The organism is Sphingomonas ginsengisoli An et al. 2013 (assembly GCF_009363895.1).
In the GTDB taxonomy this organism is placed as follows: Bacteria; Pseudomonadota; Alphaproteobacteria; order Sphingomonadales; family Sphingomonadaceae; genus Sphingomicrobium; species Sphingomicrobium ginsengisoli.
The window spans coordinates 1,408,156-1,519,360 of sequence record NZ_CP045434.1 but is presented as its reverse complement, the minus strand read 5'-3'; the positions used below and the strand labels follow the sequence as shown (position 1 = coordinate 1,519,360).

Annotated in this window: 105 protein-coding genes and 1 tRNA gene (2 of these 106 running past the window's edge); 61 read left to right on the top strand and 45 right to left on the bottom strand. The window is 68.3% G+C overall.

Annotated elements, in window-relative coordinates:
- Positions 1–53, top strand: partial view of a PAS domain-containing protein gene (locus GCU42_RS07240; RefSeq protein ID WP_168713104.1) — the 3' end only. It extends 2,275 nt beyond the left edge of the window; only the last 53 of its 2,328 coding nucleotides appear in the window; its start codon lies off the left edge, out of view; it ends in the stop codon at positions 51–53.
- A 518-nt stretch (positions 54–571) separates the two neighbouring features.
- On the opposite strand, the gene GCU42_RS07235 is transcribed toward GCU42_RS07240, so the two are convergent.
- A complete protein-coding gene (locus GCU42_RS07235) occupies positions 572–1,735 on the bottom strand; it encodes an alpha-hydroxy-acid oxidizing protein (protein WP_240309372.1) in 1,164 nt (387 codons plus the stop codon).
- Between the two features lie 13 nt (positions 1,736–1,748).
- The gene (locus GCU42_RS07230) at positions 1,749–3,689 is read right to left on the bottom strand and encodes a flavin-containing monooxygenase (RefSeq protein ID WP_240309371.1); all 1,941 of its coding nucleotides are present in this window, start codon (positions 3,687–3,689) and stop codon (positions 1,749–1,751) included.
- 152 nt (positions 3,690–3,841) lie between these two features.
- Here GCU42_RS07230 and GCU42_RS07225 point away from each other — a divergent pair, with 152 nt between their 5' ends.
- From GCU42_RS07225 to GCU42_RS07190, 8 genes are all read left to right on the top strand, one after another.
- Positions 3,842–6,178, top strand: a complete 2,337-nt coding sequence (locus tag GCU42_RS07225) for a TonB-dependent receptor (protein ID WP_114226897.1) — start codon at positions 3,842–3,844, stop codon at positions 6,176–6,178.
- A gap of 53 nt (positions 6,179–6,231) precedes the next feature.
- On the top strand, positions 6,232–7,134 hold the full coding sequence (locus GCU42_RS07220) for an MBL fold metallo-hydrolase (RefSeq protein ID WP_114226896.1): 903 nt from the start codon (positions 6,232–6,234) through the stop codon (positions 7,132–7,134).
- 91 nt (positions 7,135–7,225) lie between these two features.
- Positions 7,226–8,380 (top strand): CaiB/BaiF CoA transferase family protein, encoded by a 1,155-nt coding sequence (locus GCU42_RS07215; RefSeq protein ID WP_114226895.1) that lies wholly within the window; start codon positions 7,226–7,228, stop codon positions 8,378–8,380.
- 58 nt (positions 8,381–8,438) lie between these two features.
- Positions 8,439–9,611, top strand: a complete 1,173-nt coding sequence (locus GCU42_RS07210) for an iron-containing alcohol dehydrogenase (protein WP_114226894.1) — start codon at positions 8,439–8,441, stop codon at positions 9,609–9,611.
- A gap of 20 nt (positions 9,612–9,631) precedes the next feature.
- Positions 9,632–10,252 carry a TetR/AcrR family transcriptional regulator gene (locus tag GCU42_RS07205; RefSeq protein ID WP_240309370.1) on the top strand — a complete coding sequence of 207 codons (621 nt, stop codon included), beginning with the start codon at positions 9,632–9,634 and terminating at the stop codon, positions 10,250–10,252.
- A gap of 3 nt (positions 10,253–10,255) precedes the next feature.
- Positions 10,256–11,875 carry an AMP-binding protein gene (locus GCU42_RS07200; RefSeq protein WP_114226892.1) on the top strand — a complete coding sequence of 540 codons (1,620 nt, stop codon included), beginning with the start codon at positions 10,256–10,258 and terminating at the stop codon, positions 11,873–11,875.
- A 99-nt stretch (positions 11,876–11,974) separates the two neighbouring features.
- A complete protein-coding gene (locus GCU42_RS07195) occupies positions 11,975–13,063 on the top strand; it encodes an alpha/beta fold hydrolase (RefSeq protein WP_420496904.1) in 1,089 nt (362 codons plus the stop codon).
- Positions 13,060–14,349 carry an amidohydrolase family protein gene (locus GCU42_RS07190; protein ID WP_114226890.1) on the top strand — a complete coding sequence of 430 codons (1,290 nt, stop codon included), beginning with the start codon at positions 13,060–13,062 and terminating at the stop codon, positions 14,347–14,349. The genes GCU42_RS07195 and GCU42_RS07190 overlap by 4 nt, the downstream gene beginning before the upstream one ends.
- Here the strand turns inward: GCU42_RS07190 and GCU42_RS07185 are convergent.
- Complete coding sequence (locus GCU42_RS07185; RefSeq protein WP_114227769.1) at positions 14,331–16,490, bottom strand: penicillin acylase family protein; 2,160 nt, start codon at positions 16,488–16,490, stop codon at positions 14,331–14,333. The genes GCU42_RS07190 and GCU42_RS07185 overlap by 19 nt on opposite strands.
- A 150-nt stretch (positions 16,491–16,640) precedes the next feature.
- On the opposite strand from GCU42_RS07185, the gene GCU42_RS07180 reads away from it, so the two are divergent.
- From GCU42_RS07180 to GCU42_RS07095, 18 genes are all read left to right on the top strand, one after another.
- A complete protein-coding gene (locus GCU42_RS07180) occupies positions 16,641–17,516 on the top strand; it encodes an ABC transporter ATP-binding protein (protein ID WP_114226889.1) in 876 nt (291 codons plus the stop codon).
- A gap of 12 nt (positions 17,517–17,528) precedes the next feature.
- On the top strand, positions 17,529–21,125 hold the full coding sequence (locus tag GCU42_RS07175) for a M1 family aminopeptidase (protein WP_114226888.1): 3,597 nt from the start codon (positions 17,529–17,531) through the stop codon (positions 21,123–21,125).
- 121 nt (positions 21,126–21,246) lie between these two features.
- Positions 21,247–22,020 (top strand): DUF2569 domain-containing protein, encoded by a 774-nt coding sequence (locus GCU42_RS07170; protein ID WP_152569486.1) that lies wholly within the window; start codon positions 21,247–21,249, stop codon positions 22,018–22,020.
- A 378-nt stretch (positions 22,021–22,398) separates the two neighbouring features.
- On the top strand, positions 22,399–22,608 hold the full coding sequence (locus GCU42_RS07165; protein WP_240309369.1) for a Flp family type IVb pilin: 210 nt from the start codon (positions 22,399–22,401) through the stop codon (positions 22,606–22,608).
- 74 nt (positions 22,609–22,682) lie between these two features.
- Positions 22,683–22,904, top strand: a complete 222-nt coding sequence (locus tag GCU42_RS07160; RefSeq protein WP_168713103.1) for a Flp family type IVb pilin — start codon at positions 22,683–22,685, stop codon at positions 22,902–22,904.
- 85 nt (positions 22,905–22,989) lie between these two features.
- Positions 22,990–23,895, top strand: coding sequence for a Flp pilus assembly protein CpaB (cpaB, locus tag GCU42_RS07155; RefSeq protein ID WP_114226886.1), 906 nt, complete (start codon positions 22,990–22,992; stop codon positions 23,893–23,895).
- Complete coding sequence (locus tag GCU42_RS07150) at positions 23,885–25,441, top strand: type II and III secretion system protein family protein (protein ID WP_114226885.1); 1,557 nt, start codon at positions 23,885–23,887, stop codon at positions 25,439–25,441. The genes cpaB and GCU42_RS07150 overlap by 11 nt, the downstream gene beginning before the upstream one ends.
- On the top strand, positions 25,431–25,748 hold the full coding sequence (locus tag GCU42_RS07145; protein ID WP_114227766.1) for a hypothetical protein: 318 nt from the start codon (positions 25,431–25,433) through the stop codon (positions 25,746–25,748). Before GCU42_RS07150 ends, GCU42_RS07145 begins: the two co-directional genes overlap by 11 nt.
- 9 nt (positions 25,749–25,757) lie before the next feature.
- A complete protein-coding gene (locus GCU42_RS07140; protein WP_114226884.1) occupies positions 25,758–27,392 on the top strand; it encodes a pilus assembly protein TadG-related protein in 1,635 nt (544 codons plus the stop codon).
- Complete coding sequence (locus GCU42_RS07135; protein ID WP_114226883.1) at positions 27,392–27,925, top strand: TadE/TadG family type IV pilus assembly protein; 534 nt, start codon at positions 27,392–27,394, stop codon at positions 27,923–27,925. Before GCU42_RS07140 ends, GCU42_RS07135 begins: the two co-directional genes overlap by 1 nt.
- Positions 27,919–28,566 carry a TadE/TadG family type IV pilus assembly protein gene (locus tag GCU42_RS07130; RefSeq protein WP_114226882.1) on the top strand — a complete coding sequence of 216 codons (648 nt, stop codon included), beginning with the start codon at positions 27,919–27,921 and terminating at the stop codon, positions 28,564–28,566. The genes GCU42_RS07135 and GCU42_RS07130 overlap by 7 nt, the downstream gene beginning before the upstream one ends.
- 16 nt (positions 28,567–28,582) lie before the next feature.
- The gene (locus GCU42_RS07125) at positions 28,583–29,785 is read left to right on the top strand and encodes a CpaE/TadZ family protein (protein WP_114226881.1); all 1,203 of its coding nucleotides are present in this window, start codon (positions 28,583–28,585) and stop codon (positions 29,783–29,785) included.
- A gap of 3 nt (positions 29,786–29,788) precedes the next feature.
- On the top strand, positions 29,789–31,180 hold the full coding sequence (locus GCU42_RS07120) for a TadA family conjugal transfer-associated ATPase (protein ID WP_240309368.1): 1,392 nt from the start codon (positions 29,789–29,791) through the stop codon (positions 31,178–31,180).
- Positions 31,177–32,178: a type II secretion system F family protein gene (locus GCU42_RS07115; protein ID WP_114226880.1), complete on the top strand. Its 1,002-nt coding sequence runs from the start codon at positions 31,177–31,179 to the stop codon at positions 32,176–32,178. The genes GCU42_RS07120 and GCU42_RS07115 overlap by 4 nt, the downstream gene beginning before the upstream one ends.
- 7 nt (positions 32,179–32,185) lie before the next feature.
- The gene (locus GCU42_RS07110; RefSeq protein ID WP_114226879.1) at positions 32,186–33,163 is read left to right on the top strand and encodes a type II secretion system F family protein; all 978 of its coding nucleotides are present in this window, start codon (positions 32,186–32,188) and stop codon (positions 33,161–33,163) included.
- A 2-nt stretch (positions 33,164–33,165) separates the two neighbouring features.
- On the top strand, positions 33,166–34,080 hold the full coding sequence (locus tag GCU42_RS07105; RefSeq protein ID WP_114226878.1) for a LytR C-terminal domain-containing protein: 915 nt from the start codon (positions 33,166–33,168) through the stop codon (positions 34,078–34,080).
- Positions 34,077–34,874 carry a tetratricopeptide repeat protein gene (locus GCU42_RS07100; RefSeq protein ID WP_114226877.1) on the top strand — a complete coding sequence of 266 codons (798 nt, stop codon included), beginning with the start codon at positions 34,077–34,079 and terminating at the stop codon, positions 34,872–34,874. The genes GCU42_RS07105 and GCU42_RS07100 overlap by 4 nt, the downstream gene beginning before the upstream one ends.
- Positions 34,871–35,350 carry an A24 family peptidase gene (locus tag GCU42_RS07095; protein WP_114226876.1) on the top strand — a complete coding sequence of 160 codons (480 nt, stop codon included), beginning with the start codon at positions 34,871–34,873 and terminating at the stop codon, positions 35,348–35,350. The genes GCU42_RS07100 and GCU42_RS07095 overlap by 4 nt, the downstream gene beginning before the upstream one ends.
- Here the strand turns inward: GCU42_RS07095 and GCU42_RS15235 are convergent.
- On the bottom strand, positions 35,347–35,850 hold the full coding sequence (locus GCU42_RS15235) for a D-Ala-D-Ala carboxypeptidase family metallohydrolase (RefSeq protein ID WP_205214941.1): 504 nt from the start codon (positions 35,848–35,850) through the stop codon (positions 35,347–35,349). The two genes, GCU42_RS07095 and GCU42_RS15235, sit on opposite strands and share 4 nt — an antisense overlap.
- A gap of 188 nt (positions 35,851–36,038) precedes the next feature.
- Between GCU42_RS15235 and GCU42_RS07085 the strand changes: the two genes are divergently transcribed.
- Both GCU42_RS07085 and GCU42_RS07080 read left to right on the top strand, forming a co-directional pair.
- A complete protein-coding gene (locus GCU42_RS07085) occupies positions 36,039–37,019 on the top strand; it encodes an MBL fold metallo-hydrolase (RefSeq protein WP_114226874.1) in 981 nt (326 codons plus the stop codon).
- A gap of 49 nt (positions 37,020–37,068) precedes the next feature.
- A complete protein-coding gene (locus tag GCU42_RS07080) occupies positions 37,069–37,824 on the top strand; it encodes an inositol monophosphatase family protein (RefSeq protein WP_114226873.1) in 756 nt (251 codons plus the stop codon).
- A gap of 3 nt (positions 37,825–37,827) precedes the next feature.
- Here GCU42_RS07080 and GCU42_RS07075 read toward each other — a convergent pair whose 3' ends face one another.
- From GCU42_RS07075 to GCU42_RS07060, 4 genes are read right to left on the bottom strand one after another with little or no spacing between them, the layout of a single operon-like run.
- The gene (locus GCU42_RS07075) at positions 37,828–39,183 is read right to left on the bottom strand and encodes a family 43 glycosylhydrolase (RefSeq protein WP_114226872.1); all 1,356 of its coding nucleotides are present in this window, start codon (positions 39,181–39,183) and stop codon (positions 37,828–37,830) included.
- 22 nt (positions 39,184–39,205) lie between these two features.
- The gene (locus GCU42_RS07070) at positions 39,206–40,135 is read right to left on the bottom strand and encodes a Gfo/Idh/MocA family protein (protein ID WP_114226871.1); all 930 of its coding nucleotides are present in this window, start codon (positions 40,133–40,135) and stop codon (positions 39,206–39,208) included.
- Positions 40,132–40,761: a 2-dehydro-3-deoxy-6-phosphogalactonate aldolase gene (locus tag GCU42_RS07065; RefSeq protein WP_114226870.1), complete on the bottom strand. Its 630-nt coding sequence runs from the start codon at positions 40,759–40,761 to the stop codon at positions 40,132–40,134. The genes GCU42_RS07070 and GCU42_RS07065 overlap by 4 nt, the downstream gene beginning before the upstream one ends.
- Positions 40,758–41,657 carry a 2-dehydro-3-deoxygalactonokinase gene (locus GCU42_RS07060; protein ID WP_240309367.1) on the bottom strand — a complete coding sequence of 300 codons (900 nt, stop codon included), beginning with the start codon at positions 41,655–41,657 and terminating at the stop codon, positions 40,758–40,760. Before GCU42_RS07060 ends, GCU42_RS07065 begins: the two co-directional genes overlap by 4 nt.
- 70 nt (positions 41,658–41,727) lie before the next feature.
- Between GCU42_RS07060 and GCU42_RS07055 the strand changes: the two genes are divergently transcribed.
- From GCU42_RS07055 to dgoD, 3 genes are read left to right on the top strand one after another with little or no spacing between them, the layout of a single operon-like run.
- Positions 41,728–42,603, top strand: coding sequence for an SMP-30/gluconolactonase/LRE family protein (locus tag GCU42_RS07055; protein WP_114226868.1), 876 nt, complete (start codon positions 41,728–41,730; stop codon positions 42,601–42,603).
- Positions 42,604–42,651: 48 nt separating this feature from the next.
- Complete coding sequence (locus tag GCU42_RS07050) at positions 42,652–43,938, top strand: family 1 glycosylhydrolase (protein ID WP_114226867.1); 1,287 nt, start codon at positions 42,652–42,654, stop codon at positions 43,936–43,938.
- Positions 43,938–45,092, top strand: coding sequence for a galactonate dehydratase (gene dgoD, locus GCU42_RS07045; protein ID WP_114226866.1), 1,155 nt, complete (start codon positions 43,938–43,940; stop codon positions 45,090–45,092). Before GCU42_RS07050 ends, dgoD begins: the two co-directional genes overlap by 1 nt.
- Positions 45,093–45,130: 38 nt before the next feature.
- Here dgoD and GCU42_RS07040 read toward each other — a convergent pair whose 3' ends face one another.
- Positions 45,131–45,427: a hypothetical protein gene (locus GCU42_RS07040; protein ID WP_114226865.1), complete on the bottom strand. Its 297-nt coding sequence runs from the start codon at positions 45,425–45,427 to the stop codon at positions 45,131–45,133.
- Positions 45,428–45,681: 254 nt separating this feature from the next.
- Between GCU42_RS07040 and GCU42_RS07035 the strand changes: the two genes are divergently transcribed.
- Together GCU42_RS07035 and GCU42_RS15520 are read left to right on the top strand one after the other, a co-directional pair.
- On the top strand, positions 45,682–46,449 hold the full coding sequence (locus GCU42_RS07035) for an aldose 1-epimerase (RefSeq protein ID WP_162789164.1): 768 nt from the start codon (positions 45,682–45,684) through the stop codon (positions 46,447–46,449).
- Between the two features lie 49 nt (positions 46,450–46,498).
- The gene (locus GCU42_RS15520; RefSeq protein WP_114226863.1) at positions 46,499–47,251 is read left to right on the top strand and encodes a TonB family protein; all 753 of its coding nucleotides are present in this window, start codon (positions 46,499–46,501) and stop codon (positions 47,249–47,251) included.
- Between the two features lies 1 nt (position 47,252).
- Here GCU42_RS15520 and GCU42_RS07025 read toward each other — a convergent pair whose 3' ends face one another.
- From GCU42_RS07025 to GCU42_RS06995, 7 genes are all read right to left on the bottom strand, one after another.
- Positions 47,253–47,756, bottom strand: a complete 504-nt coding sequence (locus GCU42_RS07025) for a DUF3833 family protein (protein WP_114226862.1) — start codon at positions 47,754–47,756, stop codon at positions 47,253–47,255.
- Positions 47,757–47,785: 29 nt separating this feature from the next.
- The gene (gene acs, locus GCU42_RS07020) at positions 47,786–49,714 is read right to left on the bottom strand and encodes an acetate--CoA ligase (RefSeq protein WP_114226861.1); all 1,929 of its coding nucleotides are present in this window, start codon (positions 49,712–49,714) and stop codon (positions 47,786–47,788) included.
- On the bottom strand, positions 49,711–50,772 hold the full coding sequence (locus GCU42_RS07015) for an NAD(P)-dependent alcohol dehydrogenase (protein ID WP_114226860.1): 1,062 nt from the start codon (positions 50,770–50,772) through the stop codon (positions 49,711–49,713). Before GCU42_RS07015 ends, acs begins: the two co-directional genes overlap by 4 nt.
- An 8-nt stretch (positions 50,773–50,780) precedes the next feature.
- Positions 50,781–51,623, bottom strand: a complete 843-nt coding sequence (locus GCU42_RS07010) for an HpcH/HpaI aldolase/citrate lyase family protein (protein WP_114226859.1) — start codon at positions 51,621–51,623, stop codon at positions 50,781–50,783.
- Positions 51,620–52,075 carry a MaoC family dehydratase gene (locus GCU42_RS07005; RefSeq protein ID WP_114226858.1) on the bottom strand — a complete coding sequence of 152 codons (456 nt, stop codon included), beginning with the start codon at positions 52,073–52,075 and terminating at the stop codon, positions 51,620–51,622. Before GCU42_RS07005 ends, GCU42_RS07010 begins: the two co-directional genes overlap by 4 nt.
- Positions 52,076–52,115: 40 nt before the next feature.
- On the bottom strand, positions 52,116–52,502 hold the full coding sequence (locus GCU42_RS07000; RefSeq protein WP_114226857.1) for a hypothetical protein: 387 nt from the start codon (positions 52,500–52,502) through the stop codon (positions 52,116–52,118).
- A gap of 93 nt (positions 52,503–52,595) precedes the next feature.
- Positions 52,596–54,911: a transketolase family protein gene (locus GCU42_RS06995; protein WP_114226856.1), complete on the bottom strand. Its 2,316-nt coding sequence runs from the start codon at positions 54,909–54,911 to the stop codon at positions 52,596–52,598.
- Between the two features lie 108 nt (positions 54,912–55,019).
- Here GCU42_RS06995 and GCU42_RS06990 point away from each other — a divergent pair, with 108 nt between their 5' ends.
- Positions 55,020–55,658, top strand: a complete 639-nt coding sequence (locus GCU42_RS06990) for a DUF4142 domain-containing protein (RefSeq protein ID WP_114226855.1) — start codon at positions 55,020–55,022, stop codon at positions 55,656–55,658.
- Between the two features lies 1 nt (position 55,659).
- Here the strand turns inward: GCU42_RS06990 and GCU42_RS06985 are convergent, their stop codons facing one another.
- Positions 55,660–56,073, bottom strand: coding sequence for a winged helix-turn-helix transcriptional regulator (locus tag GCU42_RS06985; protein WP_114226854.1), 414 nt, complete (start codon positions 56,071–56,073; stop codon positions 55,660–55,662).
- 102 nt (positions 56,074–56,175) lie between these two features.
- On the opposite strand from GCU42_RS06985, the gene GCU42_RS06980 reads away from it, so the two are divergent.
- Positions 56,176–56,733 (top strand): FMN-dependent NADH-azoreductase, encoded by a 558-nt coding sequence (locus GCU42_RS06980; protein WP_114226853.1) that lies wholly within the window; start codon positions 56,176–56,178, stop codon positions 56,731–56,733.
- 25 nt (positions 56,734–56,758) lie between these two features.
- Here GCU42_RS06980 and GCU42_RS06975 read toward each other — a convergent pair whose 3' ends face one another.
- Positions 56,759–57,715: a sensor histidine kinase gene (locus GCU42_RS06975; protein WP_114226852.1), complete on the bottom strand. Its 957-nt coding sequence runs from the start codon at positions 57,713–57,715 to the stop codon at positions 56,759–56,761.
- Positions 57,716–57,862: 147 nt separating this feature from the next.
- On the opposite strand from GCU42_RS06975, the gene GCU42_RS06970 reads away from it, so the two are divergent.
- Positions 57,863–58,108 (top strand): DUF6582 domain-containing protein, encoded by a 246-nt coding sequence (locus GCU42_RS06970; RefSeq protein ID WP_114226851.1) that lies wholly within the window; start codon positions 57,863–57,865, stop codon positions 58,106–58,108.
- Between the two features lie 58 nt (positions 58,109–58,166).
- Here the strand turns inward: GCU42_RS06970 and GCU42_RS15020 are convergent, their stop codons facing one another.
- The 6 genes from GCU42_RS15020 to GCU42_RS06945 form a co-directional block, all read right to left on the bottom strand.
- Entirely contained in the window at positions 58,167–58,340 is a 174-nt protein-coding gene (locus GCU42_RS15020) for a hypothetical protein (RefSeq protein ID WP_162789163.1), read from the bottom strand.
- A gap of 131 nt (positions 58,341–58,471) precedes the next feature.
- Positions 58,472–59,173 carry a PEPxxWA-CTERM sorting domain-containing protein gene (locus GCU42_RS06965; RefSeq protein WP_114226850.1) on the bottom strand — a complete coding sequence of 234 codons (702 nt, stop codon included), beginning with the start codon at positions 59,171–59,173 and terminating at the stop codon, positions 58,472–58,474.
- 25 nt (positions 59,174–59,198) lie between these two features.
- Positions 59,199–59,840, bottom strand: coding sequence for a PEPxxWA-CTERM sorting domain-containing protein (locus tag GCU42_RS06960; protein ID WP_246165648.1), 642 nt, complete (start codon positions 59,838–59,840; stop codon positions 59,199–59,201).
- A gap of 330 nt (positions 59,841–60,170) precedes the next feature.
- Positions 60,171–61,517 (bottom strand): dihydrolipoamide acetyltransferase family protein, encoded by a 1,347-nt coding sequence (locus tag GCU42_RS06955; RefSeq protein ID WP_114226848.1) that lies wholly within the window; start codon positions 61,515–61,517, stop codon positions 60,171–60,173.
- Positions 61,518–61,791: 274 nt separating this feature from the next.
- Positions 61,792–62,805 (bottom strand): alpha-ketoacid dehydrogenase subunit beta, encoded by a 1,014-nt coding sequence (locus GCU42_RS06950; RefSeq protein ID WP_114226847.1) that lies wholly within the window; start codon positions 62,803–62,805, stop codon positions 61,792–61,794.
- On the bottom strand, positions 62,805–64,094 hold the full coding sequence (locus GCU42_RS06945) for a thiamine pyrophosphate-dependent enzyme (protein WP_114226846.1): 1,290 nt from the start codon (positions 64,092–64,094) through the stop codon (positions 62,805–62,807). The genes GCU42_RS06950 and GCU42_RS06945 overlap by 1 nt, the downstream gene beginning before the upstream one ends.
- Positions 64,095–64,172: 78 nt before the next feature.
- Here GCU42_RS06945 and GCU42_RS06940 point away from each other — a divergent pair, with 78 nt between their 5' ends.
- Positions 64,173–65,576, top strand: a complete 1,404-nt coding sequence (locus tag GCU42_RS06940; RefSeq protein ID WP_114226845.1) for a serine hydrolase domain-containing protein — start codon at positions 64,173–64,175, stop codon at positions 65,574–65,576.
- A gap of 53 nt (positions 65,577–65,629) precedes the next feature.
- The gene (locus tag GCU42_RS06935; protein ID WP_114226844.1) at positions 65,630–65,935 is read left to right on the top strand and encodes a DUF3297 family protein; all 306 of its coding nucleotides are present in this window, start codon (positions 65,630–65,632) and stop codon (positions 65,933–65,935) included.
- A gap of 23 nt (positions 65,936–65,958) precedes the next feature.
- Here GCU42_RS06935 and GCU42_RS06930 read toward each other — a convergent pair whose 3' ends face one another.
- Positions 65,959–66,207 (bottom strand): hypothetical protein, encoded by a 249-nt coding sequence (locus tag GCU42_RS06930; protein WP_114226843.1) that lies wholly within the window; start codon positions 66,205–66,207, stop codon positions 65,959–65,961.
- A gap of 236 nt (positions 66,208–66,443) precedes the next feature.
- On the opposite strand from GCU42_RS06930, the gene GCU42_RS15515 reads away from it, so the two are divergent.
- The 5 genes from GCU42_RS15515 (at position 66,444) to GCU42_RS15355 (ending at position 68,668) form a co-directional block, all read left to right on the top strand.
- On the top strand, positions 66,444–66,575 hold the full coding sequence (locus GCU42_RS15515) for a hypothetical protein (protein ID WP_275887904.1): 132 nt from the start codon (positions 66,444–66,446) through the stop codon (positions 66,573–66,575).
- Complete coding sequence (locus GCU42_RS06925; protein WP_114226842.1) at positions 66,568–66,747, top strand: hypothetical protein; 180 nt, start codon at positions 66,568–66,570, stop codon at positions 66,745–66,747. The genes GCU42_RS15515 and GCU42_RS06925 overlap by 8 nt, the downstream gene beginning before the upstream one ends.
- A 25-nt stretch (positions 66,748–66,772) precedes the next feature.
- Positions 66,773–67,204, top strand: coding sequence for a PspC domain-containing protein (locus GCU42_RS06920; protein WP_114226841.1), 432 nt, complete (start codon positions 66,773–66,775; stop codon positions 67,202–67,204).
- The gene (locus GCU42_RS06915; RefSeq protein ID WP_114226840.1) at positions 67,204–67,446 is read left to right on the top strand and encodes a hypothetical protein; all 243 of its coding nucleotides are present in this window, start codon (positions 67,204–67,206) and stop codon (positions 67,444–67,446) included. Before GCU42_RS06920 ends, GCU42_RS06915 begins: the two co-directional genes overlap by 1 nt.
- Before the next feature lie 379 nt (positions 67,447–67,825).
- Positions 67,826–68,668, top strand: coding sequence for a PEPxxWA-CTERM sorting domain-containing protein (locus GCU42_RS15355; protein WP_152569485.1), 843 nt, complete (start codon positions 67,826–67,828; stop codon positions 68,666–68,668).
- A gap of 75 nt (positions 68,669–68,743) precedes the next feature.
- Here GCU42_RS15355 and GCU42_RS06905 read toward each other — a convergent pair whose 3' ends face one another.
- Positions 68,744–69,220 carry a LuxR family transcriptional regulator gene (locus GCU42_RS06905; RefSeq protein ID WP_114226838.1) on the bottom strand — a complete coding sequence of 159 codons (477 nt, stop codon included), beginning with the start codon at positions 69,218–69,220 and terminating at the stop codon, positions 68,744–68,746.
- Between the two features lie 199 nt (positions 69,221–69,419).
- On the opposite strand from GCU42_RS06905, the gene GCU42_RS06900 reads away from it, so the two are divergent.
- Positions 69,420–71,516 carry a TonB-dependent receptor gene (locus GCU42_RS06900; RefSeq protein ID WP_114226837.1) on the top strand — a complete coding sequence of 699 codons (2,097 nt, stop codon included), beginning with the start codon at positions 69,420–69,422 and terminating at the stop codon, positions 71,514–71,516.
- A 47-nt stretch (positions 71,517–71,563) separates the two neighbouring features.
- Positions 71,564–72,190, top strand: coding sequence for an energy transducer TonB family protein (locus GCU42_RS06895; protein WP_152569484.1), 627 nt, complete (start codon positions 71,564–71,566; stop codon positions 72,188–72,190).
- 13 nt (positions 72,191–72,203) lie between these two features.
- Here the strand turns inward: GCU42_RS06895 and GCU42_RS06890 are convergent, their stop codons facing one another.
- Positions 72,204–74,312, bottom strand: coding sequence for a TonB-dependent receptor (locus GCU42_RS06890; protein ID WP_114226835.1), 2,109 nt, complete (start codon positions 74,310–74,312; stop codon positions 72,204–72,206).
- 128 nt (positions 74,313–74,440) lie between these two features.
- Here GCU42_RS06890 and GCU42_RS06885 point away from each other — a divergent pair, with 128 nt between their 5' ends.
- Together GCU42_RS06885 and GCU42_RS06880 are read left to right on the top strand one after the other, a co-directional pair.
- The gene (locus GCU42_RS06885) at positions 74,441–75,673 is read left to right on the top strand and encodes a threonine synthase (protein WP_114226834.1); all 1,233 of its coding nucleotides are present in this window, start codon (positions 74,441–74,443) and stop codon (positions 75,671–75,673) included.
- Positions 75,674–75,849: 176 nt separating this feature from the next.
- Positions 75,850–76,149 carry a PspC domain-containing protein gene (locus GCU42_RS06880; protein WP_114226833.1) on the top strand — a complete coding sequence of 100 codons (300 nt, stop codon included), beginning with the start codon at positions 75,850–75,852 and terminating at the stop codon, positions 76,147–76,149.
- A 66-nt stretch (positions 76,150–76,215) separates the two neighbouring features.
- On the opposite strand, the gene GCU42_RS06875 is transcribed toward GCU42_RS06880, so the two are convergent.
- A tRNA-Thr gene (locus GCU42_RS06875) sits at positions 76,216–76,290 on the bottom strand.
- Between the two features lie 328 nt (positions 76,291–76,618).
- On the opposite strand from GCU42_RS06875, the gene GCU42_RS06870 reads away from it, so the two are divergent.
- From GCU42_RS06870 to GCU42_RS06855, 4 genes are read left to right on the top strand one after another with little or no spacing between them, the layout of a single operon-like run.
- A complete protein-coding gene (locus GCU42_RS06870) occupies positions 76,619–77,020 on the top strand; it encodes a hypothetical protein (protein WP_152569483.1) in 402 nt (133 codons plus the stop codon).
- A gap of 1 nt (position 77,021) precedes the next feature.
- On the top strand, positions 77,022–77,489 hold the full coding sequence (locus GCU42_RS06865; protein WP_162789162.1) for a helix-turn-helix domain-containing protein: 468 nt from the start codon (positions 77,022–77,024) through the stop codon (positions 77,487–77,489).
- Complete coding sequence (locus tag GCU42_RS06860; RefSeq protein ID WP_114226831.1) at positions 77,486–78,001, top strand: hypothetical protein; 516 nt, start codon at positions 77,486–77,488, stop codon at positions 77,999–78,001. The genes GCU42_RS06865 and GCU42_RS06860 overlap by 4 nt, the downstream gene beginning before the upstream one ends.
- 21 nt (positions 78,002–78,022) lie before the next feature.
- Positions 78,023–78,268 carry a DUF2188 domain-containing protein gene (locus GCU42_RS06855; RefSeq protein ID WP_114226830.1) on the top strand — a complete coding sequence of 82 codons (246 nt, stop codon included), beginning with the start codon at positions 78,023–78,025 and terminating at the stop codon, positions 78,266–78,268.
- Between the two features lie 300 nt (positions 78,269–78,568).
- Here the strand turns inward: GCU42_RS06855 and GCU42_RS06850 are convergent, their stop codons facing one another.
- The 4 genes from GCU42_RS06850 to GCU42_RS06835 are packed head-to-tail and all read right to left on the bottom strand — an operon-like array spanning position 78,569 to position 82,491.
- The gene (locus GCU42_RS06850; RefSeq protein ID WP_114226829.1) at positions 78,569–78,967 is read right to left on the bottom strand and encodes a nuclear transport factor 2 family protein; all 399 of its coding nucleotides are present in this window, start codon (positions 78,965–78,967) and stop codon (positions 78,569–78,571) included.
- A gap of 31 nt (positions 78,968–78,998) precedes the next feature.
- On the bottom strand, positions 78,999–79,847 hold the full coding sequence (locus GCU42_RS06845) for a hypothetical protein (RefSeq protein ID WP_114226828.1): 849 nt from the start codon (positions 79,845–79,847) through the stop codon (positions 78,999–79,001).
- A complete protein-coding gene (locus GCU42_RS06840; protein ID WP_114226827.1) occupies positions 79,844–81,154 on the bottom strand; it encodes a mechanosensitive ion channel in 1,311 nt (436 codons plus the stop codon). Before GCU42_RS06840 ends, GCU42_RS06845 begins: the two co-directional genes overlap by 4 nt.
- A gap of 14 nt (positions 81,155–81,168) precedes the next feature.
- Positions 81,169–82,491, bottom strand: a complete 1,323-nt coding sequence (locus tag GCU42_RS06835; protein WP_114226826.1) for a replication-associated recombination protein A — start codon at positions 82,489–82,491, stop codon at positions 81,169–81,171.
- 154 nt (positions 82,492–82,645) lie between these two features.
- Between GCU42_RS06835 and GCU42_RS06830 the strand changes: the two genes are divergently transcribed.
- Entirely contained in the window at positions 82,646–83,245 is a 600-nt protein-coding gene (locus GCU42_RS06830; protein ID WP_275887903.1) for a PadR family transcriptional regulator, read from the top strand.
- A 4-nt stretch (positions 83,246–83,249) separates the two neighbouring features.
- On the opposite strand, the gene GCU42_RS06825 is transcribed toward GCU42_RS06830, so the two are convergent.
- Complete coding sequence (locus GCU42_RS06825) at positions 83,250–84,419, bottom strand: glycosyltransferase family 4 protein (protein WP_114226825.1); 1,170 nt, start codon at positions 84,417–84,419, stop codon at positions 83,250–83,252.
- A 49-nt stretch (positions 84,420–84,468) separates the two neighbouring features.
- Positions 84,469–84,732, bottom strand: a complete 264-nt coding sequence (locus tag GCU42_RS06820) for a CsbD family protein (protein WP_114226824.1) — start codon at positions 84,730–84,732, stop codon at positions 84,469–84,471.
- 159 nt (positions 84,733–84,891) lie between these two features.
- On the opposite strand from GCU42_RS06820, the gene GCU42_RS06815 reads away from it, so the two are divergent.
- Genes GCU42_RS06815 through GCU42_RS06805 form a run of 3 tightly spaced genes read left to right on the top strand, consistent with a single transcriptional unit; the run spans position 84,892 to position 86,293 of the window.
- On the top strand, positions 84,892–85,398 hold the full coding sequence (locus GCU42_RS06815) for a DNA-deoxyinosine glycosylase (RefSeq protein WP_114226823.1): 507 nt from the start codon (positions 84,892–84,894) through the stop codon (positions 85,396–85,398).
- Between the two features lie 32 nt (positions 85,399–85,430).
- Positions 85,431–85,721 carry a hypothetical protein gene (locus tag GCU42_RS06810; protein WP_114226822.1) on the top strand — a complete coding sequence of 97 codons (291 nt, stop codon included), beginning with the start codon at positions 85,431–85,433 and terminating at the stop codon, positions 85,719–85,721.
- A gap of 32 nt (positions 85,722–85,753) precedes the next feature.
- A complete protein-coding gene (locus GCU42_RS06805; RefSeq protein WP_114227763.1) occupies positions 85,754–86,293 on the top strand; it encodes a sterol desaturase family protein in 540 nt (179 codons plus the stop codon).
- On the opposite strand, the gene GCU42_RS06800 is transcribed toward GCU42_RS06805, so the two are convergent.
- Genes GCU42_RS06800 through crtY form a run of 3 tightly spaced genes read right to left on the bottom strand, consistent with a single transcriptional unit; the run spans position 86,235 to position 89,787 of the window.
- On the bottom strand, positions 86,235–87,182 hold the full coding sequence (locus GCU42_RS06800; protein ID WP_114226821.1) for a phytoene/squalene synthase family protein: 948 nt from the start codon (positions 87,180–87,182) through the stop codon (positions 86,235–86,237). The genes GCU42_RS06805 and GCU42_RS06800 overlap by 59 nt on opposite strands.
- Entirely contained in the window at positions 87,179–88,648 is a 1,470-nt protein-coding gene (locus tag GCU42_RS06795) for a phytoene desaturase (RefSeq protein ID WP_114226820.1), read from the bottom strand. Before GCU42_RS06795 ends, GCU42_RS06800 begins: the two co-directional genes overlap by 4 nt.
- Complete coding sequence (gene crtY, locus GCU42_RS06790; protein WP_114226819.1) at positions 88,645–89,787, bottom strand: lycopene beta-cyclase CrtY; 1,143 nt, start codon at positions 89,785–89,787, stop codon at positions 88,645–88,647. The genes GCU42_RS06795 and crtY overlap by 4 nt, the downstream gene beginning before the upstream one ends.
- An 82-nt stretch (positions 89,788–89,869) precedes the next feature.
- Between crtY and GCU42_RS06785 the strand changes: the two genes are divergently transcribed.
- Entirely contained in the window at positions 89,870–90,304 is a 435-nt protein-coding gene (locus GCU42_RS06785; protein ID WP_114226818.1) for a DUF2141 domain-containing protein, read from the top strand.
- A gap of 50 nt (positions 90,305–90,354) precedes the next feature.
- On the opposite strand, the gene GCU42_RS06780 is transcribed toward GCU42_RS06785, so the two are convergent.
- A complete protein-coding gene (locus GCU42_RS06780; RefSeq protein ID WP_114226817.1) occupies positions 90,355–93,447 on the bottom strand; it encodes a TonB-dependent receptor in 3,093 nt (1,030 codons plus the stop codon).
- Positions 93,448–93,643: 196 nt separating this feature from the next.
- On the opposite strand from GCU42_RS06780, the gene GCU42_RS06775 reads away from it, so the two are divergent.
- The 4 genes from GCU42_RS06775 to GCU42_RS06760 are packed head-to-tail and all read left to right on the top strand — an operon-like array spanning position 93,644 to position 98,575.
- Positions 93,644–95,155, top strand: a complete 1,512-nt coding sequence (locus tag GCU42_RS06775) for a flavin-containing monooxygenase (RefSeq protein WP_114227762.1) — start codon at positions 93,644–93,646, stop codon at positions 95,153–95,155.
- On the top strand, positions 95,152–95,970 hold the full coding sequence (locus GCU42_RS06770; protein WP_114226816.1) for an SDR family NAD(P)-dependent oxidoreductase: 819 nt from the start codon (positions 95,152–95,154) through the stop codon (positions 95,968–95,970). The genes GCU42_RS06775 and GCU42_RS06770 overlap by 4 nt, the downstream gene beginning before the upstream one ends.
- On the top strand, positions 95,967–96,896 hold the full coding sequence (locus GCU42_RS06765; protein WP_114226815.1) for an alpha/beta fold hydrolase: 930 nt from the start codon (positions 95,967–95,969) through the stop codon (positions 96,894–96,896). Before GCU42_RS06770 ends, GCU42_RS06765 begins: the two co-directional genes overlap by 4 nt.
- An 11-nt stretch (positions 96,897–96,907) precedes the next feature.
- Positions 96,908–98,575, top strand: coding sequence for a GMC family oxidoreductase (locus GCU42_RS06760; RefSeq protein ID WP_114226814.1), 1,668 nt, complete (start codon positions 96,908–96,910; stop codon positions 98,573–98,575).
- A 107-nt stretch (positions 98,576–98,682) separates the two neighbouring features.
- On the opposite strand, the gene GCU42_RS06755 is transcribed toward GCU42_RS06760, so the two are convergent.
- From GCU42_RS06755 to GCU42_RS06725, 7 genes are all read right to left on the bottom strand, one after another.
- Positions 98,683–100,116, bottom strand: a complete 1,434-nt coding sequence (locus tag GCU42_RS06755) for a coniferyl aldehyde dehydrogenase (RefSeq protein WP_114226813.1) — start codon at positions 100,114–100,116, stop codon at positions 98,683–98,685.
- Between the two features lie 163 nt (positions 100,117–100,279).
- Complete coding sequence (locus GCU42_RS06750) at positions 100,280–106,921, bottom strand: M10 family metallopeptidase C-terminal domain-containing protein (RefSeq protein ID WP_114226812.1); 6,642 nt, start codon at positions 106,919–106,921, stop codon at positions 100,280–100,282.
- 148 nt (positions 106,922–107,069) lie between these two features.
- Positions 107,070–107,294, bottom strand: coding sequence for a hypothetical protein (locus tag GCU42_RS06745; protein ID WP_152569481.1), 225 nt, complete (start codon positions 107,292–107,294; stop codon positions 107,070–107,072).
- Positions 107,295–107,439: 145 nt separating this feature from the next.
- The gene (locus GCU42_RS06740; RefSeq protein WP_114226810.1) at positions 107,440–108,147 is read right to left on the bottom strand and encodes a FadR/GntR family transcriptional regulator; all 708 of its coding nucleotides are present in this window, start codon (positions 108,145–108,147) and stop codon (positions 107,440–107,442) included.
- A complete protein-coding gene (locus GCU42_RS06735; RefSeq protein ID WP_152569480.1) occupies positions 108,147–108,953 on the bottom strand; it encodes a helix-turn-helix transcriptional regulator in 807 nt (268 codons plus the stop codon). Before GCU42_RS06735 ends, GCU42_RS06740 begins: the two co-directional genes overlap by 1 nt.
- Before the next feature lie 29 nt (positions 108,954–108,982).
- The gene (locus tag GCU42_RS06730; RefSeq protein ID WP_114226808.1) at positions 108,983–110,308 is read right to left on the bottom strand and encodes an MFS transporter; all 1,326 of its coding nucleotides are present in this window, start codon (positions 110,306–110,308) and stop codon (positions 108,983–108,985) included.
- A protein-coding gene (locus tag GCU42_RS06725; RefSeq protein WP_114226807.1) for an alpha/beta hydrolase crosses the window boundary here: on the bottom strand, positions 110,305–111,205 show its 3' portion. It continues 41 nt past the right edge of the window; only the last 901 of its 942 coding nucleotides appear in the window; its start codon lies off the right edge, out of view — the gene reads right to left on this strand; its stop codon occupies positions 110,305–110,307. The genes GCU42_RS06730 and GCU42_RS06725 overlap by 4 nt, the downstream gene beginning before the upstream one ends.

Here is a 111,205-nt window from a genome sequence, read left to right as displayed (position 1 = left end):
CAAAGCTGCTGGAACTGGATGCTATGGGATCGGACCTGAAGATTTCTCCGTAACATCCCGGTCTTTTTTATAGCACCAGGGCCAGCCTGCCGCTCACCAACGCGGAGTTCCAGGTCCGCTTCCAAGGCGCATCTGTTTATTCGGAGTGAACGTCCGCAATGGGTCGTAAACGGACATTACTTTGCTCGCTTGAGAAAGCGTGACGGAGCGGGGCGGCCTGCGATAATTGCGCCAATGAAGCGCGAGCCCGAGATTGTTCACGCGCTGGTGATTGGGGCCGGCCAGGCCGGTCTGGCGACAAGTTTCTGGCTATCGCGTTGGCGGACGCTTCACCTGATCCCGGAGCGGGGCAGAATCATTGAGGGCTGGCGCAGGGAAGGGTGGGCTTCGCTGCGTTTTCAGTTCCCCAATTATTGGGTAGAGCCGCCGGTCTTTGCTTATCGCGGCAAAGCTACGGGTGACTTTGCGAGCGGCAATCGTTCGTCGGCTAAGTCTTCCCGTCAAAGCCACAGGTACCCCTATCAGAGAAAAGTGCGCGTTAGTCTGACAGCACCGCCACGCCTCCCGCCGTCTAAGCCGCCGAGCGGACGGCCCCGGCCGCGCGGACCTCGGCCAGCGTCGGATAGCCGTTGACGGCCATCAGCAAGTCGGCCTCGGCGAGGATGCAGCGGAGCACATGCGCCGCGCCCTCGGCGCCGCCGACCGCGAGGCCATAGGCATAGGGTCGACCGACCCCGACCGCGGTCGCGCCCAACGCAACGGCCTTGATGACGTCGGTCCCTGAGCGAACCCCGCTGTCGAACAGGACCGGGGTCGAGCCGGCCGCCGCCACGATCGCGGGCAAGAGGTCGATCGCCGCGATCCCGCCATTGGCCTGCCGACCGCCGTGGTTGGAAACGTAGATGGCGTCCGCACCGCCATCGATCGCGCGGCGCGCATCGTCGGGGTGGCAGATGCCTTTGAGCACCAGTGGCATCTTCGAGAGGCTCTTGAGCCAAGGCAGGTCCTGCCAGGTCAGCACTTTACCGAAGGTCTGCGCCCAGTGGCCGATGGCCGCCTTGCGATCTTCTTCCGGCGGTTTCGCCAGCCGCGACCGGAAGACGGGATCGGAAAAATAGTTTTCGAGCACCGCGCCGCGCAGCTGGGGGAAGCTCGCCGTGTTGAGGTCGCGCGGCCGCCAGCCCGTCACCCACGTGTCAAGCGTCACCACCAGAGCTTTGGCGCCCGCGGCTTCGGCGCGGCCGACCAGACTCTGCGCCAGCTCCTCGTCCTTGGGCGTGTAGAGCTGGAAGAAGCAGGGCGTCTCGCCGGTCGCCGCGGCGACGCGCTCAATCGGATCGTTGCCGAGCGTCGACAGGCAGAAGGGGACACCCGTCGCGGCCGCAGCCTCGGCGGCAGCCAGGTCGCCGTGACCATCGGCGGTGCAGATGCCGTTGACGCCGATGGGCGCCATGAACAGCGGGCTCGGCAGCCGCTCACCGAACAGCTCGATCGAGAGGTCGCGGCGGGTGGTGTCGACCAGCATCCGCGGCACCATGCCCCAATGGCGGAAGGCGGCGGCGTTGACGTCCTGCGTCCATTCGTCGCCGCAGCCGCCCTGGACATAATTGAGCACCGACGGCGGCATCGCGGCTTCGGCCGCGCGGCGGAGCGAGGCGAAGTCGGTCGGAAAATTGGGCAATTTCCCCTCGAGGCCAGCCAGGTAGATGCTCGTCTGAAGGTCGCCGTAGTGCATGACAGGCCCTTTGCTACTTCGCCGCCGCGGGCTCCCCGGCCACGCGGTCCGCCGCACCCTGGAGCACATAGTCCTTGGCGTCGGCGGTCCGGGTCATGCGCCAGAAATCGTCGTTGCGCCACGGCGTGATCGCCACGATCCGCCCGCGCGAGTTGCGATACCAATTGTCGGCCCCCTGGTGGGTCCACACCATCCGTTCGTGCGCCGCGTCGATCTTCGCGCGATAGTCGTCATAGACTTGCTGGCGGACTTCGATCGTCTTGGCGCCCGAACCAGCGAGGAGCTTCAAGGCCTCCAAGATATAATGCATCTGGTTCTCGATCGAGCGGATCATGCTGCCGCCGTGGCCCGAGCCGACATTGGGCCCCAGGAGGATGAAGAAGTTGGGAAAGCCGGGGACCGCGGTGCCCAGATAGGCCGATGCATTGTCGACCTCCCACACGTCACGCAGCCGCTCGCCGCCGCGCCCGATGACGTCGTAGGATCCCAGCACTTCGGACGCGCGAAAGCCAGTGGCGAGGACGAGAACGTCCGCCTCCGCCGTCTCGCCATCGCTGGCGATCAGCCGGTTGCCCTCGACCCGGGCGAGGCGCTGGTCGATCAGCTGGACATTGTCGCGGCGGAGCGTGCGGTACCAGCCATTGTCGAGCAGCATCCGCTTGGCGAAGGGCGGAAAGTCGGGAAGCACCTTGCCCAAGAGGTCCTGGCGGTCGCCGAGCTGGTCGACCACATATTGGGTGAAAAAGCGGCGGTGACCGTCGTTAACGGCATTGAGCGCGCGCGCCGGCTCGGGCCAGTCGGGGTCCTTGAACAAGGTGCCGTGGACGCGGTCGTTGAAGGTCCAGGTCAGGCGCTGTTCGTACCACTGCCGGTAGAGCGGCACTTGGCTCATCAAGTAACGGACGTCGGCCGGAATCTCCTTGCGGAATTGCGGGAAGGGGGCCGCCCACTGCTTGGAGCGCGCGAAGACCGTCAGCGCTCCGACCCGCGGCGCGATCTCGGGAACGAGCTGCATGGCTGAAGCGCCGTTGCCGACCACCGCCAAGCGCTTGCCGGTGACGTCGAGATCGTCGGTCCACTCCGCCGTATGGACGACCGGGCCGGGGAAGGTCTCGAGGCCGGGAATCGCGGGCTTCTGAGGAACGTTGAGGACGCCGACCGCACTCAGGACCACGTCCGCCTTGAGTACGACTGGCTGGCCGTCGGCGTCGATCGCGGTGACCGCCCAGGTCCGCTCGGCCTCGTTCCAGCGCGCCTCTTTGACGCGGGTGCGGAAGCGGGTGCGTTCGCGGATGCGGAAGCGGTCGGCGACGGCCGAAAGGTAGCGCCGAATCTCGGTCTGGAGCGGAAAGTAATGCGCCCAGTCCCACTCCGCGAAGGAGAAAGTGTAGGTGAGGTTGGGCGTGTCCACGCCGCAGCCGGGATAGCGATTCTCGAACCACGTCCCGCCGACATCGTCATTCTTCTCGAGAATCTCCCAGTCGATCCCCGCGCGCTCGAGATTGACCGCCGCGCACAGGCCCGAAATCCCGCCACCGATGACAATCGCCTTGAGCTTGCGGTCCCCGGGTAGCTGCGGATCGGCTTGGCGGATGCCGAGGTTGAAGGAGACAATTTCTCCGTATTCGGGAGGGACGGGCTCGCCCATCGCCACACTGAGCATTTGCGCCAGGCGAGCATCGTCGGGCGCCGGATCGACCTCCGCCTCGCCGTCGAGGAAGGCGAAGATGGCGTCGCGCGCCGCCTCGCGGATCTGCTGCTGGATATCCTCCGGCAGGCCGCCGCTGTCATTGTCGTCGAGCCCGCCCGCGCGGTGCGGCGCAAACGGAGCTTCAAGCCACGTCGAGTCGCCGGTCAATTGCACCAGCACCATCAGCAGCGACGGGATGTTTGCCTGGGCGATCCCGCTGGCGAGGCGCTCGCGGTCGACGGTCTTGGTCTCGAGAGCGGTCACGGAAACCCCTGCATTCTTAAACACCTACTGACGAGTATATGAAACCGCCGCTGCCGTCCAGACCGAGGTGAAAATCTGCCACTTGCCCTACTCGCAATTCTGTGAACATACTTGTCGGTAGGAGGTGCCCGGCGGGCGGGCGAGGAGGGCTCATGACAACGCATCATCTGCTTCGGACTGCGGCTTGGTTTGCCGGTGTAACGCTTGCCGTCCCTGCCTTCGCGCAGGTCCAGCCGACCGACGGGACCACCACCGCGCCGACCGATCCGGCCGAGGCCACGCCGCCCAAGCCGAGCACCGGTCCTGCCACGCCGGCAACCGAAGCCGGGGACGGCAGCGCAGGCGAGATCGTCGTCACCGCGACCAAGCAGTCGCTCTCCCTCGCCAAGACCCCCGCGGCGATCAGCGCCATCACCGCCGACCAGATCACGCCCGGCGGCATCCAGAACATCGGCGATCTCCAGACGGTCGTGCCGAGCGTCTCGATCGGCGACCAGTTCGGCGTCAACCGCACCTTCGTCCGCGGCATCGGCCTCACTAGCATCGATCTTGGCGCCGACGGCGCGGTCGCCTTCCTCCAGGATGGCGCGATGATCGCCCGGCCGTCGGCGCAGCTGAGCGGCTTCTATGACCTCGAGCAAATCGAAGTGCTGCGCGGGCCGCAGGGCACCATCTACGGGCGCGGCGCCACCGCCGGTGCCTTCAACCTCGTCGTCAAGAAGCCGACGCTGACCCCCGAAGGCTATGCCCGGATCACGCTCGGCAATTACAACAACCGCATCCTCGAAGGCGCGGTCAGCGGCCCGGTTGCGGGCGACAAGCTGATGATCCGCCTCGCCGGCAAATATGAGAAGCGCGACGGCTACGGGACCAACCTGTTCACCGGCAACGACATCGACAATCGCAACGCCTATTCCGTCCGCGGGGTGCTGGTCAGCCGGCTGTCGAGCGCGGTCAAGGTGACGGTGATCGCCGATCACAGCCACGAAAAGGACTCCAACTACGCCTTCCATTATTTCGGCCCGACCATCGTGCCGGACAACCAGCTGCCGCACGTCCTGATCGGCGGCCGCTCGATCTTCGATTACTACAACGCCCTCAACCAGCAGCCGAACTTCCGGAACATCTATTCCGACGAAGAGCCGCTCAATCGCCGCAACGGCACCGGACTGACGGGAATCGTCGACTTCAACCTGGGCAAGCTGTCGCTCAAGTCGACCACCGCCTGGCGCAAGTTCCATCGCTTCAACCGCGACGACCTCGATGTCAGCAACGTCTGGATGTACGGGCGCAACGACTACACCGAGGACAGCAAGTCCTTCAGTCAGGAAGTGACCGGCACCTACAACGCCGGCAACCTCACCCTGCTCGGCGGCCTGATGTACTTCCACGAGCGCCTCTACGGCGAAGTGAAGGTGCCGACGATCAACCTCGGCGTGCTGTTCGGACTGCCGGCGAATACCTTCGACAATGGCTTCTACCTGCAGCAGGGAACGGTCCGGACCTCGGCCTATGGCGCCTTCCTCCAAGGCAGCCTGCAGGTCACGCCGACGGTCAAGATCACCGCCGGTGCCCGCTACAACTACGAGAAACGCGCCGGGGCCGGCTTCTTCCGCTTCGATGCGATCGGCGTGAACGTCCCCACCGACAAGAAGAAGGGCTGGCGCGCCGTCACGCCCAAACTGCTGGTCGAGTGGGAGCCCGATGCCGACACCCTCGTCTACGGCACCATCACCCGCGGCTTCAAATCCGGCGTCATCAACGTCGGCAGCCAGAACGACGTCATCAACCCCGAATATGTCTGGAACTATGAGGCGGGGTTCAAGCGCAAACTGTTCGACCGCCGCATCCTGCTCAGCGGCGCCGTCTTCTACTACGACTATAAGGATCTGCAGGTCGGCTTCGTCAACGCGCAGAGCATAGTTGAGACGATCAACGCGGCGTCGGCGCGCAACTACGGCGCCGAGCTCGAGCTGCAGGGCAAGGTCAGCGACCAGCTCTCTGTCAACGCCTACGGCAGCTACCTGAACGCCCGCTTCACCGACTTCTGCAATGGCTATTACGGCGCCGCCGTCGCCCGGCCGGGCATCAGCTATGCGCCCTGTCCCAATCAGCCGGGCCTCGTCGACCTGAGCGGCAAGCGACTGCCCAATGCGCCCACGCTGAGCTTCGGCGCGGGGTTCGACTACACGATCCCGCTCGGCCGCAGCAAACTCGTCGCCGACGCCGACGTCTCCTACCAGAGCAAGGTCTACTTCACCGAGTTCAACAATTACGACGCCCAGCAGAAGGGCTTCGCCATGTTCAACGCCGGCCTGACTTACTCCAGCCCCGGCGATCGCTTCAGCATCCGCGGCTGGGTCAAGAACATCGGCAACAAATATGTGATCGCCAACAACATCGTGGCCGCGGCGACCTTCGCTTACGTCCGGGTCGGCTCGCTGATGCCCCCGCGCACCTATGGCGTCACCCTGGGCACGAAGTTCTAGCGTCGAAAAGGAGGAGAGCCGGGGTTGGCGGCTCCGGCACTCTCGAGTGCAGCATGGACCAGTTCCACATCGGCAAGATCAAGGTGTCGCGGGTCGAGGAGTGGAGCGGCGGCTTTTCGAGCGCCGACTTCCTCTTCGCCGGCTACGAAGAGGAGGAGTGGCGACGCCGCGAGCCCGAGTTCGTGCCCGACTTCTATCTGCCCGACGAAGGCCGCATCTTCGGCGTCCTGCAGAGCTGGGTGCTCGACACCGGCCGCGAGCGGATCCTGTTCGATACCGGCGCGGGCAACGACAAGGATCGGCCGGGCATTCCCATCTTTGGCAATCTCGAGACTGACTTCCTCGCGCGCCTTCGCGCCGCCGGCTATGAACCGGGCGACATCGACACCGTCGTCTGCTCGCACCTCCACATCGACCATGTCGGCTGGAATACGACGCTGGTCGACGACCGCTGGGAACCGACCTTCCGCAACGCGCGCTACGTCCTGCCAACCGCCGACCGCGATTATTGGGACCCACAGGGCGAAGGGCAGCGCCCGACCGAGCAGGGACAATATGTGAATGCCGGCGTGTTCGAGGACAGCGTCCAGCCGATCATCGACGCCTCGCGCGCCATATGGGCCGACGATGGCTTCGAAGTCGCCGAGGGCCTGACCTTGCACAGCCGACCGGGGCACACGCCGGGCCAGATGGCGATGGAAGTGCGGACGCCCGACCAGACGGCCTTCTTCGTCGGCGACATTCTTCATCACCCGATGCAGGTCCACCGGCCCGACTGGAACAGCCGCTTCTGCGAGGACCCCGAGCAGGCCATCGCCTCGCGCCGCCAGACGCTGGAGCAAGTCGCCAACAGTGGCGCGCTGCTCGTTCCCGCGCACTTCGGCGGCGAGCATCTCGTGCGGGTCGCCCGCGAGGGGTCGTCTTTCCGGCCGCTCTACGTGCGGGACGTCGCCTGATGGCCACAAACCCCGTCGATCTCGTCGCAACCGCCCGGCAAAGACTCCCGATCCGCGGGCTCCAGCGCCTCGACGTGAGCTGGCCGACGGCATGAGCCTGGCGCTGGCCAGTCGCGGCGGACCGCTCAGCGGGATTCGTGTCGTCGAATTCGCCGGCTTGGGCCCGACGCCGTTCGCGGGGATGATGCTGGCCGACTATGGCGCCGAGGTCCTCCGCATCGAGCGCGCCGGCGCCCCGCCCTATCTCGGCGCGGCCGATTTCCAGGTCCTCAACCGGAGCCGCCCCTCGATCGAACTCGACCTCAAGCAACCGGCCGGCGCCGCCTTCGCCAACGAACTGCTCACCAAGGCCGACATCTTGCTCGAAGGCTACCGGCCCGGCGTGATGGAGCGGCTCGGCTTCGGCCCCACGACCGTCTGCGCCGCCAATCCGAAACTCATCTATGCCCGCATGTCGGGCTGGGGCCAGGAGGGCGAGCTCGCCACTTTGGCCGGCCACGACATCAACTATCTGGCGATGAGCGGCGCGCTCCATGCCATCGGGCCGGCGGGTGCGCCGCCCGTGCCGCCGCTCAATCTGGTGGCGGATTTCGGCGGCGGCGGAATGCTCGTCTTCTCCGGCATCCTCGCCGCGCTGGTCGAGCGGGCCTCGAGCGGCCGAGGTCAAGTCATCGACGCGGCGATGCTCGACGGCTCGGCGCTGCTGTTTGCCCAGATCGCGGGCTGGCAGGCGGCGGGGGTGTGGCACGATCGGCGCGGTCACAATCTGCTCGACGGCAGCGCCTATTTCTATCGCTGCTACGCAACCGCCGATGCCAAGTTCATCGCGGTCGGCGCGCTCGAACAGCAGTTTCACGACGCGCTCCTGAGCGCCCTCGGCCTCGAGCCGGAGGAATTCGGCGATCGCCTCGAACCGGCGCAGTGGGACGCGCGCTCGGCACTGCTTGCCGAACGCTTTCGCACTCGCACGCGCGACGAGTGGGTGACGCACTTCGCCGGCATCGACGCCTGCGTCTCGCCCGTGCTGTCGCTCGAAGAAGCCGAGGCGAATCCGGCCAATGCCGCGCGGCGCCTCTATGTCGATGGCGAACCCTCCGCCGCGCCGCGTTTCTCGCGAACGCCGGCCGAGCGCCGCTCGACGCCGGGCAGCGCCGGGCAGGGCGGTGCCGCCGCCCTGCGTCAATGGGGAATGACCGACGACCAGTGGCGGCCGCTGCGGGACGAGGGGCTGCTGCGGGCGGAATGATCGAAACGCTTGCGGCCGCGGGCCGCATCGAATTTTATTCGTGTCGAGGAGGCGAGTGATGCAAGTGGGTACCGAAATGACCTTCACGGCGACCGAGCGGGTGAGCATCGGGCGTCCGGCGGCCGAGGCCATCCGCGAGCAGGCGGAGCGACAGGATGCCAAGAGGGTCTTCATTCTCGCCGGATCGACGCTCCGCCACAAGACCGACGAGATCGCCGCGATCGAGCGCGCGCTCGGCGATCGTCATGCCGCGACCTTCGATGGCATCCATCCGCACGCCCCGCGCACCGACGTCCTCGCCGCCACCAACGCGGCGCGCGCGGCCGACGCCGATCTAGTCGTCACGGTCGGTGGGGGGTCGGTGACCGACGCCGGCAAGATCGTCACCTTGCTGATGAAGCACGGCATCCAGGACATCGCCTCGTTCGAGCCGCTGCGCGTCTACGTCACCGACGACGGACAGGTGATCAACCCGGTGACGCAAGGTCCCGACATCCGCGTCATCTGCGTGCCGACCACCCTGTCGGGCGGGGAGTTCAATGCGCTGTCGGGCTCGACCGACGAAGCGACCGCCCACAAGCAGGGCTATGAGCATCGCCTGATGGCCCCGGTGATGGTCGTCCTCGACCCCCAGCTCACCCGTCACACGCCCGAGTGGCTGTGGCTGTCGACCGGGGTCCGCTCGGTCGACCATGCGGTCGAGACGCTCGGCTCGGACAAGTCGAACGACTTCGCCAACGGCCTTGCCGACAGCGCGCTGCGCTTGCTCGCCGAGGGCCTGCCGCGGGTGAAGGCCGACGCCAACGACATGGAAGGCCGCCTCAAATGCCAGATCGGCGCCTGGCAATCGATGATCAGCATCATCGGCGGGGTGCCGATGGGACCGAGCCACGCGATCGGGCACATCCTCGGCGGCACCTGCGACGTGCCCCACGGCTATTGCTCGTGCGTCATGGCCCCATACGTCCTCGCCTGGAACGCCGAGGACGATGCCTCGCGCCAGGCGCGGATCAGCGACTGCCTCGGCCAGCCCGGGGTGCCGGCGGCGGAGGCGCTCGACAAGTTCATCCGTGGTCTCGGCATGCCGCGGACGCTGGCGGAAGTCGGCGTCGGCGAAGATCGCTTCCAACAGGTGGCCGAGTATACGCTGCTCGATATTTGGGGTCGAACGGGTCCGCGAGCGGTTACTTCGGCGGACGACATTCTCCAGATCCTCAGGATGGCGGCATAGGCACGATGGTGGCGAGTAGCGTGAAGGCGGTTCCCAAGGACGGCGGCCGACGGCAGATCCGGCCCGAGGTGATCGCTTTCAAGAAGGCGCGCATCCTCGAGGAGGCGAGCGCGCTGTTCTTCGAGAAGGGCTATGAGGCCGCGACCCTCGAAATGGTCGCCGACAAGCTGCACGTCACCAAGCCGTTCATCTACACCTACTTCAAGAACAAGGGCGAGGTCCTCGCCGCGGTCTGCGCCATGGGCGTCACCGAATCGCTCGGCGCGCTCGACGCGGTGGCCGACGTGCCGGGCACCCCGGTCGAGCGGCTGCGTGCCGCCTTGGAGGAAGTGGCGCGGATCATCATCGAGCGGAGCGACTATATCGTCGTCTACCAGCGCGAGATGATGAACCTCGAGCGCTCGGACGCGCAGCGGATCATGCGCCTTCGCCATGAATTCGACCTGCGCGTCGCCCGCCTGGTCGAGGATTGCCAGCGCTCGGGACAGGTGTCGCTCACCGACGCGGCGACCATGTCGGTGTGGATGGGGGCGATCCTGAGCTGGATCCCCAATTTCTACCGCCCGGGCAGTCGCCGCACACCGGAATTCGTCATCGGCCAGGCGGTCCAGGCCTGCTTGCGCCTCATCGGGATCGACTGACCCATGACCGCCCGCGACTTCGCCGATCCGAGGATCCCCAATCGCGACGAGTGCGTGTTGCGCTACCTCCTCGACCGCCACGCGGCCGAGCGCCCCTACAAGACTCACGTCGTCTTCGAGGATGGCGAAGAATGGTCGTTCGCCGAAGTCCGCCGGCGGGTGATCGCCAAGGCGGTCGGGCTGCAGCGGCTCGGCGTCAAACGCGGCGAGCGGCTAGCGGTCTGGCTCCCCAACGGCCGCGAAGGCCTGCTCACCTTCTACGCGGCCAACTACATCGGCGCGGTCTTCGTGCCCTTCAACACCGCCTATCGCGGCAATCTGCTGGCGCACGTCATCCGCAATAGCGATGCGAAGATACTGGTGGCCCACGCCGGCCTCGTCGCCCGCCTCGGCGAGGTCGACCTGGCCGCGCTCGAGCACATCGTCCTGGTCGGTCCCGACATTGACGGCGAAGCGCCGCTCCCCGTCAGCCGCTTCGAAGACCTCGACGGCGCGGAAGAACAGCTCGAACCACTGGGCGAGCCGATCCAGCCGTGGGACTTGCAGTCGATCATCTACACGTCGGGGACCACCGGCCCCTCCAAGGGCGTGCTCTCCTCCTACCTGCACATGTTCTCCAACGCCGGGCCGGAGAGCTGGCCGATGGTGGGTGAGGACGATCGCTACCTGACCGTCGCGCCCTTGTTTCACATCGGCGGGATGGGACCGCCGTTCGTCATGCTGGCGCGCGGCGCGTCGGTCGCCATCGTCGAGAATTTCTCGACCGAGCGCTTCTGGGAGACGGTGCAGCAGACGGGCTCCACCGTCGTCTTCCTGCTCGGCGTGATGGCCACCTTCCTGATGAAGCAGCCGCCCCGGCCAAGCGACCGCGAGCATGGCGTCAAGCTCGCCTTCATGGTCCCCTTCACCGACCAGGCGCCGGCCTTCACGGAACGGTTCGGCATCGACATCTACACCATCTTCAACATGACCGAGATCGCCTCGCCCTGTGTGTCGGTCGCCAATCCGAGCGAACGCGGCACCTGCGGCAAGGTGCGGCCGGGCGTCGAGGTCCGGCTCGTCGACGCCAACGATTGCGAGGTCGCGGTCGGCGAGATCGGCGAGATGCTGGTGCGCAGCGATCGGCCGTGGGGGCTCAACAGCGGCTACAACAACAATCCCGAGGCCACCGCCGAGGCATGGCGCAACGGCTGGTTCCATACCGGCGACGCCTTCCGCCGCGATGCCGAGGGCAACTTCTTCTTCGTCGATCGGGTCAAGGACGCGATCCGCCGCCGCGGCGAGAACATCTCCTCCTTCGAGGTCGAGGTCGAGGTCTGCGCCTTCCCCGCAGTGCGCGAGGCGGCTGCGATCGGCGTGCCGAGCGAATATAGCGAAGACGAGGTCATGGTGATCGTCGCGCCCGTCCCCGGCCAGACGATCGACCTCGCCGAGCTCGCGGCCTTCCTCGCCGAGCGCATGAGCTACTTCATGGTCCCGCGCTATTTCCGGATCCTGGACGAACTGCCCAAGACTCCCTCGGCGAAAGTCCTCAAGGCCGATCTGCGCAAGGAAGCGGTCACCGCCGACACCTGGGATCGCGAACGCGCCGGCATCCGGCTGAAGCGCGAAGCGCTGCGCTGAGCTGAGCGCGGCGGGCGCGCCGACCACATTGCGGCTCGCAAAGGCGTGTGGGTTGGCTACAACCTTCGTCATCGTCACCCGATGCCGGGAGGGAAAATCGTGCTGGGACTGCTTGCCGCCGCGTTGCTACAAGGCCTGACGCCGCCTCCCGCCGCCCGCCCCACTACGGTTGCAGCCGCGCCGTCCTGGCCGACCCATGAGCAGGACGTCGTCCTCAAGGATTTCCGCTTCCAGAGCGGCGAAATGCTGCCGCAGGTGCGGATGCACGTGACGACGCTCGGCCAGCCGCATCGCGATGCGGCCGGGCAGATCGACAATGCGGTGATGGTGCTCCACGGCACGGGCGGAACGGGCAAGCAATTCCTCGTGCCGCAGTTCGCGAGCGAGCTGTACGGGCCGGGTCAGCCGCTCGACATCCGCCGCTACTTCATCATCTTGCCCGACAATCTCGGCCACGGCGGCTCGTCGAAGCCGTCGGACGGCCTCCGGATGCGCTTTCCCAAATATGACTATGCCGACATGGTCGCGGCGCAGCACCGGCTGCTGACCGAGGGGCTCGGGGTCACCCACCTGCGGCTGATCATGGGCACCTCGATGGGCTGCATGCACAGCTTCGTCTGGGGCGAAACCTACCCGACTTTCGCCAGTGCGCTGATGCCGCTCGCCTGTGAGCCGGTCGAGATCGCCGGCCTCAACCGCATGTGGCGGCAGCTGGCGATCAACGGCATCGAAGCCGACCCCGCCTGGCGCAACGGCGACTACACCGCGCCGCCGCTGGCCGGGCTGCGCTCGGCCGAGAACCTCCTGTTCGTCGCCGGCGCAGCGCCACTTTTCTATCAGGCGCAATATCCGACCCGGGCGACCGCCAGCGCCTTCGCCGAGCAGCGGGTCGCCACCGCCATGTCATCGCTCGACGCCAACGACCTCATCTACCAACTCGATTCGTCGCGGACCTACAATCCGTGGCCCGCGCTTGAGCGCATCCGCGTGCCGGTGACGTGGATCAATTCGGCCGACGATTTCATCAACCCGCGCAACCTGCCTTTTCCCGCCGAGGCGATGAAGCGGATGCCCGCGGCGCGCTTCCGCCTGATCGCCGAGACGCCCGACACGCACGGCCACGGCACCCACACCTGGGCCAAGTTCTGGAAGCAGGATCTGGTCGAACTGCTGGCGCGCTCGCAATGAGGGTCGTCTTCAAGGCGCTGGCGCTGTTGTGCGCCGGCGGCAGCGCAGCGCTCGCCCACGCCGCCGAGCCGCCGGCGCTGCTGCTCCGCCCAGCCGCCGTGTTCGACGGCGTCAACGCCGCGGTCCATCCGGGCTGGCAAGTGCTGGTCCGGGGCGACCGGATCGAAGCGGTCGGCCCGGGGCTCGCGGCGCCGGCTGACGCCAAGGTGATCGACCTCCGCGGCGCCACGCTCATTCCGGGAATGATCGAGGGGCACGGCCACCTCTTCCTTCATCCTTACAATGAAGCAAAGTGGGACGCGCAGGTCCTCAACGAGCCGCTCGCGCTGCGCACGGCGCGGGCGGTGGTGAGCGCGCGCGCGACGCTGATGGCCGGCTTCACCACCGAGCGCGACCTCGGCACCGAGGGCGCTGGCTATGCCGACGTCGGGCTGCGCCAGGCGATCGACCAGGGCATCGTTCCGGGCCCGCACCTCATCGTCGCCACCCGCGCGATCGTCGCCCGCGGCGCCTACGGTCCCAAGGGCTTCGAACCGGGTGTCGCCATCCCGCAAGGCGCCGAGGAAGTGAGCGGGGTCGAGGAGATCGTCAGCGCGGTGCGCAGCCAGATCGCCGCGGGCGCCGATGTCGTGAAGCTCTACGGCGACTATCGCTGGCGTGGCGGCGAGGAGAGCCGGCCGACCCTCTCGCTTGCCGAGATGAGCGCGGCGGTGGCGGCGGCGCACGACGCCGGCCGGCTGGTCGCGGTCCACACTGTCACGCCCGAAGGGATGCGGCGGGCGATCGCCGCGGGCGCGGACACGATCGAGCATGGCTATGGCGGCACGCCCGAAATCTTCGCCAGCATGAAGCAGCATGGGATGACGCTGTGCCCGACGCTTGCCGCCGCCGATGCGGTCGCGCGCTACGCCGGATGGAACGGGGCCGAGCCTGCGCCGGCTGGCGTCGCGCTCAGCCGTGCGTCCTTCCGCGCCGCGCGCAAGTCAGGCGTCAGCCTCTGCGCGGGCGGCGACGTCGGGGTGTTTCCCCACGGCGAGAATGCGCGCGAGCTCGAGCTGATGGTCGCCAGTGGCATGGCGCCCGCCGAGGCGATGACCGCCGTCACGTCGGGCAATGCACGCGCCTTCCACCTCGCGGATCGCGGGCGCATCGCGCCGGGCCTGCGCGCCGACCTCGTCGGGCTGGGCGGGGACCCGACCACGGACATCCTCGCGACGCGCCGGGTCCGGCTGGTGATCAAGGACGGCCGGGTGGTCGAGGGCGCGGGTCAGTCGCCCGGGCGGTAGCGCCGCTCGACGTGGGCCGCGAGGTCGGCCGGGGTGAAATAGACCGGACGCAGCGCACCGGCGGCATAGCGCGCGGCCTGGTCGGCGAAATGCGGCGATCCCGGCTGCCCGCTCTCGCCGCCGGCCGACACGGCGCGCGCGCGCGGACCCTGTGGCGTGAACTCGACCACCGCGACGAAGCTGTTGCCGTTGGTGCCGTACCACCGCTTCGTGCTCTTCGGCGCCGCGCCGAACGAAGCGAGCGAGCCCCACTTGTTCGAGGTGAAGCCGACCGGGATGCTCGGCGCCTGGTCGTCGAACGGTGAGTCGATCGCGCTCGAGATGCGCTGGAAGCGATTGACCTCGCCCCACGGCACGCGCCAGCCGCCGAAGTCACGCTGGAGTCGAGCCAGCCCGCGTTCGAGCGCTGCCAACTTGTCCGCCGGCGGCAACGCCTCGAGGTGGCGGAAGAAGTTGCGATGATCGCCCCACGTCCGCGCAACCGCCGCCTTGGTCAATTCGTCACCCCAATATTGCGCGACCGTGTTCGGGATCGGGCCCGTTCCCCACCGCTTGTCCCACGCCGCGAGCGCGGCCACCGGTTCGGCCAATCGTGAGCGCTGTGCACCTGCGGGAAGCGCTTGCCAGGCGCTGACGAGCAGCGGCACCAGCACCTCGAACGACGGCTGCGCGCTGTCATAGGCAGCCGCCTGCAGCCGATCGAGACTCCACCGTCCCGGCGCCGACAGCAGCCGCGTCGCGTGGATCGTCCTGTAACTCTCCCCGGCCGTGTCGAGGTAGGGCGGATAGTTCGCAGGCTTGAGCGAATCCGGCCCCGCCGCCGAATAGAGCCAGTCGTTCGAATTGAAGACCCAGCCGCCACGCGGGTTGAGCGTGTTGGGCAGCGCCGCGACCGCATGCAGCCCGCGCCAGTCGGTCGCGGGGTCGCTCCCGTCGATCCGGTCGCTGGTGTAGTCGACCTTGGAATCGCGCACCGGCATGAACTGTGGCGCGAGTAATGCGATCTCGCCCTTGTCGTCGGCGAACACAGTATTGTTGCTGCTGTTGGCGCGCAGTTGCGCTACCTGCATGAAGCTCGCGAGGTCGGTCGCCCTGGTGCGCAGGAAGCTCTGCTGCAGTGCCGCGACCGGGCGATCCATCATCGCGAAGGCGACATAGCGCCCGTCCAATTCGCGCACGATCGGACCGCGGTGGGTCATAAGCGCGGTGAACTGGCGCGTGGCAAGGCGGCCGTCGGCAGTGCGATAACGTAGCGTGATCGCGCGCTTGCCGAGCGGTCGGCAGGCGGTGCCGTAGACATAGCAGGGGCCACCCGGCCCGCGCTTGATCCGGTAGGCGAACTGGTCGACGTTATCGACGCCGCTCGACGTGTGCATCCACCCGGCGTGACGGTTCCACCCTTGGTAGATGAAGAACTGCCCCCAGGTCGCCGCGCCATAGGCATCGAGGCCCTCGTCGCTCGAGACCTGCTGCTCGGCGCGGAAATAGAAGCTGGTGTGGGGATTGATCAGCAGCAGCGTGCCGCCGTCGCTGGTCAGCTTCGGCGCGATGGCGATCCCGTTCGAGCCGCGCGGCTCGGTGTCGGGCGCCCGCGCCGCGACCCGGATCGCCGGGCCGCCGTAGAAAGCGGCGAGCGCCTTCAAGTCGATGCGCTCGATATCGCCGCCGATGCTGCCTTCGGTGAAGCTCAGCGCCATCCACGGCTCGAAGCGGGTGAGCACGCGCGGCTTCACCTGGGGGTGGGTGGCAAGGTAGAAATTGAGCCCATCCGCCCAGGCATCCATCAGCCGCTTGAGCCACGCCGGGCTGGCGGCATAATGCGCCTTGAGCTCGGGCTCGCTGACATACAGCCGCGCGCGCAGATCCTGCCAGATCGCACCCTCGCCCTCGGCCTCGGCGGTGCGCCCGAGCGCGGTCAGATAGTTGGCTTCGATCCGCGGGAAATCGTCCTCGGCCTGCGCGTAGATCATGCCGAACACCGCGTCGGCGTCGCTTTTGCCGTGGATGTGCGCGATGCCCCAGTCGTCGCGGACGATCGACACGCGGGCCGCTTCGCTGCGCCACTGCCGGACCTCGCCCGGCGACGCCGCCGCGGTCAGCAAGAGCAACAGCAAGGCGGCGGGGCGGGGGAGGGTGGGCATCAGCCGATGCTGCGCGGTCGTTCCGCCCGGCGCAAGGCTTCCCGCCGCTCGCCCGTTCGCCATTTCGTTCGTCGGACCGTCGAACGGCAGTGGCGCGGCCGCGAAAATCGGGCAGTCTCGCGCCGTCAGCTTTTGCAGCAGGTGGGGTGAATGCTCGAAATCACTGGTCTGAGCCACGTCTACGCCAACGGAACCCGGGCGCTCGACGACGTGAACCTGTCGATTCCACGCGGGATGTACGGGCTGCTCGGCCCCAATGGCGCGGGTAAGTCGACCCTGATGCGGACCATCGCCAGCCTGCAGGCGCCGACCGAGGGTCAGATCCGCTTCGGCGACATCGATGTCCTCGCCGAGCCCGAGCGGCTGCGCCGCACGCTCGGCTATCTGCCGCAGGACTTCGGCGTCTACCCGCGGGTGTCGGCCTACGCGATGCTCGACCAGATGGCGGTGCTCAAGGGCATCACCGGCAAGGGTGAGCGCAAGGCGGTGGTCGAGACCCTGCTCAACCAGACCAATCTGTGGGCCGTCCGCGACAAGGCCATCGCCGGCTTCTCGGGCGGCATGCGCCAGCGCTTCGGCATCGCCCAGGCGCTGATCGGCAATCCCGAACTCATCATCGTTGACGAGCCGACCGCCGGCCTCGACCCCGAGGAGCGCAACCGCTTCCTCAACCTACTCGCCGGGATCGGCGACAAGGTCGTCATCATCCTCTCCACCCACATCGTCGACGACGTCGCCGACCTCTGCCCGCGCATGGCGGTGCTCGCCGACGGCCGCGTCCAGCTCGAGGGCCCGCCCGCCGACCTGATCGCCTCGACCCGTGGCAAGGTGTGGAAGAAGGTGGTCAAGCCGGCCGAAGTCGCCTTCAATCAGGCCACCCACGAAGTCATCTCGACCCGCTTGTTCGCCGGCAACACGATTATCCACGTGCTGGCGGACAAACAGCCCGACGGCTTCGAGCCGGTCGAGGGCGGGCTGGAGGACGTCTATTTCTCGACGCTCTCCACGCTCCGCCGAGCGGCTTGAGGAAGCGCAAAAATGACTTGGGGGATCCTCCGCTTCGAAGTCCGCTACCAGCTCAAGAACCCGGTGTTCTGGGTGGCGATCGCTTTGTTCTTCCTGATCGGCTTCGGCATCACGGCGAGCGAGAATGTCCGCCTCGGCACGCCCGGCGGGGTGCACGAGAATGCGCCCTCGGCGATCGCCACCGCGACCGCGATCCTGAGCCTGTTCTACATCTTCGTCGTCACTGCCTTCGTCGCCAATGCGATCGTCCGCGACGATGCCAGCGGCTTCGCGCCGATCATCCGCGCGACCCCCGTCACGCGGACCCAGATCGTGCTCGGCCGCTTCATTGGCGGACTGATTATCGCCTGGCTCGGCTACCTCGCCTTGCCGCTGGGCATGGCGGTCGGCTCGACCATGCCGTGGGTCGATCCCGAGACGGTCGGGCCGCAGCGCCTGTCCTATTACGCGTGGAATTTCGTGCTGTTCGGCATCCCGAACATCTTCCTCATCAGCGCGCTGCTGTTCGCGCTGGCGACCAACCTGCGCTCAATGCTCGCCGCCTACATCGGCGCTGTGCTGCTGGTGATGGGCTATCTGGTGACCGTCAACGTCGTCGGCCAGAAGATCGAATATCGCGAGACCTTCGCGAAGTTCGAGCCGATCGGTATCGGCGCGCTGTCGCAGGCGCAGCGCTATTGGACCCAGAGCGAGCTCAACAGCCGGCTGCTCGACCTCTCGGGGAACATCGCCTTCAACCGGGCGTGGGCGATCGCCCTCGGGCTCGTCTTCCTCGGCATCACCGTGTGGCGCTTCTCGATGACCGAGCGCGCTCCCTCAAAGCGCCGGCTGCGCAAGCTTGCGCGGCGGAAAGCGCGAGAGGTAGCGGCGGCAGCGGTGATCCCGGATGACGGCGGCAGCGCGATCGTCGCGCGCGACCTCGTGCCCTCGCGCGCCGTGCAATTCGTCAGCCGGCTCCGCATCGAGGTCCGCCAGGTGCTGACCAGTCCCGGCCTGCTCGTGCTCGCGCTGTTCGCAGTGGTTCAGACCGCCGCCGCGCTGTGGCTCGGGCGCTCGACCTACGGCACCAGCGAATATCCGACCCTCGCCGGCGTGATCGGCAACGTCCGCAACGGCTTTGCGATCGTGCTGCTGATGATCGCTGCTTTTTATGGCGGCGAGCTCGTCTGGCGCGAGCGCGACCGCAAGCTCAACGAGCTGATCGATTCCACCGCGGTGCCGAGCTGGGTGATGACCATCCCCAAGGTGCTCGCGATCTTCGTCGTGCTGCTGGTGGTCAATCTCGCGGCGATGGCGACCGGCATGTTCTACCAATTGGTCGAAGGCAGCCACGACTTCGGCCTTGCCGCCTACCTCGGCTGGTTCATCATCCCGGCCGCGATCGACGGGCTGCTGATCGCCATCCTCGCGGTGGTCGTCCAGGTGCTCAGCCCCAACAAATATGTCGGCTGGGGCGTGCTGTTCGTCTGGTTCGTCGGCGGCATCTTCCTGTCGAACATGGGCTACGGCAACCCGCTCTATAATTACGGCCAGAGTCCGTCGGTCCCGCTCAGCGACTTCGTCGGCGCCGGCAGCTTCTGGAAGGGCGCGGCGGTCTTCCAATTCTATTGGCTGCTGTTCGCGCTCCTCCTCGTCGCTTTCGCCCACATCCTCTGGCCGCGCGGCACCGACATCGGTCTCAAGGTGCGGCTGGCCCGGCTCAGGCGCCCATCGGCGCGGATGCCGCTGTCGATCGCCGCGGTGGCGGCGGTCCTGATGGCCGGCACCGGCGTCTACGCCTATCACAACATCAAGCAGCTCAACCGCTACCAGACTTCCGACGACGTCGAGGCCGAAAGCGCCGCCTTCGAGCGCAAGTATCTCAAGTACGAACGTCTGCCCCAGCCGATCGTGACCCATGTGCAGATGGCGGTCGCGCTCTATCCGAACGAGCGGCGGCTGCTGGTCCGCGGCCGCTACGATCTCGTCAACAAGACCGGACGACCGTTGGCCCAGGTCCACATCCGCTTCGGCGATCGCGACCTCGACGTCCAGCAGCTCAAGCTGGCGGGGGCCGAGCTCGTCTCCAACGATCCGCGCTTCGCCTACCGCATCTATCGTTTCGCGACCCCGCTGGCGCCCGGCGCGACCACCACCCTCGACTTCCAGACGCAGATCTGGCGGCGTGGCTTCCGCGCAGCGACGCCGGCGACCGACGTGATCGAGAACGGCACCTTCGTGAACAATTTCGACGTCGCGCCGATCATCGGCATGGGACGCCAGGGCCTGCTCACCGACCGCGCCAAGCGCCGCCGCCAGGGTCTGCCGCCCGAGCTTCGCCCGGCCAAGCTCGAGGACCTCTCGGCGACCGGCCGCAACTATATCGGGACCGACTGGGTCACCTCGGATATCAGCTTCAGCACCGCCGCCGACCAGGTGCCGGTCGCGCCGGGCTCGCGCGTCTCCGACACCGTCGCCAACGGCCGCCGCACCGCGCGCTTTGTCACCACAGCGCCAATCCAAAATTTCTTCTCGATCCAGTCGGCCGACTATGCCGTCGCGCGGGAGCGTCACAACGGCATCAACCTCGAGGTCTATTACCATCCGGGCCACGACAAGAATGTCGCGCGAATGCTGAACGCGATGGGGCAGGCACTCGACTATTACCGCTCGCAATTCGGGCCGTACCAGTTCGACTATGCCCGGATCATCGAATTCCCCGGCTACCAGAGCTTCGCCCAGGCTTTTGCCGGAACGATGCCTTACTCGGAGACGATCGGCTTCAACGCCAACACCAGCGATCCGACCAAGATCGACTTCACCAGCTACGTCGTCGCGCACGAGATGGCGCACCAGTACTGGGCCCACCAGGAAACCGGCGCCGACATGCAGGGCGCCACCATGACGACCGAGACGCTCGCCCAATATTCGGCGCTGATGGTGATGAAGCGGCTCTACGGACCCGACAAGATCCGCCGCTTCCTCAAGTACGAACTCGACAACTACCTCTCCAACCGTAAGGGCGAGGTGGTCGAGGAAGTCCCGCTCGAGCGGGTCGAGAACCAGGGCTACATCCACTACCGCAAGGGCGCGGTGGCGATGTATCTGCTGCAAGAGAGGCTGGGCGAAGCGGCCGTCAACCGCGCGCTCTCGCGCTTCCTCGCCAGCTTCCGTTTCAAGGGCGCGCCTTACCCGCGCTCGCTCGATCTGATCGCCGAATTCCGCAAGGAAGCGCGCTCACCCGCCGACCTCAAGCTGATCGACGACCTGTTCAGCCGGATCACGCTTTACGATCTCAAGGTGACCGACGCGAAGACGGTCAAAATCGCCGGCGGCTGGCGGACCACGCTGACGATCGCCGCCGCCAAGGACTATGCCGACGGCAAGGGCGAGGAGACGCGGACCCCGCTGGCCGAGCCAATCACGGTCGGCCTGTTCACCGCGCGGCCGGGGCTCGGCGCCTTCGCCCCGGCGAACGTCCTCGTCATCAAGCCGTGGCCGATCCACTCGGGAACGCAGCGGGTGACGATCGACACGCCGGCCAAGCCGACCTTCGCCGGGGTCGACCCGTACAACACCTACATCGACCGCAATTCGGACGACAATGTGAAGGAGGTTACCGCCTCCTAGCCGGCGGCGGACGGGCGCCCAAAGGCCAGGTCATGGAACCCACGGCCGCGACAAGGTTTACGGTTCGGTAAGCAGAAGTCGAGCAAGGAGGGCGGACGGCAAGGAAGGCGACCGAGCGCGCATGATCTGGTCCAGGCTATCTCGACGCTTCGAGGCGCGTTCCGCCGCTTTGCTGATCACCCTTGAAACCCGGCTCGGCCGGATCCTCGCCTTCTGGCTCCTCCTCTCCGGCGTCGGCGTCGCCGCCCGCCTCCTGACCAGCATGCCGCTCACCGGCTCAGCGCTGCCCAGCCTGCTTCCTTATCTGTTGATGGTCCTCGCGCCGGCGGCGTCGATGCTGCTCGCCCGGCGCTGGTTCGGCGAGGCCGATCGGGAACCGCGCCAGGACTTCGCGCTCGTGTCGGTCGGCAACTGGCGGCGGGTGACGCTGCAGCAGGCGCGCCAGCAGCCGCTCTACGGCAGCGGCGGGATCATGGTCTCGCTGCTGGTCGGCCTGCTCCTCAACATCCCGATGCGCGCCGCCGAATATCTGGCGGCGGTGCCCGCCTTCGGCGGCCCGGTGCCCAACTGGCTGTTCGTCCTCCGCTCCATGCTCAGCCTCGACGTCGTCTTGCTGCCGAGTCTCTACGCCATCGTCTTCGTCGCCGCGCTGCAGCGCTCGCCGCTCTTCCCGCGCCTGCTCGCGCTAGTGTGGATCGCCGACATCGGGATGCAGGTACTGACCGCGCAGCTGGTCGGCCACAGCAGCGACCTTCCCGCCGACGTCGCGACCTCGCTCTACGGCTTGCTCAACGGCAATGTGACGAAGGTGCTGATCAGCGTCGCCTTGTGGACGCCCTATCTATTATTGTCCAAGCGCGTGAACATTACCTTCCGGCACCGCCTCCCGAACTGACGCGACTCGGGCCGCACGGAGTCGCTGGCCGGGCCAAAACCTTGAATTTATCGGGATATTAGTGTGGCAAGGGTGCCGCAGCGACTGCCCCAGAGCGGGAAAACGGCGATCCGTTAACTGTCTATCGCGGACAGATTTCCGTTTTGAATCAAGACCATACCAGAGTGGTTCTATCTGCTCTAAGTCGTTGAACTGGTTAACAGAAATAGTTGACTCGGAGTTAACCATAATTCAACTTGTCCACAGCTGAGCAGTAAGGGAGTGCGTTCAACACTGTCCCGCTGATGTGCTGGCGAGAACAGGTCCCCGAAGCTGCCTGGCAGCTTCAGCTGGGCGTCCGGGGTGGGCGGCCCAGGCTGAAATCTGGGGACAGTCAACATGCACACCTTCCTGACCATGATGAAGGACGAGGCCGGCGCCTCGGCCGCCGAATATGCGCTCATCCTCGCCATCGTCGGCACCGGCATCGCCGTCGCCGCGGTGACGCTCGGTAACTCGATCGCCGGCGCGATGGGCCGCGCCACCACCTGCATCAACAATCCGCCCGCGGTCGGCGCAACGACCTGCGGCACGGCCGCCGCGTCCTAAGGCAAGTTGCCACCACGCCGCCCTCCTGGCGTGAGGGCGGCGGTCGGTTTCACTCGGAACAAGAGGAACTCGCCATGAACACGTTCGTGAAAATGATGAAGGATGAGGCCGGGGCCTCGGCCGCCGAATATGCACTCATCCTCGCCATCGTCGGCACCGGCATCGCCGTCGCCGCGGTGACGCTGGGCAACTCGATCGCCGGCGCGATGGGCCGGGCGACGAACTGCATCGACAACCCGCCCGCCGTCGGCTCGTCGGCGACTGCGGCCTGCGCGACCACCGCCGCAGCGAGCTGAGCCGATCGTCAGGGGTTCGCCGGTCGCTAGGCGCCGGCGAACCCTCAACGATCTGAGCGATGTCGTTTGAGCGGGGGATAAGCGGATGCGGCAGCAATCACTGATTGCACTTGGGGCGGCCATCTTCATCGGGCTGATCGCGGTCTATCTCGCGAACAGTTTCCTGACCGCGACCCAGCGCAAGAACGAGCAGGTGATGACCCGCGTGGCGGTTGCCGCGGTGCCGCTAAACTACGGCAGCGAGCTCACTCCCGACAAGGTCAAGTTCGTCGACTTCCCCGCCAATGCGGTTCCGGTCGGCAGCTTCAGCCAGAACGCCGATCTGCTGACGCCGGGCGCCAAGCGCGTCGCGCTGCGTCCAATGGCAATCAACGAACCCATTCTCGCGGACAAGATCACCGGCAAGGGGCAGGGCGCGTCGATCGCGGCCCTCCTGGCCGACGGCAAGCGCGCGGTGTCGGTGCGCATCAACGACGTCTCCGGGGTCGCCGGCTTCGTCCAGCCCAACGACACGGTCGATGTGCTGATCACCCGCAACATCGCCAACAGCGCGCAGCAAGCGACCGACGTGCTGCTGCAGAACGTGCGCGTGCTGGCAACCGACCAGCAGGCCAACAATCCCGACGGCAAGCCCAACGTCGCGCGCACCGCGACGCTCGAGGTCGATCCGCTCGAGGCGCAGAAACTGGCGCTGGCGCAGGAGGCGGGGACGCTCGGTTTGGTGCTTCGCAAGCCTGGCGCCGACCAGGACATGACCGCGATCCAGACCGTCAGCCTCAACGACTTGCGCTACGGCATCACCCACGGCCCGGGCTGGCGTCCGGCCGCCGTGGCGGCAAGCGCGCCGCGCAGCGCGGCGCCGGTCGTCCGCCGTGCTGCCGCGCCGGTGCGGCGCGCGGCGCCGGCGGCGCTGCAACCCAGCGGAACGAGCGTGGAGGTCGTCAGGGGGACGACCCAGAACACTTATCAGGTGGGGACCTATGGGGGATAATCGCTTCAAGGTCGCCAGCGCGCTGGCGCTGGCGCTCGCGCTGGCGGCGACGCCGCAGGGCGCAGCCGCGCAGGTGGCCGGCATCACCGTGTCCGACGGCGTCCGCGCCGGTGAGCTCGCGGTGCCGGTCAACAAGAGCCAGGTGATCCGCTCGGACAGGCCCTACGTCCGCGCGCTGATCGGCAATCCCGAGATCGCCGATGTCCTCCCGCTCTCCAGCCAGTCGCTCTACGTGCTCGGCAAGAAGACCGGCACCACCAGCCTCACGCTCTACGGCCGCAACAACGCGCTGATTGCGGTGATCGACGTCGCGGTCGGGCCCGACGTGATCGGCCTGCGCCGCCAACTGTCCGAGCTGATGCCCGGCGACCGGGTCGGCGCGCGGCTGAGCAACGATGCGATCGTGCTCGACGGCACCGTCGCCAGCGCCGACGCCGCCGACAAGGCCGTCCAGCTCGCCGAGACCTACGCCCCCGGCAAGGTCGTCAACATGCTCTCGCTGGGCTCGTCGCAGCAGGTGATGCTCGAGGTCCGCTTCTCCGAGGTGAAGCGCTCGGCGCTCAAGCAGATCGGCGTCGGTCTCGGCGTCCAGGGCGGCGGCAGCCACGGCTTCCAGGGCGTGATCGGCGGCGGCGCCAGCCTGACCACCGATTCCACCGGTCTGAGAACCTACGGTCTCGGCGCGATCGTCGACAGCTTCGGCATCCTCTCGCGGACCTTCAAGATCCTCGGCGGGACCTTCGACGCCACCCTCGATGCGCTTGAGCGCAACGGCTCGCTGACCACGCTCGCTGAGCCCAACCTCGTCGCCTTGTCGGGGCAGACCGCCAGCTTCCTCGCCGGTGGCGAATTCCCGATCCCCGTCGCGCAGAGCAGTGGCAACAGCGGCGGCACGACCGGCAATGCCCCGGCGATCACGGTCGAATATAAGCAGTTCGGCGTCAGCCTCGCCTTCACCCCGACGGTGCTCGCCGACGGGATGATCAACCTCGTCGTCGCGCCGGAAGTCAGCTCGATCGACCCGACCGCCTCGGTGGTGATCAACAACCTGCGCATCCCCGGCCTGCAGACGCGGCGCGCCAAGACTACTGTCGAGCTGCGCGACGGCGAAAGCTTCGCCATGGCCGGCCTGCTCCGCCAGGATTTCCAGAGCACGGTCCGCCAATTGCCGCTGCTCGGCTCGCTCCCCATCATCGGCGCGCTGTTCCGCTCCAACGGCTTCCAGCGCGAGGAGACCGAGCTGGTGATCATCGTCACCCCGCGCCTGGTGCATCCGGTTCGCGCCGCGGCGCTCAAGCTGCCGACCGACACCGCCAAGCCGCCCAACGAGGCCGACGAGTTCCTGCTCGGGCGGACCGACACCGGGGTGCCGATCGGCTCGCCGCTGTTCCGCGGTCCCTATGTCGGTCACCAGCCGACCCTCGCCCCACCGCCGCCACCGCCGCCACCGCCTGGTGCGTCGGCGGCTCCGGCAGCGGCTGGCGCCAGCGGCACCGCGGCGGCCGGCCCGGTCGGCTTCGAGAAGGACTATGGCCATGACCTCTAAGGCGCGGCTCGCGCTGCTGCTGGCGCCGCTGATGCTCGCGGGGTGCAGCACCTCGCCCGAGGCGCCGCACCTCGGCGCCGACTTCGGCGAGGCAGTCAAATATAACGCCGCGATCCAGGTCAACGACCCCGACCCGGTTTACCCGGCGAGCGCGGTCCAGGCCGGCGCGCGGGGCGACATGGGCGCGGCGGCGGTGAAGCGGTTGCGGACCGACAAGGTCAAGGAGCCGCAGACCGATAGCACCCAATCGAGCGGCGGCAGCTCGGGGTCGAGCTCAGGGTCAGGCTCGGGCGCGGGTCCGAGGTGAGGATGAACGATGCGGGCGCGACAGGCCATTGCCGGAGCTGACGAGGCGAGTGTCGCCCCGCTGGTGGCACTCAGCCTGTTCGCGCTGATCGGCGCTGGCGGGATCGCCTTCGACTATGCCCGCTTGGCCTCGCTCGACACCGAATTGCAACAGGCCGCCGACCAGGCCGCGCTCGCCGCCGCGACCCAGCTCGACGGCACCACTGGATCGCGCGGCCGCGCCGTGGCGGTCGCGCAAAGCCTGCTCGCCAATCGGACCCTGTTCGGCAACGACGGCGGCGGAGTCGCCATCGCCACCGGCCAGTCGACCACCGACGCCAACAACAACACCGTCGCGCGGGTCACCTTCTACGGGTCGAAGTCCGATGCGGAGGCCGACACCAACGGCTTCTCGGCGAGCGCCAATGGCACCGGCCAGACCGACGCCGCAGCGAATTATGTCAAGGTCGAGGTGACCGGCCGCCAGGCGGTCTACGCCTTCACGCCGATCGTCGGCGCGTCCAATTCGGGCATCATCAATGCGGCGGCCACGGCCGGCCTCGCTTCGGCGATCTGCAAGGTCCCGCCGCTGATGATCTGCAACCCCATCCCGGGACAGCCCTTCAACGCCGATACATTGAAGGGCGTTGGCGTGCAGGTCACCGGCCACGGCAACGACCGCAGCGGCACCAGTTCGAGCAACACCGCTTGGGGACCGGGCGACTTCGGCTTCCTCGATGTCGGGTCGGGCAAGAACAGCGACCTCATCTACGCGCTCGCCTCGCAGACCCTCAATTTCAACTGCTTCCAGCCGAGCGGCTCGAACGTCACGACCGGCAATCCGCAGGGCGTCTATGACGCGATCAACACCCGTTTCGACATCTACGATTTCTCGAGCGGCAACGGCACCACCTTGTCGACCTGCTTCAGCGGCAACTGCCCCGCGGCGAGCAACGTCATCAAGGACGTGTTCAAGAGCGATACCTCGACCAACGGCAATGGCTGTAAGCTCACCAGCAACAACCAGGGCTGGCACTTGCTGAGCGGCGGGGCCGAATTCGCGCCGGTCGCCTACAACGCCGCCCAAACCTCGACCACCCGCCTCGACAGCACGATCAGCGGGATGGGACTGCCGCGCGATAATTGCCACTACACCAGCTACAACCGCGCCTGCAGCCTGGTGAACGGCACGTCAGGTAAAGCCTATCAGACCAACAAATATGGCGACGGCAACTGGGCCCGCCAGGACTATTGGGACACGGTCCACCCCGGGGCGACCAAGCCGACCGGCTGGGCCACCATGACCCGCTACCAGACCTATCAATATGAGCTCGCCAACACCGTCACCACGGCCACGGGCAGCGGCAACGACAAGCAGTATAAGGGTCCGGTCTGCAGCAGCGGCTCGATCACGCCGGGGACCGACCGCCGGGTGCTCTCGGTCGCGGTGGTGACCAATTGCGCGTCGCTGTCGGGATCGTCCAAGGCGGCGGTCATCGGCGACTGGGTCGATATGTTCCTGGTCGAGCCGACCGTCGACGCGCGCGGCAACGGCGCGCTCAAGGACTCCATCTACATGGAGGTCATCGGCAAGACCCACGGCACCGGCACCGCGACCCAGACCGCCCAGACGGTGCGCCGCGACGTGCCGTACCTGGTGCGCTGATGAGGGCGCTGCGCGCCTTGCTCGGGGATCGCTCCGGTGCCGCCGCGGCCGAGTTCGTGCTGTGCCTGCCGATCTTCACCGCGCTGATCTTCGGCGCGGCCGAGCTGGGTAATTATTTCTACAACGAGCATATATTGGTGAAGGCGGTGCGCGACGGCGCCCGGTTCGCCGCGCGGCAGGACATCAATTCCTTCACCAAATGCGCGTCGACCACCAGCACCGACCTTGGCAGCATCTACACCAACACGCGGACGATCGTTCGCCAGGGCGTGCTGTCGGGTGGCAGCGACCGGCTCAACAGATGGAGCGACAGCGGCTTCTCGATGTCGGTCGCCTGCAGCACCACCGCCGGGACGACCAACCTCGGCGGCTTTTACGCCAATGTGAAGAACGCCGCCGGCACCGTGATCGGCGCGCCGGTAGTGACCGTCACCGCGCAAGTCCCCTACCAATCGGTCCTCGGCACACTCGGCCTGACCAACTCGAGCTATAATCTCAATGCCACCCAGCAGGCGGCGGTGATCGGATGGTGAGCCGCCGCGCTCTGTATCGTGACGAGAACGGCTCCGGCGCCGCCGAATTCGCGCTGGTGCTGACCCCGTTGCTGATCGTCCTGTTCGGGATGATCGACACCGGCCGCTATCTGTGGACCGTCAACGAAGCCGAGAAGGCGACCCAGGTCGGCGCCCGCGTCGCCGCGGTGACGACCCCGCTGGTCCAGGAGATCAGCTCCACCAACTACATTGGCACCACGGTCGGCTCGACTGTCCTGACCCAGGGCGATCGCATTCCGGCGGCGGCGCTCGGGCTGATCCGCTGCACCTCGGCCGCCTGCACCTGCGTTACCGCGCCCTGTCCGGCCACGCTGACCTATGACACAACCTCGGTGTTCACCAACTCGCTCCTGCCGCGGATGCAGGCGACGCTGCCCGGGCTGACCGCCGCCAACATCGTCGTCGAATATCGCGGCTCGGGAAACGGCTTCGCCGGCGATCCCAACGGCCCGCAAATCTCGCCCATGGTCACCGTCAAGCTGGTCGAGAACAGCGGCGCGGCGACCCTGGCCGGGATGCCGCTGCCCGTGATCACCTCCTTCATGTTCGCCAGCCTGCGGCTGCCGCTCGTTTCAACCACCCTGCCGGCGGAAGACCTGTCCGGCAGCACCAGCTTCTAGGCGAACCGTGGGCGTGATGGATCAACCGAGCACTGGCGCCAGTTTCCGCCCGCAGGGGCCGGAAGCGTCGCTCCACCTCTATCTGAGCGGTGTCGAGGGCGATGCCGGGGCATTGCTCGGCCAGCGGGTCGCCGGCCTCCCGCTCAGCCTGTCGCTGTGCCCGGTCACCGAGTGGATCGACGTGTCCGACCTCAGCCATGCGGCGGTGGCGGTGGTCCAGGTCAACGGCGACAATCCGGCGTCGATCAAGCGCTTCACCAAGCTCGCCGAGATGACCGATACGCCGCTCATCGCGGCAATGTACGACCCGCCGCTCGCGCTCTTCCGTTTCCTCCTCAAGAACGGCGCGCGCGACGTCCTGCCGCTGCCGCTCAACGCCGACGACCTCGCCAGCGCGGTGACCCAGATTCTCGCCGAGCCGACCGCCGCGCCGCCGCGCGCCGCGGTGCCGGTGCCGACTGCGCACGGCCGCCTCGTCCTGTTCGTCAAGAGCCATGGCGGCGCCGGCGCCACCGCGCTCGCCTCGCAGCTCGCCGCGCGCACCGCCGCGGCGGGCGGCCCGACCGCGCTGATCGACTTCGACGTCCAGTTCGGCGACGCCGCCTTCCAGCTCGGGCTTAAGCCGCCGCTGTCGGTGCTCGACCTGGTCGAGGCGGGCCCGCGGCTCGACGGTCAGCTGCTGCGCTCGGTCGCCGCCGAGCACTCCAGCGGCCTCCGGATCATCGCCGCGCCGCCACAGCTGACCCCGCTCGACGCGCTGTCGAGCGACCAGGTGCTCGCCATCGTCGACCGCGCGGTGCGCGAATATGCGACGGTATTCGTCGACCTTCCCGCCAACTGGACCAACTGGTCGCTGTCGCTGATCGCGCGCGCCGACAAGGTGCTGCTGGTGACCGAGCTCAGCATCACCGCGCTCAACCGTGCGCGCCGCCAGCTCGACCTGCTCGCCGAGCAGGACCTCGGCAACGTGCCGCTCCAGCTCATCCTCAACCGCGCGGTACGCAAGCGCTTCGGCGGCGGGCAGCCGCTCAAGGAAGCCGACGTCGAACGCGTCCTCGGCCGCGCCATCGACTTCACTGTCAGCGACGATCCTGACGTCCTCTCGACCGCGCTCCAGCAGGGCGTCCCGATCGACGCTGTCCGCCGCAAGAGCGCGATCGGCAAGGACCTCGACGTCATCCGCGCGGCGCTTGCCGCCGCCTTCGACGGGGAGCGCTGAGCCATGTGGCAATTCCGCAAGTCCGACGTCGCCGCCGCCACCGCCGAGCCGCGGCCCGAGGTCAGCCTCGAGGAACGGCGGCTGATGACGGTCGGCGACGCCGGCGCCTTCGCCCAGCGCGACGTCAACACCGACCTCAAGGTCGAGCTTCACCAGCGCCTCATCAGCCTCATCAACCTGTCGCTGCTCGACAGCCTCAGCCGCGACCAGATCGAGGCCGAGGTTGGCGACATCATCCGCGAGGAACTCGACAAGCAGGACAAGGCGCTCAACCAGATCGAGCGCAAGCAGCTGGTCGCCGACGTCCTCGACGAACTGCTCGGCCTCGGCCCGCTCGAGCCTTTGCTCAAGGACACGACGATCACCGACATCCTGGTCAATGGTGCCAACCGGGTGTTCGTCGAGCGCTTCGGCCTGCTCGAACTGACCCCCGTGCGGTTCAAGGACGACCGCCACCTCCTCCGCATCATCCAGAAGATCGTCTCGGGCGTCGGGCGCCGGATCGACGAATCCTCGCCGCTGGTCGACGCGCGGCTGGCCGACGGCAGCCGCGTCAACGCGGTGGTCCCGCCGCTCGCGCTCGACGGGCCTTTGCTGTCGATCCGCAAGTTCGCCAAGGTCCCGATCAGCATGGAGCGGCTGGTCGCGATCGGCTCGGTCCCGCCGGCGGTCGCCGAGGTGCTGCAGGCGATCGTCGCGGCGCGGCGCAACGTCCTCATCTCGGGCGGAACCGGCTCGGGCAAGACCACCATGCTCAACGCGATGTCGGCCTTCATCGATGCGCGCGAGCGGATCGTGACGATCGAGGATTCGGCCGAGCTCCAGCTTCAGCAGAGCCACGTCGCCCGGCTCGAGACCCGCCCGTCGAACATCGAGGGCAAGGGCGAGATCACCCAGCGCGACCTGCTCAAGAACGCGCTGCGCATGCGCCCCGATCGGATCATCATCGGCGAGGTCCGCGCCGGCGAGGCGTTCGACATGCTCCAGGCGATGAACACCGGCCACGACGGGTCGATGACCACCGTCCATGCCAACACTCCGCGCGATGCGCTGAGCCGGATCGAGCAGATGATCGGGATGAGCGGAATCGACATCCCGCCGCGCTCGGCGCGGGCGCAGGTCGCCTCGGCGATCAATGTCGTCATCCAGGTCGCCCGCCTCGCCGACGGCCGCCGCCGGCTGATTAGCGTCGCCGAGCTGACCGGAATCGAGGGCGACATCATCACCATGCAGGAGATCTTCCGCTTTCGGCAGACCGGCATGGGCGGCGACGGCCAGGTGCTCGGCCGGTTCGAGGCGACCGGCATCCGCCCGCGCTTCCTCGACCTGCTCGCCAGCCACGGCGTGGCGCTGTCGAACGACCTGTTCCGCCCCGACGCGAAGCTCGACGCATGAACCCGGTCTGGCTGAAAGCGCTGCTGCTGGTCTGCGTGTTCGCGGTCGTGCTGCTGGTGGTCGAGCTGGTGGTCGGCGCGATTGCGCGCAGCCGCGGCGAAGGGCGCATCATCAACCAGCGGCTCAAGCTGATCGCGCGCGGTCCCGCCGGCGCGCAGCAATTGAGCGTGCTGCGCCGTCGCCGCAGCGTCGTTCCGACCGGCCTCCCGCCGCTCATCCAGGGCGCCGCGGTGAGGCTCGAGCGGACCTTGGTGGCGGCGCAGATCGCGGTCCCGACCGAGCGGCTGATGCTCATCATGCTGGTCGCGCCGATGGTGCTGTTCCTCATTTTCCTGCTGGTCGCCAGCGGGGCGGGGTTCGCAGTCAATTTCGGCCGCCTGCTGATGCTCGCCGTGTTCGCGCTGCTGGTCGGCTTCATGCTCCCGCTGATGTTTCTCAAGGTGCGGGCCGAGCGCGCGCGCAAGAAGATGGAGGACCAGTTTCCGGTCGCGCTCGACGTGTTCGTCCGCGGCCTGCGCGCGGGCTATCCGGTCGCCGCCGCGCTCGACCTGCTGACAGTCGAGCTGCCCGATCCGATCGGCAGCGAGTTCGGGCTGGTGGTCGACGAGGTCAGTTACGGCGCCGACCTCCGCGATGCGCTCGGCGCGATGGCGGAGCGCTGGGATTCGGAAGACATGCGGATGTTCGTCACCTGCCTGTCGGTGCAGAGCGAGACCGGCGGCAACCTCGCCGAAGTGCTCGAGAACCTCTCCACCGTGGTCCGCGAACGCCATTCGATGCTGCTCAAGGTGCGCGCGCTGTCGAGCGAGGGGCGGATGACCGCCACCATGCTGACGGTGCTCCCGCTCCTCTCCTTCACCGGTCTCTTCCTGTTCAACCCGCGCTTCTATCTCGACGTCGCAGCCGACCCGGCCTTCGTCCCCGGCTTCGCCGCGCTGATGCTGCTCTACCTCGGTGGGTTCGTGTGGATCCGTAAGCTCGTGAACCTCAAGGTCTGATGCCGCGATGATCGATCTGCTCGCCCGCTACCCGATGGTTCGCCTGCTCCTGATGGGAGTGCTGTTCGTCGCGGTGGTGCTGTTCAGCTACGGCCTGGTGCAGGCAGTCGTCGCCCGCCAGCGTGCCCGCGCCCGGGTCGGTGAGCTGGCGACCAGCGGCGGCTCTTACGGGGGCGAGGGCGGCTCGCTGCGCGCGCATCATGGCGAAAGCGCTTGGGCCCGGCTCGTCGACTCGATCGAGCGGCGCGGTCTGTCGCTGGTCGACACCAAGGACCAGACGCTGCGTAACCGCCTGATCGCGGCCGGCTACACCGCGCCTTACGCGCCGCGCCTCTACACGCTGAGCCGGCTCGCGCTGGTGATCGGCCTGCCGCTGCTGGTGTTCGCGCTGCTGCTGCTGAGCGGGTCGAGCCCGAGCTTGCTCAAGCTCTATTTCTTCCTGGTCGTCGCCGCCGTCATCGGCCTCTACGCCCCGACGCTGTTCGTCAGCGCGCGGGTCAGCCGGCGGCGCGAGGCGATCGTCCGTGCCTTTCCGGACTCGCTCGACCTGCTGCTGGTCTGCGTCGAGGGTGGGCTCGGGCTCGACGCCGCCTTCGGCCGGGTGGGCATGGAGCTGACCCACACCCACCCCTTGCTCGCCGAGCAGTTCGGCGAAGTCGTGCTCGAGCTTCGCGCGGGGCGCAGCCGCGAGGATGCGCTGCGCCGGCTGGGCGACCGCTCGGGCGTCGATGAAGTCCGCGCCTTGGCGACCCTGCTCATCCAGTCGACCAAGCTCGGCACCTCGATCGGCCAGACGCTGCGGACCTACGCGTCGGAGATGCGTGAGAAGCGCCGGATGCGCGCGGAAGAGAAAGCGCACCGGCTGCCGGTGCTGCTGTCGGTGCCGCTGGTGGCGTGCATGCTGCCGGTGATGATCGGCGTACTGATGCTGCCCGCGGCCATCCGGGTCGTGCGGTCGGTGATGCCACTCTTGGCGGGACAATAATCATGCGGGTCGGGGGGATTTCGGTTTTGGTGCTGCTCGCGGGCTGTGCGGCGCAGCATCCGATCGCGGTGCGTTCGGTGGCGTCGAGCGCGGCGGCGGTGGCGCGTCCGACCGGGGAGCGGATCGACTATGCCGACGGCCAGCTCGCGCTCGGCAATGTCGCGCTCGCGCTCGAATCCTACCGCCGCGCCAACCGCGAGCGGCCCGACAGCGTCGCTGCGCTGGTCGGCATGGCCGATTGCTACGACCGGATGGAGCGGTTCGACCTCTCGCAGCGCTACCTCCAGAACGCGCTCGCGCTGCGCCCGACCGACCGCGGCCTGCTGACCCGGCTGGCGACCTCGCGCGAGCGGGCCGGCGATACGGTCGGCGCCGCCGCGCTGCGGCAGGAGGCGAGCGTCCGCGGCGAGACAGCGGTCACCGTCGCGCTCGCTCCCGCTCCCGTCGCGCCGCCGCAGCGCGCCGACCTTCCGCCGCCCGCGAGCAGCGTTACCGTCGCCCTCCTGCCGCCGACCCCGCCCGAGCTCCCCGAGCGCCGCACCGGCCCGCGGCTCGAGCGCCTCTCGCTCGCCGAGATCGCGCTGGTCACCGGTCCGCCGGTGCAGTGGCGCGATCTCGCCGCCCGCCCCGACGAAGCGCCCGCCAGCATCCGCATCCTGAACGCCGCCCGCGCGCAGGGCTTGGCCGCGCAGACCCGCGCGCGGCTACGCCAACTCGGCTGGCGCGGAATGGAAATCGGCGACGCGCCCGCGGTGCAGGCGAAGACTGCCATCTTCTATCCCGCGGCGCGGCGGGGGACCGCCGAGCGGCTCGGTCGCCAGCTCGGCGTCGCGGCGCTTCATCCGGCGACCGGGGGTGAGCTGGTGATGCTGCTCGGCCGCGACCGGTTGCGGGCGGGGAGCCAGTCCCCGCGATGATCTGGCTGCTCGCGCTCGCGGCGGTCGCCAGCGCGCCTGATCCTGCCGCGACCGCCATGGCCGAGGCGACCCACGCGCTCGACCAGGGCCGGCTCGAGCAGGCCCAGCTGATGATCGCCGACGCGCTCGCCAAGGGGCGGAGCGGGGCCGACACCGACCGCCTCCTCGCCCGGCTCGCGCTCGCCGAACATCATGACGAGGTCGCCCGCGCCGGCTTCGAGCAATTGCTCAAAGCCCAGCCGCACGATCCCGCCCTGCTGACCGGCGCCGCGACCGCCGCCGCGCGCCAGCTCGACGACAAGGCCGCGCTGTCGCTCGCCACCGAGGCGGCCCGGCAAACGGGGGCGGACTGGCGCACCTTCAACCTGCTCGGCGTGCTCGCCGACCGGCGCGGCGACTGGGCGGCCGCCGACGCCGCTTATGCCGATGCCTTGCGCCGCGCGCCGGGCGAGTCGACCGCGCAGAACAACGCCGGCTGGTCGCAGCTCGCGCGGGGTAAGTGGGCGTCAGCGGCCGAGCTGTTCCGGAAGGCCGCGGCGGCGCAGCCGGGCAACCGCCTCTACGCCAACAACCTCGAACTGGCCGAGGCCGCGCTGGCGGCCGAACTGCCGCGCCGACGGCAGGGCGAGGACGACGCCGCCTTCGCCGCCCGCCTCAACGACGCCGGCATGGCGGCACGGCTGCTCGGAGACCGGCCGCGTGCGATCGCCGCATTCTCTCGGGCGGTCGAGGTCAGCGGTCACTGGGACGCGCGCGCCTACAATAATCTCGTCGCGATCCAGGCGGCGCGATGAACCTGCTTGGCACGGCGCCCTGGTGGTTCGTGGCGCTGCTCACTTTGGTCCTGCTGGTGGCGGCGATCCAGGACGTGCTCGTCCGCAAGATCTCGAACCTGCTCGTGCTTGGCGTGGTCCTGCTCGGCATTGCCGCGATGGCCTATCTCGGGATCCGCACCACGGTGTGGCAGAACGTCGTGATCGTCGTCGCCTTGCTTGCGCTGGGAACAATTGCCTTTTCGCATCAGTGGCTTGGCGGGGGCGACGTCAAACTGTTCGCCGCGGTCGGGCTGTGGAGCAATTTCGCTGCCGCGCCGAAGCTGCTGGCGGCGATCCTCATCAGCGGCGGGGTGGTCGCGCTGATCATGCTGGCGCGGGTGCTGCTGCCCAATCGGGAAAGCGGCGGTCCGCTGAGGGCCCGGCGCAGCGTTCCCTACGGGGTCGCGATCGCGGCGGGGACGCTTCTCGTCACCTGGTACGGGCGGCTGTTCTAGCGCCGGAAGCGCGGCGCGCTGATCCACTTCCAGGCCGGTAGCTGGGTCAGGTGTGGGCGCAATGCGGCGACGTCGATCGAGCCGGCCGGCTGCGCTCGGCCCCAGGCGAAAGCGACGTGGCTGTGATCCCCCTCGTCGAGCGCTTCGACGAGCTGGAAGCCGGCGTGGCGGAAGCTGGCGGCGAGGGCCTGGTGGGTGATTCCGGGGGCGCGGACGATGTCGATGGCGCGGCCGCTGAGGTGATAGCTGTTGGGGACGCCGCCGACCGCGCGGTTGTGTTCGGGCGAGCGGAGGGTCGAGGTGATCCGGCCCATGCCGCGGGCGAGCGCGACGGCTTCGTTAAGGGAGCGCGTTCCGAGGGAGAGAGGGGTTTTTGCGAGAGGACGGGGCGGGGGTGGGGCGATCGGGCGGACGTGGCTGCCGGGGACGATCCGCTCACCGAAATCGGTTGCTCCGGGCGCGGAAAGGGCCTGCGCCAGCACGATCAGATTGAGCCACATCGCCCCGCCTCACCCCCGATTTTGCGACATTTGGCGGATTCAAATGCGACAAATGCCGACTCGCGTTGGTCGAGAATTATTGTGCGCTTACTTTCCCAAAAATAAACCCCGGATTTGCGGCGGTCCGGCTGGCCAAGCGCGCGGCGGGGCGGCTAGGCCCGGGGCGCAACGTGAGCGTTCGAGGTTCGATGAGCCGCAATCCCTATTACGCCGGACCGCCGTCGGACCATTTCGACGGGACGCGCTTCTTCAATCCGGGCGAGGAAGCGCCCGACAAGGGCTTTCGCGACATCCTCAAGTGGCGGCGGACCAGCGTGGTGTCGCCGTGGCCCGCGCAAGTGGCGGTGGCCCCGGCGCGGCCGGAGGCGCGGGTCGAGGGGCTGGTGATCACGATGGTCGGCCATGCCACGCTGCTGATCCAGGCGGGGGGCATGAATTTGCTGACCGATCCGGTGTGGTCGGAGCGGGCGAGCCCGCTGTCCTTCGCCGGACCCAAGCGGGTGACCGCGCCGGGGATCGCGTTCGAGGACTTGCCGCCGATCGACGCGGTGCTGCTCAGCCACAACCATTACGACCATCTCGATGTCGCGACGCTGCGGCGGTTGAAGCAAAAGCACGATCCGTTGTTTGCGATGCCGCTCGGCAACGATGCGATTTTCGGCAAGGCGGTGCGCGGGGCGCGGCTGCTGGTCGGCGACTGGGGCGAGCGGCTCACGCTGGGCGAGCGTCATGCGACCACGCTGACGCGGGCCAACCACTGGTCGGCGCGCGGGGTGCGCGACCGGCGGATGGCGCTGTGGGCGGGGCACTGGCTCGACACGCCGGCGGGCAGCATCTGGTTCGCGGGCGACACCGGCTATGGCAGCGGCGCGATCTTCCGCGAGATCCGCGCGAAGTTCGGCGCGCCCAACGTCGCGCTGATCCCGATCGGCGCCTACGAGCCGCGCTGGTTCATGAAACCGCAGCACGCCAATCCGGCCGAGGCGGTGCAGATCATGACCGATGTCGAGGCGGAAGCGGCGCTCGGCATCCACTGGGGGACCTTCCAGCTCACCGACGAAGCGCGCGAGGCGCCGGTGATCGCGCTGGCCGAGGCCTTGAAGGCGAAGCGCATCAGGTCCGAGCGCTTCCGCGCCGCCGAGGTGGGGCAGACCTATCGCTTCGCGTGACGTCCGCCCCCGCATTGCGCCGTTCCGCGCGGGGTGACAGGGCGGGGCGATGACCGACCTGCGCGCCTTTTTCGAAGAGCTGTCCGCCGTCGCCCGCGCTCTGACGCTGGGGGCGGGGGTGCCGCGCGCCGACAATAAGGCGGGCGACGGCGGCTACGATCCGGTCACCGAACTCGACCGCGCGACCGAGCGGGCGCTGCGGGCGGCGATCGCGGCGCGCTTTCCCGCCGACGGGATCGAGGGCGAGGAATATGGGGTGGAGCGCGGCGCGGCGCGGCGGCGCTGGCTGATCGACCCGATCGACGGAACGCGGGCGCTGATCTGCGGGCTGCCGAGCTGGACCACGCTGATTGCTTTGGTCGAGGACGGGGTGCCGGTCGCCGGGTCGATCGACGCGCCGGTGCTGGGCGAGCTCAACGTCGCCGTCGATGGGGAGAGCCGGCGCGGCGGCGCGGTGCTGCGGACCAGCGGCTGCGCGGACCTGCGCGAGGCGCGGCTGGCGACGACCGATTATCATTTGCTTGGGGTAGGCATGGCGGGGTTCGACCGGGTGCGCCAAGCGGCGCGGGTGACGCGTTACGGGCTCGATGCGCTCGCTTATGCGCGGGTGGCGAGCGGGGACATCGACCTGGTGATCGAGAATGGGTTGAAGCCGCACGACTGGGCGGCGCTGGTGCCGGTGGTGCGCGGCGCGGGCGGGGTGGTCGGCAACTGGCAGGGCGGCAGCGACCTCAGCGGCGGCGACGTGGTCGCGGCGGCAAGCGATGCGCTGTTCGATCAGGCGCTGGCGCTGCTGCGGGGTTAAGGCTCAGGAGAGGCTGACGTCGGTCGCGGTGAAGGCGAGCCGCGCGGTGAGCAGGGCGCGGAAGGCGTTGTAGCCGCAGCGTCCCGGATGGAAGGCATGGAAGAAGAGCTGCGGCGCGCCGTCGGGGCCGGGCGCGACCGAGGCATGGCCGGGCGCCCACCATTGCTCGGCCGAGCGGAGGAAGGGTTCGGCGCGCTTGGTGTAGGGGCCGAGCGGATGGTCGGCGACCGCGACCCCGATGCCATAAGCGGGGGTCGAGAAGTCGTTGCCGGCGTAGAACAGCCAATAGCGGCCGGCCTGGCGGGTGACGAACGGGCCTTCGATCAAGTGGCCTTCCCACGGTTGGTCGTTGGTGAGGACGGGTTGCGCCGCGCCGACGAAGCCGCGGCCGTCGGGGGCGAGGCGGCGGGCGAGGACCGGGGTGGTCAGCGCGGCGACGATGGCGGCGGCCTCCGGGAAGGTGGCGAGCAGTGGCCGGACGGTGGCCCAATTGTGGAGCACCGCCTCGATCAGCGGCTGCATCAGGAAGAAGCGCTCCATCGGCGCGCGGGTGTTGGCCCAGTCGAGGATGGCGGCGGCGAAGGCGACCGAGCGGCGGGCGGGCTCGTCGGTGAACAGGCGGGGGATGAGCTCGGGCTGGTCGCGCAGCAGGCTGGCGAGCGGGCGCGGCCACAGGCCATTGCTGTCGCGCTTCCAGAACAGGAAGGGGGTGCCGTCGGCGTCGACGAAGATGTGGCTGTCGATCACGCCTTCGCCGTCACTGCCGGTGAGCAGTGGCGCATTATTGTCGACCCACGGGCCGAACGGAGAAGGGGCGCGGGCGAGGCCGATGGCGAGCGCGTTCGACTGCTGGCGGGCGGTGTAAGCGGCCCAATATTCGTCGCCGACCTTGGCGATCTCGGGCGCCCAGAAATCGCCGGCGGCGCGGCCGGTGCGGGTCCAGGCGGGGGCATGGCCGGCGGGGAAGATGAAGCCGCGCTGCTCCCAGCGGTGGAGGTCGGGCGAGAAAAGCAGGGGAAAGGCGTCGGGCGCGTCGTTCGAGGTGGCGGTGAGCAGCCAGCCGTCGGCGAGGCGGAGCACCGCCGGGTCGCCGTAGCCGGCGGGGGTGCGCGGATCGAGGCTGTCGACGATCAGCGGGGTCCAGCGTGATGCGCTCGGGTCGGGGGCGAGGGGCGCGGCGGCGGCGGCCGGGGGACGCAGGCTGAAGTCGGCGGCGAGTTCGGCATACATCAGCGTGTAGGCGTCCTGCGCGGGGCCGGGGACGCGGTAGTGGCGCTGGCGGCCGTCGCTGGTGACGAGGAAGTCGGTCGCCGCGCCGTCGCTGGTGGCGGCGACGGTGAAGGTCGGGACGGCGGTCATGCGCGGGGGCGGGGTCGCCCGGTCAGGCGGTGACCGCCACCGAGCTTTCGCGGCGGCCGACCAGCAGGGCGTCGGCGACCAGCCGCAGCGGGGCGGTGTCGACCAAGCTCTCCTTGGCGGCGATGAGTGCGGCGAAATGCTGGTAGAGGCTCGGATATTCGCCGGGGCCCTGGGCGGCGCGTTCCTGACCGTCGACGAACAAGCGCTTGCCGCCCTCGCGCAGCTCGACGCTCTGGCCGGCGGCGGTCTTGACGGCGATCGTCCATTCCTCGCCGTCGGTCTTGCGCCAGTCGAGGCTGCAGTGAAGCGGGCCGTCGGCGGCGGCGCTGCCCAATTCGAGCTCGACCGCGATCGGGGTCTGGGCGTTGGCGGGGACGGTCAGCACGGCGTCGCGGACGAACAAGGCGCCGGGGAAGATGAAGGTGGCGATCGAGAAGGCGTTGATGCCGGGGTCGAACACGCCGAAGCCGCCCGCTTCCCACACCCATTGCTGGCCGGGGTGCCATTTGTGGACGTCCTCGTGCCAGGTGATCCGCATCTCGGCAATGCGCTGGCCCTTGAGGAGGTCGGCGGCGGCGGTGACCGCGGGATTGGCCTGCGCGTGCCAGCTGGTGAAGAGGGTGGTCCCCTTGGCTTTCGCCAGCGCGGCGAGCTCCACGATCTCGCCCAGCGTCACGCACGGCGGCTTTTCGAGCAGGAGGTGGAGCCCGGCGGCGATGCAGTCGCGGGCGATCTCGTAACGCGGGCCGGGTGGGGTGGTGATGGCGGCGCTGTCGAGGTCGTGGATCGCGGCGAGCAGGTCGGTGTGGCTGGTGAAGTTGGGCTTGGGGCCGGTGCCCGAGCGGTCGACGGTGGCGGCGAGGGTGAAGTCGGGATTGCCGGCGATGGCGGGGACGTGCTGGTCGGCGGCGATCTTGCCGAAGCCGATGATGGCGATCTTGTGCGGGGTCATGCCCGGCACCCCGCGACGTAGGCGCGCGTCCGCTCGAGCGTGTCGGCGGGCGACTGGCCGGGCGTGTAGACCCCGCTGCCGAGGCCGAAGCCGGCGGCGCCCGCGTCGCGCCACGGCTGCAGCCCGTCGGGCTTGACCCCGCCGACGACGAGGATCGGCAGGTCCTTGGGCAGGACGGCCTTCTGCGCCTTGAGGACGGCCGGGGTGGCGCCCTCGGCGGGGAAGAGCTTCAGCGCATGGGCGCCGGCGTGGATGGCGGTGAAGGCTTCGGACGGGGTGAAGTAGCCGGGGCTGCTGACGAGGCCGGCGTTGACCGCGGCGGTGATGACCGCGGCGTCGGTGTTGGGTGAGACGATCAGCCGACCGCCGGCGGCGGCGACCTCGCCGACCTGGGTGGCCTTGAGGACGGTGCCGGCGCCGATCAGCGCCTTGTCGCCGAGGCGGGCGGAGAGGCGCTGGATGCTGGCGAGGGGGTCGGGGCTATTGAGCGGCACCTCGATGATGCGGATGCCGCCTTCGTAAAGCGCGTCGCCGATCGCTTCGGCCTCGTTGGGGGTGACGCCGCGGATGATCGCGACCAGCGGGCATTCGGCAAGATAGCGTTTGAAGTCGTCGACGGCGGTCATTTGAGTTCCTTCACGAGCGCCTGAATGCCGGCGAGGAAGGCGCGTTCCCCGTCGACCTCGTGCGCGGTTCGGCCGGCTTCCTTGAGCGCGGCGGCGTAGAGGCGGGTGAGGTCGGGGCGGCCCATCACGATGACGTCGCCGGTGGGCGGGGCGTCGGCGAGGCCGGTCTTCACGTCGGCGCCGATGAGGAGGCCGCTGGTGAAACTCGCCGCTTCATGCGCCTCGCGGATGCCGAGGAGGACGCTGGCGCGGACCGAGAAGAGCTCGGCGGTGAGCGCGTCGCCGGCCATGCCCTGGCGGACCCCGGCGAGGAAGGGTTCGCCCGGGACGACCGAGGTGTGGAGCCATTGGGCGAGGATGCTTTGCTTGGAGAGCAGGCTGAACATCTCGCCGGTCATCACGGTGCGGAAGCGGGCGACGCGGCCGGCTTCGAGCAGCGCCCATTTGTTGTGGGTGCCGGGGTGGCAGACGAGCGCGTCGGGGGGGCTCAGGCCCGCGGCGACCGCGCCGAAGAGTTGCACCTCCTCGCCGCGCATGACGTCGGCGCGGTGGCCGTCGCAATAGCTCAAGCCGGGGACGATCGCGGCCTTCTGGTCGGGGATCTGCTGGAGGTGCTTGGCGAGCTCGGCGGGGCCGGCGGGACAGGCGACGTAGGGCGCCTCGACCCAGCCGCGGTTGGAGCCGATCATCCCGGCCATCAGCAAGGGCAGGTCGCCGAGGCGCTGGCGGACGTCGGCGACCGCGGCGGGAAAGCCGCCGGGCTTGATCGCGGTGATCCCCTGGTCGTCCTCGAACTCGGCCTCGCTGCGGCCGTTGGGGTCGAGCCGCCAGGCGCGGCGGTTGGTGGTGCCCCAGTCGACCGCGATGATGCCGTTCGTCCACATGCGTTCAGCCATGGCAGAAAAGCGACCGAGCTGGCCACAAGGTCCATGTTATTTGGTTCATGCTCCGCTATTCATCCGGCCGATGAGCGAAGAGTCGACTGTTCGGCTGCTGGCCGATGTTCACGCCGTGCTCGGCGAGGGTCCCATCTGGGTCGCGGCGACGCAGTCGCTGTGGTGGGTCGACATCAAGGGGCGCAAGCTGTTCCGCTGGCGCTCGGGCAACCGGCTCGACGAGTGGCCGACGCCGTTCCGGATCGGCAGCATCGCCCCGCGCGAGAGCGGCGGGTTCATCGCCGGGACCGAGCATGGCTTCGCCCAGGTCGATCCCGAGGCGGGGCGGTTCGAGCTGCTGTTCGATCCCGAGGAGGACCGGCCGAGCAACCGCTTCAACGACGGCAAGGTCGACCGCCAGGGCCGCTTCTTCGTCGGGACGATGGACGACAATGAGGAGAAGGCGAGCGGGGCGGTCTACCGGCTCGACAAGACGCTGCTGTGCGCGCGGGTCGACGACGGCTTCAAGGTCGCCAACGGGCCCGCCTTCAGCCCCGACGGGCGGACAATGTACGTCAACGACAGTTCGCTGCGGCTGACCTACGCCTACACCGCCACCCCCGACGGGACGCCCGCGGGCAAGCGGACCTTCGTCCAGTGGGGCGAGGACGACGGCTTCCCCGACGGGATGACGGTCGATGCCGAGGGTTGTCTGTGGATCGCCTTCTGGGACGGCGGGTGCATCCGCCGGGTATCGCCGGCGGGCGAGCGCCTGAGCGAGTGGCGGATGCCGGTGTCGCGGCCGACCAGCGTCGCCTTCGGCGGGCTGATGCTGGACAAGCTCTACATCACCAGCGCGAGCATCGGCCTGGATGAATTATCGTTGAGGTCGCAACCGAATGCCGGCGGGCTCTTTATGCTCGAACCAGGCGTTAGCGGGATTGCCGAGCGTCCGTTCGCCGGCTGAGCCGTATCTAAGCCTTCACGACCAGGAGTTCGAACAATCGCCAACTTCATGTTTGCGACGGGGATCGAGAACAGCATTCCCACCATTCAGAACGGCCGCGTCCGGGTCGATCAGATGGAGGCCAGCCACCATTACGAGAAGTGGCGGCAGGACTTCGACTGCGTCGAGGAGATCGGGATCGAGTATCTCCGCTTCGGGCCGCCGTTGCACAAATGCTATCTGGGCCCCGGCAAATACGACTGGGAATTCGCCGACCTGACGCTGGCGGATTTGAAGCGCCGCAACATCACCCCGATCGTCGACCTCTGCCACTTCGGCGTGCCCGACTGGATGGGCAATTTTCAGAACCCCGACTTCCCCGACCTGTTCGCGGCCTATGCCTCGGCCTTCGCCGAGCGCTTCCCGTGGGTGCAGCTCTACACCCCGGTGAACGAGATGTTCATCTGCGCGGTCTTCAGCGCCAAATATGGCTGGTGGAACGAGCAGCTGCGGACCGACCTGGGGTTCGTCACCGCCTTGAAGCACATCGTCAAAGGCAATGTGCTGGCGATGGTCGAGATCTTGAAGCGGCGGCCCGACGCCATCTTCATTCAGTCGGAATCGTCGGAATATTTCCACGCCGACAGCCCCGCCGCGATCGGCCCGGCCGAGCTGTTGAACGCGCGTCGCTTCCTCAGCCTCGATCTCAATTACGGGCGCCGGGTCGACAGCGAGATGTACGAATATCTGCTCGATAACGGGATGACGCGGGAGGAGTATCACTTCTTCCTCCACAACCGGCTGAAGCAGCACTGCATCCTCGGCAACGATTATTACTGGACCAACGAGCATCGGGTCCACGCCGACGGCCACACCGAAAGCTCGGGCGAGGTGTTCGGTTACTCGGAGATCACGCGGCAATATCACAACCGCTACCGCCTCCCGATCATGCACACCGAGACCAACTTGCGCGAAGGGCCGACGGGGCAGGAAGCGGTGCAGTGGCTGTGGAAGGAGTGGGCGAACGTGCTTCGCCTGCGCAACGTCGGCATCCCGACCGTCGGCTTCACCTGGTACAGCCTGACCGACCAGGTCGACTGGGACACCGCGCTCCGCGAGAAGAATGGCAACGTCAATCCGCTCGGGCTGTTCGATCTCGACCGCAACATCCGCAACGTCGGTAAGGCCTACAAGAATTTGATCCGCGACTGGCGCGACGTGCTGCCGGCCTCGTCGGTCTGCCTGGCGGTGCCGATCAAGCCGCTCGACCAGGAATGCTGGCCGCCGAACAACGACGCGGCGGCGGCGGGGCTCACGCTGACCCAGCAGTCGGTCCAGAATCCGGAGAACGAGTGATGGCGCTGCCCGAGCTGATCATCGATCGGATCGAGACCTTCCTGGTCCCGCCGCGCTGGCTGTTCGTGCGGGTCGAGACCAGGGACGGCGCGGTCGGCTGGGGCGAGGCGAGCCTCGAAGGCTATGGCGAAGCGGTGATGGGGGCGTTCGAGCCGATCCGCGATCGCTTTATCGGCCACGACGCGCGGCGGATCGAGGACATCTGGCAGATCGCCTATCGCGGCGGCTTCTACCGCGGCGGGCCGGTGCTGATGAGCGCGCTTAGCGGGCTCGACCAGGCGCTGTGGGATTTGAAGGGCCATGCCGCGGGGATGCCGGCGTGGGAGATGATGGGCGGGCGGGTGCGCGACAAGATCCGCGCTTACTCGTGGATCGGCGGCGACCGGCCGCACGACATCGGCGCGGCGGCGAAGGAGCGTCACGACCAGGGCTTCACCGCGATCAAGATGAACGCGACCGCCGAGATGGACTGGATCGGAACGCCCAAGCTGTTCGACGACGTGATTGCGCGGGTCGAGGCGGCGCAGGCGGCGGGGATGGACGTCGGGCTCGACTTCCACGGACGGGTCCACCGGCCGCTCGCCAAAAGGCTGGCGGCGGCGCTCGAACCCCTCGGGCTGTTGTTCATCGAGGAGCCGCTGCTGAGCGAGAATTTCGAGGGACTGAAGGAGATTTCGGGGCTGGTCTCGACCCCGATCGCGCTGGGCGAACGCTTGTTCTCGCGGTGGGATTTCAAGCGCTTCTTCGAGCAGGCGGCGGTGGACATCGTCCAACCGGATCTGAGCCACGCGGGGGGCCTGAGCGAATGCCGGCGGATCGCGGCGATGGCCGAGGCGCATGACGTGGCGGTGGCGCCGCATTGCCCGCTCGGGCCGCTGGCGCTGGCGGCCTGCCTCCAGCTCGCCGGGACCGCGCCCAACGTCGCGATCCAGGAGATGAGCATCGGCATCCACTATAATGTCGGTCACGACCTGACGAGCTACGTCAAGGATCCGGAGGTGCTGACCGCGCAGGAAGGCTATCTGGCGATCCCGACCGGGCCGGGCCTGGGCATCACCATCGACGAGCAGCAGGTGCGCGAGGTGGCGAAAGAAGGCCATCGCTGGCGCAATCCGATCTGGCGGACGCGCGACGGCAGCTTCGCCGAATGGTGAGCCGCTCCCCGGCGCAAAGGCCGGGGAGGGGTTAGGGCCTACGCCGCCTTGCGGTCGTAGTGGACGGCGTCGAGCTCGCGGGTCAGCGCGTCGATCGCCGCATCGGGGGTGTCGACCCCGGCATGATATTTGTCGTGAAGCTCAGCCTCGCGCGCGGTCAGCTCCCGAAAATAGCTGATCGACAGGCGGCGGCCGAAGACGTCGTCGCCGCGCATCTTCAATTCGGGCTCGGCGCCGTCCGGCAGGCTGTCGCGGATCGCGACCAGCGTGTTGATCAGCCGATCGAGCGACGTGTGATCGCTGATGTCGATGAAGTCCTTGACGCGGGTGCGCATGGCCAACTCTCCTCCCCACTACTCCCGTGGGCGGTTTCTGCGCCGCGCGATTCCACGACGCAATCGAGAATTGGCACTTATCCCCAGCCGAGTTACGACCGTCTGAACACCCCAGCCAAAAAGGGTTCAGCTTCGTGGTCGATCACAGTGACTTGACGCTTACCGCCGGGACGCTCCACCTGGAGCTAAGTCCTTCGATTGGCGGGTCAATTCGGAACTTCACGCAAGTAGTGGGCGGGCGGCGGACGCCGCTATTGCGCGAAAGTCACAGCGACAAGCGAACCGTGCTCGAGCATGCCTGCTTCCCGCTAGTGCCCTACGTCAATCGCATCCGCGGGGGCGAATTTGAGTTCAGGGGCGAAACGATCCGGCTCGCGCCGAACATGGCGGGCGACCCGAGCCCGCTGCACGGGCAGGGGTGGCTGGGAGAATGGTCGGTCGAGAGCGCGGGGGCGGCGGACGCCGAGCTGTTCTTCCGCCACGAGGCGGGGGAGTGGCCGTGGGCCTATGAGGCGCTGCAGACCTTTGCGCTCGATCCTCAAGGGCTGAGCGTGCGGCTGCAGTGCCGTAATCGGTCGCACCGGCCGATGCCGTGCGGGCTGGGCTTGCACCCTTACTTTCCGTGCGATGGCGGGACCCGGCTCGATACGGTGGTCAAGACGGTGTGGGAGATCGACGAAAACGTCTTGCCCACTCGCGAGGTGCCGGCGGAGGGGCGCTACGACCTGCGCGATCGGGCGGTGTGCGGGCAGGGCCTCGACCACGGTTTCGGCGGGTGGGGCGGCGAGGCGCGGATGTGGGAGGAGGGCGGTGAGCGGCGGCTCATCATGTCGTCGCCCGATGCGCATTTCTTCCAGCTCTATTCGCCGCCGACCGGGGGGATTTACGTCGCCGAGCCGGTCACCCACGCCAATGCGGCATTGAACGCGCCCGAGGAGCGCTGGCCCGAGCTGGGGATGCGGGTGCTGGGGCCGGGCGAGGACGTGACGCTGAGGATGCGGATCGAAGTTGCGCACGGCTGATTGGCACGCCGGTTAGGAAAGCCTAAGTTTCTGATCGGGTATCGATCGCGTGGTGCAACGTTTCTCTCCTCTGACCCCGCGCGACCGCGCGAGCGCGCTGGCGGCCGTGGTGCTGATCCAGCTGGCGATGCTGGCCGCGCTGATCGCGTCTGGCCGGGTCACGCTGACCAGCACGGTCGAGCCGCCGCCGATCGAGAGCTTCGAGGTGCGCGCGCCGGCGGTGCCGCCGCTCCAGCATCGCGCGCGCCCGCTGCCCAAGGCGGCGCAGCCCGAGGCCGAGGCGAGCGCGGTCAACCTGCGCAGCGTTGCGACCCCGGTCGCCACGCCGGTGCCGGTGGTCAGCCCGCCGGTCATCCCGCAGATCGCGGTGAGCGACGTGCCGCTGATCGGCAACGCGGCGACGCAGGGCGCGGCCGACGTGGCGGGGCCGGGCTCCGGGGCCGGCGGGGTCGGCGTGGGCACGGGCGCAGGCAATGGCGGAAATGGCGCCGGTCAGGGCGGCGGCGGGGGCATCGCCAGCGGGCCGCGCCAGATCGCCGGGTCGATCACCCGCCGCGACTATCCCGCCGAATTGCGCGACCGCGACATCCCCTATGAGGAAGTGGCGCTTCAATATCGGGTCGGGGCCGACGGCTATGTCCGCGGCTGCGAGGTGGTGCGCTCGAGCGGGTCGCCGCTGCTCGACCAGCGGACCTGCGCGCTTTACGAGCAGCGCTATCGCTACCTGCCGGCGCGCGATGCTGGCGGCCAGCCGGTCGAGATCACCATTCGCGCGATCCGCAGCTGGTCGCTCTACCGCTAGATCAGCGGCGTTCCTTGCGGATCGTCTCGTCGAGCCACGCCACCCGCAACCCAAGCTTATGCACCTCGAGGTGGTTGAGGACGGTCATCCCGTCGGGTTGGAGCGCCAGCTCCTGCGTGACCTTGAGGCCCTTCTTCATTGCATAACGGACCTCGGCGCGGGGGCCCTCGACGGTCAGCTCGACCGGGCCGACCGCCTCGGTCAGGCTGCCGGTGAAGCGGCCGGGGCCGGCGGGGCGCATGATCCACTCGCGCGTGCGCGGGGCCTTGCCTTCCTCGGCGATGCGCTGAGTGAGGAGGAGGCCGCCGTCGGGCAGGCGGCGCCCGCTGCTGTCGACCTGGACGCCGTGCGGGCTCGACAGGACTTCGTGGAACTGGCCGTCGCCGTGACTGCTGCCGGTGAAGAAAGCGATCGGATCGAGCGACGCGGTCGCAGTGGCGGGAAGCTGCACTTCGGTGCAGCCGGCGAGCGCGACGAGCGCGGACGTGGCGAAAATCTGACGCATACGACCCCAAGAACGCACGAAGGCGCGGTTCAGCCCGAGCGTCCCGCGACGAGTGCGTCGACCACCGAGGGATCGGCGAGCGTCGAGGTGTCGCCGAGCGCCCCCAGGTCGCCTTCGGCGATCTTGCGGAGGATGCGGCGCATGATCTTGCCGCTGCGGGTCTTGGGCAAGGCGGGGGTGAACTGGATGCGCTCGGGGATGGCGAGCGCGCCGATATGCTTGCGGACCTCGGCGTTCAATTCCTGGCGGAGGGTGTCGGAGCCTTCGGTGCCGGCGGTCAGGGTGACGAAGGCGTGGATCGCCTGGCCCTTGATGTCGTGGGGGACGGGGACGACTGCCGCCTCGGCGACCGCGGGATGCTCGACCAAAGCACTTTCGACCTCGGCGGTGCCGACCCGGTGGCCCGAGACGTTGATGACGTCGTCGACCCGCCCGGTGATCCAGTAATAGCCATCCTCGTCGCGGCGGCAGCCGTCGCCGGTGAAGTAGAGCCCGGGGTAAGCGGTGAAATAGGTCTGGAAGAAGCGCTCGTGGTCGCCCCAGACGGTGCGCATCTGTCCCGGCCAAGAGACCGGGATGCACAGATTGCCGCTGGCCGGGCCAGTGAGGACGTTGTGCTCGGCGTCGAGCAGGAGGAGCTCGATCCCGGGGAGCGGCTGGGTGGCCGAGCCGGGCTTGGTCGGGGTAGCGCCGGGGAGGGGCGAGATGAGCGCGCCGCCGGTCTCGGTCTGCCACCAGGTGTCGACGATCGGGCAGCGGCCCTCGCCGACGACCTCGTTATACCAGTTCCACGCCTCGGGATTGATCGGCTCGCCGACCGTGCCGAGCAACCGGATGCTCTGGCGGCTGTGCGCCTTCACCGGGGCGTCGCCCTCGCGCATCAGCGCGCGGATGGCGGTCGGCGCGGTGTAGAAGATGGTGACGCCGAGGCGGTCGCAGGTCTCCCAGAAGCGGCCGAAGTCGGGGTAGTTGGGGACGCCGTCGAACATCACGCTGGTCGCGCCGTTCATCAGCGGGCCGTAGACCACATAGGTGTGGCCGGTGATCCAGCCGATGTCGGCGGTACACCAGAAGATGTCGTTGTCGGTGGCGCCGAAAATCCAGTCGAAGGTGGTCGCCGCCCACACGCTGTAGCCGCCGACGGTGTGGACGACGCCCTTGGGTTTGCCGGTCGAGCCCGAGGTGTAGAGGATGAACAGCGGGTCCTCGGCGTCCATCGCTTCGGGCTCAGCCTCGGTGGCGAGGCTGTCGCGGACGGTGGAATAGTCGAGGTCGCGGCCGTGCGTCATCGGCACCTCGGCGCCGGTGCGGCGGATGACGATGACGCTGCGGATGCCCACGCTTTGTTCGAGCGCCTTGTCGACGTTGGCTTTCAGCGGGATGACCTTGCCGCCGCGGACGCCCTGGTCGGCGGTGATCAGCGCGACCGCGCCGCAGTCGGCGATGCGGCCGGCGAGGCTTTCGGGGCTGAAGCCGCCGAACACCACCGAATGGACCGCGCCGATCCGCGCGCAGGCGAGCATCGCCGCCGCCGCCTCGGGGATCATCGGCAAATAGATCATCACCCGGTCGCCGCGGCCGACGCCCTGCTGGCGCAGCAGGTTGGCGAAGCGGCAGGTCTCTTCGTGGAGCGCGCGGTAGGTCCAGGCGTGGCCGGTGCCGGGCTCGTCGGGCTCGAAGATCAGGGCGGTCTTGTCGCCGTGGGCGGCGAGGTGACGGTCGAGGCAGTTGACCGAGAGGTTCAACTGCCCGTCGGCATACCAGCGAATGTGGAAGTCGTCCTTGGCGAAGCTCCAGTCGCCCGCCTGAGTGGGTGCGCGCGACCAGTCGAGCCGGCGCGCTTGCTCCAGCCAGAAGCCGTCGGGGTCGCGCGCATAGTGGTCGCGCAGGGCAGCCGCCTCGTCCGGCCCGATCCGTGCCTTGAAATGCTCCGGGACCGGGTGGACGGTGGCGGTCATGCCTGCGGTTTCTCCAGCGTGCTCATGTCGATCACGAAGCGATAGCGGACGTCGTTCTTGAGCAGGCGCTCATAGGCGTCGTTGACCTGGTCCATCCGGATCGTCTCGATCTCGGGATAGATGCCCTTGGCGGCGCAGAAGTCGAGCATCTCCTGCGTCTCGGGGATGCCGCCGATCGCCGAGCCGCCGACCGCGCGGTTCCAGAAGACGAGCTTGCCGCCGGTGAAGGGTGGCATCTCCATCAGCGCGCCGACGATCACCATCCGCCCCGAGCGGCCGAGCAGTTCGAGATAGGGGTCGATCTCGTGGCTGACGGGGATCGTGTTCAAGATGAAGTCGAAGCGGGTCGCGGCGGCCTTCATCTGCGCCTTGTCGGTCGAGATTATGACGTCGTGCGCGCCCAACGCGCGGGCGTCCTCGCCCTTGGCCGGGGTGGTGGTGATCATGGTGACGTGCGCGCCCAAGGCGGCGGCGAGCTTGACCCCCATGTGGCCGAGGCCGCCGAGGCCGACGACGGCGACCTTGCTGTTGGGGCCGACGTCATATTGGCGCAGCGGCGAGTAAGTGGTGATGCCGGCGCACAGCAGCGGGGCGACGCGGCTGACGTCCATGCCGGCGGGGACCTTGAGGACGAAGTGGTCGCGGACGACGATATGGTCGGTGTAGCCGCCCTTGCTGACGGTGCCGTCGTGATAGTCCTTGCTGTTGTAGGTCTGGACGCAGCCCTTGCGGCAGAAGATCTCCCACCCCTCGAGGCACTGGTCGCACTCCATGCAGCTGTCGACCATGCAACCGACCGCGACGGTGTCGCCGACGCGGTGGCGGGTGACCTCGGCGCCGATCGCGGTGACGGTGCCGACGATCTCATGGCCGGGGATGACGGGGTAGCGGGTGCCGCGCCAGTCGTTGCGGCAGGTGTGGAGGTCCGAGTGGCAGATGCCCGCGTGGCTGATGTCGATCGCGACGTCGTTCGGGCGGAGGTCGCGGCGCTCGAAGGCGATCGGCTTCAAGGGCTGGTCGGGGGCGTCGGTGCCCCAGCCGATGGCGGCGGTTCCCATGGGTGGTCCTATTCTGTCGGAGGAGTGGTCCGGGCGAGAACGCGCTGGGCCTGGAGAAGATGCGGGCGGTCGATCATCCGGCCGTCCAAACTGAGCACCCCGGCGTCGGGCTGGGCGGCGAAGGCGTCGACCACCGCCTGGGCGTGGGCGACTTCGTCGGCGCCGGGGGTGAAAGCCTCGTTGATCGGGCCGACCTGCGCCGGGTGGATGGCGAGCTTGCCGTCGAACCCTTCGCGCGCCGCGGCGAGCGTCTCGAGGATGAGGCCAGGCTCGTCGCGATAGTCGGTGAAGACGGTGTCGATCGCCGCGACCCCGGCGGCGCGGGCGCCGGCGAGGCAGAGCGAGCGGGCGAGCCGGTAGGTGAAAGAGAGCGCGCCGTCCTCGTCGGTCTTGGCGCTCGCGCCGAGGTCGGCGGAGAGGTCCTCGGCGCCCCAGCTCATCGCGCTCAAGGCATTCTGGCCGCGGTAGCTGAGCAAGCCGAACAGGCTGGCGGCGGTCTCGGTGACGATGGCGTGGATGGGAATGTTGCCGGTGCGGTGGGCGAGGGTCTCGACGTCGGCGCCGCTCTCGGCCTTGGGGAGGACGATGCCGTGGACCGCGGCATTGCCGAGGATGTCGAGGTCGTCCTTGTGCCACTCGCTGGTGAGGGGGTTGATGCGGACCCAAAGCTGGCTGCGCTCGGACGGGCCGAGGCCTTTGACGATGTCGCGGGCGCGCGGCTTCTCGGACGGGGCGACGCTGTCCTCAAGGTCGAAGATGATCGCGTCGGCGCCGCAGTCGAGCGCGCGGGCGATCTTCTTTTCGCTGTCGGCGGGGACGAACAGCCAGCTGCGCGGGGCGGGGCCGCTCATGCCGCGGGCTTCTTGTGGAGCATGGCGGTGCGCTGCATCGTGCAGACGGTTTCGCCGCGCTGGTTGATCGCGCGATGCTCCCAGGTGACGAGGCCGGCGGTCGGGCGCGAGTTGCTTTCGCGCAAGGCGACCGCCTCGCTCTCGACCCGCAGCGTGTCGCCGACGAAGACGGGCTTGGGGAATTTGACCGCGTCGAAGCCGAGGTTGGCGACGAGCACGCCCATGGTGGTCTCGGCGACCGAGACCCCGACCACTAGGCTGAAGGTGAAGCAGCTGTTGACGAGGATCTGGCCGAACTCGCTTGCCCTGGCGGCCTCGGCGTCGAGGTGGAGCGGCTGCGGGTTGTGGGTCAGCGTCGAGATGAGGAGGTTGTCGGTCTCGGTGACCGTGCGGGTGATCGGGTGGGCGACCGTGTCGCCGACCTGCCATTCGTCGAAATAGCGTCCGGGCATGGCTCCCGCTTAGGCGAGCCGTGCCCCGATTGCCAACCTGCTAGAGAATCCCGCCAGTCCGCTGGAGGCGGCCGCGCAGGTCGGGCATCAGTACCCGCCCGACCGCGGCCTCGGGATCGGCCGAGCGGAGCACGACGGCGAGCTGGCCGAGCGCCTGGCCGACCGCGTCGATGGTCGCGAGCGAGGCGCCGTGGCGGAAGGCGGTGACGCTGTCTCGCGACAGGTTGCCGCGCGCGCCGTCGATCTGGCGCCAGGCGAATTCGAGCTCGTCGGAGATGCGCTGGAGGAGGACATTATCGGTCGGATCGAGGACCGGGTCCTCATGCCGCCAGGCGGTGCGGCGGATCGAGCGGCGCTCGGGCGCGACCGCGATCACGGCGTGCTGACGGAATTGTTCGGGCGAGCGGAAACGGACCACCTTGCTCATATGTCGGGCGACTCCAGTCGGTTGGCACGCCCCCCGGCGCGCCCTTCGATTGTAGGAAAAATTTGCCGCTTCGTTTCGCTACCGAATGAATTTTCAGACGAGCAGTTCGGCGATCGCCTCGGTGATGGCGTCGCCGTCGAGCCGGTAGGCGGCGTAGAGGTCGGGGAGGTTGCCGGTCTGGCCGAACCGCTCGACCCCGAGCGGGGCGACGCGCTGGCCGAGAACGCCGCCGAGCCACGACAGTGAGGCGGGGGCGGCGTCGCACAAGGTGACGAGGCCCGCGCCGCGCGAGAGGCGGCCGAGCAGGCGCTCGGCATGGCTGGGGTCGCGGCGGCCCTGCCAGCGGGCGGCCTGCGCCGCGGTCCAGCCGCGGTGGAGGAGGTCGGGCGAGGTGACCGAGAGAAGGCCGAGGCCGGGGACGTCGGCGCTCAGCTCCTCCCAGGCGGCGAGCGCCTCGGGCATGACCGCGCCCATCGCGACGATCGCGGCTTCGCTATTGGGCCCGGGTTCGCGCAGCCAGTAGGCGCCTTGCAGCGCGTCGGCCTGCCAGCCGTCGCCGTCGCGCTCGGGCTGGACGAGGTTGCGGGTGGAGAGGCGGAGGTAGGTGCTCTCGCCTTGGGGATCGTCGATCAGCCGCAACGCCTCGTGCATGAACAGGGCGAGCTCGTCGGCGAAGGCGGGCTCGTAATGGCGCAGGCCCGGCTGGCCGAGCGCGATCAGCGGCGGATTGATCGACTGGTGCGCGCCGCCCTCGGGCCCGAGGGTGAGGCCGCTCGGGGTGGCGACGAGGAGGAAGCGGGCGTCCTGGTAGCAGGCGTAGTTGAGCGCATCGAGGCCACGGGCGATGAACGGGTCGTAGAGCGTCCCGATCGGCACCAGCCGCTGGCCGAACAGGTCGCCCGCGAGGCCCGCGGCGGCGAGCATCAGGAACAGGTTGCTCTCGGCGATGCCCAGTTCGACGTGCTGGCCGGTGGCGGTCATCCCCCATTTCTGTGCGCTGGGGATCCTGGCCTTGGCGAAGGCGTCGGCGACCTCGCGGCGGCGGAACAGCCCGCGCTGGTTCACGAAGGCGCCGAGGTTGGTCGAGACGGTGACGTCGGGCGAGGTGGTGAGGATGCGGTCGGCGAGCGGGTGACCCGACTTGGCGAGGTCGAGGAGGATGCGGCCGAAGGCGGCCTGGGTGCTCTGCTCCTCGCCGGCGGGGGCGGGGATGGCGGGGATGGCGAGCTGGCCGAAGGAGCGCGGGCGCTTGTCGCGGGCGATGCGGGCGTCGGCGAGCAGCGCCTCGACCCCGGCGCGGGCATTGCCGCCCAAGGAGCCGAGCGGCTCCCACTCGGTGCCTTCGGCGATGCCCATCTGGTCGCGGAGCGCGCTCATCTGGGTCGGGTTCATGAGGCCCGCGTGATTGTCCTTGTGGCCCGCGAAGGGGAGGCCGAAGCCCTTGATCGTCCAGGCGATGAACAGGGTGGGCACGTCGTCGGTGCTGGCGGCGTCGAATGCTTCGACCAGCGTTTTCATGCAGTGGCCGCCAAGGTCGGCCATCAGGCTGCCGAGCTGGGCGTCGTCGTGGCCGGCGAGAAAGGGGGCGGCCTGATCGCCGAGCTCGGCCTCGAGGCGGGCGCGCCAGGCGGCGCCGCCCTGATAGGTCAGGGCGCTATGGTCGGCGTTGGGGAGGCGGTCGAGCCAGTCGGCGACCGCCGGCTGCTCGGCGAGCGCGGCGCTGAGGCGCTTGCCGTAGCGCAGCTCGACCGTGCGCCAGCCGCATGCCTGGAAGATGTCGTCGAACCGCTCGAACATGCGGTCGGTGCTGGTCGCGTCGAGGCTCTGGCGGTTGTAGTCGACGATCCACCACAGGTTGCGGACGTCGTGCTTGGCGCCCTCGATCAGCGCCTCGTAGATGTTGCCTTCGTCGAGCTCGGCATCGCCGATCAGCGAGACGAAGCGGCCGCGATCTTCGTCCGCCAGCCAGCCGCGCGCGCTCAGCCAATCCTGGACCAGGCTGGCGAAGGCGGTGATGGCGACGCCGAGGCCCACCGAGCCGGTCGAGAAGTCGACGGGGATGCGGTCCTTGGTGCGGCTGGGGTAGCTCTGCATCCCGCCGAAGCCGCGGAAATTCTCGAGCTGCACGCGGGTCTGGCTGCCGAGCAGATAGTGGATCGCGTGGAGGACGGGGCCGGCGTGGGGCTTCACCGCGACCCGGTCGTTGGGGCCGAGCGCATGGAAGTAGAGCGCGGCCATGATCGCGGTCATCGAGGCGCAGCTCGCCTGGTGGCCGCCGACCTTGAGGCCGTCGGGGCTGTCGCGCAGGTGGTTGGCGTGGTGGATGGTCCAGGCGCTGAGCCAGCGCAGCCGCTCCTCGACGGCCTTCAAGGCGGCAAGGTCGGCGGGCGGCGCGGCGGGCTTGAGCATGGGGGAAGCGCCTAGCCGCCGGGGCCAGCAAGGCCAAGCGGGCAATCGGAACCACCGCGGCGGCGCGTGGTTGCATCACTGCCAGGAAACCCCGGGAGATCAGCGAAAATGCGTGCCCTTGCCCTAATGATGACCGCCGGCCTCGCGCTGGCCGGCTGCAACACGATGAACCGCGACGACCCCATGGCGCCGGCCGGGCCGATGGCCCCGGGCGGAGCGATGGCGGGTGATCCGTCGAACCCGCTGATGGCGTCAGGCTATGTGCCGATGGCCGCTAGCGGCGACCAGTTCGAGATCCAGGCGAGCCAGCTGGCGCTGACCGCCTCGGCCAACACCCCGCTCAAGAATTACGCCAACATGATGATTGCTGCACATCAGCAGACCTCGGCCGCGCTGATGTCGGCGACTCAGAGCGCCGGGCTGCCGCCGCCGCCGATGACGATGCTGCCGCAGCAGCAGCAGATGCTCGACCAGCTGCGCGCCGCCGGCTCGGGCCAGGCGTTCGATGATGCCTATAAGGCGATGCAGATCCAGGCCCACCAGGCGGCGCTGCAACTCAATCAGAACTATGCCGCGAGCGGGGATGTGCCTGCGCTGCGGCAGAATGCGGCGGCGGCGGTGCCGCTGATCCAGCAGCATCTGGCCGAAGCGCAGGCGCTCAACACGACCGCGCCGATGATGAGCCCGATGGGCAGCGCCCCGATGGCGCCCGCCCCGGCGCCGACCCGGCCGGGCGAGCGCGGCTAGGTCAGCCTTCCGTCCCGTCCAGTCGCGCGTCGAAGCGTTGCTGGGCGGCGCGGATGCAGGCGATGTGCGCCATCGCCCAGCGGCCGAGCGCCTCGACCGGCTCCTTGAGCGAGCCGCCAAGCTCGGTCAGCGCATAGGTGACGCGCGGGGGGACGGTCGGCTCGACGGTGCGGCTGACGAGGCCGTCGCGCTCGAGGCTGCGCAAGCTCAGCGTCAGCATCCGCTGGCTGATCCCGTCGATCTGGCGCTTCAATTCGTTGAAGCGGCGCGGGCCCTCGCCGAGGATCATCACGATCAGCATCGACCATTTGTCGCCGACCCGATTGAGGACCGGCGAGACGTTGCGGCAGCCGGCGGATTCGAGCTGTAATTCGAGCTCGGTGTCGTTCTGCGCGGCGTGGGCGGTTACAGCCATGTGCCCCGATACCCTTTCTGTGCCTTCTTGTCGGCACGATTTCGGCGGTTACCTTTCGTGCCTAGGTAATGCTTCGTTACCAGATAACCAAGGGTGACTACCATGAGCCGCATTCTTCGCATCGACAGCAGCATCACCGGCGAGCACAGCGTGAGCCGCCAGTTGACCGCGCATATCGTTAAGCAGCTGACCGCCAGCGATCCGAGCGCCGAGGTGGTCGAGCGCGACCTGACCGCCGACCCGCTGCCGCACCTGACGCTCGAGCATCTCGGTCCCAATGCCGAGCTCGACGCCTTCATGGCCGCCGACACGGTGGTGATCGGGGCGCCGATGTATAATTTCACGCTGCCGACGCAGCTGAAGGCCTGGCTCGACCGGATCGTGTCGAACGGGACGACCTTCCGCTACTCGGCCGAGGGCAAGCCCGAGGGGCTCGCCGGCGGCAAGCGGGTGATCGTCGCGCTGAGCCGCGGCGGGGTGTACGGGGCCGAGCTGGGCAATGCCGATTTCGAGCATCTCGAAAGCTATCTGCGGATCATCTTCGCCTTCATCGGCATCACGCCCGAGTTCGTCCGTGCCGACGGGCTGAACCTGGGCGCCGAGGCGAAGAGCCGCGGGGTCGAACAGGCGCTCGGCGAGGTCGAGCGGCTGGCGGCCTGAGCCAGCGCGCTCAAGCCCGCCCGGGTCAGGCCGAGCGGGCCAGCAGCACGGAGTAACGGAGACCGTCGGGCGCGTAGTCGAGTGCGACTTCGCGCCCGGCGCGGTGGAGCAGGCGGGTGCCGAAACCGGTCGCGGTGGGCGGCACCGCCGGCGGCCCGCCGCTCTCCTCCCAACTGAAGCGCAGCCACTCGCCGGCGTCGGCGGTGCGGATGGTGACCAGTCCCGCGGGGGTCGACCAGGCGCCATATTTGACCGCGTTGGTGCCGAGTTCGTGGATCGCCATCGCCAGCGAGATGACCTGGCTGTCGGTGATCAGGCAGGTGGTGCAGTCGTGGCGGATGTCCATCCGCTGGCTGTCGAACAGCTTGAGCGCGCTCTTCACCACCTCGCGGACGTCGGCGGTCGGCCGGCTGATATGCTCGCTGAGCAATTGATTGGCCTCGACGATGGTCTTGAGGCGGCCGGCGAAGGTGCGGGCGAGGGCGGTGTCGTGGCCGAAGGTCTGGAAGGCGAGGCTCTGGACGATGGTCAGCGCATTCTTGAGGCGGTGCGCCATCTCGCGCGCGAACAGCTCGGCCTGCTCGGTCTCTCGCGCCAGCACCTCGAGTTCGCGGCGGTAGCGCTGGCGCTCGCTCGAGCGGAAGAAGGAGGTGGTGGTGACGATCACCAGCGCGATCACGCTGAAGCCGAGCAGCTGGACCCAGCCGTTGACCGACGAATCCCATCGCTCGGAGTTGAAGAAGAAATACCAGGACAGCGCGCCGCCGACGATGGCGGTGGTGAGCCCGGCGAGCGTCCCCACCGCGCCGGTGACGATCGCCAGCGCGATGACGGTGGTGACGGTGGGCAGCTGCTGGGGCGGGAGGGGCAGGTGGTAGCGGATGAACACCGCGAGGGCGGCGACGAGGAGGCCGATCGCGACCTCGGCGAGTCCCGAGAATTCGTGCCGCGTGACCAGTCGCCGCGCACCGCGCTCAGGCATGGGCAAGGGGCTCCTCATCGACGCACGACCGCCGCTGCCAAAGCGTGGGCGCGGGCGGCGGTCAATGGGCGCTGTGGGCCAGGCTGAGCGGGTCTGTTCGGCACCGCCGCGGCGGCCGCGCGTTGAGGAGCGCGAGGAGAAAAGGCCATGACCGCATTGTCCGCAGACGAGCGCAACCATCTCGACGACGACAAATTCGCCTTCCCCAAGGAGCGCAAGGAGCCGCTCGAAAATGCGGCCCATGTCCGCAACGCGGTGGCGCGGTTCAACCAGGTCAAGGACGTCAGCGATGCCGAGCGCGACGCGGCGTGGGGCCGGATCGAGCGCGCGGCGAAGAAATATGGGGTCGAGCTGCAGGAAAAGAGCTGGCGCGAGCTCAAGGCGAAGAAGTAAGCAGTTCGCGGGCCCTCTGGCCGCCTGGTCGGCGAGACAGCGAACAAGGCCGCGTTCGTCAGGCGGCCGGCGGAGGCGTGCCGGCCCCTTCTATCTCGGCGGCGCGCTGCTCGTAGGCGGCGGCAAGGCGGAGCAGGGCGGCGATGGTTTCCTCGTCGGCCATGCCCGCGGCGAGGCGACGGCATTTGTCCGCCTTGGCCCGCAGACCGGCCGCCTCCTGTTGCTCTTCCATGCCGCGTCGGTAGCGAGCCGACACTGTGTCGACAAGCCGACGTGTGAAGGAAAACGGGTGCGAGCCAAAATAAGGGAGGGCGAGGCCGTGGCCGCGCCCTCCCCGGGGTTACGCATACTGAGGTGAAACGGTCAGGCGACCTGCGCGAGGAGGGTGGCCGAGCGCCGCTGGCGGCGCATCGCGACCCCCATGCCGCCGAAGCCGAGCAGCATCAGCGCCCAGGTCGACGGCTCGGGGACGGCGGCGGTCGAGGCGAAGGTCCCGAGGCGGCCCGCGCCATAGCTCGTCCCGCCGGCGACCGAGTAACTGAAGCTCTGCGACAGGTTGAGCCGATTGTCGCCGGTGAAGGTGACATTCGGGTTGTACGTCAGCCCGGCGATCGGCGCGTTGAACAGACTGTTGTCGAGCCGGAACTCGAGCGAGTTGGCGGTCGTCGCCACGCTGAACAGCGAGGCGTCGAGCGCGACTTTCGATCCGTTCTCGGGGATGAAGGCGTTGACCCCGTTCTGACCAATTTCGAAGCCGAGATCGGACCCGCTGCGGGTCGCGCGATCGAGGTCGAAGTAGAGGTTCGCGAACGAGCCGACCGCCGAGCCGTCGGTGAGCGTCAGCAGCCCGTAGAGCGAGCCGTTGGTGTCGTTCAATTGGATCGTATAGCCGGCGGTGGCGGTATTACCCGGCGTGCCGAAATTCGACGTCGGTGCATTGGGATCGCTCGCGACCGAGACCCCGCCGGCATATTCGGTGCCACCGGTGTTCTGGCCGTCGACGACCTGGGCCGAGGCGGGGACGGCGGCGAGCGCGAGGGCCGCGCCGAGGATCACGTTACGCATGGTATTCTCTCCTGGAAAAAGGGGGTCAGGCGGCCTGGGCGAGGAGGGCGGAGCCGCGGCGCTGGCGGCGCATCGCGACCCCCATCCCGCCGAAGCCGAACAGCATCAGCGCCCAGGTCGAGGGCTCCGGCACTGCGGCGACGGAGCCGGTGCCGACCTGCGCGAACGAGGTCAGCGTGTTGCCGCCGGCGGTCAGGTCGAGCCGATAGGTAGCGTTGGCGTTGGGGTCGAAGTTGATGTTGCCGAGGTTGAAGAAACCCCCGTTGAGGAAGCCGAAGCCGAGCTGCTCGCTCTGCTGGATGCCGGGCAGCGCGCCGTTGGCGTCGCCAAGCAGCAGGGTGTTGAAGCTGGCAGTGCCGCCGGTGGTGAGGTTGGTCAGCAGGACGTTGGCGTCGGTGAAGCCCGACAGGCCGTAATCGAAGCTGATGTTGCTGGTGCCGAGCGCGAACGAATAGACGCCATTGTCCGAAGCGAGCGCCTGCTGCCCGGTCTGATGGAAGCGGACGGCGGCCTGATTGTCGCCGACGGTCAGCACACTGGCGTTGGCGGGCAGATAATCATTGCCGCTGCCGTAGGTGAAGGCGGTGGTCGGGTTGGCATTGTAGGCGACCGACTGGGCGGCGGCGGGAGCGGCGGAGACGAAGGCCAGGGTGGCGACAAACGCCATGGTTAAGCAACGCATCGAAACATCCTCAGTCTGGGGACGGCCAAACAGCCAGCCCAAGTGGAAACGGTGTCCATCCACCTGCTGGACGGACCTCGCGCTGTCGGACGATGTCGGATGCTTCGATCACTGTTGATCGCGCCGGCCCACACGGGGCCGACGACGAAAAAACGCAATGCAACAACCACTTCCCCCGAAAGGTGAAGGATTGTTAAACCGTGTTAACTGAATCGGTCAATTCAACGATTAATTAATTTGGTCCAAAAGCTGTGCCAAATCGGGTTTGGCATCGTCATATGCTTTTGGGGCAACAGTGCGCCCGACGTCGCTGCGTCAGGCGAGCAGGCGCAGCGGGTTCTCGATCAGGGGCTTCAAGGCCTGAAGGAAGCTCGCCGCGTCCCAGCCGTCGACCACGCGGTGGTCGCAGGAAAGGGAGAGGTTCATCCGCTTGCGGATCTCGAGCTCGCCATTGAGCGGCACGACCTTCTCCTCGAGCTTGTTGACCGCGATGGTCGCGACCTGCGGCGGGGAGATGACGGGGGTCGAGGCGATCCCGCCCATCGGGCCGAGCGAGGAGATGGTGAAGGTCGGGCCGGTCAATTCCTCGCGGGTCGCCTTGCCCGACTTGGCGGCGTCGGAGAGGCGCGCGATCTCGGCCGCGAGCTGCCAGATCGAGAGGCGCTCGGCATTGCGGATCACGGGGACCATCAGGCCGCCGGGGGTCTGCGCCGCCATTCCCATCTGCACCGACCCGTGGCGGGTGACGACATTGGCCTCGTCGTCATAGGTCGCGTTGATCATCGGGAAATCGGCGAAGGCGCGGCAGAGCGCGGTGATCAGGAAGGGGAGGATGGTGAGCTTGGGGTTCGACCCGCGGTCGCGGTTCATCATTGCCCGCGCATCCTCGAGCGCGGTGACGTCGAATTCCTCGACCAGCGCGAAATGCGGGATGCGGCGCTTGGCCGCCTGCATGTTCTCTGCGATCTTGCGGCGCAGGCCGACGACCTTGATCGCCTCGTCCTGGCGCGGGGCGCCGGCGCCGCGACCGGCGACGCTGCCGCCGTTGTAGAGGAGGTAGGCGTCGAGGTCCGAGTGGCGGAGGCGGCCGTCGGCGGTTTTGACGTTCGCCAGGTCGATGCCGAGGTCGCGGGCGCGCTGGCGGACCGCGGGGGTGGTGAGGATTTGGGGCTTGTGCGCGGCCTCGCTGCCACCCGCATCGCTCGTCCCGAGCGAAGTCGAGGGGCGTTCTGCCGAAGCCGGCGCGGGTGAGCGCACCTCGACTTCGGGCTGCGCCCTCCGCTCGGCACGAGCGGGTTGTTCGGTGTCGGCCACTTCGAGCGTGGGATTGGCCTTTTCCTGCGCGGGCGTCGGCACTTCGGCGCCGTCGGCCAGGGGGACTTCCTGGGTGGCCGGAGCGGCTGGCTCGGCCGCAGCCGCGCCTTCGGTCTCGATCGTCACCAGCACCGAGCCGATCGCGATCTGGTCGCCGACTTCGCCGGCGAGACCGGTGACGGTGCCGGCGACGGGCGATTCCATTTCGACGGTCGCCTTGTCGGTCATCATGTCGGCGAGCTGCTGGTCTTCCTCGACGCGGTCGCCGACCTTGACGTGCCAGGCGACAATCTCGGCCTCGGCGATGCCTTCGCCGATGTCGGGGAGCTTGAATTGATACGTAGCCACGAGGGTGAGAACTCCTATTCGGCAGTGGTCGTGACGAAGTCGATTTGGCTGTCAGGCGAGAAGCGAGGAGAGCGCGATGCTGATCGCATCGCAATCGACGAGCGACGAAGCCCTGACAGCCAAATCCACTTCGCCGCCTTGGCGGTCGCCGTCAGGGTGCCGCCGAACGTCGTCACTTGCTTGCGCGTAGCTTCAGCTACGCGGCTGCGCCGCGTTCCTAGTCGGCGGCGCCCTGACGACGATCCCGACCACTGCCGAATAGGAGTTCTCACCCTTAGTCAGCCATCACTTTTTCAAGAGCCTGTTTCATCCGGATCGGGCCGGGGAAGTAGATCCATTCGTAGGCGTGGGGGTAGGGCGTGTCCCACCCGGCGACCCGGCCGACCGGCGCTTCCAAATGATAGAAGCAGCGTTCCTGGACGAGGGTCGCGAGCTCGGCCGCGAAGCCGCTGGTCTTGGTCGCTTCCTGGACGACGAGGCAGCGGCCGGTCTTCTTCACGCTTTCCTCGATCGTCGCCATGTCGAGCGGGAGGAGGGTGCGTAGGTCGATGACCTCGGCGTCGATCCCATTCTCCTCGACCGCGGCGAGGGCGACGTGGACCATCGTGCCGTAGGCGAGGACGGTGAGGTCTTGGCCCTCGCGGACGATCCGCGCCTTGCCGAGCGGGACAGTGTAGTGGCCGTCGGGCACCTCGCTGTCGGGGTGCTTGGACCACGGCTTGACCGGGCGGTCGTGGTGGCCGTCGAACGGGCCGTTGTAGATGCGCTTGGGCTCGAAGAAGACGACCGGATCGGGGTCCTCGACCGCGGCGATCAGCAGGCCCTTGGCGTCATAGGGGGTCGAAGGGATGACGACCTTGAGGCCCGCGACGTGGGTGAACAGCGCCTCGGGGCTCTGGCTGTGGGTCTGGCCGCCGAAGATGCCCCCGCCATAGGGCGAGCGAATGACCATCGGCATCGTCCATTCGCCCGCGGTGCGGTAGCGCATCCGCGCCACCTCGGAGACGATCTGGTCGTAGCCGGGGTAGATATAGTCGGCGAATTGGATTTCGATCAGCGGTTTGAGGCCATAGGCCGCCATCCCGACCGCGGCGCCGACGATCCCGCCTTCGCTGATCGGCGCGTCGAAGCAGCGCTGCTTGCCGAACTCGGCCTGGAGGCCGGCGGTGGCGCGGAAGACGCCGCCGAAATAGCCGACGTCCTCGCCGAAGACGACCACGTCGGGGTCGGCGGCCATCACCACCTTGTGGGCGTCGTTGATCGCCTCGATCATGTTGCGGGTAGGCATTAGCTGGCGTCCCGACCGAGGTAGATGCGCGCTTCGCCGAGCGCGGCGTCGCGCTGCTCGGCGAGGTGCCAGGGGGTGTCGGCGTAGACGTCCTCGAACATCGAGCCGATGCGGTCGAAACCCTGGTCGGGGAGGATGCCCTGCGCCTCGGCCTGCTTCTGCGCGGCGCGGACCTCGGCGTCGGCGGTCTTGACGAGGTCGGCGTGGCGCTCCTCGTCCCATTCGCCGGCGCCGATGAGGTGGGCCTTGAGCCGTTCGATCGGGTCGCCGAGCGGCCATTGCTGCGCCTCGCCCGCGGGGCGGTAGCCGGTCGGGTCGTCCGAGGTGCTGTGCCCCTCGGCGCGGTAGGTGAAGTATTCGATCAGGGTCGGGCCGTGGTTGGCGCGGGCGCGCTCGGCCGCCCAGCGGGTCGCGGCATAGACGGCGAGCGCGTCATTGCCGTCGACGCGAAGCCCCGCGATGCCATAGCCGACCGCGCGGTTGGCGAAGGTCGCCTTCTCGGCGCCGGCGATGCCGGAGAAGCTCGAAATCGCCCACTGGTTGTTGACCACCGCGAGGATGACCGGGGCGGTGTAGACCGCGGCGAAGGTAAGGGCGGAGTGGAAGTCGCCCTCGGCAGTGGCGCCGTCGCCGATCCAGCCCATCGCGATCCGGCTGTCGCCCTTGATCGCCGACGCCATCGCCCAGCCGACCGCCTGCGGATATTGGGTGCCGAGGTTGCCCGAGATCGAGAAGAAGCCGTGCGGCTTGTCCGAATACATGATCGGCAGCTGGCGGCCGTGCAGCTTGTCGCCCGCGTTGGAGTAGATCTGGCACATCATGTCAGTGAGCGGATAGCCGCGCGCGACCAGCAGGCCTTGCTGGCGATAGGTCGGGAAGCACATGTCGTCGCTGGCCAGCGCGGCGGCAGCGGCGACCGCGATCGCCTCCTCGCCGGTGCACTTCATGTAGAAGCTGGTCTTCCCCTGCCGCTGGGCGCGGTACATGCGGTCGTCGAAGACGCGCACGGTGACCATGTCCTTGAGCATCTTGCGCAGGGTGTCGGGGTCGAGGCGAGGGTCCCACGGGCCGACCGGGCGGCCCTGGTCGTCGAGGACGCGAACGAGCGTGTCGGTCAGCGGAAAGGTCTCGCGCGCCGGGGCGCCGGTGTCGGGCCGCGGCGCGGCGCCGGCGGCGGGCACCACGACCTTGGAGAAATCGGGTGTGTCGCCGGGCCGGTAATCGGGCTCGGGCACGTGCAGGGACAGGGCCGGCGCATTGCGGCGGTCGGTGGGGGGTGCCTCACTCATCGCCTTGGCGCTTAGTCGGGAGTCGCCGGAGCGGCAACCGGGCTCGACACGGACCGGGGCCGGGCTAGGGTGAGCGTCATGATCCGCCTCCTCCTCGCGCTCACCGCGCTCTTCGTATTTCCCCTCACCGCTGCCGCCCAGCCGATCACCGCCGCCGAACAGGCGCGGATCGATGCCGCGGTGACGCAGTCGCTTGAGACTTATCAGGTACCCGCCGCGTCGATCGCGATCGTACGCGGGGGCCGAGTCGTCTTGGCCAAGGCCTATGGCAAGGCGTCGGAGCGGCTGCCTTTGGCCCGCGCCGACATGCCATTCCAGATCGCCAGCAATTCGAAGCAATTCACCGCCGCGGCGATCCTGCTCCTTGCCGACGAGGGCAAGCTGCGGCTCGACGACACGGTGAGCAAATATCTGCCCGGCATTTCGGGCGGCGATACGATCACGCTGCGCCAATTGCTCAGCCACACTTCGGGGCTGCAGGATTATTGGCCGCAGGATTACAGCTTCGCGGCGATGGCGCGGCCAGTCACGCCGCAGGGAATCGTCGACCGGTGGGCGAAGAAGCCGCTCGACTTCGCGCCGGGGACGCAGTGGCAATATTCGAACACCGGCTATGTCGTCGCGGGGATGATCGTCGAGAAGGTGGCGGGGATGCCACTGCTCACCTTCCTCCAGCAGCGCATCTTCCGGCCGCTGGGGATGACCAGCGTGCTCGACCAGGATTTGGCGAATGGCGCGCGCTTTCCGCAGGGCTATGGGCGGGCGGCGCTGGGGCCGGTGCGGCCGGTCGTCCCCCCGGCGCGGGGCTGGCTTTATGCTGCGGGCGAATTGTCGATGACGGCGGAGGATTTCGCCAAGTGGGACATCGCTCGGCTGAACCGCACGATCCTCCCCCCCGCCGCCTGGGCTGAGCAGGAGCGGACGATCAAGCTCACTGACGGCAAGGACAGCGGCTACGGGCTGGGCGTGTTCGTCCGCCAGGTCGACGGGCGGCGGGTGATCAACCACGGCGGCGAGGCGGTCGGCTTTCTGTCGACCAACAACGTCTATCCCGACGAGAAAGCGGCGATCGTGGTGCTGACCAACAGCTGGTCGGGCGCCGCCTACACCGACATCGCCAGGAAGCTGGCCGAGATCGTCCTGCCGGTGAAGGCGGTCGATCCCGTGCCGGGCGGCGATGCGCTGACGGCGCGGGTGCGGGGGCTGCTCGAGGGCCTCAGCCGCGGCGAGGTCGACCGGGCGGCGGTGACCGACAACCTCGCTTATTATTTCACCCCGCAGGTGCTCGCCGATTATCGGAGCAGCCTGGCGCCGCTGGGCGCGCCCACCGCGATCGTCTCGGCCGGGCCGCCGGCGCTGCGCGGCGGGTTCGAGACGCGCGGCTACAAGCTGGTCTATCCGGGCAGGACGCTCAGCCTGTCGGTGTTCACCGAGCCGGGCGCGAACGGGCGGTTCGAGCAGTTCCTGATCACGCCGGCGTGATCAGGACGGCGCTGCGGTTGACCGCTGTTCGGGAGCGGGGGTAGGGCGGCGCCATGTCCGACACGCCCCCCGATCGCCTCAGCCTCGACCCGTCGAGCCCGCACTTCGATGCCGACCTGCTCCAGCGCGGGGTGGGTATTCGCTTCAACGGCAACGAGAAGACCAACGTCGAGGAATATTCGGTCAGCGAAGGCTGGATCAAGGTCGCCGCGGGCAAGAGCCGCGACCGCTTCGGCAACCCGATGACGATGAAGCTCAAGGGCAAGGTCGAGCCCTATTATCAGAACGCCAGCGCCGCCGCGCCCGAAAGCACGCAGGCGAGCGACGACGGCGGCACGGACCTCATCGACGAGGCCTGAGGCCTCGCCGACGTGAGACGTTCCTACAGGCTGTTGGTGCGCGGCATTCCGGCCGGGGTCGCCGAGCGCGGATAGACCGGCGCGGCCTTGCGGTCGCGGTTCCACTGATAAAGCTTCTTCGCGCCCCAGGCGAGGGTCAGCGCGGTGCCGACCGGGCCGAGCCCGCGCGCCGCGATCCGTGCGCCGGCGGCGCCGAGGATGGCGCCTTTGACGCCCTCATGGCGTCCCGCCACGCGGCTGCCGAGGAACGCCCCGGCCAGTTTTCCAAGCATCACTCACTCCCGTGAAGTTCGATCTGCCCGGTACAGCGCGCCTCGGCCCCTGGCGGTTCCCTGGGCGCCGGGTTGGCGCAGGCTCCCATGCCGAGGTGGTGCAAAATCCCAACTTGCCCCGCCATAGCTGAACGGATCGTCAGAAAAGGGCGGAAAATGTGGATTGGCACGGCTCTTGTATTGTCATGGTCATGCCTCGCCGAACCAGTCGGCGGACAGACAAGGGAGTAAGAACAGTGACCACCAAGACTTCATTCTTCGCCGCGGTCGCCGCCATTCTGGTGAGCAGCATCGCGGTCGGCGCGGCGGTCGTTCCGGCGCAGGCCCAGGCCATCAGCCTGCCGATGCGGACCCTCGCCAATGCTTGAGGCCGGCGCCACCGCGCTGGAGCCCCGGCGGGGCCGGCTCGAGTGGCTCGGGCCGATCCCGGCCGAGGCTTCGGACAGCGTCGAGCTGGGGCCGGTCGGCCGGACGCTCGACTTCCTCGATATCGTTGCCGCGAGCGCGCTGACCGCGCTGTTCGCCGCGATCAAACGCTAGACCTTTTCACAAGGACGCCTTTCCCATGACGAGCCGCATCCCCTTCGCCCTCGACAGCCGCGACAAGAAATTGCTTGGCGTGTGCGCCGGGCTGGGTCGCAGCTTCAATATCGACCCGACCTTCATCCGGATCGGTTTCGCCGCGGCCCCGCTGCTGCCGGTGATCACTATCTGGAACGTGATCGTCATCTACCTCATCTGCGCCGGAGTCGGCGCCATCGCCAAGGGCCGGCTGAGCCTTCCCGAGCGGCGGACGGAACGGCGCAGCGACTATGAGCGGATGGCCGACTACGGCCCGCGCCACTCGATCCATGACCTCCGGACCAAGCTCGACGCGACCGACCGCCGGCTGATGGCGATCGACGATCACCTCCACAGTGCCGACAGCGACGCGCTGGCCCGCGAGATCGAGGCGCTGCGCCGCGACGACAGCAAGACGGAAAAGGAGACCAACTGATGGGCTTCGAGACGGTGCTGACGATCGGGGCGCTGACCCTGGTCGGGCTGGGGCTCGCCGCGCTGGCCGCGCTCAAGGGCTGGAACGGCTGGCTCGAACTCAAAAAGATGGAACTGGCGCATGGGACGCCGGGCTATCGCGAGGACACGGTGCCGACCTTCACCGGCGGACGGATCGAGATGGCGGACTTGAAGGAACGGGTCCGCAAGCTCGAGCAGATCGCCAGCGGGATCGACCTTTAAGGGGTCAGGCCGACCGGCCACCGATCGACTGGCGACTCGGGGCGCGCTTCCGGATGGAGGCGCGCCCTTTTCTGCGTCCCGCGCGCGGCGAACCGGGTCGCCGGGGCCTTCGCGCCAGAACGGACGAATGTCCGCCAGCGACCGAAAGGACGGCCCCTTCGGTACGCCGCGGAACCTTGGCGCGGCCGCCGATGGTCCGCCAGCATACGAAAACTTGCGCCAAATCAATAAACTGTGCCGAGCCGGTACAGCCATGCCGTGCGCGCTGCGCAGTCATCGCTCATCCCCTAAAAGTAAGGCGTCGGACAGTCCCCTTTCCGACGCAGTAACGGAAGAACGACACGAGGATAAGCCGAAGAAAAAAGTGAAAGGATTCATCATGAATAAGCCACTAACGATGCTGGCGGCACTGTCCGCCTTCGCAGCATCCACTCCAGCGCTGGCACAAAGTGCGTCCAGTTCTGCTTACGGTCTGTCGGTCAACGAGACCGCGACCGTACCCGGCCTCGCCACCGTCACCGCGACCGTGGCCCCGGTCGCCCCCGCCTCGGGCAGTGCGCCGCCCAGCTACAACAATTCGAACCAGGTCGCCTCGGTGACCGAATCCGCCGCGCTCGGCGGTGTCGTTCCGCTCAACCAGAATTTGTCGACCGGCCTGATCACCTCGACCGCCGCGGGCACCCCGACCAGCGCCACCGCGACCTCGACGATCAACAATCTGTCGGCGGGGCTGACCGGGCTGTTCGACGCCAACGTGCTGAGCATCGGCGCGACGACCATCACCTCGACCTCGCAGGCGAGCTCGGCCGGCGGGCTGACCACCTCGGGATCGTCGTTCATCGAAGGGTTGCGGATCACGGGTACGCTGCTCGGCAGCCTCGGGATCGACGTGAATGCGCTGGTCAGCGCGGCGCCCAACACGACCTTCAGCGTCGCCGGCCTGTCGCTGATCTTCAACCAGCAGTCGATGCTGGGCGACGGAATCAACTCGATCGGCACCGCGACCAACGCGATCCAGCTCAACTTCAACAATTTCGCGGCTGGGACGCGGTTGCTCAACGGGACGATCAACATCGGCCATTCGGAGGCTTTCGTGACCTCCGCCGCGGTAGCGGCGGTGCCCGAGCCGTCGACCTGGGCGCTGATGCTGATCGGCTTCGGCGCCGTCGGCCTGGCCATGCGGCGCAAACCGTCCCGTACGCTGCAACTGAAGACGGCCTGACGAGCCCCCTTCTTCAGTCAGCGGGAAGGGCCTGGCGGCAACGCCGGGCCCTTTTTCCGTTGGCCGGGCCGGTCGTCAGGGGCGGCGGGTGAAGTGGTTGGTCCGCATCACCGCCGCGCCGTCTTCGCCCAGATAGACCGCGGTCTCGGTCATGTGCTTTGCATCGGGATCGAGCGTGTAGATGCGGGTCGAGGCGGGGATGCCGCTTTTGGCGAGCGCCATCACCAGCACGGTCGGCGAAACGAGCTTGAGCGCGACGTGGTCGGCTTCGAGCTGGTCACCCGAAATGGCGACGGTCTGGCTGCCGTCGGGCGGGACCAGCGCGGTCATCGCCCGGACCGCACCGTCGGGACCGACGATCCGCACCACCGAGGACCAGTTGCCGTCGGCCCGGTCGGCGAGGGTGAAGGTGACTTCGCGCGGGCGGGCGGCGGGCGGGACGGGGAGGGTGGCGACATCGACCGCCCAGCTGCCGAGCAGGGGTGAGGCCGGCGGCGCGGGCGCGGGGGCGAGGGCGAGCGCGGCGAAGCAGGCGGTGAGGACGGACGGCATCGTGGAGCTCCCTCGGCGATGATGGCGGCGGTCATCATGCCGCCTGTCGAGGCCCGAAGCGAGCCGCTGCTGCTGGTCGGTCGACGCGGGTTGTTCGTCCGCGGCGGGCGGCGCTCGTCGAATGGTTACGGCCCCCAATCGGTTGCCGCTCGCCGCGGCGCTGGGGGGCGGGCAGGGCCAAGCTCACAGGGGACGATTTGTGAGACTGTTTTCCGCTTTTGCCGCGGCCGGGCTGACCGCCATCGCCGCTTCCGCCAGCGCCGCCGCGCAGGCGCCGCCGGCGACCTCGAGCCGGGTCATCAGCTATCCGCCCGACTTCTTCTCGCGCTATGCGCCGCGGACCGCGCTCGACATCGTCTCGCGGGTGCCGGGCTTCACGCTCGACCAGGGCAATGCCGACGTCCGCGGGTTCGCCGGGGCGGCGGGCAATGTAGTGATCAACGGCGCGCGCCCGAGCTCCAAGGCCGAAGGGCTGCAGACCACGCTGGCGCGAATCCCGGCGAGCAGCGTGGTGCGGGTCGAGGTCGGGCCGGGCGACCTCTATGGCTCGGACTATGCGGCCAAGAGCCAGGTGCTCAACCTCATCCTCTCGGCGAGCGGCGGGACCGAGGCCAATCTGACGCTCGGCGCGCGGCGATTGTTCGACGGCAGCTTCAACACCGATGCCTCGGGCTCGGTGCAGGTGAAGCGCGGGGCGGCGACGATCAACCTGTCGGGCGGGACGGGGCGCGACCGCCAGGTCGAGGAAGGCTATGACTACGTCGATGCCTTGCCGTCGGGGATGCGGCTCGAGACGCGGCGCAAGATCAACACCTACATCAACAAGGATCCGTATCTGAGCGCGAGCTGGGCGCTCGAGCGGGCGGCCGACAAGGCGGTCAGGATCAACGTCCGTTGGCAGCCGAGCAGCTTCGAACTCGAGCAGCGCAACCGGGTGACCCCGGCGGATGGCGCGCCGCATGACGACAGCCTCTACGAGCATTACAAGCTGCCAGTGTTCGAGCTGGGCGGCGACGTCACCCGGCCGCTGGCGGGCGGGGCGATCAAGCTGGTCGCGCTCGCCACCCGCCGCAAGCGCGACAATTTCGACGCTTACGTCCAGCGTGGCGGGCTGCTTGAGAGCAACCCGAGCGAGGTCGGCGGCTATGAGCAGCGGCAGATCGCGAGCCTGGGCGAGACGATCGGCAAGCTGAGCTGGACGCGGTCGAACCTCGCCGGTTTCGCGGTCGAGCTGGGCGCCGAGGTCGCCTATAACAAACTCGACAATGAGACGCGGCTGTCGCTGGTCGACGAGGACGGGCAAAGGGTGCCGATCGTGCTGCCGATCGCCAATGCGCGGGTGGCCGAGAAGCGCGGCGAACTGACGCTCAACCTCGGCCGCAACCTGGCAAAGAATCTGCGGGTGGATGGCGGGGTTGCCTACGAATTTTCGCGGCTGCGAGTGAGCGGGGATGCCACCGCGCGGCGCTCGCTCAGTTTTCTCAAGCCGACGCTGAGCCTCGACTGGCGGCCCAAGGGCGGCTGGCACGGCCGGCTGTCGGTGCGGCGGACGGTCGCCCAGCTCAACTTCTACGACTTCATCAGCGTCGCTGAACTGAGCACCGACCGGGTCAACGCGGGCAATGCCGACCTGCTGCCGCAGCGGACGTGGGAGATGCGCGCGACGCTCGAGAAGAGCGTGCTGGGCGAGGGGCTGATCAAGCTGGATGTCGGCTACGACCGGGTGTCGCAGCTGCAGGATTTGATCCTCACGGCCGAGGGCTTTTCGGCGCCGGGCAACCTCGGCACGGGGACGCGCAGTTTCGTCTCGGCCGAGCTCGACGCGCCGCTGGGGGCGCTCGGGCTCAAGGGGGTGCGGCTCAAGCTCAACGGGCAGCTGCAGCGGACGCGGGTGCGCGACCTCATCTCGGGGCGGACGCGCAACTGGAGCGACTATTTCCCCAACTGGGAGTGGGGCGTCGACCTGCGCCGCGATGCGGGAGCCTTCTCTTACGGACTGACGGTGCAGAACCGCGACCGCTTCGCCTTCTACCGCGCCGACGAGATCGACAGCAATTTCAATGGCGGGCCCTATGGCACCGCCTTCGTCGAGTGGCGGCCGGCCAAGCGCACCTCGCTGACCTTCGACGTCGACAATCTGTTCGACACCAATGCCCAGCGCGAGCGGCTGTTCTTTACCCCCAACCGCAGCGTCCCCGACCCGGACCTGCGCGAAGACCGCGTCCGCAACATCCACGTGCGGCTGGGGCTGACGCTCAAGCAATCGTTCGGCGGGGCGGGCAAAGCGTCGAACTAAGCCGGCGACGGGCTCGACAGGTCGGCCATACCGGCTAGTCTCGGAGCATGCTCTTGCTGCTCCTCGCGCAGGCCGCCGCATCTGTGTGGCCACCAAATCGATTCCCTGAAACTGCCGGCCTGCTCAGCAGCCTCGATCCGCCTCCCTCGTTCGTAAACGGCGACGCTGCGGTGCGAGTGACCTACACGCGCACCACGGTCCGCGACGACGGAACGGTCGAGGGGTGCGTCAGCGAAAAGTCGAGCGGCGATGCGAAGCTGGATGCCTATGCCTGCGCCGCGATAAGTCGCCGCCTAAAATTCACCGCCGCGCGGTGGCTCGACGGGACACCGGCCTACAGCGTTTTCAGTGCCCCGCTTCTTTGGATGAACGGAACGCGCCTCCCCGACCCGCGGCGGGCCGTCGCGCCCGACCTCGAACTCTCCGTGCAACGCCTGCCCGCGGGCTTTCCCGGGTTTATCAACCTCCTGCTGGAGGTCGCGGTGAGCGCGAAAGGGGCAATCGTCGCCTGCCGGGCGCGGGAGTCTCGCCAGCCGTCCGCGGCGATCGCGCTGGTGCCGACCGCCTGCGCCCAGGCGACCAGCCAGTTGAGGCTTCAACCCCCGCTGGACCGTTCCGGTCAGCCCGTGCGCTCGATCCAGCTCGCACGGGTGCGCTTCCTCGTCGGGTCCTGACGAGCGCGCTCCGTCAGAAAGACAGCGCCGCCGTCAGGCGGATGTCGCGGCCGGGGAGGGGGGCGTAGTCCTTGAGGAGGCTGCTCGCGCGGCGGGCGGTGACGTCGAGGAGGTTGTTCGCCGACACGCCGAGCGTCAGGCCGGGGCGATCCTCGAGTGGGTGCCAATTGAGCGCCGCGTTGACGAGGGTGAAGCCGTTGGTGTCGGTCTCGTTGGGCGCGGTGCGGCGCTGGGCGAAGTCGCGCTCGACCTCGAAGCGGGCGTCGACCTTGCCGCGCTTGGCGGTCAGCGCGCCCTGGATGCGAAGCGGCGGGATCTGCGGCGCAGGGCCGACGCCCTTGACGGTCGCGCGGACGTAATCGGCGAAACCTTCGAACCCGAAGTCGGTGCCGCCGACCGCGCCGAGCGGGGCGCCGGCGTCGAGCTCGAACCCGGTGTAGGTCGCGCGGCCTTGGCGGAAGGCGTAGACCGGCAGGTCGTCGCGGACCTCGCCGGTGGCGGTCTGGTAGATGAAGTTGCCGAACTTGCTGGCGTAGGCGGTCAGCCCGACGTGGGTGTCGCCGTGGGTGTAGCGGACGCTCGCCTCGCCGCCGATGCTGCGTTCGGTGGCGAGGTTGGGATCGCCGACCTCGTAGGAAGCGCTGCCGCCGTGCGGGCCGTTGGCGAACAGTTCGTCGATCGACGGTGCGCGGGCGTTGCGGGCGAGGTCGCCGCTCAGGCGCCAGTCGTCGCCGAGCTTGTAGCTGGCGCCGAGCGAGGCCGAGACGGTGGAATAGTTGCGGGTGAGGTCGGGATTGCCGACCACGCTGTCGGCGGCGGCGGTCAGGCGCGATTTCTCGAAGCGGACGCCGGCCTCGACCCGGAGCGGGCCGGTTTCGTAATGCTGGACGGTGAACAGCCCGGCCTGGCGCTGGCGGCTGTCGGGGAGATATTTCTCGTCGCCGCGGATGCGCTCGCGCTTGTCGAGATACTGGACGCCGCTCGACCCGCCGAAGCCGCCGCGGTCGGCCTGCTCGAGGTCGATCCGACCTTCGCCGCCCTTGGAGTAGAAGGTGCTGTTGACGCTGTCGTCGGGGGCGATCTCGTCATGCATGTAGTTCGACAGGCCGCCGCGGAAACGGAGCTGGCGGAAGGCGCCGGAGAGCGGGATTTCGGCGCGGGCGTCGTAACGGGTCTGGTGGACGTGGATGCGCGAGCTTTCGCTGTCGATGGCGGGGTCGAGCGAATAGCGGATCGGCACGCCGTAGAGCGAGGTGCGGCGGGTCGCCGAGACGCCGATGTTGAGCCCGCCGTCGACGTAGGCGAGGCCGCCCGCGACTTCGGCGCTGCGGCCAGCGCTGTTGGGAAGGTCGCCCTTGAGGTCGGCGAGCGACTGGATATCGGGGTCGGGGCTGGCGGCGGCGGCGGCGCGCAGCGGGTCGGCGAGGATATAGCCGCCGGTGCGCAGGTCGTCGTTCTTGGCGTAGCTGCCGTCGGCATGGGCGACGAAGCCGCCGCCGAGACCGACGTTGACCACGCCGCTCGCCAGCCGGTCGTTGGCGGCGGTGCCGTAGCCGAGGTTGACCTCACCCCCGACGCCATCGCGCGGGATGGAGCGCGGGATGCGGTTGTCGATGACATTGACCACGCCGCCGATCGCCGAGCTGCCGAACAGCAGGGCAGCGGGGCCGTGGACGACCTCGATCGACTGGGCGGTCAGCGGGTTGATCGCGACGGCGTGGTCGGGGCTCGAGGTCGAGACGTCGAGGCTGCCGATGCCGTCGGCGAGGATGCGGATGCGGTCGCCGCTGAAGCCGCGCAGGACCGGGCGCGAGGCGTTGGGGCCGTTGCTGGTGGCGCTGACCCCGGGCTGGTTGGCGAGGGTCTCGCCGAGCGTCGGGCGGATGCTCGCGGCGAGCTCGGTCCCGCCCAATACCGCGACATTGCCGAGCACGTCATCGTCGCGGCGGCGGCGCCCGGTGACGACGATGTCCTTACCGGAACTGGGCGCGGCGGCGGGAGCGCCGGGCGCGGGCTGGGCGCCGTCGTCGGTGGCCGCCGGGGCGGCAGCGACCGGCTGCGCGGCGTCGGCGGGGACGACCGGCTGGGCGGCAATGGCGGCGAGGATCAGGGCAGGGGACATGAGAAACTTTCAATGACGCGAACGCGAAGGGGCTCTACCGACGATGTTACATCATAACAACCGCACGAGCCGCCGTTGGTCGAAGAGCGGGCTCGCCCCGTCGAGGCGCAGCGTCTAGGGGCGCAGGGATGACCCAGCCCTTGCCTTCCCATGAACAATCGTTCGTCACCCACCTCGAATGCTCGCTGACCGGCGAGCATTATGCGGCGGACGAAATCCACAACCTCAGCCGGGCGGGGCGGCCGTTGCTGGTCCGCTACGACGCGGCGGCGGCGGGGCGGGTGATGACCCGCGAAGTGCTGGCGGCGCGACCGGCGGGGATGTGGAAGTGGCGCGAGCTGCTGCCGCTACCGCCCGGGTCTGAGCCGGTCAGCCTGGGCGAGATCGAAACCCCGCTGTTGCCGCTGACCCGGCTGTCGGTGCGCGAGGGGGTGACGCCGCTGCTGGTCAAGGACGAAGGGCGGCTGCCGACCGGCTCGTTCAAGGCGCGCGGGCTGGCGATGGCGATCTCGATGGCGAAGCATTTCGGGACCGAGGCCGTGGCGCTGCCGACCAACGGCAATGCCGGGGCGGCGCTGGCGGCCTATGCCGCGGCGGCAGGGATGCGCGCGACGGTGATCTGCCCGGCCGAGACGCCGCTCCTCAACGTCGCTGAGACCGCGGCTTATGGCGCCGACGTCTATGTCGCCGATGGGCAGATCGACGAGTGCGGGCGAGTGGTCGGCGAAGGCGCGGCGGCGGGGCGCTGGTTCGACATGTCGACGCTGAAAGAGCCCTATCGCGCCGAGGGCAAGAAGGTGATGGGGCTGGAACTCGCCGAGCAGCTCGGCTGGACGCTGCCCGACGCGATCTTCTACCCGACCGGCGGGGGCACCGGGCTGATCGGCATGTGGAAGGCGTTCGCCGAACTCGAGGCGGCGGGGCTGATCGGGCCCGAGCGCCCACGGATGTTCGCGATCCAGGCCGAGGGCTGCGCGCCGATGGTCCGTGCGTGGGAGAATGGCGACGAGTTCGCCGAGCGGTGGGAAGGCGCGGCGACGATGGCGACCGGCATCCGCGTCCCCAAGGCGGTCGGCGATTTCCTGATCCTCCGCGCGGTGCGCGAGAGCGGCGGGGCGGCCCTGGCGGTGAGCGAGGAGGCGATTGCCGCCGGCGTACGCGACGCCGCCCACGCCGACGGGACGCTGCTGTGCCCCGAGGGCGGGGCGACGCTGGCCGGCTGGCGCAAGGCGCGCGCGCTGGGGCTGGTGGGCGCGCAGGAGACGGTGGTGCTGTTCAACTGCGCCAACGGCAACAAATATCCGCTGCCCGACACCGCGCCGCGAATCCGCCTCGCCGAAACGAGCGGGACGACACTCTAGACCCCTTGCGGAAGTTGGGAGGAAATCCCAACTGTGCGGATGCTGCACTGCAGCATTTCCGTGCGTGGGGCCGTGTGACAGCGGCCAAGTGAAGGAAAAAGCAAGGATCGGCCGCGTATGGCACGCGCCATGCATAGGAGATGGCAATCCTTTTGCCATTTCAGGAGTGACGACCAGTGACGACGACCAAGGGCAATCTGTTCCTCCGCCAGGACACGCTGTTCGGCGCCTGCCAGGGACTGGCCGACGATTTCGGGATCAGCGCCCTGTGGCTGCGAATCCCGCTCGCCGCGACCATCCTCTACAGCCCGGAAATCGCCTTCGGGACCTATGCCTTCCTGTGCGCGCTGGTGCTGGTGACGCGGAAGGTGTGGCCGGTGAAGAGCGTGGCGGTCGAGACTCCGGCCACGGCGGTCGAGGCGGCGCCGGTGCTCAGCGCCGACAACGAGCAGCGCGAGCTGGCGCAGGCGGCGTAACGCCTTGAACCTTCGGTCGGACCGTCCCCCGGACGGTCCTGAGCCGCTTCGCGGCTCACCGAAGGCTGGTGCCGGCTGAGGGATTTGAACCCCCGACCTTCGGTTTACAAAACCGCTGCACTACCACTGTGCTAAGCCGGCTAAATTATTGAATCTAAAGGATTTTCTTCGCTTATTTGATGCGTAAAACCGCTGCATGTGTGCAGGCTTTTGTGCATGCTCGCGTCCTTTGCACAATCAAAACAAGACTGTCCATCCGATCTAAATTGCCTTCTGCCTCCCAAAATTTCGCAGAATGCCGCCATCCATGACCTGAGTCTGCACAGTGGGCGCAATTCCGCACTGCGGCCTGGGAGTGTTCATGGGTTCTGGAAACCGATGAACTAATCGTAATGTCGTTGGTCGGACGCAATCATCGGATAGAAATGCCTTGCAACGGGTTTAGAGAACTCTTAACTCCCAGTGGCGCATGACCGATGGCAATGATGAACTTGCAAAGCTCGGTTGTGAGCATGTGGCGAGCACCGGCAATGGGCAGGTGGCGATCTTGTCCCACGTCAAACCTGACTTTGACGGTATCGAGGAGAGGTATCAGTCGCGTTTGCTGCGCATCATGGAGCTGTGGTGCGACGGCAGGCCACTGACCGAAGAGATGTTCAATCCGAATGAGGGCCGGGCCACCAGAACCAATCTTATGCTTCAAGCATTCAAGGGCTTTAAAATCCGCCTATATGGATTTGTGAGACAAGTATCACTGAAGAAAACTTTCATTATTGTTGATATGGATACTGCCAAAAAGCAGAATAAGGCAGATCCGAAAATTCTTAAGAGAGCTAAATCGCGTGTTGATGAAATTGGGAAAGGGAACTGAGATGTTTGAGCAGAATGCGAACAAGCGCTCTGCTGTCTATGCTGAGGAGGCGCTTGTTGTTGACGTGCAGTCTTTTCTTCATCGGTTGATGAAGGAAAAAGGCATGTCGCGTACTGAGCTGGCTGAAGCGATGGGTGTCACTAAGGCGCGCGTGTCTCAGATTTTCTCTGACGATTGTAAGAACTTCACGATTAAACTTCTCGCACGAGCTGTTTACGCGATGGGTGAGGTGGCTGAGGTTACCTGCACTTCCTGCAAGCGTTTGGATGAAGAGGAAGCCTCCGCCGAGCGTGCTGCCCTGATTGCGGCTGCCCAAAACGTGACCAGCATCTGGGAAAACCTCAACGCCGAGGAAGAGGTTCGCGAGGAGGAAGAGGGTTTGTTTGAGTGCCCGGGGGATGAGCGGCTTGGCCTTGCTCTCGGAGCGCTACGACGACCCCGATTGCCCGAAATGGCGGTTGCACAATGACGAAAAATCAAGCCCCTGCAGTGGTTGAACCCCGCCAGAAAGGCTTCAGCGCGGACGAATACAACGCCGTGGCCATTTCGTCGCGCTTGAACGCCATCCGTCTTCTTTCCTCGAAATTCGACGTCAAAGCTGAGGCGCTCAACCTCGCCGGACCTGAGATGCAACTTTCGTATGGCCGCGAGGTGGTCGCCTGTGAATTCACACCCGGAGAGGGAGAGGTCGCTGCGATCTTCCGCTACAACGTTGCAGGCAAGGCTGGTCGAAAGAAGGTCCTGAGTTGCGTGGCTGACTTTTTTGTTAGCTACGACGTGAGGACTGACGCTGCCGATGCCGCAGCTGTTGGTTTCTGCCGCAATGTGGGGTCGTTTGCTGCTTACCCGTACTTCCGAAACCTCATGGCGCAATTTGCATGGGGAGCGGGACTCGAGCTTCCCCCTTTGCCGGCAATCGCGTCGACTGCTCATATCGAGAAGAAGCCGAAGCTAGCTGAGGGTCAGCGTCCCGCTGACTAGCTAGCGCCATTGGCGCTCCTGATGGAGCAACTTATGAGTACGAGGAAGGAATACTACATTTTGCCTGGCCCGAACGGCTGGCGAATTCGGCTGGACAACACCGATTATCACTACGCCACTCAGGCGCTGGCCATTGCCGCGGCGAGGCAACATGCTGTCGCGCAGTTCGCTTTGGGGGTGAATTCGCAGATTCATGTCCAAAACGCTCATGGCAAGTGGCGCACCGAATGGACCTATGGGAACGACCCCAAGCGCTACCCCGGTTAAGGCGAAGTGGCCGCGCTCCTCGAGCGCGGCCACCGAATTTCGCTGTGGCCAATCTGGCAGCTCACGCGACGTTATAAGTGTGCAGGCTTTTGTGCACCTTTTACTTCGCAGTTTGGGGTGTGTTTCGCAGTTTGCGGCGATCTAAGGCGTTGAAAAATCAACAAATCGCGAATTTCCAACAATCCGGCGGCGTGACTTCAGACGTTTACAAAACCGCTGCACTACCACTGTGCTAAGCCGGCGCGCCTGTGGCGTGGCCGTCCCATGCGGCACGGACCGGCCAAAATCCAGTCCCGCCTGTCAGGCCGCGAGGTAGCGGATCAGCGCCGTGTCGGCGAACTGGACGAGCGACGCGATGCGGCCGTCCTCGGCCAGCGTGACGAGGTCCATCAGCTCGGTCACCGCCGGCATGTGATCACCGGCGATCACCATGACCCGCCAGTGAAGCGCGAGGCGGCGGCCTTCGACCACCGCATCGATCAGCGTCACATCCTCGAAGCGGAAGCGGTCGATCAGCGCGGCGACCGTGTCCATCGGGCGATTGCCGTCGCCCAGACCAACGCCATCGACCCGGGCGGGATCGCCGGCGATGCGAAACTCGGCATCCTCGGTCCACATCTGCGCCAGTAGCGCTTTGTCGCCCGCGGCGCGCGCGGCATAGGCCTTCATGACGAAGCCGAGTGCCTGTTCCCGGTCCATGCGATCATCCCTTGGCGAAAGCAAGGGTGCGTCAGGTGATGCCGAAGGTCCAGCCTTCGGTGCGCGCGAGTGCGGGGGTTAGGCCGGCGGGGCGGAAGGCGGCGGGATTGCGACTGAGTGCGCGCATCCCGGCTGCGGTGACGAGGGCGTCGGTCTGGTGGTCGCTGGGCTCGAAGCGGAGCCGGGCGGGTGGGCTGCCGAGACCGGCGAGTGCCTGGTTGAGCTGGGCGCGGGTGCGCAGTTTGCGGCCGTCCATCCCTGCCATTCGGAGGTAGATGCGGGTGTAGATTTCGACCACTGCGCTGCCGTGAGCGGGCCACGGATCCATCGGCCAGATGGCGACCTGGCCGTCGAGACGGTGGAGGAGGCGCATGCCGGAGAAGCTGGCCTTGGCGACCTGCGCCGCGCCGATCGCGTCATAGGCGCTGGCGGTCTTGCGCCCGCCCTGCTCGTTCAGCCGCGTGTCGCACTGGCGGAAGTGGACGAAGTCGGCCTTCACCCCGTCGGCGATCCCGAAATAGAAATGACGGCGGTGCACCGCCTCGAGGAAGCTGGCGGCGCCGAGGTCCTCGTCGGGGGCTCGGGTGTCGACATAGGCCCAGAAGGCGCGGGCGGTGTCGGGGACGCCGGTTTCGCCGGGCAAATAGGCGCCGCGCTCGGCAAAGGGCGGGGCGAAGCTGAAGTCGAAGCCGAACAGGGTTGGCGCGCGCTTGGCTTCCCTGAGTAGCCAGTCGGCGACCTCGGTGCGGCTCCAGACATGGCCGGGGCGGACGAGGCGGGGCGGGCCGTCGGCCTCGCACAGCGCGACCGCGATTCCCTTGTGCCGCCGCCCCTTCGCCCCCGACCAGTCGATGGCGACGAAGCGCGTGAAGTGGCTCACACCAAGGGCGGCTGGCGGTCGTCGCGCTGGTCGCGGGTGCCTTCGAGCCGCGGGGGGCGCGGGGCGCGGGGCTTGGGCGTGCCGTCGTCGGTGTAGCGCTCGAGCAAACGCGCCGCCGCATCGCGGCCGCCGAGCCCGAAGGCCAGCGCCGTCGCCACCGCCGCCGAGCCGAGGATCAGGCCGAAGGCGAGGATCACGATCTGGTCGGCGAGTCCCATGAAGGTCAGGCCGATCGCGGTGAACAACGCGATGATCGCATAGCGGACGATGGTCTGGGCATAGCCGCCCTCGCCAGTGCCCGAGCCGACGAGGTTGGCGATGATCCGGGCGAGGAAGATGCCGGCGACGATGATCAGCGTTCCGAAAATGACCTTGGAGCCGAGGTCGGTGACCTGGATGAGGAAGATCGCGACCTGGTCGCCGCCGAGCTGGCGCGCGGCCTCGATCGCGGCGGCGAGCATGATCGCGATGAAGGCGATGTTGGCGACGATCCGGCTCGGCGCGCTGCGCGGGGGGAGGATGCCGGTGGCGCGGACCGCGTCGTCGAAGCCGGTCGGCGGCAGGATCGCCTCGATGATGGTCTTCAAGAAACGCGCGGCGACGAGCGCGATGCCGAGCCACAGCGCGGCGGTGAGGATGCGGGGGATGGCGGCGCCGATCTCGTTGAGCATGGCGATCGCCGGGCCGCTGATTGCCTCGATGCCGAGCACCTGCAACGCGGCGATGGCGACGGGGATGATGATCAGCGCGAAGACGAGGGTGCCGGCGGCCTTGGCGAAGGTCGCGCGAGGGGTGCCGGGGACGGTGCCGGGGGGCACGCTCGAAGGATCGGTAGCGACGGTGCTCGGGTGATCGCCGAGGCCGGCGCGGGCCATCCAGCCGTCGACATTGGCGGCGGCGAGCAACGTCTCGACCAGCCGCCGCGCGATCCGCGCGACGATCATGCCGACGAAGAAGATCAGCCCGGCGCCGAGCAGGCGGGGGAGGAAGGCGAAGATCTCGGTGGTGAGCTGATTGATCGGGGCGAGGATTTCGCCGATGCCGAGGTAGCTTAGCGCCGCCATGATCCCGACCAGCCAGATGATGAGCTTGGCGATGGTGCCGAGCTGGTGGCCGACCGTCTCATGCTGGTCGCCGGGCGTGTGCTTCTGGAGGGCCGGGGTCTTGGCGACCGCACGGCTGATCGCCCAGTGGACCGCGCGCGCGACCACCCAGGTGGCGAGCAGGATCAGGATCGCGATCAGGATGCGAGGGCCCCACAGGACCAGCTGGTCGCGATAATAATCGGTGGTCGGTGTCTGGTACATGGCTCGCCTCCTGCTCAGTCCTCGGCTTGTGCCCGGCGTTCGGCCCACCATGCAAGGCGTTCGGCGAGCTTGCGCTCGAAGCCGCGGTCGGTCGGCTGGTAATAGGTCTCGGGCCGCATCTCCTCGGGCCAGTAATTGGCGCCCGAGAAGGCCTCGTCCTGGTCGTGGTCGTATTGATAGCCTTTGCCGTAGCCGAGGTCGCGCATCAGCCGGGTGGGAGCGCCGAGGATATGCTTGGGCGGAGAGAGCGAGCCATGCTCCTTCGCGCTCTTCCAGGCGGCCGATTGGGCCTTGTAGACCGCGTTCGATTTGGGGGCGGTGGCGAGGTAGAGGCAGGCCTGGACGATTCCCAGCTCGCCCTCGGGGGAGCCGAGGAAGTCGTAGCTGTCCTTGGCGGCCATGCATTGGACGAGCGCCTGGGGGTCAGCGAGGCCGATGTCCTCGACCGCGGCGCGGGTCAGCCGGCGGAGGAGGTAGAGCGGCTCCTCGCCCGCGGTGAGCATGCGGGCGAGATAGTAGAGCGCGGCGTCGGGGTCGGAGCCGCGGATCGATTTGTGGAGCGCGGAGATGAGGCCGTAGTGGCCCTCGCGGTCCTTGTCGTAGACGGGCAGGCGGCGCTGGAGGAGGTCGCGCAGGGCGGCGGGGTCGAGCGCCTCGCCGGAGGCGACGTCGAACAGCAGTTCAGCCTGGTTGAGGAGGAAGCGGCCGTCGCCGTCGGCGGTGGCGACTAGCGCTTCGCGGGCGGCGGGAATGAGGGGGAGCGGGCGGCCGACCTCGGCTTCGGCGCGGGCGAGCAGGCCCTCCATCGCCGCCGCGTCGAGCCGGTGGAGGACGAGGACTTGGCAGCGGCTGAGCAGCGCGGCGTTCAATTCGAAGCTGGGGTTTTCGGTGGTGGCACCGACGAGGACCACGGTGCCGTCCTCGACGAAGGGGAGGAAGCCGTCCTGCTGCGAGCGGTTGAAGCGGTGGATCTCGTCCACAAAGAGGAGGGTGCGCTGGCCGGCGCGGGCGGCGGTCTTGGCTTCGGCGAACACCTTCTTGAGGTCGGCGACCCCGCTGAACACGGCGGAGAGGGCGACGAAGCGCAAGCCGACGGCGGCGGCGAGGAGGCGGGCGATGCTGGTCTTGCCGGTGCCCGGCGGGCCCCACAGGATCAGGCTCGACAACTTGCCGGCGGCGACCATGCGGCCGATCGGGCCGTCGGGGCCGGTCAGATGATCCTGGCCGACGACCTCGGCGAGGGCGGCGGGGCGCAGGCGGTCGGCCAGCGGCGCGGATCCCGCGGCGGCGTCGGGCGGCGCGCCCGCGGACAGGCTATCGTCGAACAGGTCCGCCATGCCTTCGTCTCTAGAAGCTCGCGCAAAACTTTCCAGCGGGACTTGTCAGGTGGTTATCTAAGATATATCTAGATGCTACTCAGACAGGAGAAAACAATTGAGTAGATATCATATGGGTTGCGGTCACGAAGGCCGCCGCGGACGCGCGATGTTCATGATGGGCCGCGGTGGCGGCTGGGGCGGGTTTGGGCCGGACGGTCCGTTCGGGCCCGCCGGTCCGTTCGGACCGAGCGGGCCCTTCGGCCGCGATGGGCCTTATGGCGGCGGTGGCGGCGGTGGTGGCGGGCGGCGCGGCCGCTTCTTCGGCGCGGGCGAATTGCGACTGGTGCTGCTGAAGCTGATCGCAGACGAGCCGCGGCATGGCTACGACCTCATCAAGGCGCTCGAGGAGCTGACCCACGGCGTCTATGCGCCGAGCCCGGGCGTGCTTTATCCGACCTTGAGCCTGCTTTCCGACGAGGGCGCGATCGAGGAGCAGGACGGCGGCGGCTCGCGCAAGAAGTTCGCGATCACCGACGACGGCCGCAAGGAACTCGCGGACAATGAGGAAGAGGTCGCGGCGCTGATGGAGCGGCTCGAGGCGACCGGCTCGTCGCGGCGCGAAAGCCAGCGGCCCGAGATCGGGCGGGCGATGGGCAATCTGATGCACGCGCTCAAGAACCGGGTGCAGCGCGACGGCTGGACCGACGAACTGCTCGCCGACGTCACCGACATCCTCGACGACGCCGCCAAGCGGATCGAGCGGCTGAAGTAGGCCGCTAGCCCTTCATCCGCGCCAGCCGCTCGCGCCGTTGGATGGCGCGGCGGTAGGTGCGGATGACGGCTTCGTTGATATGGTCCCAGTCCTGGGTTTCGGCGTAGGCGAGCCCGGCCTGGCCGTGGGCGTGGCGAAGCGCCGGGTCGGCCGCATAAGCGGTCAGCGCAGCGGCGAAGCCGTCGATGTCGCCCGGCTCGACCAGCATTCCGGTGGTGCCGCCGCAGACCAAGCTGTTGGCCCCGGTCGCGGCGGCGGCGACCACCGGCAGGCCGGTCGCCATCGCTTCCAGCGTGACGTTGCCGAACGCCTCGGTCACCGAGGGATTGAGGAGGACGTCGGCGCTGGCGAGCGCGCGGGCGAGGTCGGGGCCGACCTGCTGCCCGAGGAAGCAGGCGCCGGGCAGCCGCTCGGCGAACCAGCCGCGCGCGGGGCCGTCGCCGATCACCATCACCTTGTGCGCGACGCCGCGCGCGGTCAGCTCGGCGATGGTGTCGGAAAAGACGTCGAGCCCTTTCTCCATCACGATCCGGCCGAGGAAGGCGATCACGAAATCCTCGTCGGCGAAGCCGAGCCCGCGGCGCCAGCCGAGGTCGCGGCGCTGGGGATTGAATTGCTCGCGGTCGACCCCGCGCGCCCAGATGGTGATGTTGCGGTTCATCCGCTGCGCGCGGAGCACCGCGGCGGTGGACTCCGCCGGGACCAGCAGCGCGTCGCAGCGCAGGTAGAAACGGCGCAGCATCGCGCGCAGCAGCGGCTCGAACGCCTGCAGGTGGTAGTAAGCGAGGTAGGTTTCGAAGCGGGTGTGGACCGAGGCGACCACCGGCAGGTTGCGGCGGCGCGCCCAGGTCACCGCGCGGTGCGAGGAGAGGTCGGGGCTGGCGACGTGCATGACGTCGGGCTTGAAGGTCTCGAGGTCGCGGCGGATGCGCGCGGGGAGGCCCATCGGCAGGCGATATTCGTCGCGCTCACCGGGGATGGCGATCGACGGCAGCGAGACGAGGTCACCGGTCGGGGGGAAGGCGGGATGCTCGACCGTCGGCGAATAGACGCGGACCTGCGCGCCCTGGCGAAGCAGGTAGCCGACGAGGCGGTTCAGCGCCTGGTTGGCGCCGTCGCGAACGTAATTGTAATTGCCCGAGACGAGCGCGATGCGGAGGTCCGAGGCGTCCATCCGGCCACCCCTTAACGAGATGGCCGGAGGTTTGCCAATGAACGCGCCGTTAGCGGCCGTTGCGGCCGGGGGCGAGCGGGTGGCCGAGGAGCTTGCTGATGAAGGCGAGGCCGAGCGCGCCGGCGACGGCGGCGGCGACCGGCTGGCGCTTGGCGAAATCGCGCACCGCGCCGAAGCCCTTGCGCGCCTGGCCCGAAATCTGGTCGAGGGTGCCGTCCTGCTGCAGCGCGGGATCGTTGGTCGCCTCGCCGATGTTCTGCTTGAGCTGGCCCTTGAGGTCGGTGCCGGTGCCGATGGCGGTGTCGATGTTCATGATGATGCTCCGGATGTTCGCGAGGTTCGGCGGTTCAACGCCCGAACGCGGCGCGAGTGCCGCGCTGCACGATCAATCGGCGCGGCGCCGGCTCGAGCGGAGGAGGAGGCCGAGGGCAACGACGGCGGCTAGGCGGAGGAGGCGCGGCATGGCAGCAAGATGGCGATGCGCGGCGATGAACCCAAGTCCTCCTTTCCGCCGGTGATCGATGCCGGCACGCGGCTGCTGGTCTGCGGCAGCCTGCCGGGCGAGGCGTCGCTCGCCGCCGGGCGCTATTATGCGCATCCGCAGAACCAGTTCTGGCGGTTGCTCGGCGCGGCGCTTGGCGAGCCACTGGCGGAGTTGGCTTACGAAGAGCGGCTGGCGCGGTTGCTCGAGCGCGGGGTCGGGCTGTGGGACGTGGTCGCGAGCGCGCGGCGGCGGGGCAGCCTCGACCAGGCGCTGCGGGGGGTGGCGGCGACCCCGCTTGGCGAGTTGGTCGCGGCGCATCCGGCGGTGCGCGCGGTCGCGTTCAATGGGCTGACCGCCGCGCGGATCGGGCGGCGGTCACTGGCGGGGAGCGCGGGGCTGACGCTCGTCGACCTGCCCTCGTCGAGCCCGGCCCATACGCTGTCGTTCGCCGCCAAGGCCGCGCGCTGGGCCGCGCTGCGCGACCTCGTCGGTTGACAGCCGCGCCGCCCCATTCCACCCATTCGGACATGGCCGAAGAGTTAAGCGACGACGCCGAAACCCCGACTTCCGACCTGTCGATGGTCGACGAGGCGCTGGTCGCCGGAACCATCGCCAACACCAACGGGCTGCTGGTGATCCTCGCCAAGCTGGTCGCGCGCGGGGTGTTCGACGCCAACGACTTGAAGGCGTTCAGCGATAGCTATTCCAAGCCCCTCGACCACGAAGGCATGCGCGAGAATGAGCTGGTCAGCCAGATGCAGGACCAGATGGAAAGCACGCTCGCCGAGCTGATGCGCTACTTGGCGGAGCAGCACTGACATTTAACGGTCGCGGCCGCTATATGACGGCCATGTCGCTGCCCGCCGGCCTTGCCCTATTCGCCGCCACCGTGATCGCCATGGAGGCGGTCGCCTACGGGCTGCATCGATGGGTGATGCATTCGCGGCTGGGGTGGCGGCTGCATGCGAGCCATCATCGCGAGCGGGCGGGCTGGTTCGAGGCGAACGATCTTTACGGGATGCTGTTCGCGCTGCCGTCGGTGGCGCTAATCTATGCCGGGGTGCACGAGCAATTGGGGCCGTGGGCGGCGTGGGTCGGGGCGGGGATCGCGGGGTACGGCCTCATCTATTTCGGCTTCCACGACGTCATCGTCCACGGGCGCATCGCCCACCGGATCGTGCCGCGCAGCCGCTATTTCCGGCGGATCGTCCAGGCGCACAAACTGCACCATGCGGTGCAGGGGCGCGAAGGAGCGGTGAGCTTCGGCTTCGTCTATGCGCCGCCGATCGAGCGATTGAAGCGCGCGCTCGGTGCGAGCGCGAAGGCCGAGGTCAGGGCGCCGCGGGGGTCCGCGGCCGAGTCCACAGACCATCGCGTGGGATCGGCCTGACCGGCCACAGCGCTTCCCAAAAGGCTTCCATCACCAGCGCGGCTTTCTCGCCCTTGCCGGTGCTGATCCGCGCGTCCCAGGCGCGGGGGCCGAGCGCGGCGGCACGGGTCGCGATCTCGCCGTAGATGCCGCTTGCCGAGAGGACTGCCCAGCGGCTGCGGAAGGGCAGGCGGGCGGCGCCGACGCGCGCCGAGCGGCGATAGGCGTCGGCGAGCTCGCTGAGGCGGCGGGCGATGCGCGCGAGCGCGGGCCGGTGGCGCGGGTCGGCGAGGTCGGCGCCCTCGAGGCCCTCGGCGCGGAGCCAGTCGGTGGGGAGATAGACGCGGCCGACGCGCGCATCCTCGACGATATCGCGCGCGATGTTGGCGAGCTGGAAGGCGATGCCGAGGTCGGCGGCGCGGTCGAGCGTGTCACTGTCGTCCGGAGCGACCCCCATGACGTGGGCCATCATCACGCCGACCGCGCCGGCGACCTGGTAGCAATAAGAGAGAAGGTCGTCGGTGGTGGCGGGGCGCCAGCCGGCGGCGTCGCGCTCGAACCCGGCGAGGTGGTCGGCGGTGACGGCGGCGGGGATGTGGCATTCGGCGGCGACGGTGCGCAGCGCCTCGAAGGCGACGATGCCGGTCGGCTCGCCCGCCAGCGCTTCGGCGGTGCGCGCGCGCAGGAAGGCGATGCGCGCGGCGGCGTCGTCGACCGCGACCGCATCATGGCCGAGGGTCTGGCCGTCGGTGACGTCGTCGCAGGCGCGGCACCAGGCGTAGAGCAGCCAGCTCCGCTCGCGGGTCGGAAGATCGAACAACTGGCTGGCGAAGCGGAAGCTCTTGGAGCCGACCGAGATGCTGGCCAGCGCTGCCTCGACCAGCCGGGCGCGATCGTCGGCGTCGCTCATGCGGTGAGCATCAGCCCGGCGGTGGCCTCGGCGCTGCCGACCACGCCGGGGATGCCCGCGCCCGGGTGGGTGCCGGCGCCGACGAAGTAGAGGTTCTTCAGCTGGTCGTCGCGGTTGTGGGTGCGGAACCAGGCCGACTGCCACAGCACGGGCTCAAGGCTGAAGGCCGAGCCCAAGTGGGCGGCGAGGTCGCGGCCGAAGTCGTCGGGGGTGTAGTGGAAGATGGTGCGGATGCGCTGACGGATGTCGGGGATCAGGCGCTCGGCGAGGATGTCGAGGACGACCTCACGATACTTGTCGCCCTCGCTGGCCCAATCGACCGGCGCCTTGCCGAGGTTGGGAACGGGAGCGAGCGCGTAGAAGGTCGAGCAGCCGGGCGGGGCCATGCTCGGATCGGTGATGGTGGGGTGGTGGAGGTAGAGCGAGGGGTCGGTGGCGAGACGCCCGCGCGAATAGATATCGCCGAGCAGTTCCTTGTAGCGCGGGCCGAACAGGATGGTGTGATGGGCGATATCGGGGAAGGTCCCCTCGAGGCCGAAGTGGAGCACGAACAGGCCGGGCGAGAAGCGCTTGCGCTTGAGCGCGCGAACCTGCTGTGGGCCGCGCGGCGAGCCTTCGAGCAGGCCGTAGCTGTGGACCACGTCGCCGTTCGAGGCGACCGCGTCGGCCTCGGCCGACCAGCCCGAGCGGGTGCGGACGCCGGTGACGCGATTGCCGGCAGTGGTGATGGCGGTGACCGGATCATCGAGCCTGAGGACGCCGCCGAGCCGCTCGAAATGGCGGACCATGCCGGCGATGAGCTGGTTGGTGCCGCCTTTGGCGAACCATACCCCGCCGTCACGCTCGAGCTTGTGGATCAGCGCGTAGATCGACGAGCAGGTCATCGGATTGCCGCCGACCAGCAGGGTGTGGAAGCTCAGCGCCTGGCGGAGATGCTCGTCCTGCACATAGCTTGAGACGATCGAATAGACCGATCGCCACGCCTGATATTTGGCCAGCGCCGGGGCGGCCTTGAGCATGTCGCCGATGCTTTGAAACGCCTTGGTGCCGAGCTTGAGATAGCCCTCGCGGAACACCCCGGCGCTGTAGGCGAGGAAGCGCTGGTAGCCGGTCCAGTCGGCCGGGTTGAGCGCGTCCATCGCGCTCTTCAGTTCGGCGTCGTCGTTGGTGTAATCGAACACCACGCCATCGGGCCAGGCGAGCCGGTAGAAGGGCTTCACCGGGACCAGCTCGACGTCCTCGGCGAGTTCATGGCCGCTGAGCCGCCACAACCGCTCGAGGCAGTCGGGGTCGGTGATGACGGTGGGGCCGGCGTCGAACACATGGCCGTCCTTTTCCCACACGTAGGCGCGGCCGCCGGGCTTGTCGCGCGCCTCGACCACGGTGGTCGCGACCCCCGCCGACTGGAGGCGGATGGCGAGCGCGAGCCCGCCGAATCCCGCCCCGATGACGATCGCACTCTTCACTGAGGTTCCTTCAACGCCTTCACGGCGCGCAAAACGGAAACGGGCGGGCGTCCCGAGAGGATGCGCGCGCGGTCGATGGCGCTGCTCTCACCCGCATAGAAGCGGGCGATCAAGGGGGCCGGAAGCCTGTAGAAGCGCTCGAGCACGCGGTAGCGCCGCGGCGGATCGGCGGCGTCGAACAGCATCCGCGAGAGGAGGCGGTCGAAGCCGCCGCGTCGCCAGTGCGCCGCCGCGCGGGCGCGGGTGGCGGGGCCAAGCGCGCCGAAGTCGGGGAGGGTGGCGAGCCAGCTGGCGAAACGGACCGCGTCGGGGAGCGAGTAGCTGGTGAGCGGATGGAAGAAGCCGCCGCGCGCGCCGGCGCGGGCGACGGGGTCGCCGGCGGGCCAGAAGGCATCGAAGTCGCCGCCCTTGAGCACAGGCAATTGGCCGACTTCCTCGCGGCTGATTCCGGCCACGCGCCAGCCCTGCGCGGCGGCGTAAGCGGCGATGCGCTCGTGGAGCGTGTCGCGATCGAGCTCGGGGCCGTCGGTGTAATAGGTGTCCTCGACGAAGACCTGGGTCGCGCTGAAGGGGAGGCAATAGACGAAGCGATAGCCGTCGGTCTGGTCGACGGAGGCGTCCATCACGATCGGCTGGGTGAGGCCGTGGCCGGCGGGAATGTCGAGCAACTGGCCGAGGAATTTCTGCCAGCCGATGCTCAAGCCCTCGGCCTGCCCGCCGCGGGCGTCGAGCACGGCGCCGGCGTGGAGCGTGCCGCCTTCTTCGAGCCGGACGCTGGTGGGAGTGATGGCGGTCGCCGCGTCGCGGATGATCGCCTCGGGCGGGAGGGCGGCGCGGACGGCGGCGTCGAGCGCTTCGCTGGCAATCGTCTGGTAGGGCTGGTCGAGCGTGCGGCGGTGCGCGGGGAAGGCGACGTCGTAGCCCGGCCAGCGATGGCCGATCAGCGGGTCGACCAGCCAGCGGTCGGCCGGCGCGACATCGCTGGCGAAAAAGGACCACAGGTGGTTGCCGCCGATGCGCTCGCCCGGCTCGACGATGGCGACCCTGAGCTCGGGCCGCCGCGCCGCCAGCGCCAGCGCGCACAGCCCACCCGCCAGCCCGCCGCCCAGGATGATCAGGTCGAAGTCGGCGGCGGCCATCGCCCTGTGCCTTGGCATGGGCGCGGATAAGGGGAAACCCCGTAAATGGACCGGCTAGGTTCGGGCTGATAGCACCCGCGCCATGATCCGCCTCGCCCTCCTCGCCGCCGCCGCCTTCGTCTCCAGTGCGGCGACGGGGCCGGGGGTGAGCGAGCTGACGGTCAAGCTCGACGGGCTGCGCAACGCCAAGGGGGTGGTGCACGTCTGCCTGACCGGCGATGCGCAGCGCTTCCTCGATTGCCAGAAGGTGCCCGGCAGTGTCGGGCGGACGGTGCCGGCGGGGCAGGCGGCGCGGGTGGTGCTCGGGCGGGTGCCGGCGGGGACCTATGCGTTGCTGGTGATCCATGACGAGAATGCCAACGGCAAGCTCGACATGACCTTCGGTATTCCGCGCGAGGGGTTCGGTTTCTCGACCAATCCGGCGATGCGGCCGCGGCCGCCGCGGTGGGACGAGATCCGCTTCGTGCTGCCGGCGGGGACCGTCACCGAGACGATCCGGATGCGCTACGTGCTTTGAGGGAGCGGCCGCGCCGGATCGGGTCCGGCGCGGCCTGCCTCAGGCTCTTGTCAGAACTTCACGCCGATCGCCGCGCCGAAGCGCCGCGGCTCGAGGGTGAAGACGTTGGTGAACAGGCCCGACGACGCGTCGGCGACGAACTGGCCGGTGATCGCGTCGTTGTTGGTGAGGTTCTGGACGAAGGCGCGGACGAACCACTTGTCGGCGGCGCCGTTCAGCTGGACCTGCGCGTTGACCACGGTGAAGCCCTTTACCTTGTCGATCGGCTGGTTGAAGCTGCGCGCGTAGAAGCTGCCCGTATAGTTGACGTCGGCACGGGGGACGAGCGTCATCCCGTTGCCGAGCCGCAGCGTATATTGCGCGCCGCCGCCGACCTTCCAGTGCGGCGACTGGGGCAGCTGGTTGCCGCTGAGATTCTGCGCGATGCCTTCGTTGACGAGGAAGGGGAGCGGGCCGGCAGGAACGCCGAAGGCCGTGCGCAGCGCCGCCGACGGGTTGGCCGCGGCGCCCTGCAGCGCCGAGCAGAGCGAGAAGGCGCCGGTGGTGTTGGTGCTGGGGATCGGGGTCGGCGGATTGAGGCCGAGCGCGCCGTTGACCGCCCCGACGAAGCCGTTGACCGCCGCCGCGGGCACGCCCGCGACAGCCGGCGAGACGACGCAATTGGCGCCGCCCTGGAGGTCCTTGATGATCACCGCGTCGCTGCGTCCGCCCGACGGGTCGCGCGGGTCGACCAGGCTCAACCCCTTGATCTTGGTGTGGAGGTAGGAGCCGGTGAGGTTGAGGAGCAAGTCGGGCGTCGGCTTGAACACCGCCTCCGCCTCGGCGCCGTAGATACCGGCGTCGGTGTTGTCGTTGACCGAGGTGCGGGCGACGATGCGGCTGAGCTGGAGGCCCTTGTAGTTGTAGTAGAAGGCCGAGAGGTTGAGCCGCACCGCGCCGCCGGCGAAGGTGTTCTTGCTGCCAAGCTCGAACGCGTCGATCGATTCGGGCTTGAAGGTCGGCGAGACGTTGAACGAGGGGTCGATTGGCGGGTTGAGGCCGCCCGACTTATAGCCGCGCGAATAGGACGCGTAGAGCAGGTTGTTGGGCGTCATCTGATAGTCGGCGACGAGCCGGCCGGTGAGCCGCCCGAACTTGACCCGGCCGACCGCATTGGCCTGGTTGCCGGCGGTCGAGGCGTCGGCGTCGTAGAGGCCGAGGAACGGCGACTGGTTGGCGTCGGTCAGGCCGAAGGGGACGAGGAAGCTCAAGATCGGCGCGCGCGCCACCTGCAATTTGTCGTCGTGGCTGTAGCGGGCGCCGAGCGTGAACTTCAATTTGTCGCTGGCCTGGAAATAGGCCTCGCCGAACAGGCCGTAGCTCTTCAGGCGGAAGTCGCTGACCTCCGAGTTGAAGAAGGGCGGGGCGAGGAAGCTGTTGGGGAAGGTCGCCCCCGCCGCGCGCTGGCCGAGCGCCTGGATCGCGCCGAGCACGCCCGAGGCATAATCGAGGCCGGCGCTGGCGACATAATAGTTGGAGTTGGTGAAGCGGCCGTCGAGATAGATGCCGCCCAAGAGGAAATTGAACGGCCCCTTGAAGTTGGAATCGATGTGCCCCTCGAGCGAATATTGCCGGTAGTAGCTTTGCGACCGGTCGTAGTCTGTGCTGCCGGGCGTGCAGCGGTTGGTGAAGCCGCCGTAGATGCCGGTGTAGTTGAGGTTGGTTTCCGAGGTGCAGATGTTGCCGAGCGGACCGTTGGGGATCAGCGCCCGCACCGCGTTGGTGAACGGGTTGACCCCACCCGGGAAGGCGGCGCCGGGGGCGAGGCTCAGGCCGTAGAGGTTTACCAGGCCCGAATTGCCGGCGAGGCTGTTGCCGGCGAGGAGGTTGTAGTCGGTGCGGCTGTCGACGCTGTTCTTGGCCCAGCCGCCGGTCAGCGTGGCGCTGAACTGGTCGCCGAGATTCTGCTCGAGCCGGCCCATCACGAAATATTCCTTCGCGCGGTAGGTCGGGTTGAAGTCGGCGTTGACGGTGCGCAGGTCGGACGGGTTGGTGATCCCGCCGAAGAAGGGATCGACCCCGCTGTTCAAGTTGGTGAGGCCGAGCCCGAAGCTCGCGATCAGCGGGTTGAAGCCGGCCGCAGCGTTGATGAACTGCCGTGATGAGAGCGTCGCCGAGAGGGTCGAATTGCCGTTGACCACTTCGTTGGCGAGGCGGTCGGGGAGGCAGCCCAGGACGCCGGTCGGGTCGCGGTGGCAGAGCTGCTTCTGGATGCGCGAGCGGTCGTCGTCCTCGTTAAAGGCATAGCCGATGACGTCGAGCGTGGTGCCCGCCGACGGCTTCCAGCGGATCGAACCGCGCAGCGCCCACAGGTCGCGCCCGTCGATCCGCGAATTGTCGAACAGGTTCTTCGTGTAGCCGTCGCGGCCGAGCAGATAGCCCGCCACGCGCACGCCGAGCGTGTCGGTCAGCGGCAGGTTGACCATCGCGTTCAGTTTGACCGACTGGTAATTGCCGACCTCGACGCTGGCCGAGGCCGCCGCGCGGCTGAGGTTGGGCCGCGCGGTGATGAAGTTGACCACGCCCGAGGTCGCGTTGCGGCCGAACAGCGTGCCCTGCGGACCGCGCAGCACCTCGACCCGCTCGAGGTCGAAATATTCGGTCTCGAACAGGCGGGTGGAAACGAGCGGCATGTCGTTGACGTGGATGCCGGTCGCCGCGTCGCAGCTGAAGCCGGTGCAGAGGTCGCCGATGCCGCGGATGGTGAAGCTCGACGAAGTGAAGTTGGTCTTGGTGAAGGTGACGTTGGGCAGCGACAGCTGAAGGTCGCTGGCATTGCTGATTTGCTGCCGCTCGAGCGCCTGGCCGGTGAAGGCCGAGACCGAGATCGGCACTTGCTGGAGCGCTTCGGAGCGGCGCTGGGCGGTGACGATGATGTCGCCGCCGGTGTCGGTGGTGCTCGGCCGGCCGGGGGTGGCGCTCTGGCTGGTGCCGCTGGTGGCGTCGCCGCTCTTGCCCTGCGGTGCGCTGTCGCCGGCGCCGGTGGTGACGGTGCCGGCGGGTGGGCCGGCCTGGGGTTCGGGGACGGTCTGCGCCGCGGCCGGCGCTACGAAAGCGAACGCCGCGAGCGAGGCTCCGGCCAGCAGATATTGCGCACGCGTCATGACGTGTTTCCCCTTTGCGCCCGCGCGGGGCGGCCCCGACGGCCGGCGACGTTGCCGACCGACAACGAACAAACGCGGGTGCCCTCCTCCAAGGGTAGCCCTACGTCCGCATGCCCACCCCTTGCGGAGCGCGGCGGTTGGACGCACACAATGACGCACGGGCCCCGGCCCACTGTCAAGCGCGGGAATGGACGCGATGAGCGAGCGCGAAGTCAGCGACGTCGATGTGCTGGTGGTCGGCGCCGGCATCTCCGGGATCGGGGCCGCTTGGCACCTCCAGACCTATTGTCCCGAGCGCAGCTACGCGATCCTCGAAAGCCGCCCGGCGATCGGCGGGACGTGGGACCTGTTCAAATATCCCGGCATCCGTTCGGACAGCGACATGTATACGCTCGGCTACAGCTTCGAGCCGTGGACCGAGGCCAAGGCGATCGCCGACGGGCCGAGCATCCTGAATTACGTCAACATGGTCGCGGACAAATATGGCATCCGCCGGCACATCCGCTTCCACCACCATGTCGTCAGCGCCGACTTCGACAGCGCCACCGCGCGGTGGACGGTCGAGGCCAGGCGCAGCGACACCGGCGAGACGGTGACGATCCGCTGCCAGTGGCTGCACATGGGCACCGGCTATTATGATTACCGCGAGGCTTATCTGCCGGATTTCGCCGGCGTCGGGGAGTTCGCCGGCCGTTTCTTCCACGCGCAATTCTGGCCCGCCGACCTCGACTTCGCCGGCAAGCGCGTGGTGGTGATCGGCAGCGGCGCGACCGCGGTGACGATCGTGCCCGAGATGGCCAAGGCGGGGGCTGCGCACGTCACCATGCTCCAGCGCTCGCCGACCTACATGGCGAGCCGGCCGTCGGTCGACAAAACCGCCAACCGGCTGCGCGGGCTGCTCGGGCCCAAGGCGAGCTACGGCGTGGTGCGCTGGCGCAACGTGCTGATGCAGCAATTCTTCTTCCAGCTCGCGCGGCGGCGGCCGGCGATGATGAAGAAGCTGATGAAGAAGGGCGTCCAGCGCGAGCTGCCCGCCGATTATGCGGTCGAGACGCATTTCAGCCCGAGCTACAATCCGTGGGACCAGCGCGTCTGCCTGGTGCCCGACGCCGACCTGTTCGCCGGCATCCGCGATGGCAAGATCGAGGTGGTCACCGACCATATCGAGCGGTTCACGGCGAGCGGCATATTGCTCAAGTCGGGGCGCGAGCTCGCCGCCGACATCGTGGTCGCGGCGACCGGGCTCAAGCTGCAATTGCTGAGCGATATCGCCGTCTCGGTCGACGGGGTCCGCCAGCAGTTGAACGAGCACATGACCTACAAGGGCATGATGTTCGGCGATGTGCCCAATTTGAGCTACAGCTTCGGCTATACCAACGCCTCGTGGACGCTGAAGGCGGATTTGACGTCGGTCTATCTGACGCGGCTGCTCAACCATCTTAAGGCGACGGGCAAGCAGATCGCGACCCCGCGGCAGGAGGCCGACGTCGCCGAGGTGCCGTTCCTCGATTTCACCAGCGGCTACGTCCAGCGCGCGCTGGCGATCCTGCCCAAGCAGGGCGACCGCGCGCCGTGGAAACTCTACCAGAATTATTTGCGCGACCGCCGCGCGCTGCGGCGTGGAAAACTGGAGGACGGGGTGATGTTGTTCACGCGCGCGCGGGGCTCCGCCGCATCGTCGCCGCGCCACGAAAAGGAAGCCGCGTGAAGCTCGCCGGACGGGTCGCCGTCGTCACCGGCGCGGGCAGCGGGATCGGGCGCGGGATCGCGCTCGCCTGCAGCCGGCGCGGCTGCCACCTCGCCATCGCCGACGTCAACGAGGACGGGTTGCGCGAGACCGCGGCGATGATCCGCGACGTCACCGTCACCACCCACAAGCTCGACGTCACGGATCGCGCGGCGTGCCTCGCGCTGCCCGCGCAGGTGATCGCCGCGCACGGCCGCGTCGACCTCCTGGTCAACAACGCCGGGGTGGCGATCGGAGGCACGTTCGAGCAGGTCGACGAGGCCGATTTCGACTGGCTGATGGAGGTCAATTTCCATGCGGTGGTGCGGCTGACCCGCGCCTTCCTGCCGGAACTCAAGGCGCGCGACGCGGCGCGGATCGTCAACGTGTCGAGCCTGTTCGGGCTGATCGCGCCGCCGGGGCAGACGGCTTATTCGGCCGCCAAGTTCGCGGTGCGCGGCTTTTCCGAGAGCCTGCGCAACGAGCTCAAGCTGGCGAACTCACCGGTCGGGGTGACGGTGGTGCATCCGGGCGGGATCAAGACCAACATTGCCCGCAATGCGCGGGGGCCGCGACACGTGAGCAATGAGGAAGCGGCCGAGATCGACGCCCGCCGCACCGAATTTTCCGAGAAATTCCTCAAGATGTCGCCAGTGAAGGCGGGCGAGATCATCGTCGCCGCGGTCGAGGGCGAGAAGCCGCGGGTGCTGGTCGGCAACGACGCCAAGTTCGCGGCGCTGATCGAGCGGGTCGCGCCGGTCGGCTATTGGAAATTCCTGGGACGGGGCATGTCATGAAGAAGTGGGTGATCGGCGGCGTCGCCGCGGCGGCAGGGCTGCTCGGCGCGGGAGTCTACAGCGCGCGCGCGGCGCGGCGGCACGAGGAAATGGTGCCGATGGACGGGCGGATCGTCAGCGCCGGGCCTTACAAGCTGCACGTCACCGAGCAGGGCGAGGGGCGACCGCTGCTTCTGATCCACGGGCTTGGCGCGCAGCTGCGCAGCTTCGGCCAGGCGATGGTCGACGAGCTCGCCAAGGACCATCGGGTGATCCGCATCGACCGCCCGGGCTCGGGCTATTCGCCGCCGCTGCCGAGCGGTTCGCAGCGGCTGTCCGACCAGGCCGACGCGATCGCCGCGCTGATCGACGAACTGGGGCTCGAGAAGCCGATCCTGGTCGGCCATTCGCTTGGCGGCGCGCTCAGCCTGACGGTCGCGCACCGCCATCCCGACAAGGTCGGCGGGCTCGCGCTGATCGCCCCGGCGACCCAGCCGGTGCGCGACGTGCCCGAGATCTTCAAGGGCCTGATGCTGCCGCTGTCGGTGGTGCCGCTGGTGGCGCGGACAATCGCGGTGCCGCTGGCGGTGGCGACCCGCGACAAGACGCTCGTCGAGGTGTTCAAGCCCGAGCCGGTTCCAGCGGATTATCTGACGAGCGGCGGCGGCGCGCTGGCGATGCGGCCGGGCAATGTCGCGGCGGCGTGCGGCGACCTCCAGCTCGCCCAGGCCGACGCTGAGGAAATCATCGCGCATTATGCGGACCTCAACCTGCCGGTCGCCATCCTCTACGGGCGCGGCGACAATCTGCTCGACTATCGCGAGCATGGCGAGAAGACCGCCAACGAGATTCCGGGCGCGCGGCTGACGCTGCGAGAGGGCGGGCACATGCTGCCCTACACGGTGCCGGTCGAGACCGCGCAGTGGGTGCGCAGCGCGATCCAGTAGGAGGCCGGCGGATGGCCGAGGCGGAGCGGACAGCGGACTATGTGATCGTCGGCGCGGGCTCGGCCGGCTGCGTGCTCGCCGCGCGGCTGAGCGAGGACCCGGCGGTGAGCGTGGTGCTGCTCGAGGCGGGCGGCGACGACCGGCCTTTGAAGGAGCCGTCGCAGTTAATCAGCAATATGTGGATCCACGTCCCGCTCGGTTACTCGCAGACGCTGAAGGACCCCAAGGTCAACTGGCTCTACGTGACCGAGCCCGACCCCGGCACCCACGGCCGCCAGCACGTCTGGCCGCGCGGCAAGGTGCTCGGCGGATCGTCGTCGATCAACGCGATGCTTTACGTCCGCGGGCAGCGGTCGGACTATGACCATTGGCGCCAATTGGGTTGCGAGGGGTGGGGGTGGGACGAGGTCTTCCCTTACTTCCGCAAGGCGCAGCATCAGGAGCGCGGGCCGTGCGACGACCATGCGGTCGGCGGGCCCTTGAACGTCTCCGACCCGCGCGACGGCCATGCGGTGAGCGAGGCGGCGATTGCGGCGTGCGTCGCGCTGGGGCTGCCCGAGCGGGACCTGAACGGGCCCGAGCAGGAAGGGGTCGGCTGGTTCCAGCTCAACATCAAGGACGGCAAGCGCTGCTCGGCGGCGGTCGCTTACCTCCACCCGGCAATGGGTCGCGCCAACCTGACCGTCGAGACCCGCGCGCTGGCCAGCCTGGTGCGGTTCGAGGGCAAGCGCGCGACCGGGGTCGAGTTCACCCAGCGCGGGGTGCGGCGGGTGGTCCATGCGCGGCGCGAGGTGATCCTCGCGGGCGGGGCGATCAACTCGCCGCAACTGCTCGAATTGTCAGGGGTCGGGCAGGCTGAGCGGCTGCGCGGGCTCGGCATCGAGGTGGTGCACGAGCTGGCGGGCGTCGGCGAGAATTTGCAGGACCATTATGTGGTCGGCGAGACTTACCGGCTGAAGGCGGGGACCATCTCGGTCAACGAGCTGGCGAGGGGGCCGCGGCTGCTCAGGGAGGTGGTTCGCTATTTCCGCGAGAAGCGCGGGCTGCTGACGCTGTCGGCGGCGCATGTCGGGGTGTTCTGCAAGTCGCGCCCCGACCTCGCCGGCCCCGACATCCAGTTTCATATCCTGCCGGCGACGATGGACGCCGAGAAGCTCGCCAACGAGCAGAAGATGGAGCTGGAGGGCGAACCTGGGCTGACCATCGCGCCGTGCCAGCTGCGTCCGGAATCGCGCGGTTCGGTCCATCTTCGCAGCGGCGACCCGGCCGAGCATCCGGCGATCGCGCCCAATTATCTGTCGAACCCGCTCGACGAGGAAGTGGTGGTGGCCGCCTTGAAATGGGGCCGGCGGATCGCCGCCACCGCGCCGCTGGCCGGCTATATCGACCATGAGACCAACCCCGGCGCGGCGGTGGCGAGCGATGCGGCGCTGCTCGACTATGCGCGCGAGCGGGGGACGACGATCTACCACCCGGTCGGGACCTGCGCGATGGGCCGTCACGCGGGCGCGGTGGTCGATCCTGAACTGCGCGTCCACGGGCTCGATGGGCTTCGCGTGGTCGACGCCTCGATCATGCCGCGCCTCGTCAGCGGCAACACCAATGCGCCGACGATCATGATCGCGGAGAAAGCGGCGGACATGATCAAGGCCAGCGCAAAGGCGCGGGTAGCGGCGTAGACGAACGGCAGTCGTCACCCTGAACTCGTTTCAGGGGCCATTCCTCCGCCCACGTTGCGGCTCGAAGATGGATGCTGAAACAAGTTCAGCATGACGAGCAAACAGGCTCAGCCGCGCTTGAGCATGGCCTTGGCAACCTTGCGGGCGAAGCTGCCCCACGGCGGGCCGAGCTTTTCGAACGCGTTCCAGGCGCCGCTCTTGTAGACGCCGCGCGCGTGGCTGAAGCGCCGGAAGCCTTCCTTGCCGTGGTAGGCGCCGATGCCGCTTGCGCCGACCCCGCCGAACGGCAGGCTCTCCTGCGCGATGTGGAGGAGGGTGCCGTTGACCGTCACCCCGCCCGACAAGGTGCGGTCGAGCACCTCATCCTCGCGCGCGCCGTCCTTGGTGAAGCAGTAGAGCGCGAGCGGGCGGTCGCGCGCGTTGACGAATGCGATCGCCTCGCCGAGCGAGCGGTAGCCGACGACCGGGAGGACCGGCCCGAAGATTTCCTCGGAAGCGAGGATGGTCTCGGGCGGCGCATCGAGGACGATGGTCGGCGGCACCTTGCCGGCGGCGGCCGCAGTGTCCGCGCCATGCTGGAGCACGGTCGCGCCCTTCTCCTCGGCGGTGGCGATGGCGTCGAGCAGCCGCTGGCGGTGGCGCTCGCTGATGACGCCCGAATAATCGGGATTGTCGGCGACTTGCGGATAGCCGCGCTTTACCTCGGCGAGCAGTGCGGCGGCCATTGCCTCCGCCTTGCCCTGCGGGACCAGCACATAGTCGGGGGCGATGCAGGTCTGGCCGGCGTTGAGGAACTTGCCGAAGGCGATCGAGCGCGCGGCCTTGGCCAGCGGATAATCGTCGCAGACGATGGCGGGCGACTTGCCGCCCAATTCGAGCGTGACGGGGACGAGGTTGTCGGCCGCGGCGCGGTAGACCTGGCGGCCGATCGCGGTCGAGCCGGTGAACAAGAGATGGTCGAACGGCAGCGACGCGAAGGCTTTGCCGACCTCGACCCCGCCGGTGACCACGGCCACCTCGGCCGGGTCGAACGAGGCGGCGACCAGCTCCTCGAGCAAGGCGGCGAAGGCCGGGGTCAGCTCGCTCGGCTTCAACAGCACGCGATTGCCCGCGGCCATGGCGTCGATCGCCGGCGAGAAGGCGAGCTGGAGGGGGTAGTTCCAGGGCGAGATGATGCCGATCACGCCGAGCGGCTCGTGCCGGACCCACGCCTTGCCCGGCTGGAAGTTGAGGCCGACGTGGCGCTTTTCGGGCTTCATCCACTTGGGCAGATTCTTGCGCGCGTAGCGGATGGCGCCGAGCGTCGGCACCAGCTCCATCAGCTCGGTCTCGATCCGCGCGCGGGTGCCGAAGTCGCTCGAGATGGCGTCGGCGAAGCGGTCGCCGTTGTAACGAACGATGTCGCCGAGCCGGCTCAGCCGGTCGCGGCGGAGCGCGAGGTCGGCGGGCGGGTCGCGGCGCGAGGCGGCGTGCTGGAGGTCGAACAGGCGCCGCATCTCGGCGCTGTCGGTGGCGGGGAGGCGAGGGTCGGCGTCGGCCATAAGGTGCGCTCCGCAAGCGGTGGTGCGGACCGGTCTATGCTTCCGCGCCGCGGCTGCAAAGGGCTGGTGCCAGACACGAAACGGGCGGCGTCCCGAGGGAGCGCCGCCCGTTCGTTGATCCGGCAGGACCCGGCGACACGTCGATCGCCGGGATGCCTTGTCCTTAGAGGTAGTGGGCGAGGCTCATCCCGCCGCCGCCGATGAGGTGCAGCGGCTGGTGGTCGTCGACCAGCGACACGTCGCTCGGCGTTATCGCGATGCTGACCATCGACGGCGTGGCCGCCGGCTTGCTCGCCACCGTGCCGAAGTCGCCCTGGGTGAGCGTCTTGGTGCCGATCAGCGCCACCGCCACGTCGGCGATGCCGTCGTTGTTCGAGTCGGCGTAGACGACGGTGGTGAAGGTCTTGGCGGTGTCGGCCTTGGCGACCCCGTCGAGATCGACCCCGAGCGTCTTCTCGGCGGCGTTGATGTTGCCGTAGAGCTCCCAGCTCAGCACTTTCAGATTGCCGAAGTCGAGCTTGTCTGACCCGCTCTGGAAATCGAAGATCACGTCGATCGCCAGATTGCCCTTGGCCCCCGGGGTCGGGGTGCCGGCGCCGAACACGAAGGTGTCGTTGCCGGCGCCGCCCCACAGCCGGTCGAAGCCGTCGCCGCCGACGATCACGTCGTTGCCGGCCTCGCCGCGGATGTAGTTGTTGCCGGCATTGCCCTCGATCCGGTTGTCGAGTTCGTTGCCGATGGCGTCGGTGGCGGTGCCGGTGATGGTCAGATCCTCGACATTGGCGCCGAGCGTGTAGTTGATCGCGCTGACCACCGTGTCGCGACCCTCGTTCGCATTCTCGGTCACCGTGTCGCCGGCATTGTCGACGAAGTAGCGGTCGTTACCCGCGCCGCCGGCCATGGAGTCGGCCCCGATGCCGCCGTCGAGGATGTTCGCGCCGCTGTTGCCGATGAGGCTGTTGTTCAGCGCGTTGCCGGTCCCGTTGATGTTGGCGGTGCCGGTCAGCTCGAGGTTCTCGACCTGCGCGACCAGTGTGTAGCTGATCGAGCTGGCGACGGTGTCGGTCCCGCCGTTCGCTGCCTCGACCACCACATCGCCGGCATTGTCGACGATGTAGCGGTCGTTGCCGAGGCCGCCGGTCATCGTGTCGGCGCCAAGACCACCGTCGAGGACGTTGGCGAGGTCATTGCCGAGCAGCGTGTTGGCGAGCGCGTTGCCGGTGCCGCTGATGGCGCCGCCGACGAGCTGCAAATTCTCGACGAAGTTGCTGAGCGTATAGCTGACCGAGCTGACGACGCTGTCGTTGCCCTCGCCATCGAGCTCGACCACCACGTCGCCGACATTGTCGACCAGATAGCGGTCGTCGCCCGCGCCGCCGACCAGCGTGTCGGCGCCGATCCCGCCATCGAGCAGGTTGGCGCTGGCATTGCCGGTGATCCGGTTGTCGAGCGTGTTGCCGGTGCCGTTGGCGGCGGTGCCGGTCAGTTCGAGATCCTCGACATTGGCGCCGAGCGTGTAGTTGATCGAGCTCGCCACCGTGTCGCGCCCGACGTCGGCATCCTCGACCACCTGGTCGCCGGCATCGTCGACGATGAAGCGGTCGTCGCCGATCCCGCCGACCATCGTGTCCGCCCCGGCGCCGCCGTCGAGGACGTCGTTGCCCGCGCCGCCTTCGAGGCGGTTGGCGTTGGCGTCGCCGGTCAGGCTGTCGTTGAAGTTGCCGCCGAGCAGATTCTCGATGCCGGTCAGGCTGTCGTTGCCGAGGCCGGTCGCCTGCGCGCCGGCGATGGCGAGGCTGACGGTCACGCCGGCGGTCGCATCGCTGTAGTCGGCGGTGTCGGTGCCCGCGCCGCCGATCAGCGTGTCGTCGCCGGTGCCGCCGCGGAGGACGTCATTGCCATCGCCGCCGTCGAGCGTGTCGTTGCCGGCAAGCCCGATCAGCAGGTCGTTGCCGCCCATGCCGAGGAGGGTGTCGTTCTTCGATGCGCCGGTCAGCGTCTCGTTGAGCGAACCCTGGCCGGTCAGCACCAGCGAGCCGATCATCCCGTCGAAGTTATAGGCCGTGAAGCCGCCCGTGTAGGTGTTCGACAAGGTCGCAATGGTGACGAAGCCGCTGGCGGCGCCGCTGCCGTCGCGGTCGGCCTGCAGCAACATGTCGGAGCCCGACTGCACCAGCCGCAGATGGCCGGTGTCGAACAGGTCCTGGGCGGTGCTGGTCATGCCGAGGAAGTTGGTGGTGTTGACCCAGCTGTTCGCGGCGAAGGCGCCGCTGGTCACCGTGCGCAGCTCGAACCGGTCGCCCGTGTCGCCGACGGTGAAGTCGCGGACGACGGTCGCACGATCGGTGGTGGTGGCGGCGGCGCCCGATCCGGCGAGCTGGATGGTGTCCTGCCCGCTGCCGGTGGTGATGTCGTAATCGTTGAAGCCGGCCCCGCCCAAGGTGCTGATGCTGAGCACGTCATTGCCGGTGCCAAGATTGACGACAGCGGAGTCGACGCCGGTCAGGACGACGCGGTCGTTACCCGATCCCGCATCGACCGTGACGTTGTCGAGGAAGCGCGTGCCGCTGTAGCCCGGCAGCACGTAGGTCGCCCCCGACGACAGGCCGAGCGGGTCGGTCGTGGTGGTAGTCGCGGTGCCCGAGAGCAATTGGATCAGGTCGTCGCCGTCGCCGCCGTCCATCAGGATGTTGGTGGCAACGGTGCCTGTGGCGCGGGTGACGAGGATGCTGTCGTTGCCGCCGTAGCCGTAAAGCGAGTCGGTCTGCGAGAAGGCGGTCGCGGTGGCGGCCACCGCATTGTCGATCAGCAGGTTGAAGACGTCGTTGCCGCGCAGCGTGTCGCCGAAGCTCGAGCCCGTGAGATACTCGATCCCGATCAGCGTATCGACGCCCTCGCCGCCGGTGTCCTGAGCGACGCCCTGGATGCGGAGGTCGACGTTCACGGCCGCGGTCGAGTTGACGTAGGTCGCGGTGTCGAGCCCGTCGCCGCCGTTGAGGATGTCGTTGCCGAGCCCGCCCGACAGCGTGTCGTTGCCGAGATAGCCGTCGAGGTTGTCGTCACCGGCGTTGCCGACCAGCGTGTCGAGGTAGGCGGTGCCGTGGACAACGTCGTTGCCCGAGCCGCCGCGGAAGATCACCCGCTCGATGCTGATGAACTCACCATAGGCCTGGCCGCCCATGGTGATCGCGCTGTTGCCCGCGGCGTTGCGCAGGTCGAACGTGATGCCGCCGGTCTGGTCGGTGTAGTAAGCGTAAGCGGTGTCGGTGCCATTGCCGCCGTCGAACGTGTCCATCCCGCCGTCGTTGGTGTAGACGGTGGACAGGCCCGCGCTGGTCCCGTTGGCGATGCCGCCGACAAGGATGTCGTCGCCGTCGCCGCCGCGCAGGATGTCGGCGCCGAGGCCGCCGACCAGGCTGTCGCTGCCCGCCCCGCCCTCGAGCACGTCATTGCCGTCGGCGGTCGCGCCGGTGGAGCTCAAGGTGTTCACATAGTCGCCGAAGATGACGTCGTTGCCGGCGCCGCCGATCAGTGTATCGGCCCCGCCGTTGCCGATCAGGAAGTCGGCGAGGTCGCCGCCGACCAGCCGGTTGGCGGTGGTGTTGCCGCCCTGCAGCGTGTTCGAAAAGGCCGCCGCACCGATCAGATTCTCGATGCTGGTGAGCGTGTCCGAGCCGCCGTAGGTGCCGGTGTTCTGCGCCGTGGTGGTGTTCAAATTGACGCTGACGCTCGAGGTCGCGGCGGAATAGTCGACCGTGTCGGAGCCGCCCGCGCCATTGTAGCTGTCGGCGCCGCCGCCCTCGAAGAAGGTGTTGTCGTTGCCGTCGCCGGTGATGCGGTCGGCGCCTGAGCCGGTGCGGACGTTCTCGAAGCCCGAGATGGTGTCGTTGCCGAAGCCGGTGTTCTGCGCGGTCGTCACGCTCAGATCGACGGTGATCGCGGTCGAGCCGCGGAACGTCAGCGTGTCGACCCCGCCGCCGCCGACCAGCGTGTCGTCGCCGAGCCCGCCTTCGATGTCGTTGGCATTATTGTCGCCGGTCAGCACGTCATTGCCCGAGCCGCCGATCAGCCCTTCGATGCTGCGCAGGGTAGCGATGGTCGCGCTGCCGACGCTGGCGGTGCCGTCGCCGGCGCCGCCGAGCGTCGCGGTGACGGCGTCGGTGAAGCCCTCGAACGAGGCGCGGTCGTTGCCCGCGCCGCCGTCGAGCAGGTCGACCGCGCCGGCTGCGTTGGCGCCGGGATTCAAGACGTCGTCGCCCGCGCCGCTCGAGAGGGTGTTGGCGTTGGCGTCGCCGGTGAGGCGATCGGCATAGGCCGAGCCGAGCAGATTCTCGAACCCGCTCAGCGTGTCCGAGCCGGCGTTGCCGGTCGCCTGCGCCGCGCCCTGGAGCGCGAGGCTGACGATGACACCGGCCGACGCACCCGCATAGGAGGCGGTGTCGTTGCCCGCGCCGCCGTTGAGCGTGTCGTTGCCTAGCCCGCCTTCGATGACGTTGTCGTTGCCGTCGCCGGTCAGCGTGTCGTTAAGCGCCGAGCCGATGAGGTTCTCGATTCCGGTCAGCGTGTCGTTGCCCGCCGCGACGGTGTTCTGCGCCGCGCCCTGGAGGTTGAGGTCGACAGTGACACCGGTGCTCGACCCGCCGCTGAAGGCGTTGACGAACGAGGCGGTGTCGATGCCCGCGCCGCCGCTGATGGTGTCGTCGGCGATCGTGCCCTGGAGGAAGTCGTTGCCATTGCCGCCGTCGAGCACCGCGCTGCTGGTGTTGTTGGCCGTGACCGTCGTGGTGACGTTGGCCGCGCCCTGCAGCGAGATGTTGAGCTGGTAGGTCATCCCAGCGGAGAGCGGCTGAGCGGTGGTCGGTCCGGTCCACTGGCCGACCCGGATGTAATAGGTGCCGGGGGTGGCGAAGGTGTAGACCAGATAGGCGTCGTCGTGGCCGGTCGGCTGTGCGTCGCCGGTGCCGGTGTCGTTGGAGGCGAGCACGGTGCCGGCGCTGTTGACCAGCTCGAGGATCGAGTCGGTCAGCGTGCCGTTGCCGTCGATGTCGAAGATCGCCTGCTGTCCCGCCGCGGTGACGTCGATCCGGTAATATTCGAGGCTTCCGCCGGTCGCGACCGCGTTGATGGTGGCGTGGGGGAGGGTGGTCGAATTGGTGATGTCGGGATTGGCGTCGACGTCGAACGCACCGGCCGTCGCGACGGCGGTGGCGATCGAGCCGTTGATGGTCGAGGCCGGCTTGGCGATGTCGGCTTGGCTCGGCGCCGAGAAGGTCGTGGTGGTGGTGAAGCCGCCGCCGATCAACCGGTCGTTGCCGTCGCCGCCGGTGAGCACGTCATGCCCGCCCGAGCCGCCGGTCAGCGTGTTGTCTTGGGCGTTGCCGGTGATGGTGTCGTTGCCCGCGGTGCCGCCGATATTCTCGATGCTGCGGAGCGTGTCGGTCTCACCGTCGTGACTGACGATGACGTCGGCGCCGGTGTCGTTGAGCGTCACGGTGACGCCGGTCGGGTTGGTGAAGATCACCGTGTCGCTGCCGGCGCCGCCGTCGAGGACGTTGTTGGCGGCATTGCCGATGAAGGTGTCGTCGCCGACGCCGCCCTTGGCGTTCTCGATCAGCGAGCGGACGTCATTGTTGTAGAGCAGCGACATGGCGATGTTGCCGGGCGCCAGCGAGACGAGGTTCTGGTAGGCGAGGCTGTTCGCGAGCTGCGCCGGATCGAAGGTCGAGAACTGGCCCGGACGCAGGTCGATGGTGACGCCGGTGGTGTAGTTGCTGACGTCGAGCGTGTCGTTGCCGCCGCCGTCCCACAGGGTCGAAAAGATCTTGTTGCCGACCGGCGCGCCCTGGCCGACGCCGTTGATGAACATCTCACCGGTCTGCTGATTCCAGCTGTAGACCGTGTTGCCGTTCTGCGTGTTGTAGTTGGCGCCATAGAGATACTGCAGCGCGGCGATGTCATACTGCATGTAGCTTTGCGGCTGGTCGATCTTGTCGCCGGCGAAGTTGCTGTTGGTGAACGGGGCGGGCGTATAGGTCATCAGCGACCAGGCTTGGCCGTCGCGGTCGGGGGTCAGCGACTGGGTGCCGAAGCGCGGCGAGGTGCCGAAATAGAAGCTGAGGTCCGAGTTGGTATAGTCCTGGTGCCCGTGCTTCAGGCCCATGGTGTGCCCGATCTCGTGCATGATCGTGGCGAAGCCCCACGAGCCCTTGGCGGCGAGATCGTAATAAGGCTGGTTGGTGCGGCCGAACCAGATGTCGCCGGCGACCCCACGGGTGTCCGACGGGAAGTTGCCATAGGCTGAGGCGACGTCGCTGTCCGCGCTCTGCGAGATGCGGATGTTGGCGTGGACCGTGTCGGTGTCGGTGATCTCGGTGAAGGTGAGGTTGGTCAGCGCGGCGAGCTGCGCGAACGCGGCGCGCGCGGCGGCCTGCTGCTCGGGCCCGAAGGTGATGTGATAGTTGCTGACGCCGTTGCTGTCGTAGGTCGCGCCATTGTAGTTCGAGCCCGAGGTCGGGAAGCTGTAGGTGAGGTTCAGCGTCCCCCACTTGGAGCCGATCAGCGTGGCGTCGACGTTGCGGTCGCCGGTGAAGGAACGGCTGCCGTCGGGGTTGGTGACGAGCGTCAGCAGCGAGCCAATATTGCCGGTCGACGGGTTGGCGTCAGTGATCCCGCCTTTGCCCGGCGCGAAGGCCGGGTCGTCGTCACGCTCGGCCCCGGTGGGGAGTTGCGACAGCTCACTCAGCGTGTCCCAAGTGACGTCCGAATTGCCGGGCTGCTGCGAACCGTCGAACTCACCATCGCTCATCTGAAATCCCCCTGTTCACGAATCTGTTAACCAAACGCCATGTTGTGACGAGCGATTCGGGGGTCGGCAAATGATTTGTTATTCCACGTTAAATCCCAAGGCGGGACGCGGTGACTTGGATTGATTGTGGACCTATCATGGCCGAACGTTAACCTTTGGAGTGCATCATGAAGCGCTGGATTCTAAGCGGGTTGGCGGCGGTCGGGACGTGCGTTCCGGCGGTGACCGCGGCGGCCGAGCGCCCTCCCGCGCCGGGCAGCGCGGCCGCCGGACGCCGGATCCTGTCGACCGCCTTCGTCCGGGTCGGACCCGATAGTCTGCTGACCGTGGCCATGCGCGACGGGCGCGAACTGGTGCTGCGCAACGTCGTCATGCGCCCGGCCGATTTCTGCGGGACGGCGGTGGCGGGCGGGCGCGGGAAGGCGTGCGAACCTTATGCCGAGGTGGTCGCCGCCCGGCCCGGCGCCTGCCGCGCCGCTCCCCGACCTCGCCGCGCCAAACTCGTTGCCAGTCAGGCGCTAGCTGCCTTTCGAGCGCAACAGCGCGCCGATTGTCTCGTCGAAGTGGGTCGCCATCCAGCGCTCGGCTTCGGCCGGATCGCCGGCGGCGATCGCCTCAGCCAGCCGCTGGTGGCGGGCGATGGTCTCGGTGCGGTCGGCGGTGGTCTGGCGGGTGCGCCAGGCCTGCGGCACCGCCACCCGCATCAGCGGGAGGAACGACACCACGATCTGCTGGAACAGCCGGTTGCCGCTCGCCTCGGCGATGGCGAGATGGAAGTCGATGTCGGTTTCGGTCGTCGCCGGATCGTCGGGTCCGGCGAGGGCGAGCATGTCGGCGAGCGCGACGATCCGCTTGATCTGCGTTTCGCTCGCATGCTGCGCGGCGAGCGCGGCGGTGCGCATCTCGATCGTGCGGCGGACGTCCCATACGTCGATGACGCGGATCTGCGCGGTCGAGATGGCATGGTCGAGCGAGGCGGCGATGACCGACCCGTCGAGCGCGCCGACCCGCGGCTTGCGGCCGTTGCCGACGTCGATCAGCTTCAAGGCCGCCAGCGCTCCAAACGCCTCGCGCATCACCGCGCGCGAGACGCCGAGCCGCTCGGCGAAATAGCCCTCGCCGGGAAGCGTGTCGCCGACCCGCAATTGCTCGTCGCGGATGTAGGCGTTGACCGCGTCCATCGCGACCTGGGCGAGCGACTTGGGGGCGGAGGACGCGTCGTTCATCAGGCGGCGATCCCGCAGGCGCGATAGTCGGACGGCGAGACGCCGAAGCGGCGGCCGAAGGCGCGGGTGAAGCTGGCGTTGTTGAGATAGCCGCTGCGATAGCCGATCAGTCCGACCGGCAGGTCGGTGGCGATCAGTTGCTTGCGCGCTTCGGCGAGCCGACGCTCGGCGAGCGCTTCGGACACCGAGCAATCGTAGAGCTGGCGGAAGCCGCGGGCGAGCTTGGTGCGGTTGAGTCCGCAGCGGCGGGCGATCTGGTCGAGGGTCAGCTTGGCCTGCCATTCCTGGTCGATCAGCACGCGCGCCTCGGCCAGTCGCCGCGCGTCGCTCGGGCTGAGTTCGCCGGTGCCCGACCAGTCGGTCAGCCGCTCGGCTTGGAAGGCGGCGAGCAGTTCGCAGAGGAGTTCGATGCTCTTGGCGAGACGGAACGGCTCGCTCGCGCCGGGCGAATGGCGGCAGTCGCGGATGGCGAGCGCAATCGAGCGGAGGTCGGCGGGCATCGCCCAGACGGCGCCGTCGGTAAGGTCGAGTCGGTGGCCGAGCAGGCGGTCGCAGGCGGCGGGGTCGACCAGCAGGATCAACCGCTCCTGCGCCTGGCCGCGGTCGAGCGTCGCGGCGCGCGGGCGGCGGACGAACTGCACCGTCGCCGGCTGGCGCTCACCGCCATGCTCGATCACGAAAGCGACCGCGGCGGGCGGCCAGGGGCGCCCCCCGACGCTTCCCCGGCCGACCAGGCTCAGCATTTCGGGGGAGACGGTGATCGCCTCCATCACCCGCTCCGCCGAAAGCTCCGCTGCCTGTCCCATCCCGCTCTCCTCCGAGTCGGGATGTACAGCTATCCGATAGCTTCGTCCAGACCTGTCTGAGAGGTCAGCGGGTCGGGGGCACGCCTGATCGCCAGACCGAAGCCGATCACCGAGAGGACGCTGACCCCCGCGCCGACCAGCGCGAGGGCGAGCGCGAGCTGGCTTTCGCCGCCGAGCGGGGTGCTGACCCAGGCGACCGCCGAGGGCGCAAGGCCGAAGCCGATCAGCCCGGCGAAGGCGATGAACGCGCCGATCGCGAGCCCGCGCAATTCATTGGGCAACCAGACGGTGAGGGCGACCGAGGTACCCATCGAGGTCACCCCGCCCGCCAGCAGCAGCGCCGCGACCAGCCCGGCGAACATCGGCACGCTCCCCGCCAGCGGGTAGAGCGCGAGCGGGATCGAGACGAGCACCGCGAGCAGCGAGGCGTAGAGCAGCCCGCCGCGCCGGTGCGAGCGCTGGCCGAGGTCGGCGACGAAGCCGCCGAGGATCGAGCCGGCGATGCCCGTCAGCAGCACCACCATCCCGAGCCAGCCGGCGAAATCACCCGGGGCGAGCCCAAAGTTGCGGTGTAGCACGGGGGCGATCCAGATGCCGGCGGCGGCGTCAGCCATGATGACGCTTGTCTGCCCGACGAAGAGGGGGAGCAGCCAGGCCTTGCGGGCGACCAGCTCACGCCAGACCACCTTGAAGGGTGCCGACGGCCCCGCCTCGGTCTCGCGGCGCGGCGGCTCGCGGAGGAACAGCAGGGGCACGAGGCAGGCGAGCGAGAGGAGGGCGAGAAGCCACTGGCTGCTGCGCCATTCGGTGCTGCCGAACAGGCGCGGGAGCTGGCCGCCGGCGACTTGGGTCATCAGGAAGCCGGTCAGCGTGAAGCCGAGCGCGATGCCCGCGGTCTTGCTGAGGTTGGGGATGATGATCGCGCGGCCGCGCTGCTCGGGCGGGCAGTAATCGGCGGCGAGTGAGAGCACCGCGGTGAGGCTGCCGGTGGTGCCGATCGCGGTCAGTAGGCGGCCGAAGAAGAGGATGGGCACGGTGCTCGAGACGGCGGTGACGACGGTGCCCAGCGTCCAGCCGAGCGCCATCACCCACAGGATGCGGGTGCGGTTGGCGCGGTCGACCCACAGCCCGATCGGGATCGAGAAGACCGCCAGCGGCAGCGCGGCCGACAGGCCCTGGACCATCGCGATCGCGCTGTCGCTGAGGTGGAGCTCGGCCTTGGCGGCCTCGGCCATGATGCCGAAGCTCTGCATCATGGTGAAGCCGACCAGCATCGCGAAGCTGATCAGGAGGAGCGGGCCGTAGGCGGCGCGGACGGCGCGGTCCTCGACCGGAATCGCGACGGTGGCGTTCATGCGGCGGGCTCCAGGAAACGGCGCAGGGCAGCGAGGCTGGCGGCGCGGGCGGCGTCGGCGACGCGCGGTCCGGGCATCAGGTCGAAACCGTGGAAGGCGCCCGGCCAGACGTGCAATTCGGTCGGCACGCCGGCGCGGATCAGGCGGGTCGCATAGTCCACATCCTCGTCGACGAAGAGGTCGAGCGCGGCGGTCGAGATGAAGGTCGGGGGCAGCCCGGCAAGGTCGGTGGCGCGGGCCGGGGCGGCGTAGGGCGGGACGTCGTCACCGCCAGGCTCGCGGCCGAGCAACGACGACCAACCGAAGTGGTTGTTGGCGGGGTGCCAGATGAATTCGCCGGCATGGGGGTGCGGCTCGGCCGTGCAGGTGCGATCGTCGAGCATCGGGTAGATGAGATGCTGGAAGGCGGGGGCGTGCTCGCCCCGGTCGCGGGCGAGCAGCGCGAGCGCCGCAGCGAGCCCGCCGCCCGCGCTTTCGCCCATCACGCCCAGCCGCGCGGGGTCGATGCCGAGCGCGGCGGCCTCGCCCATCACCCATGCGAGGGCGGCGTAGCAATCGTCGAGATTGCCGGGGAAGGCCGTCTCGGGGGCGAGGCGATAGTCGACCGTGACCAGCACGCAGCCCAGCGCGGCGACCAGCGGGCGATGGAGAAATTCGACCTCCTTGATGCTGCCGCCGACGAAGCCGCCGCCGTGGATGTGGAGGATGCCGCCGAGCGGACCGGCGGCGCCGCGCGGACGATAGATGCGGAGCGCGAGCGGGCCGCCCGGCCCGGCGATGCTTCGTTCTTCGAGGTCGACGCCCTGGTCGCCGATGTCGAGCTGCGGCAATTCGCGGGCGCGCAGCGCGGGGAGCGTTTCGGCGGTCAGCGTCACCGTCGGAAAGGCATCGAGCAAG

What these genes read in the sequence shown, in the direction of transcription:
- GCU42_RS07110 (WP_114226879.1), top strand. Translation starts at nt 32,186, where the DNA reads ATGATCGATCTGCTCGCCCGCTACCCGATGGTTCGCCTGCTCCTGATG.
- GCU42_RS07200 (WP_114226892.1), top strand. Translation starts at nt 10,256, where the DNA reads ATGACCGCCCGCGACTTCGCCGATCCGAGGATCCCCAATCGCGACGAG.
- GCU42_RS06870 (WP_152569483.1), top strand. Translation starts at nt 76,619, where the DNA reads ATGACCGATGGCAATGATGAACTTGCAAAGCTCGGTTGTGAGCATGTG.
- GCU42_RS06785 (WP_114226818.1), top strand. Translation starts at nt 89,870, where the DNA reads ATGATCCGCCTCGCCCTCCTCGCCGCCGCCGCCTTCGTCTCCAGTGCG.
- GCU42_RS07135 (WP_114226883.1), top strand. Translation starts at nt 27,392, where the DNA reads ATGAGGGCGCTGCGCGCCTTGCTCGGGGATCGCTCCGGTGCCGCCGCG.
- GCU42_RS15020 (WP_162789163.1), bottom strand. Translation starts at nt 58,340, where the DNA reads ATGGAAGAGCAACAGGAGGCGGCCGGTCTGCGGGCCAAGGCGGACAAA.
- GCU42_RS07160 (WP_168713103.1), top strand. Translation starts at nt 22,683, where the DNA reads ATGAACACGTTCGTGAAAATGATGAAGGATGAGGCCGGGGCCTCGGCC.
- GCU42_RS06905 (WP_114226838.1), bottom strand. Translation starts at nt 69,220, where the DNA reads ATGCCGTCCGTCCTCACCGCCTGCTTCGCCGCGCTCGCCCTCGCCCCC.
- GCU42_RS06965 (WP_114226850.1), bottom strand. Translation starts at nt 59,173, where the DNA reads ATGCGTAACGTGATCCTCGGCGCGGCCCTCGCGCTCGCCGCCGTCCCC.
- GCU42_RS07055 (WP_114226868.1), top strand. Translation starts at nt 41,728, where the DNA reads ATGAGCGAAGAGTCGACTGTTCGGCTGCTGGCCGATGTTCACGCCGTG.
- GCU42_RS06815 (WP_114226823.1), top strand. Translation starts at nt 84,892, where the DNA reads ATGGCGATGCGCGGCGATGAACCCAAGTCCTCCTTTCCGCCGGTGATC.
- GCU42_RS07170 (WP_152569486.1), top strand. Translation starts at nt 21,247, where the DNA reads ATGATCTGGTCCAGGCTATCTCGACGCTTCGAGGCGCGTTCCGCCGCT.
- cpaB (WP_114226886.1), top strand. Translation starts at nt 22,990, where the DNA reads ATGCGGCAGCAATCACTGATTGCACTTGGGGCGGCCATCTTCATCGGG.
- GCU42_RS07225 (WP_114226897.1), top strand. Translation starts at nt 3,842, where the DNA reads ATGACAACGCATCATCTGCTTCGGACTGCGGCTTGGTTTGCCGGTGTA.
- GCU42_RS06800 (WP_114226821.1), bottom strand. Translation starts at nt 87,182, where the DNA reads ATGAGCGACGCCGACGATCGCGCCCGGCTGGTCGAGGCAGCGCTGGCC.
- GCU42_RS06895 (WP_152569484.1), top strand. Translation starts at nt 71,564, where the DNA reads ATGCTCTTGCTGCTCCTCGCGCAGGCCGCCGCATCTGTGTGGCCACCA.
- GCU42_RS06975 (WP_114226852.1), bottom strand. Translation starts at nt 57,715, where the DNA reads ATGCCTGAGCGCGGTGCGCGGCGACTGGTCACGCGGCACGAATTCTCG.
- GCU42_RS06990 (WP_114226855.1), top strand. Translation starts at nt 55,020, where the DNA reads ATGCGTGCCCTTGCCCTAATGATGACCGCCGGCCTCGCGCTGGCCGGC.
- GCU42_RS06985 (WP_114226854.1), bottom strand. Translation starts at nt 56,073, where the DNA reads ATGGCTGTAACCGCCCACGCCGCGCAGAACGACACCGAGCTCGAATTA.
- GCU42_RS07185 (WP_114227769.1), bottom strand. Translation starts at nt 16,490, where the DNA reads ATGCCCACCCTCCCCCGCCCCGCCGCCTTGCTGTTGCTCTTGCTGACC.
- GCU42_RS07065 (WP_114226870.1), bottom strand. Translation starts at nt 40,761, where the DNA reads ATGACCGCCGTCGACGACTTCAAACGCTATCTTGCCGAATGCCCGCTG.
- GCU42_RS07095 (WP_114226876.1), top strand. Translation starts at nt 34,871, where the DNA reads ATGAACCTGCTTGGCACGGCGCCCTGGTGGTTCGTGGCGCTGCTCACT.
- GCU42_RS07075 (WP_114226872.1), bottom strand. Translation starts at nt 39,183, where the DNA reads ATGACCGCCGTCCCGACCTTCACCGTCGCCGCCACCAGCGACGGCGCG.
- GCU42_RS07085 (WP_114226874.1), top strand. Translation starts at nt 36,039, where the DNA reads ATGAGCCGCAATCCCTATTACGCCGGACCGCCGTCGGACCATTTCGAC.
- GCU42_RS06825 (WP_114226825.1), bottom strand. Translation starts at nt 84,419, where the DNA reads ATGGACGCCTCGGACCTCCGCATCGCGCTCGTCTCGGGCAATTACAAT.
- GCU42_RS07100 (WP_114226877.1), top strand. Translation starts at nt 34,077, where the DNA reads ATGATCTGGCTGCTCGCGCTCGCGGCGGTCGCCAGCGCGCCTGATCCT.
- GCU42_RS06925 (WP_114226842.1), top strand. Translation starts at nt 66,568, where the DNA reads ATGCTTGAGGCCGGCGCCACCGCGCTGGAGCCCCGGCGGGGCCGGCTC.
- GCU42_RS06950 (WP_114226847.1), bottom strand. Translation starts at nt 62,805, where the DNA reads ATGCCTACCCGCAACATGATCGAGGCGATCAACGACGCCCACAAGGTG.
- GCU42_RS07025 (WP_114226862.1), bottom strand. Translation starts at nt 47,756, where the DNA reads ATGCGTCAGATTTTCGCCACGTCCGCGCTCGTCGCGCTCGCCGGCTGC.
- GCU42_RS06970 (WP_114226851.1), top strand. Translation starts at nt 57,863, where the DNA reads ATGACCGCATTGTCCGCAGACGAGCGCAACCATCTCGACGACGACAAA.
- GCU42_RS06865 (WP_162789162.1), top strand. Translation starts at nt 77,022, where the DNA reads ATGTTTGAGCAGAATGCGAACAAGCGCTCTGCTGTCTATGCTGAGGAG.
- GCU42_RS06760 (WP_114226814.1), top strand. Translation starts at nt 96,908, where the DNA reads ATGGCCGAGGCGGAGCGGACAGCGGACTATGTGATCGTCGGCGCGGGC.
- GCU42_RS06820 (WP_114226824.1), bottom strand. Translation starts at nt 84,732, where the DNA reads ATGAACATCGACACCGCCATCGGCACCGGCACCGACCTCAAGGGCCAG.
- GCU42_RS06940 (WP_114226845.1), top strand. Translation starts at nt 64,173, where the DNA reads ATGATCCGCCTCCTCCTCGCGCTCACCGCGCTCTTCGTATTTCCCCTC.
- GCU42_RS06735 (WP_152569480.1), bottom strand. Translation starts at nt 108,953, where the DNA reads ATGGGACAGGCAGCGGAGCTTTCGGCGGAGCGGGTGATGGAGGCGATC.
- GCU42_RS07130 (WP_114226882.1), top strand. Translation starts at nt 27,919, where the DNA reads ATGGTGAGCCGCCGCGCTCTGTATCGTGACGAGAACGGCTCCGGCGCC.
- GCU42_RS06860 (WP_114226831.1), top strand. Translation starts at nt 77,486, where the DNA reads ATGACGAAAAATCAAGCCCCTGCAGTGGTTGAACCCCGCCAGAAAGGC.
- crtY (WP_114226819.1), bottom strand. Translation starts at nt 89,787, where the DNA reads ATGGCCGCCGCCGACTTCGACCTGATCATCCTGGGCGGCGGGCTGGCG.
- GCU42_RS07115 (WP_114226880.1), top strand. Translation starts at nt 31,177, where the DNA reads ATGAACCCGGTCTGGCTGAAAGCGCTGCTGCTGGTCTGCGTGTTCGCG.
- GCU42_RS06945 (WP_114226846.1), bottom strand. Translation starts at nt 64,094, where the DNA reads ATGAGTGAGGCACCCCCCACCGACCGCCGCAATGCGCCGGCCCTGTCC.
- GCU42_RS07105 (WP_114226878.1), top strand. Translation starts at nt 33,166, where the DNA reads ATGCGGGTCGGGGGGATTTCGGTTTTGGTGCTGCTCGCGGGCTGTGCG.
- GCU42_RS06885 (WP_114226834.1), top strand. Translation starts at nt 74,441, where the DNA reads ATGACCCAGCCCTTGCCTTCCCATGAACAATCGTTCGTCACCCACCTC.
- GCU42_RS07220 (WP_114226896.1), top strand. Translation starts at nt 6,232, where the DNA reads ATGGACCAGTTCCACATCGGCAAGATCAAGGTGTCGCGGGTCGAGGAG.
- GCU42_RS06830 (WP_275887903.1), top strand. Translation starts at nt 82,646, where the DNA reads ATGATGGGCCGCGGTGGCGGCTGGGGCGGGTTTGGGCCGGACGGTCCG.
- GCU42_RS07005 (WP_114226858.1), bottom strand. Translation starts at nt 52,075, where the DNA reads ATGCCCGGACGCTATTTCGACGAATGGCAGGTCGGCGACACGGTCGCC.
- GCU42_RS07140 (WP_114226884.1), top strand. Translation starts at nt 25,758, where the DNA reads ATGCGGGCGCGACAGGCCATTGCCGGAGCTGACGAGGCGAGTGTCGCC.
- GCU42_RS06835 (WP_114226826.1), bottom strand. Translation starts at nt 82,491, where the DNA reads ATGGCGGACCTGTTCGACGATAGCCTGTCCGCGGGCGCGCCGCCCGAC.
- GCU42_RS06960 (WP_246165648.1), bottom strand. Translation starts at nt 59,840, where the DNA reads ATGGCGTTTGTCGCCACCCTGGCCTTCGTCTCCGCCGCTCCCGCCGCC.
- GCU42_RS06915 (WP_114226840.1), top strand. Translation starts at nt 67,204, where the DNA reads ATGGGCTTCGAGACGGTGCTGACGATCGGGGCGCTGACCCTGGTCGGG.
- GCU42_RS06855 (WP_114226830.1), top strand. Translation starts at nt 78,023, where the DNA reads ATGGAGCAACTTATGAGTACGAGGAAGGAATACTACATTTTGCCTGGC.
- GCU42_RS06850 (WP_114226829.1), bottom strand. Translation starts at nt 78,967, where the DNA reads ATGGACCGGGAACAGGCACTCGGCTTCGTCATGAAGGCCTATGCCGCG.
- GCU42_RS06730 (WP_114226808.1), bottom strand. Translation starts at nt 110,308, where the DNA reads ATGAACGCCACCGTCGCGATTCCGGTCGAGGACCGCGCCGTCCGCGCC.
- GCU42_RS07190 (WP_114226890.1), top strand. Translation starts at nt 13,060, where the DNA reads ATGAGGGTCGTCTTCAAGGCGCTGGCGCTGTTGTGCGCCGGCGGCAGC.
- GCU42_RS07235 (WP_240309372.1), bottom strand. Translation starts at nt 1,735, where the DNA reads ATGCACTACGGCGACCTTCAGACGAGCATCTACCTGGCTGGCCTCGAG.
- GCU42_RS06755 (WP_114226813.1), bottom strand. Translation starts at nt 100,116, where the DNA reads ATGGCCGACGCCGACCCTCGCCTCCCCGCCACCGACAGCGCCGAGATG.
- GCU42_RS07210 (WP_114226894.1), top strand. Translation starts at nt 8,439, where the DNA reads ATGCAAGTGGGTACCGAAATGACCTTCACGGCGACCGAGCGGGTGAGC.
- GCU42_RS07070 (WP_114226871.1), bottom strand. Translation starts at nt 40,135, where the DNA reads ATGACCCCGCACAAGATCGCCATCATCGGCTTCGGCAAGATCGCCGCC.
- GCU42_RS07120 (WP_240309368.1), top strand. Translation starts at nt 29,789, where the DNA reads ATGTGGCAATTCCGCAAGTCCGACGTCGCCGCCGCCACCGCCGAGCCG.
- GCU42_RS07050 (WP_114226867.1), top strand. Translation starts at nt 42,652, where the DNA reads ATGTTTGCGACGGGGATCGAGAACAGCATTCCCACCATTCAGAACGGC.
- GCU42_RS07060 (WP_240309367.1), bottom strand. Translation starts at nt 41,657, where the DNA reads ATGGCTGAACGCATGTGGACGAACGGCATCATCGCGGTCGACTGGGGC.
- GCU42_RS06935 (WP_114226844.1), top strand. Translation starts at nt 65,630, where the DNA reads ATGTCCGACACGCCCCCCGATCGCCTCAGCCTCGACCCGTCGAGCCCG.
- GCU42_RS15235 (WP_205214941.1), bottom strand. Translation starts at nt 35,850, where the DNA reads ATGTGGCTCAATCTGATCGTGCTGGCGCAGGCCCTTTCCGCGCCCGGA.
- GCU42_RS07080 (WP_114226873.1), top strand. Translation starts at nt 37,069, where the DNA reads ATGACCGACCTGCGCGCCTTTTTCGAAGAGCTGTCCGCCGTCGCCCGC.
- GCU42_RS07180 (WP_114226889.1), top strand. Translation starts at nt 16,641, where the DNA reads ATGCTCGAAATCACTGGTCTGAGCCACGTCTACGCCAACGGAACCCGG.
- GCU42_RS06810 (WP_114226822.1), top strand. Translation starts at nt 85,431, where the DNA reads ATGGCCGAAGAGTTAAGCGACGACGCCGAAACCCCGACTTCCGACCTG.
- GCU42_RS06930 (WP_114226843.1), bottom strand. Translation starts at nt 66,207, where the DNA reads ATGCTTGGAAAACTGGCCGGGGCGTTCCTCGGCAGCCGCGTGGCGGGA.
- GCU42_RS07165 (WP_240309369.1), top strand. Translation starts at nt 22,399, where the DNA reads ATGCACACCTTCCTGACCATGATGAAGGACGAGGCCGGCGCCTCGGCC.
- dgoD (WP_114226866.1), top strand. Translation starts at nt 43,938, where the DNA reads ATGGCGCTGCCCGAGCTGATCATCGATCGGATCGAGACCTTCCTGGTC.
- GCU42_RS07010 (WP_114226859.1), bottom strand. Translation starts at nt 51,623, where the DNA reads ATGAGCGGCCCCGCCCCGCGCAGCTGGCTGTTCGTCCCCGCCGACAGC.
- GCU42_RS07175 (WP_114226888.1), top strand. Translation starts at nt 17,529, where the DNA reads ATGACTTGGGGGATCCTCCGCTTCGAAGTCCGCTACCAGCTCAAGAAC.
- GCU42_RS06995 (WP_114226856.1), bottom strand. Translation starts at nt 54,911, where the DNA reads ATGCTCAAGCCCGCCGCGCCGCCCGCCGACCTTGCCGCCTTGAAGGCC.
- GCU42_RS07040 (WP_114226865.1), bottom strand. Translation starts at nt 45,427, where the DNA reads ATGCGCACCCGCGTCAAGGACTTCATCGACATCAGCGATCACACGTCG.
- GCU42_RS07145 (WP_114227766.1), top strand. Translation starts at nt 25,431, where the DNA reads ATGACCTCTAAGGCGCGGCTCGCGCTGCTGCTGGCGCCGCTGATGCTC.
- GCU42_RS06920 (WP_114226841.1), top strand. Translation starts at nt 66,773, where the DNA reads ATGACGAGCCGCATCCCCTTCGCCCTCGACAGCCGCGACAAGAAATTG.
- GCU42_RS06890 (WP_114226835.1), bottom strand. Translation starts at nt 74,312, where the DNA reads ATGTCCCCTGCCCTGATCCTCGCCGCCATTGCCGCCCAGCCGGTCGTC.
- GCU42_RS07215 (WP_114226895.1), top strand. Translation starts at nt 7,226, where the DNA reads ATGAGCCTGGCGCTGGCCAGTCGCGGCGGACCGCTCAGCGGGATTCGT.
- GCU42_RS07125 (WP_114226881.1), top strand. Translation starts at nt 28,583, where the DNA reads ATGGATCAACCGAGCACTGGCGCCAGTTTCCGCCCGCAGGGGCCGGAA.
- GCU42_RS07015 (WP_114226860.1), bottom strand. Translation starts at nt 50,772, where the DNA reads ATGGGAACCGCCGCCATCGGCTGGGGCACCGACGCCCCCGACCAGCCC.
- GCU42_RS06740 (WP_114226810.1), bottom strand. Translation starts at nt 108,147, where the DNA reads ATGAACGACGCGTCCTCCGCCCCCAAGTCGCTCGCCCAGGTCGCGATG.
- GCU42_RS06750 (WP_114226812.1), bottom strand. Translation starts at nt 106,921, where the DNA reads ATGAGCGATGGTGAGTTCGACGGTTCGCAGCAGCCCGGCAATTCGGAC.
- GCU42_RS06765 (WP_114226815.1), top strand. Translation starts at nt 95,967, where the DNA reads ATGAAGAAGTGGGTGATCGGCGGCGTCGCCGCGGCGGCAGGGCTGCTC.
- GCU42_RS06780 (WP_114226817.1), bottom strand. Translation starts at nt 93,447, where the DNA reads ATGACGCGTGCGCAATATCTGCTGGCCGGAGCCTCGCTCGCGGCGTTC.
- GCU42_RS06775 (WP_114227762.1), top strand. Translation starts at nt 93,644, where the DNA reads ATGAGCGAGCGCGAAGTCAGCGACGTCGATGTGCTGGTGGTCGGCGCC.
- GCU42_RS06980 (WP_114226853.1), top strand. Translation starts at nt 56,176, where the DNA reads ATGAGCCGCATTCTTCGCATCGACAGCAGCATCACCGGCGAGCACAGC.
- GCU42_RS15355 (WP_152569485.1), top strand. Translation starts at nt 67,826, where the DNA reads ATGAATAAGCCACTAACGATGCTGGCGGCACTGTCCGCCTTCGCAGCA.
- GCU42_RS07000 (WP_114226857.1), bottom strand. Translation starts at nt 52,502, where the DNA reads ATGAGCAAGGTGGTCCGTTTCCGCTCGCCCGAACAATTCCGTCAGCAC.
- GCU42_RS06840 (WP_114226827.1), bottom strand. Translation starts at nt 81,154, where the DNA reads ATGTACCAGACACCGACCACCGATTATTATCGCGACCAGCTGGTCCTG.
- GCU42_RS06805 (WP_114227763.1), top strand. Translation starts at nt 85,754, where the DNA reads ATGTCGCTGCCCGCCGGCCTTGCCCTATTCGCCGCCACCGTGATCGCC.
- acs (WP_114226861.1), bottom strand. Translation starts at nt 49,714, where the DNA reads ATGACCGCCACCGTCCACCCGGTCCCGGAGCATTTCAAGGCACGGATC.
- GCU42_RS07150 (WP_114226885.1), top strand. Translation starts at nt 23,885, where the DNA reads ATGGGGGATAATCGCTTCAAGGTCGCCAGCGCGCTGGCGCTGGCGCTC.
- GCU42_RS06745 (WP_152569481.1), bottom strand. Translation starts at nt 107,294, where the DNA reads ATGACGACGTTGCGCAGCACCAGTTCGCGCCCGTCGCGCATGGCCACG.